The sequence below is a fragment of the Dactylosporangium sp. NPDC049140 genome (assembly GCF_040648435.1).
In genome coordinates this window covers 388,047-503,389 of record NZ_JBEZDS010000003.1, presented here as the reverse complement: position 1 = coordinate 503,389, position 115,343 = coordinate 388,047, and the positions used below count along the sequence as shown (strand labels likewise).

General features: G+C 73.2%; 98 protein-coding genes and 2 pseudogenes (1 of these 100 only partly in view). 43 read left to right on the top strand and 57 right to left on the bottom strand.

Features of this window, described 5'->3' with window-relative positions:
- Window positions 1-443 precede the first annotated feature (443 nt).
- From AB0B76_RS08580 to AB0B76_RS08570, 3 genes are all read left to right on the top strand, one after another.
- Window positions 444-803, top strand: coding sequence for an Lsr2 family protein (locus tag AB0B76_RS08580; RefSeq protein WP_360371518.1), 360 nt, complete (start codon window positions 444-446; stop codon window positions 801-803).
- Window positions 804-1,018: 215 nt separating this feature from the next.
- A complete protein-coding gene (locus tag AB0B76_RS08575) occupies window positions 1,019-1,162 on the top strand; it encodes a hypothetical protein (RefSeq protein ID WP_360371515.1) in 144 nt (47 codons plus the stop codon).
- A 42-nt stretch (window positions 1,163-1,204) separates the two neighbouring features.
- The gene (locus tag AB0B76_RS08570) at window positions 1,205-1,927 is read left to right on the top strand and encodes a VOC family protein (RefSeq protein ID WP_360371512.1); all 723 of its coding nucleotides are present in this window, start codon (window positions 1,205-1,207) and stop codon (window positions 1,925-1,927) included.
- On the opposite strand, the gene AB0B76_RS08565 is transcribed toward AB0B76_RS08570, so the two are convergent.
- The 6 genes from AB0B76_RS08565 to AB0B76_RS08540 all read right to left on the bottom strand — a co-directional run bounded on the left by AB0B76_RS08565 (window position 1,924) and on the right by AB0B76_RS08540 (window position 8,774).
- Window positions 1,924-3,111 carry an ROK family protein gene (locus AB0B76_RS08565; RefSeq protein ID WP_360371509.1) on the bottom strand — a complete coding sequence of 396 codons (1,188 nt, stop codon included), beginning with the start codon at window positions 3,109-3,111 and terminating at the stop codon, window positions 1,924-1,926. The genes AB0B76_RS08570 and AB0B76_RS08565 overlap by 4 nt on opposite strands.
- Window positions 3,112-3,151: 40 nt before the next feature.
- Window positions 3,152-4,399, bottom strand: a complete 1,248-nt coding sequence (locus tag AB0B76_RS08560; RefSeq protein WP_360371681.1) for an ABC transporter permease — start codon at window positions 4,397-4,399, stop codon at window positions 3,152-3,154.
- A gap of 8 nt (window positions 4,400-4,407) precedes the next feature.
- Window positions 4,408-5,181 (bottom strand): ATP-binding cassette domain-containing protein, encoded by a 774-nt coding sequence (locus AB0B76_RS08555; protein ID WP_360371506.1) that lies wholly within the window; start codon window positions 5,179-5,181, stop codon window positions 4,408-4,410.
- Window positions 5,182-5,224: 43 nt separating this feature from the next.
- Window positions 5,225-6,313, bottom strand: a complete 1,089-nt coding sequence (locus AB0B76_RS08550; protein ID WP_360371503.1) for a substrate-binding domain-containing protein — start codon at window positions 6,311-6,313, stop codon at window positions 5,225-5,227.
- Between the two features lie 110 nt (window positions 6,314-6,423).
- Entirely contained in the window at window positions 6,424-7,953 is a 1,530-nt protein-coding gene (locus tag AB0B76_RS08545; protein ID WP_360371500.1) for a PQQ-binding-like beta-propeller repeat protein, read from the bottom strand.
- Between the two features lie 68 nt (window positions 7,954-8,021).
- A complete protein-coding gene (locus AB0B76_RS08540; RefSeq protein WP_360371497.1) occupies window positions 8,022-8,774 on the bottom strand; it encodes a M15 family metallopeptidase in 753 nt (250 codons plus the stop codon).
- Window positions 8,775-8,793: 19 nt separating this feature from the next.
- Between AB0B76_RS08540 and AB0B76_RS08535 the strand changes: the two genes are divergently transcribed.
- Window positions 8,794-9,705: a L,D-transpeptidase family protein gene (locus tag AB0B76_RS08535; protein ID WP_360371494.1), complete on the top strand. Its 912-nt coding sequence runs from the start codon at window positions 8,794-8,796 to the stop codon at window positions 9,703-9,705.
- Between the two features lie 75 nt (window positions 9,706-9,780).
- On the opposite strand, the gene AB0B76_RS08530 is transcribed toward AB0B76_RS08535, so the two are convergent.
- From AB0B76_RS08530 to AB0B76_RS08515, 4 genes are all read right to left on the bottom strand, one after another.
- Window positions 9,781-10,845 carry a DUF4037 domain-containing protein gene (locus AB0B76_RS08530; RefSeq protein WP_360371491.1) on the bottom strand — a complete coding sequence of 355 codons (1,065 nt, stop codon included), beginning with the start codon at window positions 10,843-10,845 and terminating at the stop codon, window positions 9,781-9,783.
- A gap of 109 nt (window positions 10,846-10,954) precedes the next feature.
- Window positions 10,955-16,465, bottom strand: a complete 5,511-nt coding sequence (locus AB0B76_RS08525) for a carboxyl transferase domain-containing protein (protein ID WP_360371488.1) — start codon at window positions 16,463-16,465, stop codon at window positions 10,955-10,957.
- A gap of 255 nt (window positions 16,466-16,720) precedes the next feature.
- Window positions 16,721-18,151: an ATP-binding protein gene (locus AB0B76_RS08520; protein WP_360371485.1), complete on the bottom strand. Its 1,431-nt coding sequence runs from the start codon at window positions 18,149-18,151 to the stop codon at window positions 16,721-16,723.
- On the bottom strand, window positions 18,148-19,809 hold the full coding sequence (locus AB0B76_RS08515; RefSeq protein ID WP_360371482.1) for an FAD-dependent oxidoreductase: 1,662 nt from the start codon (window positions 19,807-19,809) through the stop codon (window positions 18,148-18,150). Before AB0B76_RS08515 ends, AB0B76_RS08520 begins: the two co-directional genes overlap by 4 nt.
- Between AB0B76_RS08515 and AB0B76_RS08510 the strand changes: the two genes are divergently transcribed.
- On the top strand, window positions 19,712-20,161 hold the full coding sequence (locus AB0B76_RS08510; protein WP_360371479.1) for a UBP-type zinc finger domain-containing protein: 450 nt from the start codon (window positions 19,712-19,714) through the stop codon (window positions 20,159-20,161). The two genes, AB0B76_RS08515 and AB0B76_RS08510, sit on opposite strands and share 98 nt — an antisense overlap.
- A 291-nt stretch (window positions 20,162-20,452) precedes the next feature.
- On the opposite strand, the gene AB0B76_RS08505 is transcribed toward AB0B76_RS08510, so the two are convergent.
- Together AB0B76_RS08505 and AB0B76_RS08500 are read right to left on the bottom strand one after the other, a co-directional pair.
- The gene (locus tag AB0B76_RS08505; protein ID WP_360371476.1) at window positions 20,453-21,322 is read right to left on the bottom strand and encodes an NAD(+)/NADH kinase; all 870 of its coding nucleotides are present in this window, start codon (window positions 21,320-21,322) and stop codon (window positions 20,453-20,455) included.
- 10 nt (window positions 21,323-21,332) lie between these two features.
- Window positions 21,333-21,974, bottom strand: coding sequence for a YoaK family protein (locus AB0B76_RS08500; protein ID WP_360371473.1), 642 nt, complete (start codon window positions 21,972-21,974; stop codon window positions 21,333-21,335).
- 130 nt (window positions 21,975-22,104) lie between these two features.
- Here AB0B76_RS08500 and AB0B76_RS08495 point away from each other — a divergent pair, with 130 nt between their 5' ends.
- The gene (locus AB0B76_RS08495; RefSeq protein WP_360371470.1) at window positions 22,105-22,656 is read left to right on the top strand and encodes an ATP-binding protein; all 552 of its coding nucleotides are present in this window, start codon (window positions 22,105-22,107) and stop codon (window positions 22,654-22,656) included.
- Here the strand turns inward: AB0B76_RS08495 and AB0B76_RS08490 are convergent.
- The 7 genes from AB0B76_RS08490 to AB0B76_RS08460 all read right to left on the bottom strand — a co-directional run bounded on the left by AB0B76_RS08490 (window position 22,607) and on the right by AB0B76_RS08460 (window position 33,828).
- Complete coding sequence (locus AB0B76_RS08490) at window positions 22,607-24,157, bottom strand: MFS transporter (RefSeq protein ID WP_360371467.1); 1,551 nt, start codon at window positions 24,155-24,157, stop codon at window positions 22,607-22,609. The genes AB0B76_RS08495 and AB0B76_RS08490 overlap by 50 nt on opposite strands.
- Before the next feature lie 415 nt (window positions 24,158-24,572).
- A complete protein-coding gene (locus AB0B76_RS08485; protein ID WP_360371464.1) occupies window positions 24,573-25,112 on the bottom strand; it encodes a dihydrofolate reductase family protein in 540 nt (179 codons plus the stop codon).
- A gap of 670 nt (window positions 25,113-25,782) precedes the next feature.
- Window positions 25,783-27,291 (bottom strand): adenosylhomocysteinase, encoded by a 1,509-nt coding sequence (ahcY, locus tag AB0B76_RS08480; protein WP_360371461.1) that lies wholly within the window; start codon window positions 27,289-27,291, stop codon window positions 25,783-25,785.
- Between the two features lie 142 nt (window positions 27,292-27,433).
- A complete protein-coding gene (locus tag AB0B76_RS08475) occupies window positions 27,434-28,219 on the bottom strand; it encodes a hypothetical protein (RefSeq protein WP_360371458.1) in 786 nt (261 codons plus the stop codon).
- Entirely contained in the window at window positions 28,212-32,279 is a 4,068-nt protein-coding gene (locus AB0B76_RS08470) for an SNF2-related protein (RefSeq protein ID WP_360371455.1), read from the bottom strand. The genes AB0B76_RS08475 and AB0B76_RS08470 overlap by 8 nt, the downstream gene beginning before the upstream one ends.
- On the bottom strand, window positions 32,276-32,587 hold the full coding sequence (locus AB0B76_RS08465; protein WP_360371452.1) for a hypothetical protein: 312 nt from the start codon (window positions 32,585-32,587) through the stop codon (window positions 32,276-32,278). Before AB0B76_RS08465 ends, AB0B76_RS08470 begins: the two co-directional genes overlap by 4 nt.
- Before the next feature lie 50 nt (window positions 32,588-32,637).
- Complete coding sequence (locus AB0B76_RS08460) at window positions 32,638-33,828, bottom strand: hypothetical protein (RefSeq protein WP_360371449.1); 1,191 nt, start codon at window positions 33,826-33,828, stop codon at window positions 32,638-32,640.
- Between the two features lie 46 nt (window positions 33,829-33,874).
- Here AB0B76_RS08460 and AB0B76_RS08455 point away from each other — a divergent pair, with 46 nt between their 5' ends.
- Window positions 33,875-34,996: a type III PLP-dependent enzyme gene (locus tag AB0B76_RS08455; RefSeq protein WP_360371446.1), complete on the top strand. Its 1,122-nt coding sequence runs from the start codon at window positions 33,875-33,877 to the stop codon at window positions 34,994-34,996.
- Here AB0B76_RS08455 and def read toward each other — a convergent pair.
- Window positions 34,959-35,465, bottom strand: coding sequence for a peptide deformylase (gene def, locus AB0B76_RS08450; protein WP_360371443.1), 507 nt, complete (start codon window positions 35,463-35,465; stop codon window positions 34,959-34,961). The two genes, AB0B76_RS08455 and def, sit on opposite strands and share 38 nt — an antisense overlap.
- A gap of 86 nt (window positions 35,466-35,551) precedes the next feature.
- Here def and AB0B76_RS08445 point away from each other — a divergent pair, with 86 nt between their 5' ends.
- Window positions 35,552-37,342, top strand: coding sequence for a substrate-binding and VWA domain-containing protein (locus AB0B76_RS08445; RefSeq protein WP_360371440.1), 1,791 nt, complete (start codon window positions 35,552-35,554; stop codon window positions 37,340-37,342).
- Window positions 37,343-37,355: 13 nt separating this feature from the next.
- Window positions 37,356-38,186, top strand: coding sequence for an alpha/beta fold hydrolase (locus AB0B76_RS08440; RefSeq protein ID WP_360371437.1), 831 nt, complete (start codon window positions 37,356-37,358; stop codon window positions 38,184-38,186).
- On the opposite strand, the gene AB0B76_RS08435 is transcribed toward AB0B76_RS08440, so the two are convergent.
- Complete coding sequence (locus AB0B76_RS08435; protein ID WP_360371434.1) at window positions 38,137-39,549, bottom strand: IucA/IucC family siderophore biosynthesis protein; 1,413 nt, start codon at window positions 39,547-39,549, stop codon at window positions 38,137-38,139. The genes AB0B76_RS08440 and AB0B76_RS08435 overlap by 50 nt on opposite strands.
- Before the next feature lie 268 nt (window positions 39,550-39,817).
- Here AB0B76_RS08435 and AB0B76_RS08430 point away from each other — a divergent pair, with 268 nt between their 5' ends.
- From AB0B76_RS08430 to AB0B76_RS08405, 6 genes are all read left to right on the top strand, one after another.
- Window positions 39,818-40,171 carry a nuclear transport factor 2 family protein gene (locus AB0B76_RS08430; protein ID WP_360371431.1) on the top strand — a complete coding sequence of 118 codons (354 nt, stop codon included), beginning with the start codon at window positions 39,818-39,820 and terminating at the stop codon, window positions 40,169-40,171.
- 9 nt (window positions 40,172-40,180) lie between these two features.
- Complete coding sequence (locus AB0B76_RS08425) at window positions 40,181-41,176, top strand: LD-carboxypeptidase (protein ID WP_360371428.1); 996 nt, start codon at window positions 40,181-40,183, stop codon at window positions 41,174-41,176.
- 204 nt (window positions 41,177-41,380) lie between these two features.
- A complete protein-coding gene (locus AB0B76_RS08420; RefSeq protein WP_360371425.1) occupies window positions 41,381-41,644 on the top strand; it encodes a ribbon-helix-helix domain-containing protein in 264 nt (87 codons plus the stop codon).
- Window positions 41,641-42,042, top strand: coding sequence for a hypothetical protein (locus AB0B76_RS08415; RefSeq protein ID WP_360371422.1), 402 nt, complete (start codon window positions 41,641-41,643; stop codon window positions 42,040-42,042). Before AB0B76_RS08420 ends, AB0B76_RS08415 begins: the two co-directional genes overlap by 4 nt.
- A 107-nt stretch (window positions 42,043-42,149) precedes the next feature.
- Complete coding sequence (locus AB0B76_RS08410; RefSeq protein WP_360371419.1) at window positions 42,150-42,941, top strand: hypothetical protein; 792 nt, start codon at window positions 42,150-42,152, stop codon at window positions 42,939-42,941.
- A gap of 622 nt (window positions 42,942-43,563) precedes the next feature.
- Complete coding sequence (locus AB0B76_RS08405; RefSeq protein WP_360371678.1) at window positions 43,564-44,337, top strand: lysophospholipid acyltransferase family protein; 774 nt, start codon at window positions 43,564-43,566, stop codon at window positions 44,335-44,337.
- Window positions 44,338-44,370: 33 nt separating this feature from the next.
- On the opposite strand, the gene AB0B76_RS08400 is transcribed toward AB0B76_RS08405, so the two are convergent.
- Window positions 44,371-44,826 carry a hypothetical protein gene (locus AB0B76_RS08400; protein ID WP_360371416.1) on the bottom strand — a complete coding sequence of 152 codons (456 nt, stop codon included), beginning with the start codon at window positions 44,824-44,826 and terminating at the stop codon, window positions 44,371-44,373.
- 115 nt (window positions 44,827-44,941) lie between these two features.
- Between AB0B76_RS08400 and AB0B76_RS08395 the strand changes: the two genes are divergently transcribed.
- Together AB0B76_RS08395 and AB0B76_RS08390 are read left to right on the top strand one after the other, a co-directional pair.
- Window positions 44,942-45,352, top strand: a complete 411-nt coding sequence (locus AB0B76_RS08395) for a YciI family protein (protein WP_360371414.1) — start codon at window positions 44,942-44,944, stop codon at window positions 45,350-45,352.
- Between the two features lie 6 nt (window positions 45,353-45,358).
- On the top strand, window positions 45,359-46,501 hold the full coding sequence (locus AB0B76_RS08390) for a DUF6596 domain-containing protein (protein WP_360371411.1): 1,143 nt from the start codon (window positions 45,359-45,361) through the stop codon (window positions 46,499-46,501).
- On the opposite strand, the gene AB0B76_RS08385 is transcribed toward AB0B76_RS08390, so the two are convergent.
- A complete protein-coding gene (locus AB0B76_RS08385) occupies window positions 46,498-47,049 on the bottom strand; it encodes a LuxR family transcriptional regulator (protein ID WP_360371408.1) in 552 nt (183 codons plus the stop codon). The genes AB0B76_RS08390 and AB0B76_RS08385 overlap by 4 nt on opposite strands.
- A gap of 223 nt (window positions 47,050-47,272) precedes the next feature.
- Window positions 47,273-49,810, bottom strand: a complete 2,538-nt coding sequence (locus tag AB0B76_RS08380; protein WP_360371405.1) for a helix-turn-helix transcriptional regulator — start codon at window positions 49,808-49,810, stop codon at window positions 47,273-47,275.
- A 227-nt stretch (window positions 49,811-50,037) separates the two neighbouring features.
- On the opposite strand from AB0B76_RS08380, the gene AB0B76_RS08375 reads away from it, so the two are divergent.
- The 4 genes from AB0B76_RS08375 to AB0B76_RS08360 are packed head-to-tail and all read left to right on the top strand — an operon-like array spanning window position 50,038 to window position 55,112.
- Entirely contained in the window at window positions 50,038-51,552 is a 1,515-nt protein-coding gene (locus AB0B76_RS08375) for a dynamin family protein (RefSeq protein ID WP_360371402.1), read from the top strand.
- A gap of 49 nt (window positions 51,553-51,601) precedes the next feature.
- Window positions 51,602-52,423 (top strand): nucleotide exchange factor GrpE, encoded by an 822-nt coding sequence (gene grpE, locus AB0B76_RS08370; protein ID WP_360371399.1) that lies wholly within the window; start codon window positions 51,602-51,604, stop codon window positions 52,421-52,423.
- Window positions 52,420-54,339 (top strand): dynamin family protein, encoded by a 1,920-nt coding sequence (locus AB0B76_RS08365; protein ID WP_360371396.1) that lies wholly within the window; start codon window positions 52,420-52,422, stop codon window positions 54,337-54,339. Before grpE ends, AB0B76_RS08365 begins: the two co-directional genes overlap by 4 nt.
- Before the next feature lie 11 nt (window positions 54,340-54,350).
- Complete coding sequence (locus AB0B76_RS08360) at window positions 54,351-55,112, top strand: hypothetical protein (RefSeq protein WP_360371393.1); 762 nt, start codon at window positions 54,351-54,353, stop codon at window positions 55,110-55,112.
- Between the two features lie 64 nt (window positions 55,113-55,176).
- Here AB0B76_RS08360 and AB0B76_RS08355 read toward each other — a convergent pair whose 3' ends face one another.
- Window positions 55,177-56,706: an Hsp70 family protein gene (locus tag AB0B76_RS08355; RefSeq protein ID WP_360371390.1), complete on the bottom strand. Its 1,530-nt coding sequence runs from the start codon at window positions 56,704-56,706 to the stop codon at window positions 55,177-55,179.
- Window positions 56,707-56,810: 104 nt separating this feature from the next.
- On the opposite strand from AB0B76_RS08355, the gene AB0B76_RS08350 reads away from it, so the two are divergent.
- The 4 genes from AB0B76_RS08350 to AB0B76_RS08335 are packed head-to-tail and all read left to right on the top strand — an operon-like array spanning window position 56,811 to window position 62,723.
- Complete coding sequence (locus AB0B76_RS08350; RefSeq protein WP_360371387.1) at window positions 56,811-57,575, top strand: glycerophosphodiester phosphodiesterase family protein; 765 nt, start codon at window positions 56,811-56,813, stop codon at window positions 57,573-57,575.
- A 12-nt stretch (window positions 57,576-57,587) separates the two neighbouring features.
- Window positions 57,588-58,943 (top strand): MFS transporter, encoded by a 1,356-nt coding sequence (locus tag AB0B76_RS08345; protein WP_360371384.1) that lies wholly within the window; start codon window positions 57,588-57,590, stop codon window positions 58,941-58,943.
- Window positions 58,944-58,998: 55 nt separating this feature from the next.
- A complete protein-coding gene (locus AB0B76_RS08340) occupies window positions 58,999-62,001 on the top strand; it encodes a BTAD domain-containing putative transcriptional regulator (RefSeq protein WP_360371381.1) in 3,003 nt (1,000 codons plus the stop codon).
- 44 nt (window positions 62,002-62,045) lie between these two features.
- Window positions 62,046-62,723 carry a thymidine kinase gene (locus AB0B76_RS08335; protein ID WP_360371675.1) on the top strand — a complete coding sequence of 226 codons (678 nt, stop codon included), beginning with the start codon at window positions 62,046-62,048 and terminating at the stop codon, window positions 62,721-62,723.
- 190 nt (window positions 62,724-62,913) lie between these two features.
- Here AB0B76_RS08335 and AB0B76_RS08330 read toward each other — a convergent pair whose 3' ends face one another.
- The 4 genes from AB0B76_RS08330 to AB0B76_RS08315 form a co-directional block, all read right to left on the bottom strand.
- Entirely contained in the window at window positions 62,914-63,471 is a 558-nt protein-coding gene (locus AB0B76_RS08330; RefSeq protein ID WP_360371378.1) for a TetR family transcriptional regulator, read from the bottom strand.
- A 160-nt stretch (window positions 63,472-63,631) separates the two neighbouring features.
- The gene (locus AB0B76_RS08325; protein WP_360371374.1) at window positions 63,632-63,952 is read right to left on the bottom strand and encodes a multidrug efflux SMR transporter; all 321 of its coding nucleotides are present in this window, start codon (window positions 63,950-63,952) and stop codon (window positions 63,632-63,634) included.
- Window positions 63,953-64,077: 125 nt separating this feature from the next.
- Window positions 64,078-65,892 carry a hypothetical protein gene (locus AB0B76_RS08320; RefSeq protein WP_360371371.1) on the bottom strand — a complete coding sequence of 605 codons (1,815 nt, stop codon included), beginning with the start codon at window positions 65,890-65,892 and terminating at the stop codon, window positions 64,078-64,080.
- A 537-nt stretch (window positions 65,893-66,429) separates the two neighbouring features.
- Entirely contained in the window at window positions 66,430-67,920 is a 1,491-nt protein-coding gene (locus tag AB0B76_RS08315; protein ID WP_360371368.1) for an MFS transporter, read from the bottom strand.
- 57 nt (window positions 67,921-67,977) lie between these two features.
- Between AB0B76_RS08315 and AB0B76_RS08310 the strand changes: the two genes are divergently transcribed.
- Complete coding sequence (locus AB0B76_RS08310; protein WP_360371365.1) at window positions 67,978-68,487, top strand: DUF664 domain-containing protein; 510 nt, start codon at window positions 67,978-67,980, stop codon at window positions 68,485-68,487.
- 331 nt (window positions 68,488-68,818) lie between these two features.
- On the opposite strand, the gene AB0B76_RS08305 is transcribed toward AB0B76_RS08310, so the two are convergent.
- Complete coding sequence (locus AB0B76_RS08305) at window positions 68,819-69,283, bottom strand: MarR family transcriptional regulator (protein ID WP_360371362.1); 465 nt, start codon at window positions 69,281-69,283, stop codon at window positions 68,819-68,821.
- A 79-nt stretch (window positions 69,284-69,362) separates the two neighbouring features.
- On the opposite strand from AB0B76_RS08305, the gene AB0B76_RS08300 reads away from it, so the two are divergent.
- Both AB0B76_RS08300 and AB0B76_RS08295 read left to right on the top strand, forming a co-directional pair.
- Complete coding sequence (locus AB0B76_RS08300; protein ID WP_360371359.1) at window positions 69,363-69,566, top strand: hypothetical protein; 204 nt, start codon at window positions 69,363-69,365, stop codon at window positions 69,564-69,566.
- A 70-nt stretch (window positions 69,567-69,636) separates the two neighbouring features.
- Complete coding sequence (locus AB0B76_RS08295) at window positions 69,637-71,976, top strand: ATP-binding domain-containing protein (protein WP_360371356.1); 2,340 nt, start codon at window positions 69,637-69,639, stop codon at window positions 71,974-71,976.
- Between the two features lie 67 nt (window positions 71,977-72,043).
- Here AB0B76_RS08295 and AB0B76_RS08290 read toward each other — a convergent pair whose 3' ends face one another.
- Window positions 72,044-72,712, bottom strand: a complete 669-nt coding sequence (locus AB0B76_RS08290) for a hypothetical protein (protein WP_360371353.1) — start codon at window positions 72,710-72,712, stop codon at window positions 72,044-72,046.
- Window positions 72,709-73,008, bottom strand: a complete 300-nt coding sequence (locus tag AB0B76_RS08285) for a hypothetical protein (protein ID WP_360371350.1) — start codon at window positions 73,006-73,008, stop codon at window positions 72,709-72,711. Before AB0B76_RS08285 ends, AB0B76_RS08290 begins: the two co-directional genes overlap by 4 nt.
- A 246-nt stretch (window positions 73,009-73,254) precedes the next feature.
- Here AB0B76_RS08285 and AB0B76_RS08280 point away from each other — a divergent pair, with 246 nt between their 5' ends.
- Together AB0B76_RS08280 and AB0B76_RS08275 are read left to right on the top strand one after the other, a co-directional pair.
- A complete protein-coding gene (locus tag AB0B76_RS08280; RefSeq protein WP_360371347.1) occupies window positions 73,255-73,890 on the top strand; it encodes a 50S ribosomal protein L11 methyltransferase in 636 nt (211 codons plus the stop codon).
- A gap of 2 nt (window positions 73,891-73,892) precedes the next feature.
- Complete coding sequence (locus AB0B76_RS08275; protein ID WP_360371344.1) at window positions 73,893-74,858, top strand: tyrosine-type recombinase/integrase; 966 nt, start codon at window positions 73,893-73,895, stop codon at window positions 74,856-74,858.
- A gap of 105 nt (window positions 74,859-74,963) precedes the next feature.
- On the opposite strand, the gene AB0B76_RS08270 is transcribed toward AB0B76_RS08275, so the two are convergent.
- The 3 genes from AB0B76_RS08270 to AB0B76_RS08260 are packed head-to-tail and all read right to left on the bottom strand — an operon-like array spanning window position 74,964 to window position 77,870.
- Window positions 74,964-75,704: a VOC family protein gene (locus AB0B76_RS08270; RefSeq protein WP_360371341.1), complete on the bottom strand. Its 741-nt coding sequence runs from the start codon at window positions 75,702-75,704 to the stop codon at window positions 74,964-74,966.
- Window positions 75,704-76,630 carry an endonuclease/exonuclease/phosphatase family protein gene (locus tag AB0B76_RS08265; RefSeq protein WP_360371338.1) on the bottom strand — a complete coding sequence of 309 codons (927 nt, stop codon included), beginning with the start codon at window positions 76,628-76,630 and terminating at the stop codon, window positions 75,704-75,706. Before AB0B76_RS08265 ends, AB0B76_RS08270 begins: the two co-directional genes overlap by 1 nt.
- A 55-nt stretch (window positions 76,631-76,685) precedes the next feature.
- The gene (locus tag AB0B76_RS08260) at window positions 76,686-77,870 is read right to left on the bottom strand and encodes a winged helix DNA-binding domain-containing protein (RefSeq protein WP_360371335.1); all 1,185 of its coding nucleotides are present in this window, start codon (window positions 77,868-77,870) and stop codon (window positions 76,686-76,688) included.
- 43 nt (window positions 77,871-77,913) lie between these two features.
- Between AB0B76_RS08260 and AB0B76_RS08255 the strand changes: the two genes are divergently transcribed.
- The gene (locus AB0B76_RS08255) at window positions 77,914-79,599 is read left to right on the top strand and encodes an acyl-CoA dehydrogenase family protein (protein ID WP_360371332.1); all 1,686 of its coding nucleotides are present in this window, start codon (window positions 77,914-77,916) and stop codon (window positions 79,597-79,599) included.
- Between the two features lie 4 nt (window positions 79,600-79,603).
- Here AB0B76_RS08255 and AB0B76_RS08250 read toward each other — a convergent pair whose 3' ends face one another.
- From AB0B76_RS08250 to AB0B76_RS08230, 5 genes are all read right to left on the bottom strand, one after another.
- A complete protein-coding gene (locus AB0B76_RS08250) occupies window positions 79,604-80,515 on the bottom strand; it encodes an RNA polymerase sigma-70 factor (RefSeq protein ID WP_360371329.1) in 912 nt (303 codons plus the stop codon).
- A gap of 1 nt (window position 80,516) precedes the next feature.
- Complete coding sequence (locus AB0B76_RS08245) at window positions 80,517-80,864, bottom strand: DoxX family protein (RefSeq protein ID WP_360371326.1); 348 nt, start codon at window positions 80,862-80,864, stop codon at window positions 80,517-80,519.
- Between the two features lie 38 nt (window positions 80,865-80,902).
- Window positions 80,903-82,999, bottom strand: coding sequence for a 3-hydroxyacyl-CoA dehydrogenase NAD-binding domain-containing protein (locus tag AB0B76_RS08240; protein WP_360371672.1), 2,097 nt, complete (start codon window positions 82,997-82,999; stop codon window positions 80,903-80,905).
- A 20-nt stretch (window positions 83,000-83,019) separates the two neighbouring features.
- Entirely contained in the window at window positions 83,020-84,231 is a 1,212-nt protein-coding gene (locus AB0B76_RS08235) for an acetyl-CoA C-acetyltransferase (RefSeq protein ID WP_360371323.1), read from the bottom strand.
- Between the two features lie 186 nt (window positions 84,232-84,417).
- The gene (locus AB0B76_RS08230) at window positions 84,418-85,227 is read right to left on the bottom strand and encodes a class I SAM-dependent methyltransferase (protein ID WP_360371320.1); all 810 of its coding nucleotides are present in this window, start codon (window positions 85,225-85,227) and stop codon (window positions 84,418-84,420) included.
- Window positions 85,228-85,345: 118 nt separating this feature from the next.
- Here AB0B76_RS08230 and AB0B76_RS08225 point away from each other — a divergent pair, with 118 nt between their 5' ends.
- Window positions 85,346-86,038 carry a helix-turn-helix domain-containing protein gene (locus tag AB0B76_RS08225; RefSeq protein WP_360371317.1) on the top strand — a complete coding sequence of 231 codons (693 nt, stop codon included), beginning with the start codon at window positions 85,346-85,348 and terminating at the stop codon, window positions 86,036-86,038.
- 99 nt (window positions 86,039-86,137) lie between these two features.
- Here the strand turns inward: AB0B76_RS08225 and AB0B76_RS08220 are convergent, their stop codons facing one another.
- Window positions 86,138-87,268, bottom strand: a complete 1,131-nt coding sequence (locus AB0B76_RS08220; RefSeq protein ID WP_360371314.1) for an acyltransferase — start codon at window positions 87,266-87,268, stop codon at window positions 86,138-86,140.
- Between the two features lie 84 nt (window positions 87,269-87,352).
- On the opposite strand from AB0B76_RS08220, the gene AB0B76_RS08215 reads away from it, so the two are divergent.
- Both AB0B76_RS08215 and AB0B76_RS08210 read left to right on the top strand, forming a co-directional pair.
- The gene (locus tag AB0B76_RS08215) at window positions 87,353-88,192 is read left to right on the top strand and encodes a sugar nucleotide-binding protein (RefSeq protein WP_360371311.1); all 840 of its coding nucleotides are present in this window, start codon (window positions 87,353-87,355) and stop codon (window positions 88,190-88,192) included.
- 24 nt (window positions 88,193-88,216) lie between these two features.
- Complete coding sequence (locus AB0B76_RS08210) at window positions 88,217-89,974, top strand: sodium:proton antiporter (protein ID WP_360371308.1); 1,758 nt, start codon at window positions 88,217-88,219, stop codon at window positions 89,972-89,974.
- A gap of 9 nt (window positions 89,975-89,983) precedes the next feature.
- Here the strand turns inward: AB0B76_RS08210 and AB0B76_RS08205 are convergent.
- Window positions 89,984-90,394: pseudogene (locus AB0B76_RS08205) on the bottom strand (zinc-binding dehydrogenase); the annotation flags it as partial.
- A 432-nt stretch (window positions 90,395-90,826) separates the two neighbouring features.
- Here AB0B76_RS08205 and AB0B76_RS08200 point away from each other — a divergent pair.
- From AB0B76_RS08200 to AB0B76_RS08185, 4 genes and pseudogenes are all read left to right on the top strand, one after another.
- Window positions 90,827-91,255 (top strand): MarR family transcriptional regulator, encoded by a 429-nt coding sequence (locus AB0B76_RS08200; protein WP_360371305.1) that lies wholly within the window; start codon window positions 90,827-90,829, stop codon window positions 91,253-91,255.
- A gap of 74 nt (window positions 91,256-91,329) precedes the next feature.
- Window positions 91,330-92,085: a methyltransferase domain-containing protein gene (locus AB0B76_RS08195; RefSeq protein WP_360371302.1), complete on the top strand. Its 756-nt coding sequence runs from the start codon at window positions 91,330-91,332 to the stop codon at window positions 92,083-92,085.
- Between the two features lie 124 nt (window positions 92,086-92,209).
- Window positions 92,210-93,229 (top strand): annotated as a pseudogene (locus AB0B76_RS08190) (CaiB/BaiF CoA-transferase family protein); the annotation flags it as partial.
- Between the two features lie 224 nt (window positions 93,230-93,453).
- Entirely contained in the window at window positions 93,454-95,184 is a 1,731-nt protein-coding gene (locus AB0B76_RS08185) for a hypothetical protein (protein WP_360371299.1), read from the top strand.
- A gap of 162 nt (window positions 95,185-95,346) precedes the next feature.
- Here the strand turns inward: AB0B76_RS08185 and AB0B76_RS08180 are convergent, their stop codons facing one another.
- Complete coding sequence (locus tag AB0B76_RS08180) at window positions 95,347-96,228, bottom strand: LysR family transcriptional regulator (RefSeq protein WP_360371296.1); 882 nt, start codon at window positions 96,226-96,228, stop codon at window positions 95,347-95,349.
- A gap of 96 nt (window positions 96,229-96,324) precedes the next feature.
- Here AB0B76_RS08180 and AB0B76_RS08175 point away from each other — a divergent pair, with 96 nt between their 5' ends.
- Entirely contained in the window at window positions 96,325-97,743 is a 1,419-nt protein-coding gene (locus tag AB0B76_RS08175; RefSeq protein WP_360371293.1) for an MFS transporter, read from the top strand.
- Between the two features lie 52 nt (window positions 97,744-97,795).
- Here the strand turns inward: AB0B76_RS08175 and AB0B76_RS08170 are convergent, their stop codons facing one another.
- The 3 genes from AB0B76_RS08170 to AB0B76_RS08160 form a co-directional block, all read right to left on the bottom strand.
- Entirely contained in the window at window positions 97,796-98,392 is a 597-nt protein-coding gene (locus AB0B76_RS08170; RefSeq protein WP_360371290.1) for a VanZ family protein, read from the bottom strand.
- A gap of 66 nt (window positions 98,393-98,458) precedes the next feature.
- Complete coding sequence (locus AB0B76_RS08165) at window positions 98,459-99,412, bottom strand: NAD(P)-dependent alcohol dehydrogenase (protein WP_360371669.1); 954 nt, start codon at window positions 99,410-99,412, stop codon at window positions 98,459-98,461.
- A 2-nt stretch (window positions 99,413-99,414) separates the two neighbouring features.
- Complete coding sequence (locus AB0B76_RS08160) at window positions 99,415-99,804, bottom strand: TetR-like C-terminal domain-containing protein (RefSeq protein ID WP_360371287.1); 390 nt, start codon at window positions 99,802-99,804, stop codon at window positions 99,415-99,417.
- A gap of 184 nt (window positions 99,805-99,988) precedes the next feature.
- Here AB0B76_RS08160 and AB0B76_RS08155 point away from each other — a divergent pair, with 184 nt between their 5' ends.
- From AB0B76_RS08155 to AB0B76_RS08145, 3 genes are all read left to right on the top strand, one after another.
- Window positions 99,989-101,404 (top strand): serine/threonine protein kinase, encoded by a 1,416-nt coding sequence (locus AB0B76_RS08155; RefSeq protein ID WP_360371284.1) that lies wholly within the window; start codon window positions 99,989-99,991, stop codon window positions 101,402-101,404.
- A gap of 236 nt (window positions 101,405-101,640) precedes the next feature.
- The gene (locus AB0B76_RS08150; protein WP_360371282.1) at window positions 101,641-101,985 is read left to right on the top strand and encodes an RNA polymerase-binding protein RbpA; all 345 of its coding nucleotides are present in this window, start codon (window positions 101,641-101,643) and stop codon (window positions 101,983-101,985) included.
- 225 nt (window positions 101,986-102,210) lie between these two features.
- Window positions 102,211-103,338 (top strand): pentapeptide repeat-containing protein, encoded by a 1,128-nt coding sequence (locus AB0B76_RS08145; RefSeq protein ID WP_360371280.1) that lies wholly within the window; start codon window positions 102,211-102,213, stop codon window positions 103,336-103,338.
- Window positions 103,339-103,734: 396 nt separating this feature from the next.
- Here the strand turns inward: AB0B76_RS08145 and AB0B76_RS08140 are convergent, their stop codons facing one another.
- Complete coding sequence (locus AB0B76_RS08140) at window positions 103,735-104,067, bottom strand: STAS domain-containing protein (protein WP_360371278.1); 333 nt, start codon at window positions 104,065-104,067, stop codon at window positions 103,735-103,737.
- A gap of 77 nt (window positions 104,068-104,144) precedes the next feature.
- Here AB0B76_RS08140 and AB0B76_RS08135 point away from each other — a divergent pair, with 77 nt between their 5' ends.
- Window positions 104,145-105,764, top strand: coding sequence for an MFS transporter (locus tag AB0B76_RS08135; RefSeq protein WP_360371275.1), 1,620 nt, complete (start codon window positions 104,145-104,147; stop codon window positions 105,762-105,764).
- Window positions 105,765-106,196: 432 nt separating this feature from the next.
- Here the strand turns inward: AB0B76_RS08135 and AB0B76_RS08130 are convergent, their stop codons facing one another.
- The 10 genes from AB0B76_RS08130 to AB0B76_RS08085 all read right to left on the bottom strand — a co-directional run.
- Window positions 106,197-106,667: a GNAT family N-acetyltransferase gene (locus tag AB0B76_RS08130; protein WP_360371272.1), complete on the bottom strand. Its 471-nt coding sequence runs from the start codon at window positions 106,665-106,667 to the stop codon at window positions 106,197-106,199.
- 56 nt (window positions 106,668-106,723) lie between these two features.
- Window positions 106,724-107,281, bottom strand: a complete 558-nt coding sequence (locus AB0B76_RS08125; RefSeq protein ID WP_360371269.1) for a hypothetical protein — start codon at window positions 107,279-107,281, stop codon at window positions 106,724-106,726.
- A gap of 65 nt (window positions 107,282-107,346) precedes the next feature.
- Window positions 107,347-107,976, bottom strand: coding sequence for a uridine kinase (locus tag AB0B76_RS08120; protein WP_360371266.1), 630 nt, complete (start codon window positions 107,974-107,976; stop codon window positions 107,347-107,349).
- The gene (locus AB0B76_RS08115) at window positions 107,973-108,479 is read right to left on the bottom strand and encodes an FxsA family protein (RefSeq protein WP_360371263.1); all 507 of its coding nucleotides are present in this window, start codon (window positions 108,477-108,479) and stop codon (window positions 107,973-107,975) included. Before AB0B76_RS08115 ends, AB0B76_RS08120 begins: the two co-directional genes overlap by 4 nt.
- A gap of 16 nt (window positions 108,480-108,495) precedes the next feature.
- A complete protein-coding gene (locus AB0B76_RS08110) occupies window positions 108,496-109,299 on the bottom strand; it encodes a polyprenol monophosphomannose synthase (protein ID WP_360371260.1) in 804 nt (267 codons plus the stop codon).
- Entirely contained in the window at window positions 109,296-110,963 is a 1,668-nt protein-coding gene (lnt, locus tag AB0B76_RS08105) for an apolipoprotein N-acyltransferase (RefSeq protein ID WP_360371257.1), read from the bottom strand. The genes AB0B76_RS08110 and lnt overlap by 4 nt, the downstream gene beginning before the upstream one ends.
- An 846-nt stretch (window positions 110,964-111,809) precedes the next feature.
- On the bottom strand, window positions 111,810-113,012 hold the full coding sequence (locus AB0B76_RS08100; protein WP_360371254.1) for a glutamate mutase L: 1,203 nt from the start codon (window positions 113,010-113,012) through the stop codon (window positions 111,810-111,812).
- Entirely contained in the window at window positions 113,009-113,389 is a 381-nt protein-coding gene (locus AB0B76_RS08095) for a hotdog domain-containing protein (protein WP_360371252.1), read from the bottom strand. Before AB0B76_RS08095 ends, AB0B76_RS08100 begins: the two co-directional genes overlap by 4 nt.
- 1 nt (window position 113,390) lies before the next feature.
- The gene (locus tag AB0B76_RS08090) at window positions 113,391-114,083 is read right to left on the bottom strand and encodes an OAM dimerization domain-containing protein (protein ID WP_360371666.1); all 693 of its coding nucleotides are present in this window, start codon (window positions 114,081-114,083) and stop codon (window positions 113,391-113,393) included.
- 32 nt (window positions 114,084-114,115) lie between these two features.
- A protein-coding gene (locus tag AB0B76_RS08085) for a lysine 5,6-aminomutase subunit alpha (protein ID WP_360371250.1) crosses the window boundary here: on the bottom strand, window positions 114,116-115,343 show its 3' portion. 314 nt of this gene lie beyond the right edge of the window; 1,228 of the gene's 1,542 nt are visible here — the last part of the coding sequence; its start codon lies beyond the right edge, outside the window; it ends in the stop codon at window positions 114,116-114,118.

The following is a 115,343-nucleotide window of genomic DNA, read 5'->3' as shown; positions in this document are numbered from 1 at the left end:
CGTCGCCTTTCCCACTGGCGGCGTCCGCGTTTCCATGTGCGGCGTTTGTTCCTCGACCTGCTCGTCGCCTGGCGGCGCTCGGTCGTCCGCTTGCCGCCCCGGCACGCTCTGCTCGGTACCGACGGCTCGGCGCCCAGCGGCTTCTCCTGGCCACTACTCGGTGTAGTCGACGATCGCGGTATCCGTCACCGGCGCCGTTGCCTGGCGTTGATGTGGGGACCGTCACGTTGCGTGGACGATGAGGATGCTCGCCGTGGCTGCGTTGCTTGTCAGGCGGGGTGTGGGTATCGAGGGCGCCGGTTGCCTTCCGTGAGCGTTGCAGTAGGCTGCGACGACCGTTCCGTGCCTCTCACTGCCCGTCTGACCGATTTCATCGGGTCCGGCGGCGGGATGGGGGCTGCGGAATTTCACTCCCCGTATTCTTATCGGAGGGCAGCATCGCCATGGCCAGACGCGTGATACATGAGCTGATCGACGACCTCGACGGCGGCCACGCCGATGAGAGCCTCAGCTTCGGCCTCGACGGCGTGCAGTACACCATTGATCTGTCTGCGAAGAACGCCGCCGATCTGCGCGACGTCCTTGCGCCTTTTGTCGCGGCCGCCACGAAGCTCGGCCGAACCTCGGCGTCGGTCGTGCCGGGGCGTGGCGGCCGGGTCCGTCCGGTTCTGTCGGCCCGCGCCGAGCGGGAGCAGAACCGGGCGATCCGTGAGTGGGCGCAGGGCAAGGGGCTCGAGGTTTCCGACCGTGGCCGGATTCGAGCGGACATCGTGGAACGGTTCCACGCCGAAGCGGGAAGCTGAACAGGGGGCGCCCAGCACGGGCGCCCCCTCTGTATGTGGGTACCGCGGCCTTCCGTCCCTGCGGTGCCGCTGTCGCTCCCATGCGGCCGCGTGCTCCGTCCGTTTGTAGTGCCGCGGTCCGCGGCCGGGCGCCTTCTCCCACGTGATCGCGCGCCCCGTCCGTTTGCGCGCCGCGGTCGAGCGCCTCGACGCGCGCCCTGGGCAGCGCGGTCGCCGTGCGGACCCTGCCCGTGCTCGTGGCCGCCCCGGCGGTGGGCTCCGTGGCCGGCGTCGCGGCGCTGACCCTGTCGCTGGCCTGCCTGGTGGCCCTGACCCGCGTCCGCGCCAGAAAAGCCGGCGCATCCCCTGCCGGGGTATAAATCCGAAATGTCGCGCGCCAGCGATGATCTACCATCGTCGGCATGGCGACGCGGCTCGTTCAGGTCAACATGAAGGCACACGACGACGCCGCGCTCGGGCGGTTCTGGGCGGCGACGCTCGGCTGGGCCCTGTCCAGTGAGGGGCCCGGGGTCACCAACCTCGAGCCCGAGGGCTTCGTCTACCCCGACCCCGTCGCCGTCTGTCTCGACCTCGTGGCCTCGCCGGAGCCCAAGACGGTGAAGAACCGGGTGCACCTCGACCTCGCCACCACCTCGGCGGCGCATCAGGCGGAGCTGGTCGCGCGCCTGCAGGGGCTCGGCGCGACCCTCGCCGACGTGGGTCAGGGTGACGTGCCCTGGACGGTGATGGCCGACCCGGAGGGCAACGAGTTCTGCGTGCTGGACTCGCTCCACGACGACACCGGGCCGATCGCGACGGTCGTGGTCGACTGCGTGGACCCGCAGGCCATGGCGCGTTTCTGGGGCGAGGCCATGGACTGGGTCCCGCTCACGGTGACCGACCACCACGCGGTACTGCACTCGGCCGCCGGCGTCGGGCCGTACCTGCAGTTCCTGCGCACGCCCGACGTGAAGACCGTGTGGAACCGTGTCCATCTCGACGTGCGGCCGTACCCGGGCGACGACCCCGAGGCCGAGGCGGCCCGGCTGCTGGCGCTCGGCGCCACCGCCATCGAGCTCGATGTGCCGTGGACGGTCCTCGCCGACCCGGAGGGCAACGAGTTCTGCCTCCTGGCCCCGGGCTAGGCGGACTCGAGCGGGTCGGCGAACAGCGGCTCGAAGGCGAGCTCCGCCGCGCCGATCAGGGCGGCGTCCTGGCCCAGCTGCGGGGTCCGCAGCCGGACGTGCTCGCGGCACGCCGGCAGGCCGTTGCGGTTGAGGCGGGAGCGGACCTGGGCGGCCGAGGCGAGGTACACCTCCCGCAGCGTGCCGCCGAAGATGACCATCTCCGGGTTGAAGATGTTCACCAGGTTGGCCACGCCGAAGCCGAGCCAGTCGCCGACCTGGCGCATTGCCGCCTGCGCGGTGTTGTCGCCGCGCGAGGCCGCGTCGACGACGGCCAGGATGCCCTCGCGGCCGGCGGTGGCGTTGCGCCCGGCGGCGGTGAGGAGGGCGTGCTCGCCGATCTCGGTCTCCCAGCAGCCGCGCGAGCCGCAGCTGCACGCCTTGCCGTTGGGGTTGACGACCATGTGGCCGACCTCGCCGCCGTAGCCGCCGTGGCCGGTGACCGGGCGGCCGGCCGCGATGATGCCGCCGCCGATGCCGGCGTCGCCGTAGAGGTACACGAGGTTGTCGCAGCCGGCCGCGGCGCCGCGGGTGTGTTCGGCCAGGGCGGCCAGGTCGGCGTTGTTGCGCACGGTGACCGCGCGGCCCTCGCCGACCAGGCCGCGCAGGGCCTCGCCGAGGGGCTGGTCGGCCCAGCCGAGCTGCGGGCCGAGCCGGACGAACCCGTCGTCGCGGCGCACCATGGCCGAGACCGCCGCGCCGCTGCCGATGAGGCGGGCCCCGGCCGGGGCGGAGAGCTGCATCTTGCGCACGAAGTCGGCGATGGGGGCGATGACGGTGGCGGCGTCGTGCTCGCCGCGGGGGCGGGCGGCCTCGAAGCGGTCCAGCACCGCGCCGCCGAGCCCGACCCGGGCGGCGACGATCCGGTCGACCTCGACGGCGAAGGCGAAGACGTACACCTTCTCCGACTCCGGGCGCACCACGAGCGACGGGCGCCCGGCGCGGCCGCGCTGCTCCCGCGGTACGCCCTCGCTGACGAGGCCCGCGGCCGCGAGGTCCGCGGTCAGCGCGCCGATCGTGCTGCGGTTGAGGCCCAGGCTCGTCGTGAGGTCGGCGCGGGACATCGCACCGTGGAGGTGCACGGAGCGCAGGAGCGCTCCGAGGTTGCTCCGCCGGATCTCCTCCTGGCTGGGGCCAACGCGCATGCTCGGCTTTCTTCGATCGGGGTGGCGTAAGCAGAGTAGTTCAGCGCAGGCCCGCCGCGGCCGCCCGCCGCCGGGTCAGCGCGTCGATGCCGGCGGCGAGCAGCAGTACGACGCCGGTGACGACGTACTTCGTACCGGGGCTGTACTCCATGAGCCCCATCCCGTTCTCGATGACCGCCACGACCGCGCCGCCGAGCACCGCGTTGAGCACGCGGCCCTTGCCGCCGAAGAGGCTGGTGCCGCCGATGACCGCCGCGCCGACGGCGTAGAGCAGCACGTTGCTGCCGCCGGTGTTCGGGTTGACCGAGGCGTCCCGGGACGCGGCGATGATCCCGCCGACCGCGGCCATCGTCGAGCAGATGACGAACACGGCGATCCGGATGGCGTCGACGTGGATGCCGGCGCGGCGGGACGCCTCCCGGTTGCCGCCGACGGCGTACACGTGCCGGCCGAACGCGGTGCGGTTGAGCACGAACGTGCACAGCCACAGCAGCAGCCCCAGGATCGCCACCACCATCGGCACGCCCCGCTGCGAGATGGCGTCGTTCTTGGAGCGCTCCAGGTTCAGCGTCCACACCGCGGCGCCGAGCAGCACGGCCGCGGTCAGCACCCGCAGCGCGACCACCGACAGCGGGTCGGCGGCCAGCCCGTGCCGGACCCGGCTGTAGCGCTTCCACAGGTGCAGGGCGAGCATCCCGGCGATGGTGACGCCGTAGAGCACCCAGCCCTGCAGCGGCGTGAACCGCCCGTCGAAGTTGATCTTCTTGATCGTCGGGTCGTCGACGGCGACGATCGTGCCGCCCTTCATGAGCAGCAGCACCGCCCCCTGGAAGGCCAGGAACGCGGCCAGGGTCACCACGAACGACGGGATGCCCAGCTTCGCCACGAGCAGGCCGATGACCAGGCCGATCGCCGCGCCGGTGGCGACCGCGCCGAGCACGGCGACGTACCAGGGCAGCCCGAAGTTCGTGAGCAGCACCGCGAGCACCGAGGCGCAGACGCCGCTGGCGAACCCGGCGGACAGGTCGATCTCGCCCAGCAGGAGCACGAACACCAGGCCCATCGCGATGACGGTGACCGCGGCGCCCTGGTGCAGCAGGTTCGCCAGGTTGCCGGCGGTGACGAACTCGGGCCGGGCCACCGAGAAGGCCACCACGAGCGTCAGCAGGCCGAGTACCGCGGGCAGCGCGCCCATGTTCCCGCCCCGCACCCGCGCCAGGTAGTCGCGGGTGTAGGCGCCGAACCCGGCCGACGGGTGCCGGCCGGTGCGCTCCTGGGCGTCGAGCATCGACACGCTCATACGGTGGCTCCTTGCCCGCGCAGGCCCAGCTCGCCGCTGCGGCCGGTGGTGATGAGCTCCACGACCTGCGAGTGGGTGACGTCGGTGGCGCGGACCTCGGCGGCCATCTGGCCCAGGTACAGCGCGGCGATGCGGTCGGCGACCGCGAACACGTCGTTCATGTTGTGCGAGATGAGCACGACGGCCAGGCCGTTGTCGGCCAGCCGGCGCACGAGCTCGAGGACCTGGGCGGTCTGGGCCACGCCGAGGGCGGCGTTGGGCTCGTCGAGGATGACGATCCGGTTGTTCCACAGCACGGCCTTGGCGATGGCGACCGTCTGGCGCTGGCCGCCGGAGAGGCTGGAGACCGGCTGGCGGACCGATGCGACGGTCCGCACCGACAGGCTGGCCAGGGTCTCGGCGGCCTTCTGCTCCATGGTGATGTCGTCGAGGACGAGGCCCCGGCGGATCTCCCGGCCGAGGAACATGTTCTGCACGATGTCGAGGTTGTCGCACAGCGCCAGGTCCTGGTAGACGATCTCCACGCCGAGCGCGGCGGCGTCGCGGGGGCCGTGCACCGACACCGGGCGGCCCTCGTAGAAGTACTCCCCGGCGTCGATCGAGTAGATCCCGCCGACGCATTTGACCAGCGTCGACTTGCCGGCCCCGTTGTCCCCGACGAGCGCGGTGACCTGCCCGGCGTACACCTGGAAGTCCACGTCACGCAGCACCTGGACGGGCCCGAAGCTCTTGCTGAGCCCCCGGATCTCCAGCAAGGGTGTTTCGGTCACAGTGCTCCTTCAAGCGGCCGGATCCCCAGGTGAGACCGGTACCTTACTTGATACCCGCCGCGGCGCACTTCGCGGCGAAGTCCGCGGTACAGACCTCGTCGGCCGACACGTAGCCGTCGTCGACCACGTCGCGGACGTTGTCCCTGGTGATCGCCTTGGGGTCGAGCAGGATGGCGTCGACGTCGCGCTTGCCGATCCGGTCGTACACCTTGCTCGTGGTGACGCCCGTCTCATGCCGGGCCAGCGCGATCGCGAGCTTCGCCGCGGCCGCGGCCTCCCGGCGTACGTCCTTGTACACCGTCATGCACTGGTCGCCGTTGAGGATGTTCTGCAGGCCCTGCGCGGTGGCGTCCTGCCCGGTGACCGGGATGTGGCCGTTGAGGCCCTGCTTCTTGAGCACGTTGATGGCGGCGTTGGCGACGCCGTCGTTGGCCGCGATGACCCCGCCGATGTTCGGCTGGGCGGTCATCATCTGCTCGAACGCGGTCCCGGCCCGGGTGTTGTCCCACTCCTCGATCCACTGGTCGGGGCCCTTGACGTACTCCCCGGAGGCGAACTTCGGCCCGAGGACGGCGTCGTAGCCGTCCTTGAACAGCGTCGAGTTGTTGTCGGTCTGCGAGCCGTTGAGCTCGGCGATCACCGGCCGGGTGGCCTTGGCCGCCTCGAGGCAGCGGACCAGGCCCTGGCCCTGCAGGGTGCCGACGGCGGTGTTGTCGAACGACACGTAGTACCGCGCCGACCCGCCCAGCGTGAGCCGGTCGTAGTCGATCGTGGCGACCCCGGCGTTGCGGGCCTTGTCCAGCACCGCCTTGCCGGTGCCGGAGTCCAGGTTCACGATCATGAGCACGTCCACGCCCTGGGTGATCATCTGCTCGGCCAGGGTGGTGAAGGCGCTCTTGTCGTTCTGCGCGTTCTGGATCTCGTAGTCGACGCCGGCGGCCTTGAACGCGGCGGCCAGGTACTTGCGGTCGGCGGTCTCCCACCGGGCCGAGGACTTGCTGTCGGGCAGGATGACGCCGACGCGCGGCTTGCCGCCGGGCCCGCCGGTGCCCGACACGTTCGCGGTGCAGGCGGCGGCTCCGCTCGTGGCCAGCGCGCCGACGGCCAGCAGGGACAGAATCCCTCTGCGCATCTGCTCGGGTCCTTTCGGGTGTCGACGCTGATCGTGTGTCGGGCAACGTATGGCGCGCCCGTTCACCGTGACCAGTCGCGGCCCGTAACAATTCCGCAATACATTGTCCGCTACCCGGCGGCGAAGGCGTGGACGGCACCCGCCCGGGTGCCGAAGTACAGCGAGCCCTTCCACACCGCCGGCGTCGACTCGATGCAGCCGCCGATCTTCACCTCCCACAGCGGCCGGGGCTCCGCGTGGGTGTCGGCGACGTCGTACGCGTGCAGTACCCCGGTGCAGTCGCCCATCAGCAGCACGTCGTCAACGATCACCGGCGACTGCCAGGTCTCGCCGCCGGGCAGGTGGAACCGCCACCGTACCGCGCCGGTGGCCCGGTCCAGGCCCAGGACGTCGCCGCCGGCCGTGTCGTAGACGGCCAGGTCGCCGTAGAGCGCGGGCGTGCCCCAGATGCCGCCGGGTTTCTGGCCCTGGTCCTTCACCGCCCAGACGACGGGGTTGTCGGGCTTGGAGGGGTCCAGCTTGAGCATCTGCCCGACCTCCCGGGACCGCGCGTTGCCCTTCTCGTACTCGGAGCCGACGTACAGGAAGCCGTCGGCGTCCACGACGATCGACGCGTCGGTGTCGTCGCCGGTCCAGAACCGGAAGGTGCGCGTCGGGGCCCGGCCCGCCTTCAGCCCGGACAGGTCCCAGCCCTGCACGAGGCCGCCGGAGTTGGCGAAGTACACCGTGTCGCGGTACACCGCCACCGAGTTCTCGATCGACACGTTGGTGTCGCCGGCGTCCTTGAGCTCCTGCTCGTCCCAGCCGGGCGTGTTGAACACCAGCTGCGGCGCGACGGTCACCTTGCCGTCCGGGCCGTAGCCGCGGTTGAGCTTCACGACGTGGAACTGGCTGTTCTCGCCGCCCTCGAGCAGGTAGTCGTCGATGACGAGCCCGGCGCCGTCCCAGTCGTCGTTCCACAGCGTCGGCTTCACCGCGTCGGCGGCGAGCTTCCACAGCTCGGTCGGCGTGCCGCGGTCGATGGCCAGGACGCGGTAGTAGCCGTCGCGGGAGCCGGAGTAGATCAGCGGGAAGCCGTCGGGGTCGACGGTGACGCTGCCCTTGATGATGTCGCCGGTCTTGAAGTCGGGCAGGATCCGCTCGCCGGTGGCGGCGTCGAGGAAGTGGATGGAGCGGTCGTAGGCGCCGAACACCACCCAGGTGCGGCCGTCGCGCTCGAACACGGCCGGCTGCCCGGTCCAGCCGGTGCCGCACCACTCGCGGGTCTCGCCCTTGTCCGCCGACATCGCGCACATCCCGCCGCTCTTCGGGAACTGCCAGCGCTGGGCGGGCGTGACGCGGGGGACGGGTCCCTGGCCGTAGTAGGTGCGGGTCGGGTTGCCGCGGAACGTGAGCAGGCCCTGGACCTTGGTGCCCTGCGGCCGGCCGACGCCCGCCGGGTCGGACCAGCCGGCGAACGGCGGGGCGCTGGGCGAGGTCGCTGGGGAGGGCGAGGCGCTCGGGCCGGTCGCGGCCTGGGCGCCGGGCCGGGGCCGGGGCTCGGCGCGGTGCAGCGCCCAGGCGGTCGTGGCGACGCCGCCGACGATCAGCACCAGCATGCCGGCTACCAGCAGCCGGAACACGCCCATCCGGGGTTCCATGGGCACAGTATGGTGCCGGTGATCACGCGGCGGCGCAATGTGACGTGTAGCGGATTCCGCATCCCCTTTTAGGGCTTTTCGAAGTGCTGGTAGTCGGTTCCGGACCTCCAGGCGCCGCCCCAGGCGAACCCCTCGGCCTGGAACGCCTTCACCGTGGCGTCCCCGGCGACGATCATGCCCGGGCGCACGTTGCGCCGGTCGAGGAAGGCCCGGCCGGCCGGCGGCATGACCTGCCCCTTCGGCAGGTACGGGTTCTCGACGGTGTTGACGTCGATCGCCCGGCCGTAGGCGTGGTTGGACCAGTGGCTGGTGCCGGGCACGTTGCGGCAGTTGAACGCCGAGGTGTTGTCGGCCGCCATCGAGGTGTCGTCGCTGCCGCCGTAGTGCTCGATGAGCTGCATCCCGCGGATCGGGTACCGCCCGGCCCGCAACCGCTGGAACACCCGCAGGGCCGCGTCGGCGATGGCCTTGTGCACCACCAGCTGCCCGGCCTGGACCTTCCCGTCGAAGTCCACATAGGACACGTGCACGAGCCGGAGATCGTCGAGCCCCACCGGGCACCCGGCCCGCCACGAGACGCCGGTCATCGCCTGGCGCAGCGCCGCGGGCAGGGCCTCCACGAAGTCCTCGGGGACCGCCGATGCGGATGGTGTACCCGTTGAGCCGTCCGGCGCCGCCGCCGACGCGCTCGGCACGCCCACGGACGCCGGCGCGATGTCCGGCGCGCCGTCGCAGCCGGACGCGACGGCGAGGACGCACACGGCCGCGAGCCATCCGGCCACACGGCGTGTCGCCGGATTTGTCCGGAAGCTTGCGCCCATGCGGTAGATACTATTGGTCGTGCCGGTCGACCAGCCCCGACGCCGCCCGGAGGTCATCCTCGCGGCGCTCGTGCCCCTGCTGCTGGTGGCGGGTTGCGCGCGGGGGCCGGAGCAGGCCGACGCGCCCGCGTCCGGCGTCGCGCCCCCGCAGCCCGGCCGCCCCGCGTCCGGCCCGGCCGGCGCGCCGGCGTCCGCGGACCCTTCCGCCCCGGGCGCCCCGGCCCCGACCGGCGCCCCGGCCCCCACCACCGGCGCGGCCCACCCCACCACCGCCGCCCCGGCCCGGACCACGCACGCCCCTGGCCCGCCGAAGGAGGACGACCCGGCGGGCGACCCGGCCCGGCTGCGGACCCTGCCGGCGAACACCACCCAGGTCGTCATCGTGCAGTCCGCGAGCCCGTCGGAGACGACGGCGACGCTGCGCACGTACGCGAAGTCCGGCGGCGCCTGGCGGCCGGCGTCCGCGCCGGTCGCGGTCCACCTGGGCTCGCGGGGCTTCAGCGACGCCAAGCGCGAGGGCGACCGCACGACGCCGGCGGGCGTCTACGCGATCGACGCCACCATGTACGGCATCGCCGCCAACCCCGGCGTCCGCTACGCCTACCACCAGCTCACCGCCGACGACTGGTGGAACGAGAACAGCGACTCGCCCGGCTACAACACGTTCAGCCACGGCCCGAACCCGGGCGGCCCGAGCGAGCCGCTCTGGCAGGTCAGCCCGCAGTACACGTACTTCGCCGTGATCCGGTACAACATGCCGGCGACGGCGGGCCGGGGCAGCGGCATCTTCCTGCACCAGTCGAACGGCAACAGCACGCTGGGCTGCGTGAGCCTGCCCCAGGGCGACCTGCTGGCGGTGCTGCGCTGGCTGGACCCGGCGGCGAACCCGCGCGTCGTGATGGCCCCGACCGGCTGGCTCGGCCGGTACTGACGACCCGTTCGATCCTAGCATCCTAGGATGCCTTAGCGAGCGTGCCTGACGGCACGCCGGAAAACCTTCCTGCCGCTACGCGGCCGGCGGCCGTGCCGGGTCCGGGTGGACGGCCGCCGTCAGGCCGCGGGTGAGGCCGGGCCGGCCGAGGACGTCGGTGCAGTCGGCGAACTGGTCGATCGCGCCGATGGCGAACCCGGGCGCGAGGGCCTCGGCGAAGCGGCCGGCGTCGATGACCGGGTAGGGGCGGTCGAAGTACGGGCGGCGGGTGGCGTCGACCGGCGGGGCGAGGCCGAGCCGGTTCTGCTGGTCGCCGCAGGCCTCGTAGGCGTCGCAGAGGGCGTCCTGGCGGGCGGCGGCGTCGCCGGCGGCGACGGCCCGGGCCAGGGCGGCGGCGACCGGGGCGATGCCGGGCAGGGCGGCGAACGCGGTGCCGAGCCACTTGCTGTACGGCGGGTAGCGGCGCTGCAGCAGCAGGCTCAGCCGCATCACGTCGCGGGCGAGGCGGGCGGCGACGATGCGGCTGCCGAGGTCGTCGCCGAGCTCGGCGGTGCGCCCGACGAAGGCCTCCTCCTGGGCGATGCGGACCCACTGGGCGGCGAGGATGCGCCTCCAGAGGGGCTCGGGGTACCAGGCGAGGTTGGCGCGGAGGCGGGTGAGCTCGCCGGTGTCGTCGTGGTAGACGGCACCGGCGGTGGCCTCGGCGAGCAGCTGGGTGGGGGTGGCGAGCCAGTCGGTGGCGGTGGCGGGGTGGCGGGCGTCGAAGCCGAGGTGGTCGCGGGACCAGGTGGCGACGTCGGTGATGTCGACGCGGTGGTGGACGGGGCCGGTGGTGGGGGTCATGACGCGGACCCGGGCGCCGGGCGGTTCGAAGCTGGTGGGCCAGCCGTGGATGTCTTTGGGCAGCCGGTGGCGCAGGGTGGCGGCGAGCTCGGCGGGGTCGGCGGCGGCGGGGTCGATGAACAGCTGCAGCCGGGGGCCCCAGTCGTGGTCGGTGGAGCGGGGGGTGTCGAAGCCGAGAACCTCGGAGCCGGGGCCGATGCGGGCGGCGGCGTGCGGGAGGTCGCCGAGGAGGGGGCGGACGCCGAGGTGGTAGAGGTCGCGGCACAGCTGCAGGCCGGGCTGGAAGGTGGGCGGCACCGGGCCACGGTAGGGGGTTGCGGCGGTGCCGTGCTTCTGGTTTTTGGCGCTTGAGCGGTGACGCCGGCCGTCCCGGGGGTACCAGGGCGGCCGGCGCTTTATCGGTGGGTCAGCGTTTGAGGCCGTGCTCGACGGCCTCGATGATGCGTGGGCGCAGTTCGGCGGCGCTGATGATGGCGTCGACGGAGCCGACCTCGACGGCGCGCTGGATGCTGTGGACGCGGTCGAACTCGGCGGCGACGGCGCCGAGCTGTTCGGCGCGGACGGCGGCCTGGACGTCGGCGAGGCGGGCGTTGAGGGCGGCGCGTTCGACGCCGCTGGCCGCGGCGACCTGGGCGTGCAGGTCGGTGACGCGGGGGTCGTTGCTGGTGCGGTTGTCGACCTCGCCGGCGAAGACGACGGCGGCGGCGGGGGCGCCGCCGAGGACGGAGGCGAAGGAGCCTTCGAGGGCGAGGACGGTCAGGTTGGGGTTGAGGGCCTTGGAGAACACGACGAAGGCGCCGCCGTGGTAGCGGGAGATGACGCAGAAGACGATCGGGCCGGTGAAGTTGACGATGGCGCGGCCGATTTCGGCGCCGTACTCGAGCTGGAGTTTGCGCATCGACTCCGGTGAGCCGTCGAAGCCGGAGAGGTTGGCGAGGACGACGAGGGGCCGGTTGCCGGAGGCGGCGTTGATGGCGCGGGCGACCTTCTTGGAGGAGCGGGGGAAGAGGGTGCCGGCGGTGTAGGTGTCGGGGCCGTCGGTGGGTGGGAAGCCGGTGCGGGGTACGGAGCGGGACTCGATGCCGACGAGACAGACGGGCCAGCCGCCGAGGCGGGCGTCGGTGACGACGGCGGTGTCGGCGTCGGCCATGCCGGCCCAGCGTTCGAGGGTGGGGTGGTCCTGGTCGGCGAGGGCGCGCATGACGGTGCGGATGTCGAAGGGCTTCTTGCGGTCGGGGTTGTGCTGGGTGGAGAAGATCTGCCCGACGGTGGTGAAGTCGCTGCCGTCGATGGTGTGCGGGTAGGGGGAGACGTCGCGGTCGGCGGGGTCGGAGGTGGGGGCGCGCCGGGGGCCGGCCTCGCCGGGGACGATGTAGGTGTGGTCGTAGTGGGCCATGAGGACGTCGCGGGCGCCGGCGAGGCTGGGGGCCCAGTACTGGGCCTGGCCGTTGGGGCCCATGATCCGGTCGTAGCCGCCGATGCCGTAGTTGTCCTCGGCGGAGACGCCGCCGGAGAAGTCCAGGGCTTGTTTGCCGGTGAGGACCATGGCGGAGTCGGGGGTCATGACGAGGATGCCCTTGGTGTGCATGAGCATGGTCGCCTCGGCGTTCCAGTAGGGCTGGGCGCCGACGTTGATGCCGGTGACGACGATGTTGATCTCGCCGCCGGCCTGGGTGAAGGTGACGATGCGCTTGAGGGCGGCGGCGACCCAGTCCATGTTCTCGGTGCCGGATGCCATGGAGATCCGGGCGCCGGCGGACAGGGCGAACCATTCCAGCGGTACCCGCATCCGCTCGGCGAGGTCGAGGGCGGCGATGACGCGGCTGCACTCGGGTTCGGAGAGGGCGCCGAGGGCCTTGGTCGGGTCGCCGAGGAGCACGACGCGGGTGATGCCTTCGGGGTGGCGGGGGGTGGGGGTGGTGACGACGCCGGCGATGATGGCGGCGCTGTTGCGGCCCTTGGGGCGCTGGACGGGTGCGAGGGTGCCGTGTTCGTCGAGGTCGTGTTCGGTGAAGGTGCCGTTGTGGCCGGCGAGGAGGCCGGTGAGCTCGTACGGGTACACGTTGCCGCGGCGGGCGGCGCGCAGGACCTTCTGCCGGTAGTCGTCGAGGGGCTGGACGGGTTCGGTGGAGGGTTTGTCGACGTTGAGGCGGGCGCCGTGGCCGGGGTCGAGGGTGATGCGGACGGCGACCTCGGACAGTTCGCCGGCGGCGTTGCGTTGCCGGGCGAGGAACTGGACCTCTTCGAGTCCGGCGCCGGCGGTGGTGGGCAGGAGCCGCTGGACGAGGGTTTCGATCTCGTCCTGGGTGAGTTCGGTGGCGGGCCAGACGTACATCATGATGCGGTTGGTGTCGAAGCGCTTGTTCTGGGGGCGCTGGGCCTGGATGTTGCGGATGGCGTCGAGGCAGCCGGTGGTGATGTCCTCGAGGGCGGGGAGGGCGACGAGGCGGCCGTCGGCCTCGCGCAGGGGGGTGAGGTCGCGGACCTGGCCCATGGCGATGAGGCGTTCGTCGGCAGGGTTGGTCTTGGCGACGGCTTTGAACAGGTAGATCTCCTCGTCGGCGGAGGGCAGCCGGGTGAGGTCGAACTCGCGGAGCCGGTAGAGCTGGAGCCGGTTGGCGATCTGCGGGTGCAGGCCGCGGATGAGGCGGTCCTCGGCGAAGGCGCCGCCGTCGGGGCGGAAGGTGAAGTGGTGGTGCATGACGGCGCCGGAGGTGCCGGCGACGGTGATGGTGATGCGGCGTACGGCGGTGGGCTGGGGGTGCTGGCCGAGGACGTCGCCGAGGCGGGCGGCGATGGTGACGGCGTCAGGCTGGTCCTCCCAGGCGACGTAGAGGTCGGCGACGAGGGCGGGGGTGTCGGCGGCGAATCCGGCGACGGCGTCGAGGGCGGCGTCGAGGGTGTCGATGTCGACGGCGGTGGTGGCGACGCGGGTCCGGTTGCCGGTGCGGCCGGTGTGTTCGGCGGTGACGAACCGTCCGCCGGCGGTGTCGGCGGTGGTGACGTGGCTGAGGCCGCGGTTGCCGTAGTAGCGGCGGGTGAGGACCTCGAGGAGGGGGGCGTGGTCGCGGCTCGGCCCGCCGGCGCGCAGCCTGTTGCTTTGTCCGATGCGCTGGCCGATGAGCCGGACGAGGGGTTCGGCGCTGGCGACCATGGACTGGATTCGGTCGGCGCGGTCGGGGGCGTCGGGGTTTTCGTCGAGGTAGCGCAGGTCGGAGCGGATGCCGACGTACACCTCGGCGCGGTTGCGGCGCAGGAGGGGCTGGGCGAACCAGCGGAAGACGATGCCGCGGGCGAGGTCGGAGACGGCGGGGAAGCGGACCTGGGTGGCCTCGATGAGGTGTTCGAGGGTGAGGCCGGCGCGTTCGGCGAGGGGTTCCAGGGGCGGGGGGCCGGCGAGCCATTGGCGGAGCAGTCCGGAGACGACGGCGACGTCGGTGGCGGTGCGCTGCTGGGCGAGGAAGATGCGGAAGACGGCGGCTTCGAGGTCGGGGGTGCGGTCGAGGCGGTCGATGCCGTAGTGGGCGAGGACCTTGGTGAGGCGGGCCTGGAACGCGGCGGGGACGCCGGCGCGGTCGACGTCGAGGCTGCCGAGGTAGCGGTGGAAGTACTCGCGGGGGGAGTGCACGGCGGTGTTGGCTTCGAGGTCGCGTTCGCCGGCGGCGGTGTTGCGGGTGAGGTCGGCGAGGTCGGCGAAGACGGTGAGGAGCTCGAGTTCGCCGGTGGTGGGCCGGGTGTCGGCTTCGGCGCGGGCCTGCAGGTAGTTGGTGAGGGTGCGGCCGCGGTCGTGGGGGTCGGTGTCGAAGCCGAGGAGGAGGGCGCGGAGGTCCCGCAGGCCGTGGGCGAGGCGTTCGGCGGTGGTGCCGGTGGTGGTCTCGGGGGGCAGGTCGATGTCGACGGCTTCGGCGGCGGGCCCGTCGGTGGTGGTGTCGTCGGTGTCGTCGGCGAGGGGTTCGAGGCGCATGAGGGGGGCGCCGGTCTCGACCTGGCTGCCGACGGAGACGGGCAGTTCGCGGACGCGGGCGCGGAACGGGGCGCGCAGGGCGGTCTCCATCTTCATGCTTTCCAGCACGAGGATGGGGGCGCCGGCCTGGACTTCGTCGCCGACGGCGACGGGGGTGGCGACGACGAGGGCGGGGGCAGGTGAGCGGACGACGCCGCCTTCGTCGCGGCTGATGCGGTGGGTGACGCCGTCGACCTCGACGAGGTGGATGGGGCCGTGGGTGGCGGAGACGAGCCGGAAGCGGCGGCCGTTGACGGTGATCTGGCCGCGGTGGGCGTCGAAGCGTTCGATTTCGACGTCGGCGGGGTGGGGGTCGGTGCCGGCGGCGACGCCGACGCGGTAGCGGGTGGGGCCGACGCGGGCGACGGCGACGCGGTAGCCGACGCCGCGGAGTTTGAGGTCGAGGGGGCGGCCGGATTCGTGCTGGACCTGGGGGCGGCCGCCGTGGGCGGTGGTGAGGAGGCGGGCGCGGGCGATCTGCTCTTCGTCCTGGTAGGCCTCGATGGCGGCGGCGGCCAGGGCGATGGCGGAGTGGCGGTGGTTGACGAGGCGGCCTTCGGCGCGGACGCGGTCGATCCAGCCGGTGTCGGCGGTGGCGTCGATGACTTCGGGCTGGTTGAGCAGGTCGATGACGAAGCTCTTGTTGGTGGCGCCGCCGTCGATGATGACGGTGGTCTCGGCCATGGCGCGGCGGAGCCGGCCGAGGGCTTCGTCGCGGTCCCGGCCGTAGGCGATGATCTTGGCGATCATGGAGTCGAAGTCGGAGGGGATGCTGTCGCCTTCGCCGACGCCGCTGTCGACGCGGATGCCGGGCCCGGCGGGCAGGACGAGGCGGGAGATGCGGCCGGGGGCGGGGGCGAAGTCGCGGTCGGGGTCTTCGGCGTTGAGGCGGGCCTCGACGGCGTGGCCGGCTTCGGCGGGGCGGACGCCGTCGAGCTTGCCGCCGGCGGCGACGTGCAGCTGCAGCTTGACGAGGTCGGTGCCGGTGGTGATCTCGGTGATCGGGTGTTCGACCTGCAGGCGGGTGTTGACCTCGAGGAACGCGAAGATCCGGTCGGTGGGGTGGTAGAGGAACTCGACGGTGCCGGCGCCGCGGTAGTCCACGGCGAGGGCGAGGCGTTCGGCGGCGGCCTTGAGCTCGGCGGTCTGTTCGGGGCCGAGGACGGGCGACGCGGACTCCTCGATGATCTTCTGGTTGCGGCGCTGGACGGAGCAGTCGCGCACGCCGAGGGCCCAGGCGGTGCCCTGGCCGTCGGCGATGACCTGGACCTCGACGTGGCGGGCGCCGGTGACGAGGCGTTCGAGGAAGACGATGCCGGAGCCGAACGCGCGCAGGGCTTCGGCGCTGGTGCGTTCGTAGGCGTCGGCGAGCTCGCCGGCGGAGGCGACCTTGCGGATGCCGCGGCCGCCGCCGCCGGCGGTGGCCTTGAGCATGAGCGGGTAGCCGATCTGCTCGCCGGCGCGCAGGGCGTCGTCGAGGGTGGCGACCTCGCCGCGGCTCCAGGGGGCGACGGGGACGCCGACCTCTTCGGCGATGAGCTTGGCGCCGATCTTGTCGCCGAGCTTGCGCATGGCGTCGGCGCTGGGGCCGATGAAGGTGATGCCGAGGGCGTCGCAGAGCTCGGCGAAGGCGGGGTCCTCGGCGACGAAGCCCCAGCCGACCCAGGCGGCGTCGGCGCCGGTGGCGCGCAGGGCCCGGCCGAGCAGGTCGTGGTTGAGGTAGGGGCGGGCGGCGGCGGGGCCGAGGGGGTGGGCGAGGTCGGCTTCGCGGACGAAGGTCGCGGTCCGGTCGACGTCGGTGTAGAGGGCGACCGTCTCGATCCGTGTGCCCGTTTCCGCGGACAGGTCACGCACGGCGTGGATGAGCCGCATGGCGGCCTCTCCGCGGTTGACGATGGCGATACGACTGAACACCGGTTGAGCCTCCTGGATTTTCCCCGCGTGTGCCGCGACGATCTACACCCTGCTTGATTACTGCCGAGTACACCAATGCGCCTGTCGACGCATCCTATGGCCGTCCCGTTGTGGGGTTTCTACAACATTTCTTGCTGACTTCGGAGCATAAATCCTAGCATCCTAGGACGCCTTAGGCAGCGTGCCTGACGGCACGCCAAAAACAATAACGATCGGCGCTACGCGCCGACCTGCTTCTGAAGGACAGCGCCTCGTTCAGACGGTCTCGCGCAGGGGCAGGACGACGGTGAAGTGGGTGTCGCCCGGCTCGGAGGCGACGCGGATGTCGCCGTGGTGCTTCTTGACCACGATGCGGTAGCTGATGTCGAGGCCGAGGCCGGTGCCCTCGCCGACGGGCTTGGTGGTGAAGAACGGCTCGAAGATGCGGGGCCGGACCTCGGGCGGGATGCCGGTGCCGGTGTCGGCGATGTCGACGGTGAGGCAGTCGCCGGTCGGGTCGAGGGCGGTGGTGATGGTGAGGGTCCCGGAGCCGCGCATGGCGGCGACGCCGTTGTCGATGAGGTTCGTCCACACCTGGTTGAGCTCGGCGGCGTACGCGGGGATGTTCGGCAGGCTGCGGTCGTAGTTGGTGACGACGCGGATGCCGTTGGGGATCTTCGCGTTGAGCATGATGAGGGTGGCGTCGAGCAGTTCGTGGACGTCGACGACCTGGAACGGGCCGCGGTCGAGCTGGGAGTACTGCTTGGCGGCGGAGACGAGGCCGGAGATGCGTCCGACGGCGTCGTCGATCTCGCCCATGAGCAGTTCGGTTTCGATGGTGTAGCACAGCCAGCGGACGGCGGGTTCGAGGTCGATGTCGCCGATGCTGGTGGCGACGTCTTCGAGCCAGGGCAGTTCGACGCCGCCGGCGACGAGGGTGGGGGCGAGGTCCCAGGCGCCGGCGACGTCGTGTTCGTCGAGCCAGTCGCCGATGGTGTCCTCGGCGTCGGAGATGTCCAGGGCGGAGCGTTTGGGGGTGTTCTGGGCCTTTTTGACGGCGGCTTCCTGGAGTTCGACGAGGCCGTGGAGGCGTTCGCCGTCGAGGCGGCCGTCGGCGATCATGGCGAGTTTGTGGCGCATGCCGGCGACCTTGTCGCGCAGGACGGCGGTGGCGCGGACGGCGGCGGCGGCGGGGTTGTTGAGTTCGTGGGTGAGGCCGGCGGAGAGGGAGCCGAGGGCGAGGAGGCGTTCGCGTTCGGCGACGGCGTTGTTGCTGTTGCGCATGCCGAAGAAGAGGCCTTCGAGCAGGTGCATGGCCATCGGGAACCACTGGCGGATGACGGGGCCGAACTCGGCGGCGGGCAGTTCGAGGACTTCGGCGGCGGTGATGGCGTGCATGGTGTTGTTGTAGAGCTGGGGGACCTGGTCGCCGAGGTAGGCCTGGGTGGCGCCGCCGTAGACGCCGGTCTGGTCGGTGCGGGAGAGCTCGACGTCGTCGCCGCGGATGTTGCGGCTGAGGGCGACGGTGCCGGAGATGAGCACGACGAAGCAGGTGGCGGGTTCGCCTTCGGTGTAGATGGCGTGGCCGGCGGGCTGGGTGACGGCCCAGCCGCGGGCGGCGAGCCATTCGAGCTTGTCGTCGTCGAGGGCTTCGAAGAGGAAGAGTTCGCGGAGTTGTGCGGGGGTCAGGCGGCGGCCGTTGGTCATTGGGACTCCAGGAGGTACCGGTGGACGAGCGAGACGGCCATGGCGCCTTCGCCGACGGCGGAGGCGACGCGTTTGACGGAGTCGGCGCGCACGTCGCCGGCGGCGAAGACGCCGGGGATGCTGGATTCGAGGTGGTAGGGGTCGCGGGGGAGGAGCCAGCCGGGTGGGGGGCCGTCGCCGGTGAGCAGGTCGGGTCCGGTGAGGACGAAGCCGCGGGGGTCGCGTTGGACGGTGCCGTCGAGCCAGTCGGTGCGGGGTTCGGCGCCGATGAAGATGAACAGCCAGGAGGCGTCGACGGTGTGGCCGGGGCCGCCGTCGACGGGGCGTAGTTCGAGGCGTTCGAGGTGTTCGTCGCCGTGGGCGGCGGCGATTTCGGTGCAGGGGTGGACCTGGATGTGGTCGACGGCGTCGATCTGGTCGATGAGGTATTGGGACATGGAGGCGTCGAGGTTGGGGGCGCGGATGACGAGGTGGACGCGGCGGGCGTAGCGGGAGAAGAACATGGCGGCCTGGCCGGCGCTGTTGGCGCCGCCGACGATGTAGACGTCCTGGTCGGTGCAGGAGGGGGCTTCGGTGGCGGCGCTGCCGTAGTAGACGCCGCGGCCGTGGAGGTCGGCGAGGCCGGGGGCGGTGAGGCGGCGGTAGGAGACGCCGGTGGCGAGGATGACGGCGTGGGAGGCGATGGTGGTGCCGTCTTCGAAGTGCAGGACGCGGGTGTTGCCGTGGCTTTCGAGGCGGGTGACGCGGCAGGCGGTGAGGAGTTCGGCGCCGAATTTGATGGCTTGGCGGCGGGCGCGGTCGGTGAGCTGGGCGCCGGAGACGCCGTCGGGGAAGCCGAGGTAGTTCTCGATGCGGCTGGATTGGCCGGCCTGGCCGCCGGTGGCGCGTTCTTCGAGCAGGACGGTGCGGAGGCCTTCGCTGGCGCCGTAGACGGCGGCGCCGAGGCCGGCGGGGCCGCCGCCGACGACGACGAGGTCGTAGAAGTCGGTGGCGGGGGTGGTGGTGAGGCCGACGTGGGCGGCGAGTTCGGCTTCGGTGGGGTTGAGGAGGGTTTTGCCTTCGGTGGTGATGACGAGGGGGACGTCGTCGGGGGTGAGGCCGGCGGCGGTGAGGAGGCGTTGGCCTTCGGCGTCGTCGGTGGTGTACCACCGGTAGCTGACCATGTTGCGGGCGAGGAAGTCGCGGACGGTGAAGCTGGGGGCGCTCCAGCGGTGGCCGATGATTTTGACGTCGGCGCTGGGCCGGTCGGGGGCGGCTTTCCAGGCGTCGAGCATGGCGTCGATGACGGGGTAGAGCTTCTCCTCGGGTGGGTGCCAGGGTTTGAGGAGGTAGTGGTCGAGGTCGACGATGTTGATGGCCTGGATGGCGGCGTCGGTGTCGGCGTAGGCGGTGAGCAGGATGCGGCGGGCGCGGGGGAAGAGGTCCATGGCGGCCTCGAGGAACTGCAGGCCGTTCATTTCGGGCATGCGGTAGTCGGCGACCAGGACGGCGACCTGTTCGCCGCGCAGCTTGAGTTCCTTGAGGGTGTCGAGGGCTTCGCGGCCGGAGTCGGCGCGGACGATGCGGTACTGCTCGCCGTACTGCCGGCGCAGGTCGCGGGCGACGGCGCGGGAGACGGCGGGGTCGTCGTCGACGGTCAAGATCGCTGGCTTGGCCATGCGGTCAATCCAACCACGCGTCTGGCCGCGCGACGAATGTGGTGCGGGCTACGGTGGTGCGATGCAGAGTGGTTGCGCGCATGTGGATCTGGTGGAGCCGGTGGAGCCGTCGGCGGATGGGTGTGAGGACTGTCTGGCGGTTGGGGGGCGGTGGGTGCATCTGCGGTTGTGTTTGACGTGTGGGCATGTGGGGTGTTGCGACTCGTCGCCGTCGAAGCATGCGACGGCGCATTTCCGGTCGGCGGGGCATCCGTTGGTGCAGTCGTTCGAGCCGGGTGAGGAGTGGGTGTGGTGTTACGCGGATGAGGCGTTGGTGGGGGTGGCGGGGTTGCCGTCGCGTTCGCACAGCTGAGCGCTTGCTGGCTGTTGGCTGCTCTGCCGGGCGGCTTTTGGCGCTGCGGTGATCGGTTGGCCGCGGGCGGGTGGTTCCCCTTTGCGGGGCTGTCGCGTCTGCGGCTGTTCCGTGTTTCGGTGGTCCGCTTCGGTGGTCCGCTTCGGTGGTCCGCTTCGGTCGTGCGGTCTGGTCGTGCGGTGTGGGCGTCCGTTTGGTTTCCGCGCTGTCGGGCCGTCCTTGCCGGTGCCGGCCGGGCGCCATCCCGGCCGGGCCCGCGTCGCGCGGTACCGGACATTTCCGATTTTCCGGTTACGGGAGTTCGACCTCGAGGCTGCCGTTGACCTGGAGCTTGCGGCGGGCGCGTTCGTAGAAGGTGGTGTAGCCGAGGCGCACCACCTTCGCGGCGGCGGGGGCGGCGGAGACGGTGAGGGTGTCGCCGGGTTTGACCTCGCCGACGACTTCGCCGTCGACCTCGACGACGAGGGGGCCGCTGCTGGGCAGCAGTTCCAGGTCGAGGTCCTCGTCGGGGGAGAGGACGAGGGCGCGGTTGAACGCGGAGTGTGCGGCGGCGGGGACGACGAGGATGCCTTCGACGGTGGGGGAGACGATGGGGCCGCCGGCGGAGAAGCTGTAGGCGGTGGAGCCGGTGGATGTGGCGACGATGAGGGCGTCGGCGGCGTAGCGGACGAACGGGTACCCCTGCATCGAGATGGCGATCGCGGCCAGGCCGTGGCCGGGGGTGCGGACCAGTGCGATGTCGTTGAACGCGGTCACGGCGGTGCCGTCGGGCAGGGTCGTGCGGACGGCCATGCGGGGTTCGACGGTGAAGCGGTGGGCGTCGATCGCGGACAGGGCGCCGGGGAGTTCGTCGACGGAGACTTCGGCGAGGAAGCCGAGCCGGCCGAGGTTGACGCCGAGGACCGGGGTGGGTTTGCCGGACAGCAGGCGCATGCTGCGCAGCATGGTGCCGTCACCGCCGAGGCTGACGACGAGGGAGGCGCGGCCGACGAGTTCGTCGGCGGTGACGGCGACGGCGGTGCAGTCGATGCGGTCGACCTCGTCGGGCAGGCCGAGGACGGTGGTGTCGCGGTTGCGGGCCCAGTCGATGACCGCGTCGATGGCCGGTTTGGAGTCGCGGCGTGGATGCAGGACAAGTCCGACGGTGTGCACCATCCCCATTGCTGCAACTTTACGGGGTCCAGGCGGGTTCCGGCTGCGGGGTGGTGGAGGCGCGGGGCCGGCGTTTGCGGGGCGGTACGGCGCGCAGGACGACGGCGGCGGCGACGAGCGCGACGGCGGGCAGGGGCCCGAGCCAGGGCGCGCGGTCGAGCAGCAGCGCGGCGGCGGCGGCGCCGGCGGGCATGGCGATGAGGGGTGCCCCGTCGCCGGCGAGGCGGATGCGGCCTTCGGCGACGCGGATGAGGGGTCCGGTGAGGTGGCCGGTGGGGGTGTCGCCGTCGCGCTGGGAGGCGGCCTGCAGGGCGACGGCGATGACGGCGAGGGTGAGCAGGGGTAGTTCGGCGGCGCCGTGGGGGTCGTGGTGGGTGGCGACCCAGCCGCCGGTGAGGGTGCACAGGGCGGCGAGTTCGGCGATGAGGCAGCGGGCGGGCGGGATGTTGCGGGCGGCGGCGACCGTGGTGGCGTAGACGGCGACGGCGAGGGCGGCCCGGCCGGCGGTGCCGGCGAGATGGTGGGGGTCGGTGGCGGCGGTGATGCCGACGAGCAGCAGGTTGCCGGTGACGACGCTGGCGAAGACGCCGCCGAGGTACAGCAGGGCGAGGCCGTCGACGTAGCCTGCGGCGAGGGCGAGGATCCACACGGTTCGGCGCACGGGTTCGGGCTTCCCCGGCGGCGGTGTCCGTCCCTCACCCACCCCGGGTGACTGTGGTTGCCGGTCGGCAAACATAACCCGAGGGGGGTTGCGGGTACCGTGACGGTACGGGCTGGGCTGAGGGGGTTGCGTGTCGATCGCGTTACGGCTGGCGCTGCATCTGCCCCGCGACGCGGCGACGGTGCCGGTGGTGCGGCGGCTGCTGGACCAGGCGCTGCGCACGCTGGGGGTGGAGCCGTCGTGCCGCGACGACATCAGCCTGATCCTGACCGAGGCGTGCGCGAACGTCATCGAGCACGCGTTGCAGATCGACGACTACGAGATCACGATCGACGTGACGAGCGCCCGGTGCATGATCCATGTGATCAACGCGGGTGCGGTGGTGGATCCGTCGCGGCTGTCCCCGTCGGCGGCGGCGCCGGTTCCCGGGGATGCCGACTTCCCGTCGGTGCCGTCGTCGGCGCGCGGCGGTGACGAGGTGGATCTGAGCGTGGACAGCGACGGCCCGCGGGGCGATCTGGTGTTCGACCCGGTCCTGGACGAGCACGGGCGGGGGCTGCACATCATCCGGTCGCTCGCCGATGAGCTGTACCTGACGCCGTCGCTGTCCGGGGGTCTGGTCCTGCAGGCTGTCACGACGCTGCGCTGGACCGCTGAGGCCGATGTGTGGCAGCGCCACTGACGGCCTGTCCGGTTGTCGTGTGTGCGGTTGCGCCGATCCGGCCGGCCACGTCGGCGCTCAGGGCGAGGACGGCCCCGGCGAGGCCGATGAGCAGTGCGGCCTGGGGCGACCACTGCTCGACGGCGGCGCCGGCGGCGGCGGTACCGAGGGCTGTGCCGGCCATCGTCGCGGTGCTCGTCCACATCCGTGCCTCGGTCGCCGTGCCGGGTGGTGCCGCGGTCTCCGTCACCTCGTACGCGACCGCGTTCAGCGGCGCCACCGGCGCGCCCGCGACGGCGAACAGTACGGCCAGCCACCACAGTCCGGCGGGTGCGAACAGTGGCAGGACCGCGGCGCACATCACGGCGGCGAGCAGCGTCGGGCGGAGCCGCAGCGCGACGCTGCCGGCGAGGCTGCCGACGGCGAGGGCCCCGAGGAGCACACCGGCGAAGCCGGGACGCCCGTGCGCGGCGGCGTACCCGGCGGCGGTCACCTGCAACGCCCCGATCGTCACACCGAGTGCGGTTCGGGACACGACGAGTGTGCGAATTGCCGGTGATCGCAATGCCCCGAGCAGGTCACGCCGTGTCGCCCCGGTCGTCACCGTCTGTTGGCCGGTGGCGGGGCCGGGCTGAGGGTGTCCGGTAACCGGACGGACCGGGAACTGGCCGGCGGCGGGGTGGATCGGGACCTGCTGGGGGGCCGTGTGGACCGGGACCGGCCCGGCAGCCGGGTCGGTCGGGGGCTGCCCGGCACCCGGGCCCGTCGGGAGCTGCCTGGTATCCGGATGAACCGAGACCGGCCCGATGGCGGTGTGGACCGGGTCGTGCCTTGTGGCCGGGGCGGTCGGCATCTGCCCAGCAGTCGGGCTCGTCGGGAACTGCCCAGCACCCGGGTGGATCGGGACCGGCGCGGCGGCCGGGCCGGGTGTCGGGCGGTGGCGGGGGTCGGCGGCCCGCGACGGTGGCAGGAGCGCGAAGACGGTTGACGCCGTGGCGGCGATCACGGCGGTCAGGGCCAGGCCCAGCGCCGGGCGGCCGACGGCGGCGACGAGGCCGGCGATCAGGGGGCCGGCGATGAAGCCGAGCTCGAGGAGGGCGCTTTCGAAGCGGTACGAGGCGCGGCGGTCGCGGTCGTTGTCCAGGATCGCCGCCCAGATGCCGCGCATCCAGGCGCCGACCGGCGGGCGGGCGGCGCCGGCGAGCACGGCGAGGGCCGCGGCGGCGGTGAGGGGGATTGCGGGCAGGGCGGCAATGGTCAGCAGGGCGGCGGCGTGGACGGCGGCGGTGCCGAGCAGGACGCGGGTCGCGCCGAGGCAGTCGACGAGCCGGCCGGCGATGGGGGCGCCGGTGGCGGTACCGACGGCGAAACATCCGGCGAGAAGACCCGCGGCGGTGAACGAGCCGCGGGTGGCCTCGGCGAACAGGACCAGGGCCAGGGCGACGGCGCCGCCGGCGAGACGGACGAGGAGGTTCGTGGCGGCCAGGCCCGCCGCGTACGGCCGGCGCAGGATCTTGAACACTCCGGAGTTTCTACGTGGCCGGGGCCGGTCGCGGCCACCGGTTTTGCGCCGCCCTGCCCCGCGCGGGCAGGGCGGGGGCCGCGGCCGCTGCAGTGGTGGCGGCGGGCAACCCGGCGGATCGCCTCCTCGGGCTCGCATCCCCGTTTGAGCGCGGTGAGGGACGAGATCGTCCTCGACGGACGTGACGAACGCGGCGGGGGTGACGGCCCGGGCGGTGCGGCGGCTGCCGGCCCGGCACCGGGTCGCGCTGAGCGCGGCGAGGACGAGATCGTCCTCGGCGGACGCTACCGTCGAGGAACACCTGGATCGGCCCCATCGCCGCACCGGGCCGGCTTGCGGGAGGTGTGGCAAGCGCGGGCCGGCGACGGCACCGCGATGGCCGCGGCATTATCGAATTACGATTACCGGATTGCCGTTAATTGATAATCCGCATCCAGGTGTTGATCGCCTTCGGGGTGTGGCTGACGCTGAGCTGCTCGAGCTGGACCGGCGGGGTGCCGGGGGCGTCGAAGAGGCGGGTGCCGGAGCCGAGCAGGACCGGGGCGATGATCGTCAGGATCTCGTCGAGCTCGCCGAGGGCCAGGCATTGGCGGGCGATGTCGGCGCCGAGGATGTTGACGTAGCGGTCGCCGGCCGCGGCTCTCGCCTCCGTGACCGCTGTGGCCACGTCGGGGACGAAGGTGATGCCGTCGGCGGGTGGGCGGGGGTGGTGGGTGACGACGTACTGGGGGCCGTCCCAGCCGCCGCCGAAGGGTTTCCCGGCGCGGTCGGTGCCGCGGTAGGGGTCGTCGCCGCCGAAGGTGCGGTTGCCGACGAGCAGGGCGCCGATGCGTGGGATGAGGTCGTCGACCAGGGGGTTCGGGGCGATGTGCGGGGTGAGCCAGCTCATGTCGCCGTCCGGGCCGGCGATGAAGCCGTCCAGGGACATGGTCGCGGAGTACAGCGTGGTCGCCATCGGTGCGGGCCGCCTTTCCTCATTCGGGATCGTTGCCCATGTGACGAGGCCGGCGGGGCGGAATCATCGGTGCCGGGAAAGCCGGCAACAGTAAAAGGGTGAGCGCGGGTGTGGCTGCATCAGTGCGGAGTCCTGGCGGTGCGTGGCCCGGCGCGTGGATGGCGTAGAGCCGGGCGCGGGTGGCGGGTGGCCGGTGGCCGGGTATTGCCGGCTACGGCCCCGGCCCCTGCTGTCGGTCGTCGGCGTCGGGCGACGGCCCCACGCCATCGACGGCGACGGCGACGGCGACGGCGACGGCGACGGCCCCACGCCATCGACGTCGACGTCGTGCACATCTACCAGCGCTGGCCGCTCGGGCGGGCTGCATGCGCTAACCCATCCCGGTGGCCCCAGGTGATGCAACCCGGGCCGCCGTGACCTGCCGGCGAGCGGCGGCGGCCCGTAACGCAGCGGGCGAGCCATCGCCCGCCCCGGCCCGCGCCGCCGCGACCGGTCGGCGATGGTGCCGGTCCGGTGATACACGCGGGGCCGCCGCGATCTGCGGCGATCGCGGCGGCCCAGGTGCGGCAGGAGACGCCGCGGGACCGTGCAGGCGCGGCGCGGGGGAACTGGTGGGGATGGTGCCGGGGTTGCGGTACCGCTGCAGGAGCGCAACCCCGGCGGATCACGTTCAGTAGCGGTAATGCTCCGGCTTGTAAGGCCCGGCCACGTCGACGCCGATGTACTCGGCCTGCTCCTTCGTCAGCTCCGTCAGCCGCACCCCCAGGGCGTCCAGGTGCAGGGCGGCGACCTTCTCGTCGAGGTGCTTCGGCAGCCGGTACACCTGCCGGTCGTAGGCGTCCGGCTTCGTGTACAGCTCGATCTGCGCGATCGTCTGGTTCGTGAACGAGTTCGACATGACGAAGCTCGGGTGGCCGGTCGCGTTGCCGAGGTTGAGCAGCCGCCCCTCGGACAGCACGATGATCGAGCGGCCGTCGGCGCGGGCCCACTCGTGGACCTGCGGCTTGATCTCGCGCTTGACGATGCCGGGCAGCTGGGCGAGGCCGGCCATGTCGATCTCGTTGTCGAAGTGCCCGACGTTGCCGACGATCGCGTTGTGCTTGAGCCGGGCCAGCTGGGCGGCGGTGATGATGCCCTTGTTCCCGGTGGCGGTGATGACCACGTCGGCGGTGTCGATGACGTCGTCGAGCTGCACGACGGGCAGGCCGTGCATCGCCGCCTGCAGCGCGCAGATCGGGTCGATCTCGGTGACGACGACGCGGGCGCCCTGCCCGCGCAGGGCCTCGGCGGCGCCCTTGCCGACGTCGCCGTAGCCGCAGACCACGACGAGTTTCCCGGCCAGCATCACGTCCGTGGCCCGGTTGAGGCCGTCGAGGAGGGAGTGGCGGATGCCGTAGGTGTTGTCGAACTTCGACTTCGTCACCGAGTCGTTGACGTTGATCGCGGGGAAGAGCAGCTCGCCGGACTCGGCGAGCTTGTACAGGCGCTTGACGCCGTTGGTGGTCTCCTCGGTGACGCCGCGGACGCCGGCCGCGACCCGGGTGAACCGCTGCGGGTCCCGGGCGAGGCTGGCGGCGAGGGTGTCGAGGATGATGCGGTACTCGGGGTCGTCGGTCTCGGCGGCCGCCGGTACCGTGCCGCGGGTCTCGAACTCGGCGCCCTTGTGGACCAGCAGCGTCGCGTCGCCGCCGTCGTCGACGATCATGTTCGGGCCGGCGGGTTCGCCGTTGTCGCCGGTGAACTGGAACAGCTGGTCGGTGCACCACCAGTACTCGGCGAGCGACTCGCCCTTCCACGCGAAGACCGGCGTGCCGGCAGGGTTGTCGGCGGTACCGGTGGCGCCGACGACGACCGCCGCGGCGGCCTCGTCCTGGGTGGAGAAGATGTTGCACGACACCCACCGGACCTGGGCGCCGAGCGCGACCAGGGTCTCGATCAGCACCGCGGTCTGCACGGTCATGTGCAGGCTGCCGGCGATGCGGGCGCCGCGCAGCGGCTGGGCCGCGGCGTACTCGCGGCGGGTCGCCATCAGGCCCGGCATCTCGTGTTCGGCGAGGCGGATCTGGGTGCGGCCGGCGTCGGCGAGGGACAGGTCGGCGACGGCGAAGTCGAGTCCGCCGCGACGCTGGAGGTACGGGTGCCCGTGCTCGACGAGCTGCTGCAGGGTGTGTTCGGACATACCTGAGGTCACCTCCCGGTGACAGGAGGCGCCCTTTGGGTCAAAGGGAGGTCAGTGGCTGGCCGAGCGTGGCGGACTCAACGGGTCCGTCGCAGCGCCTCTCGGCCCTGACCGCGGCGGTCACCCGCCGTCGTCGTCGACGTTACCGGCCGCGGCGGCGCGGCGGCAACCCCGCCTCGCGGTGGGTGACGGTGTGATAGGCGGCACGCAGCACGTCGGCGACGTCGAACCGGCCGACGGCGAGGGGCAGCGCGTCGAGCTGGTCGAGGATGGCGTCGCCGCGGCGCAGCGCCCCGGGGACCTCCGGTTCGGGCGGGTCGAGGCGGGGGCCGGCTTCCCAGAAGGTACCGCCGCCAAGGTTGTGGCTTGTCGGGGCCGGGTCCGGGCGCTTGGCGCGGGCGATGTGCGCGAGGGCGGAGACCCGGTGCGCGCGCAGCGCCTCCAGCAGCTCGTCGCGGCCGCGGCCCCGCCAGGCGAGGATCGCGAACGGGTTGGCGTCGAACTCCTCGGCCAGGACGTAGCAGGCGGCGGTCAGGTGCCGGCACGGCTTCTGCCAGCCGGGGCAGGAACAGTCCAGGACGATCTCCGACAGCGACTGCGGGAACAGCGACAGGCCGAACCCGGCCAGGATCCGTTCCAGGTTGTCGGGCAGGTGCCCGGCGAGCAGCTTCGCGGCGTGGATCGCCTCACCGGCCAGGGCCCGTTCGATGCGGGCCCAGTCGGCGGCGGTGTACGCCTGCACGCCGATCCGTGCCCGGTACGTCTCGCCGTCCTCGTCGACAACCAGCGCCGTCACAATACTGGTCGAGACGGTCACGGAGCGTACCTGCCCGGCGCGGGCGTAGCGGCGGCCCGCCGAAAATGTCGTACCCATCCGCAACGATTCCAGCATGCCCAGGAACTGCTGCGACCACGTCGTCTCAGGCATCACCGACCGCCTCCGGCGCCAGCGACATCAGCTCGAGCAGGTCGTTCGTGGACAGGCCGGTGAGCCAGCCCTCGCCGGAGCCGACCGCGACCCCGGCCAGGTCCCGCTTGCTCACCATGATCTCCTCCACCCGCTCCTCGATCGTGCCGATGCACACGAACGTGTGGACCTGCACGTCGCGGCGCTGCCCGATGCGGAACGCCCGGTCCGTCGCCTGCGCCTCCGTGGCCGGGTTCCACCACCGGTCGACGTGCACGACGTGGTTCGCCGCGGTCAGGTTCAGGCCGGTGCCGCCCGCCTTCAGCGACACCAGCAGCACCCCCGGGCCCGACCCGGACTGGAACCGTTCGACCATCCGGTCGCGGGCGCCTTTGGGTGTACCGCCATGCAGGAACTCCACGCCCGTCCCCAACTGCTGCGCCAGGTGCGGGGCCAGCAGGTGCCCGAACCGCGCGAACTGGGTGAACACCAGTGCCCGGTCCCCGGCCGCCGTCGCCGCGGCCAGGATCTCCTCCAGGCGGGCGAGCTTGCCCGACCGGCCCGCCAGCGGCGTGCCGTCGCCCATCAGGTGCGCCGGATGGTTGCACACCTGCTTCAGTTTCGTCATCGCCGACAGGACCAGGCCCTTGCGCTGCGGCCCGGCCCGGCCCTCCCGCAGCTTCACGAACAGCTCGTCGACGACCGCCTTGTACAGCGTCGCCTGCTCCAGCGTCAGGTTGCACCACTGGCGGCGTTCGAACTTCTCCGGCAGGTCCGCGATCACCGCCCGGTCCGTCTTCACCCGCCGCAGCAGGAACGGCCGTGTCACCCGCCGCAGCCGCCGGGCCGTGTCCTCGTCGCCCCACCGTTCGATGGGCACCGAGTACCGGGCCCGGAACAGGCTCGCCTCGCCCAGCAGCCCCGGGTTGAGGAAGTCGGCGATCGACCACAGCTCGGTCAGCCGGTTCTCCACCGGCGTGCCGGTCAGCGCGACCCGGTGCCGGGCCGGCAGCCGCCGCACCGCCCGGGCCGTCACCCCCGCCGCGTTCTTCACGTGCTGGGCCTCGTCGAGGACGACCCGGTCCCAGCCGACCGCGGCGAGAGTGTCGACGTCGCGGGTCGCGACCTGGTACGTGGTCAGCACCAGATCGACCCCGTCGACGGCGCCGGTGAGGCGGGCCGCGCCGTGGTGGACGCGGACCGTCAGGTGCGGCGTGAACCGTTCGATCTCCCGCCGCCAGTTGCCCAGCACCGACAGCGGGCACACCACCAGCGTCGGCGGCCGCGGCCCCCGCGCCCGCAGATGCGCCTCCAGGGCCAGGACCTGGACCGTCTTGCCCAGGCCCATGTCGTCGGCGAGGAGCGCCCCGACGCCGACCGCGTCCAGGAACGCCAGCCACGACAGGCCCCGCCGCTGGTACGGGCGCAGCTGCGCGGTCAGGCCCGGCGGCGGGTCCAGCAGCTCCAGACGCTCCGCGGCCCGGCCGGTGAGCAGGTCCGCGAGCCAGCCCTCCCCGTCGACGCCGGTCACCGGCAGCGGCAGGTCCCCGTCCGGGACGAGCCGGGTCAGGCGCATCGCCTCCCCGGCCGTCATCTCGCCGCGGCCGCCGCGGCGCAGGAACGCCAGCCCCGCCCGCAGCCGCTCCCGGTCCAGGTGCACCCACCGGCCCCGCAGCCGTACCAGCGGCACCTTCGCCCGGGCCAGCTCGGCCAGGTCCGCCTCGGACAGGAACTCGTCGCCGATGGCCAGGCCCCACCGGTAGGCGACGATCGCCGCCCGGTTCGTCGTCGTGTCCCGCAGCACCGGCGCCGCCGGCTGGCGGGTCCGGACCGTCAGCGTCAGACCCAGGTCCTGCCGCCGCTGCCACTGCGCCGGCAGCAGCACCCCGAACCCGGCGTCGTGCAGCAGCGTCGCGCACGTCAGGAACCGGTACGCGCCGGGCGTGTCCAGCCGCAGCGACACCGGCCGCGGCACCCACAGCGCCTCGTCGAGGTCCGGCCACAGCCGCCCGGCCCGGCCCAGGTCGGCCAGCAGCACGTCCTGCGGGTAGTCGACCCACTTGAACAACGGCGACGCCCCGTCGTGCCACACGTCCTGCGCCGGAACGAGCAGGCCCGGCTCGGCCGCGGGCTGCAGCAGGAACTCGACCAGCCACGAGCCGCCGTCGGGGTCGGCCCGGCCCGGCCCCGGCGTCTTGCGCCGGTCACCGGCCGGGTCGGGGGCCAGGTCGTCGTCCTCGTCGGCGGCTTCGACGTAGGAGAGGCGGAAACAGGTCCGTACGGGGGCGGGGCGGCCGCTGTCCGCCCACCGCTCGAGGACCTCCCGCAGCCGGGCCACTTCGGGCCCGTCGTCCATCGCCGGCGCGGCCCTCACCACCGCATCCGCATCCGCATCCGCAGCCCGGTCCGGCTCGCTGGCCTCGCCTTCCTCAGCCTGCGCCGCCTCGGTCGTCGCGGTTTGCCCGGCCGGGGCCTGCTCCGCGGGGGACAGCGACGGGACGGGTCCGCGGCGGGTGACGGTCGTGCGGGCAGGGCGTTCCTCGGACGGGTCCGCTTCGGTGACCGGCTCCCGGCGTGGCTGCGTCGTGGCCCTGGCCGGCTCGCCGGTGCGGGGCCGGGAATCGAGGCGGGCCATGGTCTCGTTCGCCGCGGGTTCGGGGCGGGCTGCGGCGTCGCTTGTCGCGGGTTCTGCGGCCGGGGCCGGTTCGCGGCGGGCGGCGGCCTCGGCGATCGCGCGGGCCAGGGCGCGGCCCGACCCCGCCTCGGCTGTCGGGGGCGGGACGGGTTCGCGGCTGACAGCGGACTCGTTGGTGGGGGCCGGCTTGGTCGCGGAACGCGGCGGGATCGGTTCGGGGCGGGCCGCCGACCTCGGTTCGGTTTCTGTGGTCGGGGCCGGCGCGGCGATGCGCGGAGGGGCAACTGGTTCGCGGCGGGCCACGGTGTCGTCTGCCGCGGTTTTCCCGGCTGGGACCGGTTCGCGGCGGGCGGCGGCCTCGGCGATCGCGCGGGCCTGGGCGCGGGCCCTGGCCGCCGTCGCGCCGCCGGGCGCGGCGGGGGTGTGGGCCGGGGCGGCTGTGCGGAGGCGGGCGTCGGGGGTGGTGAGCGCGGCCAGCCAGGCGCGGACGGCGGTGTCGTTGCGGACCTGGCCGTCGCCGAGCAGCGGCTCGCCGGCCAGGCGGGCGCGGACCAGGTGGTCGACGGTCGTGTCGAGGGCCGTACGGGTGGCGTCGGCCGGGGACCAGGCCGGCCGGTCGGCGGGGAGGCGGAGCCGGCGCAGGGACGGGTCGGTGGCGGACGCGGCGACGCCGGGCATGGCGCGGCACAGGGCGTCGGCCGTCGTGGCGTCGGCGCCCCACAGGGCCGGGCGCCACCTCGCCGCCGGGCCGCGGCCGGTTTCGAAGCGCTCGACGCGGTGGCCGGGCTCAGGCTGGCGGCCGGTCTCCGAGCCAGTGTCCGCGCCCGCCTCCGAGCTGTTCCCCGAGCCGGAGTCCGCACCGGTGTCCGGGCTGGGGTCCGAGCCGATGTCCGGGCTGGGGTCCGAGCCGATGTCCGGGCTGGGGTCCGAGCCGATGTCCGGGCTGGGGTCCGAGCCGCGGTCGGGGCCGGGGTGCGGGCCCGGCGACTCGGTGGTCAGGGCCGGTAGGAAGCGGCCTCGGTCGACCAGGTCGGTGGCGAACGTGACCAGGTCGGCGAGGGCGCCGATCGAGCTGCCGGGCGTTGTGTCCGGGGCGGTGCTCAGCAGCAGTTCGGGGTCGGTGGCCGGGGGGAGGACGACGATCGGGACGGTCCAGCGGGTGTGACGGCGGGCGGCCGGGCGGCGGTGGCCGGCCGGGAGGTGCGCGGTGAGCTCCGGGGACGGGACCGGGCGGTGCGGGGTGGAGGGCAGGAGCAGGTCGGCGGTGTCGACGGTGCCGGGCAGCGGCGGGAGGACCGCGAACGGGTGTACGGCCGTGGCGCGCTCCTCGGCCGGGCCGTGTGCTGCTGTCGCGCTGTGCCCGGACGGGTGCAGGGCGGCGTCCGGGGACTCGGCCCAGCAGGCCAGGGTTCCGTCCGGCAGTACCAGGCCGTGCACGACGATCACCGGTCCGACCCTAACGCGTGCCCGGCCGTGCGGTTGTCAGCGGCGCTGTGGGTGACCCGCCGGTGTCGTCGCAACGCGTGCCACCGTGCGGTGGTCCACGTCACGCGTGCCGCCGCGGGATGGTCCACGTCGCCGCTGGACCCGGGCGCTGCCGCCGAGCACGGCCCGGCCGGCGTGGCCGGCGTGGTGCGCTCGCCGCCGGCGGCGGCGAAGCCGTGCTGGGCTTGGGCGGCGTGGCCGTGCTCGGCGGCGGCGCGGAAGGTGGGCTGGGCTTGGGCGCCGTGGTCGTTGTGTCCCGTTTGTCCCATGCGTCGCGGCGTCCCGGGAAGGTCCGAGTCGGCGGTGCCGGCTCGCGGGGTCAGCGCCACTCGGGGTTCGCGCCGGTGTCGACCAGTTTCCAGTCGCCGTTGTCGTACAGGTTGTTGTCGTAGTAGAAGACCGTGTCCGGCAGGAGGTCCTGGGCGGTGAACGCGGCCCGGGCCGTCTCGTGCAAGGCCGCCGGCGGGACCGACCACAGGGACTCGGCGAGCGACGCCACGTAGGACAGGGCGTGATGGCCCATGAAGCTGTCGTACGTCAGGGAGAACACCTCGTCGGCCGCCAGCGGCACGTCGCGCGGGATGACGTTCGCCGGGGGCAGGGCGGCCGGCAGGGACTCGGCCGAACGCAGGGTGCTGTCGACGTAGATGGCGCAGTCGCGGTACAGGATCGCGGTTTCCCGGGTTGCCGGGTCGAACGCGAACAGGGTGTTCTGGCCGTGGGTCTCCAGGGGGCAGCCCGTCGCCCGGGCCGCGGTCGACCACATGCGCACCATCGGCGCCACGATGCGTTCGGCGACGAACGACTGCGGGGGTTCGCCGAACGCCTCGACGAGCTGCTGCAGCAGGGTCGGGTCGGCCGGGGCCAGCAGGTCGGCGCCGTACAGGGCGAACAGCGGCACCGTGAACCGCGGTGCCGGCACCGCCGGGCGGGCGGCGCGGACCAGGAAGCCCCACGCCTGCTCGCCCAGGCCCGGGTCGAACCAGCCGCCGCCGATCTCCGGCAGGACCGGGATGCCCGCGCGGAGCAGTTCGGCGCAGACCCACAGCTGCAGCTCGATGACGGGGCGGCGCAGCCGGCGGGTGAACCGGGACAGGCGCCGCGGGTAGTGCAGCTTCACGAAGTGCGGCTCGACCGGGCGGCCGGCGGCGGCGGTGACGAACACGGTGCGGGCGTTCGCCGACGGGACCACCGTCAGCGTCGGGCCCCGCTGCAGGCCGACGAGGACGTCGCGGGCGGCGAGGTCGGGACTGTCGAGGGTGTTCGGATGCACCGGCAGCAACATTCCGTCACCGTCCGTGTACAGGGAGGGCTGGCCGGAGTAGCCGGCGAGGGACGCCGGGACCCGGAACGTCGGGAGCTCGAACGTCGCCGCGCCCCGCTGCGGGTGGTAGGCGTCGGCGATGTCCAGGTCCGCGGCGTAGGGGCTGTACGTGCGGGTCCCGACACCGAGATACCGTTCCGCGTACTGCCACAACGCGATCGGGTCGCGGGCGTCGATGAGGCGCATCGGCGTGAGCCTACTGCGCGGGCCCGGCGCAGCTGAACGGAGTGCGGTGTCACCCAGCCCACGTGTGATCGAGGCCGCCCTCGCCGGGCCGCTGCCCGCCTACGTCTACGACCTCGCCGTGGTCCGCGGCCGCATCCGGGCGCTGCGTGACGTCCTGCCGGCGGGGACCCTCGTGGCGTACGCCATGAAAGCCAACGGCCACCCCGACGTGCTGCGCGCCGCCGCCGCCGCGGCCGACGCGGTCGAGGTCGCCTCCGCCGGTGAGCTCGACGCCGCCGCCGGCCTCGGCGTGCCGCTGATCCTGAGCGGGCCGGCGAAACCCGACGCCCTGCTGCGGCGGGCCGTCGACGCCGGCGCGGTCATCAACGTGGAGAGCCTCCACGAGCTGCGCCGCATCCCCGGCCGGGCCCGGATCTGCCTGCGGGTCAACCGGACCCACCCGGCCCTGCCCGGAACGCACCGGATGTCCGGTACCGCGACCCAGTTCGGGCTCGCCGAGGACGACATCCCCGCGGCCCTCGAGCTCGGACGCCGCCACGACGTGCAGGGCGTGCACCTGCACGCGGTGTCGAACAACCTCGACGCGGCCGCCCACGCCGCGTACCTGCGCGACTGCCTCGCCTGGGCCGCCGGCCGGGGGATCGGGCCCGTCGTCAACGCCGGCGGCGGGTTCGGCGTCGACGTCACCGGCCGGGAGACCTTCGACCTCGACCGGCTCCGTGATGTTGATCTCCCGGCGGGGCTGACGCTCGTCGTGGAGCCCGGCCGGTTCGTCGCCGCCCCCGCCGGCTGGTACGCGGCCGAGGTCATCGACCTCAAATCCAGCCACGGCACCTGGTTCGCGGTCGTCAAAGGCGGCACCCACCACTTTCGGCTGCCGGCGTCGTGGGGGTACAGCCACCCGTTCACGATCCTGCCGGTCGAGGCGTGGCCGTACCCGTGGCCGCGCCCCGAAGTCCGCGACACCCGCGTGACCGTGGCGGGGGAGCAGTGCAACCCCCGCGACGTCCTCGCCCGCGACGAACCGGTGCCGCGGCTGCGGGCCGGCGACGTGCTGCTGTTCGCCCGGACCGGCGCCTACGGCTGGGAGGTCGCCCACCACGACTTCCTGCGCCTCGACCCGCCCCGGTTCACAACCCTCGACGCGTCGGGGGGAACGCGGCCCTGACCGCCCGCAGCGCCTGCCGCCGCACGTCGCCGGTGAGGGTGTCCATGTACAGGACCCCGTCGAGGTGGTCGCACTCGTGCTGCAACGCCCGCGCCAGGAACCCCGACCCGGTCACCGTGACCGGCTCGCCGCGCTCGTCGAACCCCGCCACCGTCACCTCGAGCGCCCGCGGCGTCGGAAACGCCAGGCCCGGTACCGACAAACACCCCTCATCACCGATCTGACCGCCGGAACTGGCCGCGACCTGCGGGTTCACCAGGTGGCCGCGGCCGGCGCGGGTGCCGTACACGAACACCCGCGCCGCCACCCCCAGCTGCGGCGCCGCCAGCCCCGCCCGGCCCGGCTCCGCGTCGAGGGTGTCGAACAGGTCCCGGACCAGATCCCGCAGCGCCGCATCGAACGCCGTCACCGCCGCGGCGGGGGAGCGCAGCACCGGGTCGCCGAGCATCCGGATGGGTCGCGTCGTCACCTGCGCCAGCGTACGTCCGGGGCGGGGCACACCCCGTCTGACGGGGGCCTACACTATGCCGACTTCCCACCCCCGGAGGCACACCCATGGCCCACCCGGCCGACCGGGCAGATGTGCGGTCACACCGCCGCAGCCCAGCTCAGGACCACTTTCGCGGCACCCCGTGGATCATCGGCGGGCTCGTCGCCGCGCTCGTCGCCGGCGGCGGCTGGTTCGCCTACGGCAAGCTCGCCACGACCACCTGCACCGGTACGGTCACCGCGTCCGTCGTCGCCTCCCCGGCCACCGCGACCCTGCTGGAAGACCTCGCCACCAAGTGGTCCGCGACCGACCCGGCCGTGGCCGGGCAGTGCGTCCACGTCGCCGTGTCCGCCCGCGACACCGCCGTCATGGCCCAGGCCCTGGGCACCGAATGGGACGCGAAGACCGGCACCCCGCCAGACGTGTGGGTACCGGACTCCACCGCCTGGGTCCGCCGCGCCTCCACCGCCGCCATCGCCGAGCGGATGATGCCCGACCTGCAGCCCAGCCTCGCCCGGACCCCGTCCGTGCTCGCCATGCCCAAGCCGATGGCCGAGGCGCTGGGCTGGCCCGACGGCGAACTGTCCTGGCAGGACCTGATCAACAAGGTGGCCGCGGACCCGCAGGGCTGGGCGAAGTACAACCAGGCCGGCTGGGGCCAGTTCAAGCTCGGCATGTCCGACCCGCTGCAGTCCACCGCCGGCCTCCTCGCCCTCATGGCGATCCTCGACGGCAACGACGACGGCGAAGTCACCCCCGAGGAGCAGGCCACCCTCGCCAAGCTCAAGTCCGAACGGGCCGTGTACACCGACACCACCGCCCAGCTCCTCGACGGGCTGTCGAAGGCCGACCGGGCCGGCGCCGACGCCGGCCTGCAGTACGTGTCCGCGTTCCCCGCCCTCGAACAGGACGTCCTCACCTACAACAAGGCCAACCCGCACACCCCGCTCGTGGCCGTGTACCCGTCCAACGGCAGCGCCGACGCCGACAACCCGTACCTGATCCTCGAAGCGCCGTGGGCGTCGAAGGACAAACAGGACGCCGCCAAGGCGTTCCTCACCTACGCCCGCGGGCCCGAAGGCCGCAAGGTGTTCCTCGACGCCGGGTTCCGCGACCCGAACCGCGTCGGCGGCGCCGCCCTGTCCGGGTCCACGTTCGCCGCCCGGATCAAGACCGTGCCCCGGGCCGTGCTGCTGCCCGAGTCGGTGAAACAGTCGATGGACACCTGGACCGCCCTGACCCGCCCCACCAACGTCCTGCTCGTCCTGGACGTGTCCGGGTCGATGAACGAACAGGTCCCCGGCACCGGCAAGACCCGCATGCAGCTGGCCAAGGACGCCGCCCACGGCGCCGTCGCGCTCTTCGACGGCAACGTCGACGCCGGGCTGTGGGTGTTCTCCACGAAACAGAACGGCACCACCGACTACAAGCAGCTCGTGCCGATCGGGCGGGTCGGGGACAGCGTCGGCGGGAAACCCCGCCGCGACCAGATGACCACGTCGATCGACAAGCTCGCCGCGACCGGCGACACCGGCCTGTACGACACCGCGGCCGCCGCCCAGCAGGCCGTCGCCGACGCCTACCGGCCCGGCGCCACGAACCTCGTCGTGCTCATGACCGACGGCAAGAACGACGACAGCACCGGCGGGCTCAACCTCGACCAGCTGCGGGCGAAGCTGCAGGCCAACGCCGGCAGCGACAAGAAGGTCCCGATCGTCACCGTCGGCTACGGCAACGACGCCGACTTCGCGTCCCTGCAGGAGATCTCCCGCGTCTCCGGCGGCACCCTGTACACGTCCAAGACCGCGTTCGACATCAACGAGGTCCTCCTGACGGCGATCTTCGGGAAGGTCTAATACCCTCGGGATCATGATCGCCAAGGAGACCTTCGGAGCCGGCGACGCCCCACCGGTCGTGCTGATCGGCGGGGCGGCGTCATCGATGGACTGGTGGCACCCCGACTTCTGCACCCGCCTCGCCGGCGCCGCCGGCCGGCCCGTCATCCGGTACGACCACCGCGACACCGGCCGGTCACCCGCCTCGAAACCGGGGGAGCCGGACTACACCGCCGCCGACCTCGCCGACGACGTCCTCACCCTCGACGGCGGGCCGCTGCACCTCGCCGGCGTGTCCATGGGCGGCGCCATCGCCCAGCGGATCGCCATCGAACACCCCGACCGGGTCCTGTCCCTGGCCCTCATCGCCACCACGTTCGCGGCCGGCGCCCCGTTCGGGCTGCCCGGCCCGCTACCGCGGATCCGTGACGCGTTCGGCCTGCCGGCCCCCGACTGGTACGACCGCGACGCCGCCGCCGCGCGCATCGCCGAGGACGCCGCCCGGTTCGCCGGCACCGTCCCCGCCGACCCCGAAACGGTCCGGGACCTGGCCCGGCACATCTTCGACCGGACCACCGACATGGCCGCCGCCCAGACCAACCACTGGATCCTCGCCGACGGCCGGCCCCTCGACGGCACCTCCGCCTACATCCGCTGCCCGACCGTCGTCCTGCACGGCAGCCACGACCCGCTGTTCCCGCCCGAACACGGCCGGGCCCTCGCCGCCGCGATCCCCGGCGCCCGCTACGCCGAACTGCCCGGCATGGGCCACGAGGTCCCGCCCCCGCCGCTGTGGGACCAGGTCATCGGCGAGATCAGTGGTATCGCCGCAGCGGGTTCGGCACCGCGCACCACACGTCCGTGAGCGGGTCCGCGGCCAGCCGCATCGCCGTCGTCGCCTTCACCGGCCAGTCCTCGATCAGGAACGCGGCCCGGTCCGCGGCCGCGACACACCGGCCGGTCACCGCGGCGACGTGCGCCCACAGCCCGTCGTCGCCGAGCGCCGCGACACAACTGCCCAGCACCGTCGCGAACGCCGACGCGAGGACCTTCGTGCGCAACGCCCCCTCGTCGGTGGTCGGCAGCGCCCCGATGAGCGGCGGCATCGCGTGCCCGGCCCGGGCGAGGCGGCCCGGGTGCACATGGACACCGCCCAGGTCGCGGTAGTACACCCGCACCGGAACACCGCCGTCGACCTCGACGAGGGTGTTCTGCCCGTGCGCCTCCAGGCCGACCCCCGAAGCCAGCAGTTCCAGCAGCGGCGGCAGCAGTACCTCGGTCAAGGCGCCGAAGAACGCCGGCGTCAGCAGGTCCGGGCGGTGGGGGAGCAGCGCCAGCGGCAGCACGTCGGCCCCGGCCGGCGGCGGCTCCCGCCACACGGCGCCGAGGGCCCGCTGCGGCCGCCCCGACCCGTCCAGGACCGTCCCCGCCGACACCTCCCGCAGTACCGTCAGCCCCGCCCCGAGCCCCGCGACAAGGTCCGACGCGAGGGGGCCGTTGTGGACCGCCGCCGCCGACAGGGTCCGCACCGCCGACGTCATCTGCACCTCCACCGCCGTCTTCACATGCCACCCGGCCCACTCGCCGCCGACGACCTCGAGCGTCCGCAACGACATCAGCGGCCGCGCCGGCACGTCCACACCGGTGTCGGTGACGAGGCCGGTCGCCAGGGCCCGGGGCAGCTGCCACGGATGCACCGGGAACCGGGCCGGCACCGGCGCCCCCGCGGTCCGCCACCGGCCCGGGTCGGCCTGCACCACCCGCAGGAACACGTCCGGATGATGCTCCGGCGCGTACGCGAGCACGTCGGCGGTCGACATGCCGATCCGGGTCCGGCAGCACGGATGCAGCGGATGGCCGTCCACGATGGACTGCTCGGCGCCGGCGAGGCCGCCGAACGGGCTCGGCGGCGCCGTCAGCGCCAGCGCCAGGTTCGCGACGCTGTTGTCCAGTTCCCGCCGGAACCCCGCCGCCAGCCCCAGCGCCGCCGCGAGGGTCCCCGGGTCGTCGAACGCGCGGCCGTCGGCGACCAGGCGGGGCAGCGGCGGGCCGAACAGCGGCGGGGGAGCACCCTGCAGCCGCCGCGGATCGACGACCTGTTCACGCCACAACGCGCCGGCGAGCCGGGTCAGGATCGAAGCCCGGGCCGACGGTACCGCGGCCAGGAACGCGGCGGCGCGGGCCGCGGGCAGCGCCGCAGCCGTCGCGGCGACGTCGGGTGCATCCACCGGCCGATTCTAGTGAGGCCGCCGCGACGCCTGGGATCCACGTCATCCGTTCGAGCCCGCGGCCCCGCCTCCGACGACGGTCATCACGTCGACGTCACCGTCTGATCCCGGTCCCGCCGTGCCGGGGGATGCGCCGGCACGCCGACGGCCGGCGCATCCCTGACACCAGTCTGCGCCCGGACCGGCCCGGTTACGGTCCCGTTTCGGGGTGTAAACATCAGCCTGCGGGGCGTTGACCCGCCACCGTACGAGCCCGTGTGATGGACGCATGGGCGAAGCGCCGGCGCTGATAGCCACTCTGCTCACCGTCATCGACCGCCGCGACTGGGCCGGGCTGTCCGGTCTCGTCACCGACGACGTCGTGTACCACCGTCCCGGCTGCCCGCCGATCGAGGGCGCCGACGCGTTCGTCGGTTTCTACCGGCGGCGGTGCATCGTGTCGGCCGGGCGGCATCAGGTGGACCGGTGCGTGTCCGCGGACGGGCAGGGCTTCTGCTGGGGCCGTTTCGACGGGATGTCGCACGCCGGGGTGCCGCTGAACGAGATCTTCGCGGACTGGTACGAAATCCGTGCCGGGCGCATCGCGCGCCGCCGCACGTTCTTCTACCGCCCCGCCATCTAGATTGACATAATGTCCATTATCGAACATCTACTGCGGCCGCAGGCCCTGATCCCCGGCGACCTCGTCGTCATCGCGTCGCTGTCCGGGCCGCTGCACGAACGGTACCAGCCCGACCTCCACGCGGCCGTGGCCGTGCTGGAGCGGATGGGATTCCGCGTGCGCCTCGCGCCGCTGCTGCAGGCCGGACGGCACCACTGGTGGAGCGCGGCCCGCCCGGCGGAGATCGCCGGCGAGCTCAACGGCCTCCTGCGCGATCCCGAGGTACGCGCGATCGTCGCCCACGACGGCGGCCAGACGGCGATCGGGTACCTGGATCTGATCGACGTCGCCGCGATCACCGCCGACCCGAAACCGATCCTCGGCTACAGCGACATCTCCCTGCTGCACCTGGTGCTGTACGCGCGCACCGGCCTGGTCGGGTTCCACGCCGACCTGGCCACGCCCGGCCTCGGCGGCGCGTGGCAGCGGGCGTCCCCGCAGCGCCGGGCGGAGCTGGAACGGCTGTACACGGCGCTGCTGACCGGCACGGAACCGATCGGGGCGCTGCCGGCCGGCCCGGCGTGGGAGTGCTGGCGTCCGGGCCGGGCCGAGGGCCCCCTGATCGGCGGGGTGCTGAACCGCATCATGCGGGCGCAGGCGACCCGGTACGCGCTGCCGCTGGAGCGTTTCGACGGCGCAGTGCTGTTCTGGGAGGAGATGGGCGGGTACGCGTCGTGGGTGTGGAGCGACCTGCAGGTGCTGCGCCACGCCGGCATCCTGGACCGGATCGCCGGCATGGTGGTGGGGCTGCCGCACGCGATCGACGGCCTCGATAATCCGACGCTGCCGGAGATCGTCCTCGACGTGCTGGGCGACCGGGACATTCCGGTCGTGGGCAACGTCGAGTTCGGTCATGCGGGGCCGAACCTGCCGATGCCGGTCGGGGTGCGGGTGGCGCTGGATGCTGCTGCTTCGCTGACTCGTTTGTCACTCCTGGAGCCCGCGGTGCGGTTGGCTGATGCTTGATATGTCGGGCGCTGGCGCGCCGCGACATATCCGCATTTTTCGCCCGTCGGGGTATTCGCTGGGGTTCCCGGCGGCGTGGGCTTGGTCACGGACGGTTGCAGTTCTCCGGACGTTGGGACCCGAGCGGCGCAGGTCGGCCGGAATGGCGCCCGATCGGGTGACGGCACGCTAGGTGAGCACGTATGCGGGCGATACCCTGTGCGTATGCGTGAAGTGCGCAAGGAGCGGGTGACGGTGACCATGCCCGCCGATGACGCCGCGGCAGTGCGGCGGTTCGTGGACGCCGGCGGTGCGGAGTCCGTGTCGGCGTATGTCGCGGAGGCGGTGCGATCCCGGCTGGCCCGGGACCGTGCGCTGCTGACGCTCAACGACCTGTACGCGCAGCGGGGCGTGCGGCTCGACCCGGAGCACCACGCGTGGGCGCGTGAGGTGCTGGGGGTGGCGCCGGCGAACGGGCCGGTGTCGTGACCGCGGTCGGAGGGCGGATCCTGGACAGTTCGGCGATCCTGGGGTTCGTGGCGGGCAAGCCGTACAGTTCGGCGATCGTGTGGCACGCCGTGGACCAGGGTGTGGTCCTGGCGGTGCCGGCGGCCGCCCTCGCCGAGGCGTGGGCGCAGACGTCGCCGAAGGACTACGACGTGCTCAAGGTGCTGCTGAGCCTGCCGGTGGTGGTCGTCGACGACCTGACCGCGGCGGACGCGGTCGACTCGGCGACGCTGTTCGCCGGTGACGGCGGACCGGCGACGGTCGCGGCGGCGCACGTGGTACGCCGGGCGCAGGCCCGGCCGGGCTGGGCGATCGTCACCGACCGGGCCGACGTGTTGCGGAACCTGGATCCGCAGGCGGAGATCGACGAACTCCCCTGACGGCACGTTCCCGTTCTGTCATACGGTGTGTCGCGTTCGGAAAATGTCATAGGTGGCTGGTATGACTGTTCCGACACATGTTCGATTGACGGGTTGGGGAGGGTGCGATGGTTGCCGCGCGGACCGCGGCCAAGGGCTTGTCGACGGTGGATCTGGAGCAGATCCGGGACACCCTCGCGGCCGGCCGGAAACCGAAAGTCGTGTTCACCGAGCAGGCCGGGCAGATCGCCGGGCAGCTGGGGCAGATCGTCGCGTTGACGGACCCGGAGCTGTCCGACGAATGGGTCGTGGTCCGTTTCGGCCGCGACGAGCTGCCCTTCTCCCCCGCCGACCTGGCCATGGCGCCGAAGACGGTGCCGGCCAAACGTGCGCCAGCCGTTCCCGCACCTCGTGAGGAGAGCCCCGTGCCAGCCCCTTCCGTTGCCGACTCCCCCGCCGCCGTGAGCGACGCCGCCCCGGCGCCGGACTCCCCCGGCTCCCCCGCCGCCGAGGCGTCCCCGGCCGCGGACCCCGTCCCGGCCGCCCCGGCGCCGACCGGCTCGGGCGGTGATTCGTCCGATTCGTCGGCCGGGTCGAAGAACACCCCGGGCAAGCCGGCCGCGAAGAAGGCGGTCCCGAAGGCGAAGGCGCCGGCGGGCCTGACGGTCACCCTGGCCTACGCCGAGGGCGAGTGGACGGTGGCGGCGAACCAGGGCGCGAAGGCCCTCGCCAAGCCCTACGTCATCAAGGCCGGCGAGGCGTTGAAGATGGTCGCGATGCTGGACGTGCCGGGCGTGCACGAGGCGGTCGAGGAGATCGTCTCCGCGGCGCGGGCCGAGGCGGAGACCCAGGCGGAGCGGCTGCGGGCGGAGCTGGCCGAGATCGAGGCGCGGCTGGCCGAGCTGCGCGAGGCGGAGTAACCGGGCGTCGCGTTCCGGGCCGTCCGGTTCCATCGGGCGGCCCGGGGAGCGCCCGTCGTCTCGGGCCGGGTTCCGTTGATGCCGCACGGCTGGGTCGTGCGGGCGGAACTGAACATGAGCCGACGGGATGGTGTTGTCGGCGGGGCCCGGCGCTACCGTGTCCGGGACACGCACCTGCGGCCAGAACGGACATGAGCACGTGAGCGACGGGGAGCCAGCCGGGCGTACGGCCGAGGACAGCACCATGGCGACGGCCCGGACCGTAGCGCCGGCGCAGCTGCGTCCGTCCGTCGATGCCGCGGTCGGGAGCGCGTCGGTGGGTGGCGTCGTGGCGGGGCAGGCTCCGGTCGCCGGCGCCGATGGAGCCGCGGCCGGTGCGGTGGCGGGCGACGGGTTGACGCTGGACGATGATGCCGGCATGGCGGTGGCGGGCGGCGGCTCGGCATCCGGACTGGACGTCGTCGGAACCCAGGCCTTCGAACAGGACACTGTCGGACGTGCGGCGTCCGGACTGGACGTCGTCGGAACCCAGGCCTTCGAACAGGACACTGTCGGACGTGCGGCGTCCGCACCCGGCTCGGCCGCCCCGCCCGGTGCGGTGACCGCCGAGCCGGTCGGTTCCGTGGCGCGGTGGCGGGCGCCGCGTATCTGGCTCGTGTTGCTCGGGGTCGCCCGGGCTGTCGTGTTTCCGGTGGCTCGGCTGCGGGTCAGTGGTGGGCTGCCGCCGCAGTTGCGGGACGGGCCCGTCATTCTCGCCGTCAATCACATCGGGCCGTTCGATCCCGTTGCCGTGACGGCCGCGTGCCGGGTCGCCGGGCTGGCGCCGCGGCTCATGGCGACCGGGGGGCTGTTCCGGGCGCCGGTCGTCGGGTCCGTGATGCGGGCCAGCGGGCATATCCGGATCAACCGGCGGCAGGCGAACGTGGCCGCCGCCGTCGACGATGTCACGCGGGCCCTTGCGGCCGGGTCGCATGTGCTCGGGTACCCCGAGGGGCGGATCACGCTCGATCCCGGGATGTGGCCGGAGCGTGGCAAGACGGGGCTTGCCCGGATCGCGCTCGGTACCGGGGCGCCGGTCGTCGCCGTCGCGCAGTGGGGGGCGCACGAGGTGGCCGCGTGGGGCGGGGTCGGGCCGACGGTGCGGGCCCTGGCGCGGGCGTTGTTCCGGCGGCCGGTGGTGCGGGTGCACTTCGGGGCGGTGGTGGATCTGTCGGGGATCGATCCGGCGGTACCGGGGGCCGCGCAACGCGCCACCGACCGGATCATCGACGCGATCACCGCCGAGCTGCGGCCGTTGCGTGCCGATGAGCCGCGGCTGCCCCGCTACATCGACCCGGTCCGGCCGTTGACGCTGCAGCGCCGCCACCGGGCCGCCGGCGGCCGCTCCCCCGGCTGACGAACGGGTGCGGGTCGGCGCGCCGCGACGGGGTCAGCGGGGCGCCCGCACCCGGGGGTCGTGCATGGCCCGGGCGATCGCGGCCAGCAGGCCGCTGTCGCACAGGCCAGGCGCGCCGATCAGGAACTCCTCCCGGTCGTACCACTCGACCAGGTCCACCCCGGGCTGCGCGGCGATCGACCGGTCCAGGGGCAGTTCGGCGTCGTCGGCGTAGCAGCCGTAGATCTCGTCGGCCGCCCCCATTTGCCAGTGGATCGGGCCGAGGCGCGACTCGTGCCCGTGCTCGTCGAACACGGGCACGAACCGTTCCTTCGGGTCGATCGGCCGGACCCCGAGGGACCCCGTGGCCAGGAGGTCCTCGAAGGTGGGGTCCTCGTCCCAGTCCTCGCTGGGGATGACCAGGGCCTGGACGTCCTCGAGGTGTTCGCGGCAGGCGCAGTCGGGGCGTTGCGGCCGCTGCCAGTCGTCGTCCGGGGCGGGAAACGTCATGCGGCGATCCTAGAGCCAGAGAACTAGAGCCAGAGAACCCGGACGAGAATGTCGAGAACCGGGCGCCGGCTGCGTCCCCGGGGGCACGCGACGGCTGACGAAGGGGGAACTGACCGTGAAGTACCTGCTGCTCAAGCATTATCGGGGCGGTCCGGCGCCGGTCGGGGGCGCCGAGCCGATGGACGAGTGGACGCCCGCGGAGGTCGACGCGCACGCGCAGTTCATGCGTGACTTCGCGGACCGGCTGCAGGAGTCCGGGGAGTTCGTCGACACGCAGGCGCTGGCGGCGGGGGGTGCTTTCGTGCGGTACGACGGCGAAGGGAAACCGCCGGTGACGGACGGGCCGTTCGCGGAGACGAAGGACCTGATCGCCGGGTGGATGATGATCGACGTGGAGTCGTGGGAGCGGGCTCTGCAGCTGGCGGCGGAGCTGTCGTCGGCGCCGGGGGCGGGCGGGAAGCCGTTGTACGAGTGGCTCGAGGTGCGGCCGTTGCTGGCCGGGCACGTCGAGTGTGTTGCGGACTGAACCGGGGTGTGGGAGCGGGAGGGGCTGCTGCGGGAGCTGGTGCCGGCGGTGATCGGCGTGCTCGTGCGGCGCGGCGCCGACTTCGCCGATGCCGAGGACGCGGTGCAGGAGGCGCTGGTCCGGGCGTTGGGGACGTGGCCGGACGACCCGCCGCGGGACCCGAAGGGGTGGCTGGTGACGGTGGCGTGGCACCGGTTCCTCGACGCGGCGCGGGCCGAGGCGTCCCGCAGCCGGCGGGAGGCGGCGGTGGATGCGGAGCCGGCGGCCGGGCCGGTGCCGGGCACCGATGACACGCTGCGGCTGTACTTCCTGTGTGCGCACCCGTCGCTGCCGGCGGCCTCGGCGGTGGCGCTGACGCTGCGGGCGGTCGGCGGGTTGACGACGCGGCAGATCGCGGCGGCGTACCTGGTGCCGGAGGCGACGATGGCGCAGCGGATCAGCCGGGCCAAGCGGCGGCTGGCCGGGCTGGCGCTGGACCGGCCCGGGGACCCGGCGACGGTGTTGCGGGTGTTGTACCTGGTGTTCAACGAGGGGTACGGCGGGGACGTCGACCTGGCCGCGGAGGCGATCCGGCTGACCCGGCAGCTCGCGGCGCTGACGGACGAGCCGGAGGTGGCGGGGCTGCTGGCGCTGATGCTGCTGCACCACGCCCGGCGGGCCTCGCGCACGGGTCCGGGCGGGCGGCTGGTGCCGCTGGCGGAGCAGGACCGGTCGCGGTGGGACACGGCGCTGATCGGTGAGGGGGTGGCGGTGCTGCAGCGGGCGCTGGCCCGGGACCGGCTCGGGGAGTATCAGGCGCAGGCGGCGATCGCGGCGCTGCACGCGGACGCGCCGAGCGCGGCGGAGACGGACTGGGTGCAGATCGTGGAGTGGTACGACGAGCTGCTGGCGTTGCACGACAGTCCGGTGGTGCGGCTGAACCGGGCGGTGGCGGTCGGGGCGGCGGACGGGGCCCAGGCCGGGCTCAAGGCCCTCGACGGGGTCGACCCGCAGGTGCCGCGGTACACGGCGGTGCTGGCGTTTCTGCACGAGCGGGCCGGGGACCGGGATCGGGCCGCGCAGCTGTACGCGGCGGCGGCCCGGGCGGCGGTCAGTGTGCCGGAGCGGGACCATCTGACCCGTGAGGCGGCGCGGATGCGGGCCGGTTAGGCGCCTTCGCGGCGCATCCGCAGGTACGCCAGGACGGCCTCGCGGGTGGTGCGTACGCCGAGGACCTCGCGGGCCTCGGCGATGCGCCGGTTCGCGGTGCGCAGCGACAGGAACTCCGCCGCGGCGGCGGCGGCGATCGTCTCGCCGCCGGCGAGGCGTTCCAGCAGGGCCCGCTGTTCGGGGGCGAGGACGGGTCCGCCGCCGTCGTCGGCGGGGTCGGGGCCGAGCTCGGCGTCGGGGTCGGTGGTGACGGGGCCGATCCGGCCGAGGTCGGCGAGCAGGGCGCGGCCGATCTCGGCGGCGGTGTCGCTGATCGCGACGATCCCGGCGCCGCGGGCGGCGGCGAGGAGGGCGAGCTCGGCGGTGTCGTCGTCGGTGACCCGGCCGAACAGGGCGAGGCGGGCGTCGGAGACGTCCCACGCCTGGTCGGTCAGGGCGAAGCCTTCGCGGGTGGTCCAGCCGGCCCGGGCGAGGCGGCGCAGCACGGCGGTGGCGTCGGCGCCGGAAGCGACGACGTACCGGGGGGCGAGCGCCGGATCCCCGGCCATCAGCGGCCCGCGCCGGAAGCCGTGGACAAACCCGCCGAAGCGGCCACGGACCGGCCCGCAACGGAAGCCGTGCGCCGGCCCGCAGGGAAAGCCATGCGCCCACCATGCGATGAAGGGGCACTCCCGCACAAGACCACGACATTACTCATCCACGTTCCTCGATGGCTTGGCGCCGGGGACGCGCAATGCCCGCAATCGAGGCCCGTCAAACAAACACACGGGCTCACTGGCCGAGCTCCTCGATGGCGAGGGCGGCGGCCTCCGTACGCGTGCGGGCCCCCAGCTTGCGCATGCCCGAGCGGATGTGCGTCTCCACCGTCTCGCGGGAGATGCCCAGCTGCCCGGCGATGCGGCGGGTCGGCTCGCCGTTGGCCACCAGCCGCAGCACGTCGCGCTCGCGGTCGGTGAGCTCGTCACCGGCCCGGCGGCCGCGGGTGTCGCGGCGGATCGAGTGCCGCCGCAGCGCCCGGCGGGCCCGGCCCAGCAGCACCACGAGCCCGGCCTCCTCGGCCAGGCGCTCGGCCTCGAGCAGTGGCGGTACCGCCAAATCGGCGCCCTCCTCGAGCAACCCCTGGGCGAGCAGGCAGCGGACCTCCTCGCGGCGGGCGAGCTCGTGCCAGGCCGCGGCGGCCTCGGTGAAACGGACCGGGGCCTTCCACGCCTCCAGCGTCACCTGGACCGGGGCGAGGGGCATCGTGTCGTCGGCGGTGCTGAACGAGGCGCCGGCGTCGTAGGCGGCCCAGCGGGCGGTGATGCGGCGCAGCCCGTCGACGAGCGGGGTCGACACGGCCGCGTCGGCGGGTTCGAACGCCTGGTCGGGGCGGCCGTCGAGCCAGGCCGCCTCGCGGGTGACCCAGTCCAGGACGGGCCCGGCCGACGCGGGCCGGTTCTGCAGCGCCTCCAGCCGGGCCCGGGCCGGGGCGAGCAGGCCGCCGTCGGCCTCGGCGAGGCTCGCCGCGGCGACCGCGTAGCCGCGGGCCAGGGCGGGCAGGGTCCGGTCGGCGAGGTCCCCGGCGCGGCGCACGACCTCGTCGATGGCGTCGCCGCGCAGCGCGTCGCACCACAGCTGGGCGGCCAGGAACCGGGTCTGCCAGCTGTAGGCGAGGTCTCCGGCGCAGGCGGCCGCGGCCGCGGCGGCGGCCTGGGCGGCCTCGGCGAGGCGGGCGTCGGCGGTCAGGGTCTCCACGAGCAGCCACGCCGACCAGCGGGCGGCCAGGACGTCGCCGGCCTGCCCGGCGGCGGACGCGGCGGAGGCGAGGCCGTACTCCCAGCCGGGCTGGCGCGTCCCGGCCCGCACGGCGGCGATCGCGGCGCGCAGCCCCGGGTGGGCGGGCGCCTCCCCGTGCACCTGCAGCAGCTCCTCGGCGCGGGCCAGGGCGCCGCCGGGGTCGGTGGTGAGCATGGACAGCAGCCGGATGCGGTCCCGGCCGCCGAGGACCTCGGCCGGGGCGTCGTCCCCGACCGCGGCAACGGCCGCGGCGGCGGGCACCGGGCTGCCTTGCTGCAGCAGGGCCTCGCCGCGCAGCACGGCCGCGACCGGGTCGGTGGTGGCCGCGTCGATGACCCGCAGGCACGAGCCGGGCCGGCCGGCGGCGAGGGCGGCGCGGGCCGCGGCGATGCGCACCTGCGGCTCGGCGTCGACGCCGGGCAGGTCGCAGGCGAGCAGCAGCAGCTCGGCGCGGTCGCCGGAGGACTCGGCGGCCGCGGCGGCGGTCACCGCGACCTGGTAGGCCTCCGCGCCGGCGCCGGCCGCGGCCAGGTGGCGGGCCGCCTCCCGGGGCGGCACGAGCGTGGCCAGGCGCCGGTGCAGGGCGGCGCGTTCGGTCGCGTCGAGCAGGCCCGCGGCAACCTCGGCGGTGTACGGGGAGACGGGCCCGGCGACACCGTCGGTGAGCTCGACCAGGCCGGTCTCGACCAGCTCGGTGAGGCCCTCGCCGAGGACGGTCGCGGTGACGGGCCGGCCGAGCAGGCCCAGCGCCGCCATCGCGGTACGGGCCGGGCGGGACAGGTCCGCGAGGGCGCCGGCGACGGTGTAGGCGAGGCCCTTGTCGAGGCCGTCGCCGCTGTCGCGGGGGGTGCCGCCCTGGGCGACGTGCTTGGCCAGGGCGACGACGGCGAGCGGGACGCCGCCGGCGCGGCGCACGAGGTCGGTCACGACCGCGGCCGACGCGGACGGGGCCAGCTGCCGCACGAGCGCGGCGGCGGCGTCGGCCGGCATCGGCGGCATCGACAGCCACGCCCCGGACTTCGCGGCCGCGGCGCGCAGCGCCCGCTCGGCGTCGCCCGGCAGGCGGTGCGGCGTGCGGAGGGTGACAACTATCCGACAGTGCTCGGCGATGGCCGGCAGCGCCGCGATCGTGAGCGGATCCGCCCACTGGAGGTCGTCGAGCAGCAACAGGCCGTGACGGACGCGGGAGCGGACGGCCTCGGCGAGCAGCGGCGCCTCATGTGACGGGAGTCGCACCCGGACCGCCCGCGACAGCGGCAGGGCCGGCACGCCGCGCAGCATCGCCAGGGCGCCCCCGCTGAACACGGCCCCGCGGAACGACTCGGCGAGCCGCTTCAGGACCCCGGTACGCCCGGTGCCGGCCGCCCCGGCGATGACGACCAGACCCGGGTTGTGCAGGGCTTCCACGGCCGTGGCGAGCAGGCCGGCGGGCGGCCACACGGCAGGAACACTCGCCCGGCCCACGACCGCCGACACCACCGCCGACCCGGCCACCGGGCCGGCGACGGGCTCATCAGTCGGTGCCTCAGGCACGGGAAGCCTCCATTCCTGGCACGAACATGGGATCCTGCGCGCGCAGGATATTCGTAATGTGTGTGCCGTACGTGCGTGACATGACGGTACTGATTGCACCCAGGAGCGAATAATGAGCGAGGTCCACCCCTTGGACACCCGAGGGTACGTCGGCATTGTGGCTGAACCCACCGGCCTCGCGCAGTCGGTGATCAGTCTGTGCCCGACGTCGAAGCGGGGCTGACCCGGTGGCTCCAGGACCCCTGAGCTCCCGCGTGGGTGACCTGTGCGGCGAGGTCGGCAACCGGCTCGGCGGGGCCGCCCAGGCCCAGGTGGTCGACGTGCGCCGGCGGCTGGGCGAGCCGCTGCGCGTGGCGATCGCCGGCCGGTTGAAGTCCGGCAAGTCCACGCTCGTCAACGCGCTCATCGGCCGGCGGGTCGCGCCCACCGAGGTCGGCGAGTGCACCCGCATCGTCACGCAGTTCCGCTACGGCACCTCCGACCGCGTCGACGTCGTCAAGCGCAACGGGGCCCGGGTCAGCCTCCCCCTCGACGAGGCCGGCATGATCCCGCAGCGGCTCGGTGTGGCCCGCCACGAGGTCGCCTACGTCGACGTCACCCTCACCAGCGACCACCTGCGTGACCTGACCGTCGTCGACACGCCCGGCCTGTCCAGCGCCAACACGTCCGTGTCGGACCAGGCCCGCCGGTTCCTGTTCTCCGAGGCCCCGATCGACGACGACCTCGACTCCGACTCCGCCGGGGCGCTGTCCGGCGCCGAGGCGATCATCTACGTGTTCACGCAGTCCGTCCGCGAGGACGACGTGCAGGCGCTGGAGGCGTTCCGGTCCATCTCCGCCCGGCTGTCGAGCAACCCGATCAACTCGCTCGGGCTGTTCAACAAGGTGGACAAGCTCGCCGGCGGCGGGCAGGACCCGTGGCCGATCGTCGCGCCCCTCGCCAACGACCAGTCGAAGGTCCTGCGCCGGGTCGTTTCGGATGTGGTACCCGTCGTGGGCCTCCTCGCCGAGACGACCGAGGCCGGCCGGCTCACCGCCGCCGACTGCGAGGCGCTGCGCCAGCTCGCCGCCCTGCCCCAGGGCGAGCGGACCGTGCTGCTGGCCTCCGTCGACCTGTTCACCACCCGCGAGTGCCCCGTCACCCGGGAGTCGCGGGAACGGCTGCTGCGCCTGCTCGACCTGTACGGCATCAGCTTCGCCATCGCCCAGCTGGTCGCCAAGCCGACGCTGGCCACCGGCGAGCTCGTCCGGATGCTGTTCCAGGCCTCGGGCTTCCCGCGGCTGCGGCAGACCCTGGACCACGCGTTCCGGTGGCGCACCGACGCCATCAAGGCCGGTTGGGCACTGTCGAGCCTCGAGAAGATCGCCAGCCACGCCGAGCGGCCGCACGACCGGGAGCTGCTGCGCGACGCCATCGAACGGGTACTGCAGCAGCCCGAGTCGCACCGGCTGCGCCTGCTGGAGGTCGCCCAGCTCGTCACGACCGGCGCCGTCGACCTGCCCGACCAGATGGAGGGCGAGCTGACCCGCCTGGCACTGTCCAACGACCCGGGCTGGATTCTCAACCTGCCCAGCGCCGACCGCGACTCGATGGTCCGGGCCGCGCTGGACGCCGCGACCCGCTGGCGCGCCTACGCCGTCGCCGGCGCGAGCCCGTCGCAGTCGCGGGTTGCGCTCGTCGCGCACCGTGGCTTCTACCTGCTCTCCCAGCGCATCCGCGGTGGAGGGGCAAATGTCCGATAATCACCTTCGTACAGCCAATAGCCGAGGCCCCCACCCCCAGGAGCCGAGAATGTCCTCCAACAGCCTGCGTCTCGTCGCGGTCGCCGTCGCGCTCGTCATCGCGGTGCTCACCGGCGTGGCGACCGGCCTGCTCGGCGGCGCCCCGAACTGCCCCGCGCAGACGGTCAGCGCCTCCGCCCCGCCCGTCGAGGGCGGCGCCGCGGTCAGCGGCGCGGTCAAGGCCGGCGGCACCCCGGAGCAGCCGGACAACGCCGGCACGCAGGCCCAGACCGTTCAGGCGCAGAGCAAGGCCTGCACCGCCCAGGACTCCTTCGGCGTGAAGCCGGCCCTGGTGGCGTTCGTCGGCACCCTGTTCGTCGGCGCGGCCCTGCTGCTCCTGCTGCTGCTGTCCGCCCGCGGCGCCGGACGCGGCGCGACCGCCCCGGTGTCGGCGCCGCCCGGCCGCGGCGGGCAGTCCGACGCCGACCGGCGCGCGCTCGTGCAGGCCTCGATCTACGTGCGGGACCGGGTCACCAGCAAGGCTCTCGGCGACCGGCTCGGCGCCGCCCTGCACGAGGCCGGGGTCACCACCCTCGAACCGGCCGGGGTGCGCTTCGACCCGGCCCACCATGAGGCCGGCGGCACCACCCCGACCAACGACCCGAACCTCAACGGGCAGATCTCCGGCGTCGAGGTCCCCGGCTACGTCGACCGCGACGGTCGGGTCCTGCGGGCCCCGATCGTCACCGTGTTCCAGGCGGCCCGCAGCGCCGGCGGCGCCACCGGCGCCCACCCGACGGTCCAGCGCCCGGCCCAGCCCGGCGGGCCGACCGGCGCGCACCCGACCGTCCAGCACACCACGCAGCAGCCGCGCAGAGAGCAGCCACGATGACCACGACCCCCAACGCTCCCGCCGGAGCGGCGCCGAAGAAGCCCGCCGACGCCACCGCGGCGCTGGGCAAGCTGCTCAAGGCCGGCGTCGAGGGCAGCCTCGCCTACCTGCGCAAGATCGACCCCGACGCGGCGTCCGACATCGACACCGAGCGCCGCCGCGACGTCCAGCGGCCCAGCATCGTCGTGGTCGGCGAGACCAAGCGCGGCAAGAGCTCGCTGACGAACATGCTCATCGGCGTGCCGAACCTGTCGCCGGTCGACGCCGCCGTGGCCACCGCGTCGTACCTGGAGTTCAAGCACAACCCCCAGCACGGCGCCCGCGCCTACATCCCCGGCCGGGAGGACCCCGTCCCGATCGGGCTCGGTGACCTGCGCGACTGGGGCACCGTGCTGGGCCGGATCCCCGACGGGATGCGCCCGCCGCGGCGGATCGAGATCCACCACTCGGCGCCGCTGCTGCAGTACCTGACCCTGATCGACACGCCCGGCACCGGCGGCCTCGACTCGATGCACGCCGAGGTCGCCATGGACGCGGTCGAGAAGGCCACCGCGCTGCTGTTCGTCGTCGACGCCTCCAGCCCGTTCTCCAAGCCGGAGATGAACTTCCTCATCGAGGCCAGCAAGAAGGTCAACTTCGTGCTGTTCGCGCTGACGAAGGTCGACGCCTACCCGGGCTGGCGCAAGATCCTCGACGACAACAAGGGCCAGCTGCAGACCCACGCGCCCCGGTTCGCGTCCGCACCCTGGTACCCGGTGTCGGCCCGGCTCGCCGAGATGGCCATGCAGATGCCCAAGGACGCCGCCGGGGAGCTGATCCGCGAGTCGCGGATCGCCGAGCTGCAGCACGCCCTCATCGACCTGGCCTCCAAGGGCCACCTGCTGCAGCAGGCCAACGTGCTGCGCAGCGTGCGGTCGGAGTACATCCGCGTCGACCAGGAGCTCGGCGACCGGATGAAGGCGACCGACCCGGACCCGGCCGACTTCGAGCGGGCCAAGGAGGAGCGCGCGCAGGTCGCCACCCGCAAGCGCACCGAGTCCCGGCAGTGGTCCCTGGCCCTGTCCACGGAGACCCAGCGGGCCCGCGTGGAGGCCACCTCCCGGCTGCGCAACTACATCACGCAGCTGCAGGAACAGTTCATGGAGAAGATCGACAAGGGCGGCCGCGGCGACATGCAGGAGCTGCCGGCCGAGCTGGACAAGGCGCTGTACGCGCTGAGCGTCCGGCTGTCACACGACCTCGAGTTCCGCTTCCGCAAGGTCGGCGAGCGGGTCCTGGCCCAGGTGTTCCACCCCAACGAGCTGCAGCACGTGCTGCGCGGGCTCAACGCCCGGCTCCGCCACGCCCTGGGCACCAAGCCGCGCCGCGAGCAGGGCGGCGACGGCGCGATGGTCGTCATGTCCTCGGCCGGTATGGCGATGATGGCCGCCCGCGTCCCCGGCATGATCGGCGGCGCGAGCGCGCTCGGCGCGATCGGCCTGGCCGGCGCCGGGCTCGTCCTGCCCGTCGTCGGGGTCGGCCTGGGCCTCGCCGCCGGCGCCTACATGATCTTCAAGCGCAAGAGCATGGCCGACAAGGTCCAGGCCCGCACCTGGCTGCGGGAGGTCCTCGGCGAGGCCCGCGCCGCCCTGTCGGACGAGATCATGAACCGGTTCACCGACCTGCAGTACGCGCTGACCCTGGCCCTCGACGAGGCGATCGAGCGGCGGCTCAAGCAGCTCGACGCCCACATCGCCAACATCGACAAGTCACTGGCCGAGGACAAGGCCGAGCGCGGCAAGCGCAAGGCCGCGCTGAGCACCGAACGGGAAGGCCTCCGGTCCCGCATCAAGCAGGTCGACGAGGTGCTCGTGCGCATCCGCGCGCTCACCCCGTCCGCACCGGCCGATGCGGGCGCCGAGGCCGCCGAGGCGTAGGGGGCTGACCGATGGACGGGCACTGGGAATGGTCCGAGGGCGGCGACGACGCCGACACCGCTGACCTGGGCGGCGACGCCGGGCACGACCTGCACGGCGGGTACGGCGAGGACGGCGGCGCCGGGCACGACGACTACGCCGAGGACTACGGCGCCGGCCACGACTTCGGCTCGGGCGACGCCGGGCACGACTTCGGCGAGCCCGGCCAGCACCTCAGCGACGGCCACCTCGGCGCGGGCGGGCACGACGACCTCGAGGAGCCGCTCGGCACCGAACACGCCACGGCCGAGTACGACGAGTCCCTCCACGACGGCGACGCGGTCCACCACGACGGCGACGGCGAGGGCCACGACGACGGCGGGCAGGCCGGCCACGAGGACGACGGCGGCCAGCTCCACCTCAGCGACGGCCACATCGACGGGGCGAGCGACGACGGCCACGAGAGCGCCTTCGGCACCGACCCCGACGTCGACGCCTCCGCCGACGACCCGGGCTGGCACGAGGTGCAGTTCCCGGAGGAGCTGCACCTGCAGGACCCGCCCGAGCCCGCCGGCGGCTTCCCGTGGACCGACGCCGAGGTGCTCGGCGGCCCGGACCACAGCCTGTCCGCGGCGTTCGACCCGGCCCTGCAGCACCACGGCCCGGCCGAGCCCGCCGGTCTGGCCGACTACGAGCACCTCGAGGTGCCGCCCGGCGCCGACCCGTGGAGCCTGCTGCTGGGCTCCGACGACCCGGCGACGAGCAGCCTGGCCACCTACTGGGCGCCGCAGTAGACGCCACGAACGCGACAAGGCCCGCACGGGTACACCGTGCGGGCCTTTGTTCTGGTTCCAGCCGCTAGCTCAGCGCCGTCACGAGCAGGATCACGAACAGGACCGCCACCAGCACCAGCACGACCACGATCACGGCGATCCAGTTGCGCTCGGCCGCCTCCCCCTGCTGGGCCGGGGCCTGCCGGGCCGCCTGCGGCGGGAACGGGCCCGGGCGCTGCTGCACCACCGGCTGTTGCACGACCGGCTGCGGTGCGGGCTGCGGGCGGAACACCGGCGCCGGCGTCACCGGCTGCTGGATCACCGGCGGGCGCTGCACCACCGGCTGCGGCGCGACGACCGGCGGGCGCTGCTGCACCTGCGGTACCACCGGCGGGCGCTGCACGGCCGGCGACACCGGCACGCCCGACATCGGTGCGGCCGAGACCGGGGCGTGCTGCACCGGCGGCATCGGGCGCTGCTGGACCGGCGCCGGGCGCTGCTGCGGCGGCGGGGTCACCGTGCGCGGGGTGCCCGAGGCGCGGACCGGGGTGACGGCGGCGCCGATGCACAGCGCGCCCTCCACCACGACCGTCTCCGGCTGCTCCAGGGTCGTCGGGGCCACGCCGAGCTCGGTGTGGATGAGGTGCGCCGCGAGGGGGATGCGGGAGGAGCCGCCGACGAGGAAGATGCCGACGAGGTCCTTGGGCTGCAGCCGCGCCGACTCGATGGCCCGGCGCAGGCACGCGACGGTGCGCTCCAGGTACGGCCGGACGAGGGTCTCGAGCTCCTCGCGGGTCAGGTGCGCGTCGATCTCCATCGACGGCAGGTGGATGTCGGTCGAGGCGGTCCGCGACAGCATCTCCTTCGCGCCCCGCACGTCCTCGTAGAGCATCCGCCGCAGCCGCCGGTCGGAGGCGTCGGTCGGGTTGGCCAGCGCCGCCCACTTCTCGGCGTGGCTCTCCTGGTAGGTCTTGCCCAGGTGCTCGACGATCGCGTGGTCGAAGTCGAGGCCGCCGACGTCGGCCAGGCCGTCCTCGGCGAGCACCTCGAACCCGGACTGGGTGCGGCGCACCACTGTCGCGTCGAACGTGCCGCCGCCGAGGTCGTAGATGGCCAGGCTGCGCCCGACCGGCACGGCCGAGCCGAGCACGGCGGTGAAGTACGACGCCGCGCCGACCGGCTCCGCGATCAGCCGGGGGTTGCCGAGGCCCGAGATCCGGCACGCCTCCATCAGCAGCGACCGGCGCCGCTCGCCCCACCGGGCCGGGTGGGTCAGGCGCACCTCCTCCGGGGCCCCGCCCAACTGCCGGCGCGCCTCCGCGTTCACCTGCGACAACACGTGCGCGAACAGGCGCGGCACGGGCATCGACGCATCGCCGATGAACACCTCGCCGTCGTCGATGCGCCGCTTCGGGTTGGGCTCGAAGCGGGCCGGGTCGAGCCGCGCATTGCGCTCGGCGTCCCGGCCGACGAGGACCTTCCCGTCGGTGTTGAAGTACAGGGCAGAGGGCAGCAAGGGGGAACCGTCGAACAGCAGCGGTCGCATCCGCGCGTCCGGAGTGCGGACCATCGCGACCGTGTTCGACGTGCCGAAGTCGATGCCGAGCACGCGCATGTGCGTCACCCTACCTTTGCCGTTCCGCGCTCTGCGTCGGCCGTCAAGCCTGCCGTAACCCGCCGTTGCACGAAGTTGACCGGAGATCGCTGCATACTGGCCGCGTGAAGCAGGTGCCCTACCTCGACGCCCCAGGACCGCTGGGCTTCGCCCACCGTGGCGGGGCGGCAGCCGGTGACGAGAACACGACAGCGGCGTTCGCCCGTGCCGTCGATCTCGGATACCGGTACATCGAGACCGACACGCACGCCACCGCCGACGGGGTCGCGGTCGTGTTCCACGATGACACGCTGGAGCGGCTCCTGGGGCGCCCGGGTCGGATGATCGACTTACGGTTCGCGGACCTGCAGAGCGAGCGGGTCGGCGGCGCGGCCGCGGTGCCCCGCCTCGACGAGGTGCTCGACGCCTACCCGGACATCCGGTTCAACATCGACGCGAAGACCGACCACGCGGTACAGCCGACGGTTGAGGTCGTGGACCGGCTCAAGGCCCACGAGCGGGTGCTGCTCGCCTCGTTCTCCTCGGCCCGGCTGCGGCGGATGCGACGGCTCGCCGGGCCCGGCGTGGCCACGTCCATGGGCATGCGCGAGGTCGCCGGGCTGTTCGCCGCCTACCAGGTCGGGCGCCGCTACACCCCGGCCGAGAGCGTGGTGGCGGTGCAGATCCCGCCGCGGTACGGCCGCATCGCCCTGGCCACCGCCAAGTTCGTCGGCTACTGCCACCGCATGGGGCTGCAGGTGCACCTGTGGACGATCGACGAAGCCGCCGAGATCGCCCACTTCCTCGACCTCGGCGTAGATGGCATCATGACCGATCACATCGAGGTGCTGCGCGACGTGTACCAGACGCGCGGCATCTGGCCGGCCTAGAAGGGGTCCACAGTGGAGGAGTTCAGCTCTCGTCGTGAGCGGGTCGGCTGGTACTTCTACGACTGGGCCAACTCGGCGTTTCCGACCACCGTCGTGACGGTCTTCCTCGGCCCGTACCTGACGTCGATCGCCGAGACGGCGGCCAGGTGCCCCGACGCCGGCTGCCCCGACGACGCCGCCATCCACCCGCTCGGCATCGCGATCGCCCCGGGTTCGCTGTTCCCGTACACGGTGTCGCTGTCGGTGTTCCTGACCGTGTTCGTGCTGCCCGTGGTGGGCGCGATCGCCGACCGCTCGCCGCGCAAGAAGCAGCTGATGGCGTTGTTCGCCTACATCGGCGCCGCGGCCACCGTCGGGATGCTGTTCCTCACCGGCGACCGGTACCTGCTCGGCGCCGGACTGTTCCTGCTGGCGAACGTCGCGTTCGGCGCGTCCGTCGTGGTGTACAACTCGTTCCTGCCGCAGATCGCCGACGAGCAGGACCGGGACAAGGTCTCCAGCTTCGGGTGGGCGTGGGGATACCTCGGCGGCGGCACCCTGCTGCTGCTCAACGTGGCCGCGGTACTCATGAAGGACAGCCTGGGCCTGACGACCGGAGAGGTCGCGCGGTACAGCCTCGTCTCCGCCGGTGTGTGGTGGGCCGGGTTCACCACCATCCCGCTGCTGACCCTGCGCAACCGTCCGGTCGCCGACGAGCACCTGGGCGTGGTGCGCGGCAACGTGCTCGGCGACGGGTTCCGGCAGCTGTGGAGCACCCTGAAGGGCCTGCGCGCGTTCCCGCTGACGCTGCTGTTCCTCGCCGCGTACCTCATCTACAACGACGGCATCCAGACCGTCATCTCCCTCGCCAGCCAGTACGGCACCGAGGAGCTGCAGCTGTCCGACGACGTGCTGGTGCCCACGATCCTCATGGTGCAGTTCCTCGCCTTCGCCGGGGCGCTGCTACTGGGCCGGCTCGCCAAGTCCATCGGTGCCTGGAAGACGGTCCTGGTCAGCCTGGTGCTGTGGACCGTCGTCATCATCGTGGCGTTCTTCATGCCGGCCAAGCAGGCGGTGCTGTTCGTCATCCTCGGCGGCGGCATCGGGCTCGTCCTCGGCGGCAGCCAGGCCCTGTCCCGATCGCTGTTCTCCCAGCTGATCCCCAAGGGCAAGGAGGGTGAGTACTTCGGGCTGTACGAGATCTCCGACAAGGGCACCAGCTGGCTCGGCCCGCTCGCGTTCGGCCTCGCCTACGACCTGACCCGCAGCTACCGCGTCGCGATCATCATTCTGGTCGTGTTCTTCATCGCCGGATTCGTCCTGCTGCTGTTCGTGCCGATGCGCCGCGCGATCGAGGCGGCCGGCAACACACCACCGGCCAAGCTCTGACGGGCTTGTGACTGGCGGGTGTCGTGTACGTGACACCCTGCGTTACTGTTCGGTCGTGCGTTACCGGCTGCTCGGTCCGCTGGAGGTCGACGTCGCCGGCCGGCGGCTGGAGATCTCCGCGACCCGCGACCGGGTCCTGCTGGTCATGCTGCTCCTCCAGCCCAACCGGGTGGTCACGCTCCCCCGCCTCGTCGACGCCGTGTGGGGCGACGCCGCCCCCGCGACCGCCCGCGCCCAGCTGCACACCTGCGTCTCCCGGCTGCGCCGCCAGCTGCCCGGCGCCATCCAGACCGACACCGCCGGGTACCGGGCCGTCGTCGCCGGCGACGAGCTCGACACGCTCGTCTTCGCGCAGCTCGTCGCCGACGGGCGGGCCGCGATGGCCGCCGGGGAGCTGCACACCGCCCGCAAGCACCTGCGCGACGCCCTGGACCTGTGGCGCGGCCCGGCCCTCGCCGGCGTCGACAGCCCCGGCGTCCAGGCCGCCGCTGTCGCCCTCGAGGAGCGGCACAACAGCGCCCTCGAGGACTGCCTCGACGTCGAGCTGCAGCTGGGCCTGCAGGCGGAACTGATCAGCCAGCTGACCGGCCTCGCCGAGCAGCACCCGCTGCGGGAGCGCCTGCACGGGCAGCTCATGACCGCCCTCGCGCGGGTCGGGCGCACCGCCGACGCGATCGCCGTCTACCTGCGCCTGGCCGAGGCCCTCGACGAGCAGCTGGGGCTCGCCCCAAGTGCGGCACTGCAGGAGTTGTACCGCGGGCTGCTGCAACCCCCGCCGCCGGCCGCTTCGTCGCCGCGGCCCGGCCCGCCGGCGATGCTCGGCATGGCCTCCGGCGCCCCGGCGACCCGCGCGCTGCCGGTCCCGACCCCGTGGACGCTGCCCCGCGACATCGCCGACTTCTCCGGCCGCGACGACCTCGTCGCCCGCCTGGTCGCCGCGGCCCGGCCCGGCCGCGACGGCGTCCCGGTCGTGCTCACCGTCGACGGCATGGCCGGCGTCGGCAAGACCAGCCTCGCCGTGCACGTCGCCCACCTCGTCGCCGACCGCTACCCCGACGGGCGGCTCTTCGTCGACCTGCGGGCCCACGGCGAGCGGCCGCCGCTGGCCGCCCACGACGCCGTCGGGCTGCTGCTGCGCCACCTCGGCCTCGACCCGGAGCGGATCCCGGCCGACCCCGACGAGCGGGTCGCCCGCTGGCGCAGCGAGCTCGCCCAGCGGCGGATGCTCGTCGTGCTCGACAACGCCGCCGACCCGGCCCAGGTGACCCCGCTCTTACCCGGCGCGTCGGCGAGCCTGGTGCTCATCACCAGCCGCCGGCGGCTCGGCGGGCTCGACGGCGCGCACAGTGTCTCCCTGGACGTGCTCGACGACGACGACGCCGTCCGGTTCGTCACCACCGTCATCGGCGCGCGCGCCGATGACGACCCGCGGGCCGTCGCCGACGTCGTGCGCCTGTGCGGCGGGCTGCCCCTCGCGCTGCGGCTGGCCGCGGCCCGGCTCGCGCACCGGCCGTCGTGGAGCGTCGCCGACCTCGCCGACCGCCTGCGCCAGGCCAACCCGGCCCCGATCGACCTGACCGTCGACGGGCGGTCGCCGCACGCGGCGTTCGAGCTGTCGTACCGGGCCCTGGACGACCCGGCCCGCCGGCTGTTCCGCCTCACCGGCCTGCACCCGTCGGGCGAGTTCGCGGTCCGGGTCGCCGCGGCCCTGACCGACCTGCCGATCCGCGACGCCGACGAGCTGCTCGGCCGCCTCGTCGACGCGCACCTGCTCATCGAGCCCGTCGCCGGCCGGTTCCGGCTGCACGACCTGCTGCGGGAGTACGCCGCGCAGCTGGCCGCCGACGACCCGGAGCGGGACGCGGCCACCGACCGGATGCTCGACTTCTACCTGCAGTCCGCGGCCGCGGCGACCCGCCCCTGGGAGGGCGGCCGGGCCCGCGGCGCGATCGACGTCGGCGAGGTCCAGCCGTGGGTGCCGCGCTTCGCCGACCTCGCCGCCACCCGCCGCTGGCTCGACCTGGAGATCGGCAACGTGGTCGGCGTCACCCAGCTCGCCGACCGCCTCGGCCGGCACCGGCACACGTGCCTGCTGCCGAGGGCGGTGTGGGGGTACCTCTTCCGCAACTCGATGAACGACGTCTCCATCGACCTGCACCGCCGCGCCCTGGCCGCGGCCGAGGCGCTCGCCGACGACGACCTCGTCGCGATGACCCACAATTACCTCGCCTCCGCCTACGCCCGCGAGGGCGACCAGGGCAACGCGGCCCGGCACCTCAATGTCATCGCCGAGCACCCGAAGTGGGGCGGAAGAGCCCGTTCCAACCTCGCCGCCGTGTACCAGTTCGCCGGCCGCCTCACCGAGGCCCTCGAGCTGCTGGAGCAGTCGCTGCAGGCGATCTACCCGGCCGAGGTCACCGTGTACGGCGGGCAGTGGACCTGCCTCACCACGATCCTGCGGCTGCGGGGCCGCACCGGCGAGGCGCTCATCGCCGCCCGGCGCACCCTGGCCGCCGGCCGGGCCACCGGGGCGCAGCTGGCCATCAACGGCGCCATCGAGCTCGCCGTCATCCGCCAGACCCTCGGCCAGCACCGCCACGCCGAGCTGCTGCTGCGCTGGACCGTCGGGCGGATCCCGCCGGAGGCCGGGATGGCGGTGATCTGCGAGGCCCGCAGCTACCTGGGGATGAGCCTCATCGCCCTCGGCCGCACCGGGGAGGGCCTGGCGCTGCTGGAGCTCGCCGCCCGCGACGCCGCGCACCTCGACCCGCACATCGCCTGCCTGGCCGCGAGCAACCACGGCGGCGGGCTGCACGCCGTCGGCCGGCTCGACGAGGCCAAGGCCGAGTTCGCGCGCGCCCTGGAACGCGCGATGCGGGCCGGGTACCGCTACGAACAGGCCCGCGCCTACCACGGCCTGGGCCTGTGCACGAGCGACCCGCGCCTGTCGCGGCAGCGGCTGCAGACCGCCGCGGACCTGTACGAGGCGATGGGCGTCACGGAACACGCCGAGGTCAGCGTCCTCCTGCGGAGCATCGACGAGCGGGCCGCCAAGTAGGCTTCTCCGCCGTGACCCCAACCGACGACGACCCAACGGCGTGCGTGGCCGCCGGTGACTCCCGCACACGACGCGGGGGCCGGCTGAAGTTCTTCTACGGCCCGATGGACTGCGGCAAATCCACCCTCGCGCTGCAGATGGACTACAACCACGCCCGGCAGGGCCGCCACGGCCTGGTCCTGACCACCATCGACCGCGCCGGCCCGGGCCGTCTCTCCACCCGCATCGGCCTGGGCAAGGACGCCGTGGACGTGGCCGGGCTGGACCTGCGCGCCCTGGTCCGCGACCGCTGGGCCCGAGGCATCCGCGTCGACTACCTCATCTGCGACGAGGCCAGCTTCTACACGGTCGCGCAGATCGAGCAGCTGGCGGACCTCGTCGACAACTCCGACGTCGACGTATACGCGTTCGGCCTCGCCACCGACTTCCGCACCGCCCTGTTCCCGGCCGCGCAACGCCTCTTCGAACTCGCCGACGAGGTCACCCGCGTGCAGGTCGAGGTGCTGTGCTGGTGCGGCCGGGCGGGCCTGCTCAACGCGCGCGTGGTCAACGGCGTGATCGCCCGCGAGGGCCTGCAGGTCGTGATCGGCGACACCACGGCGGACGGAGCGGACGAGCCGGCCCCGGCGGACGTCCACTACCAGGTACTGTGCCGCCGCCACCACCGCACGGGCGACTTGGGCCCGGCCGCGCGCGCCGAGGGCCAGCTGCGCCTGGTCTGAGACGGCGGCCGGTTTCGTCCTGACCGGCGGCGCGGGTCTTGCCCGTGTCCCGCGGCGGCCGGTTCCTTCGCCCACGGCCGGCCGGTTCTTCGGGTCCTCGACGGCCGGCTCCTTTCGGTCCACGGCGGCCGGTCTCGCTTCGGTCTTACAGCGGGCCGGCTCGTCCGTTCCCTTTGTCGGCTCTCACTCGTCAGCCCCCGAGCTGCCGGATCGCAACGGCAAGCGCCTCCCGCGGAACCGCTTCCCCGGTGACAACAGCCTGCAGCATCACCCCGTCGATAAGACCACTGATCGCCCGAGCAGCCGCCTCCCCGGTACGCGGCGCCAACATCAGATGCACCCCATCAAGCCAGGCCCGCGCCAGCGGCCGAAGCGCAGGCACCCGAGCAGCCGCCAGATACAGCTCATACTCGAGCAACGCCTTCGGCTGATCCGCCACATAATCGGCCACGAGCCGGCTCAACACCTCGGCGAGACCGTCCGGCTCCCGCTCAACAGCGACCCGCCACCGCTCGAGCTCGACACCAACGGAATCACTGACCAACGCCAGCCCAGCCGCAACGAGATCCGCGAGCGTAGGAAAGTAATACGTCGTAGCCCCGAGCGGCACCCCGGCCCGCCGAGCCACCATCCGATGCGTGGTCCGCCCAACCCCAACCTCGGCCACGACCTCGACAACGGCCTGGGCGAGCGCACGCTTACGCCCTTCAGGATCACGGCGTGCATTCATTGTCCGCAACTCCCCCACAGCCAAACCTCATCACGCCGAGCATCGACCGTCCGTGGCGTCCGACCAACCGCGCACCTCCCCATCGCCCGCACCTTCCCACCGGGCGCAACCCCCATCGCGGCCACGTCCCTGCCGCCCACAACTCCAACTCCCACCGAGGCACCGCCGCACCGCCGGTTCAGTGCGCCCCGCCGAGATTCAGCACCACAACCCCGGCAATCACCAGCCCGACACCAACCACCTTGATCAGGCTGAGCGGCTCCCCGAGCAACACCGCCCCGATCGCAACGATGGCGGCGGTCCCGAGCCCCGACCACATCGCGTACGCGACCCCAACCGGCACCACCTTCACCGCCTGCGCCATGAACAGAAACGCCAGCGCATACGCAACGAGCACACCCGTCGTGGGCCAGAGCTTCGTGAACCCCTCGGTGGCCTTGAGCAAGCTGGTACCGACCACTTCAACCGCGATGGCGAGCATCAGCATCACGTACGCCACGGAAACCTCCCGAGATCCCGAACTAGTACGATCGTACAAGTCCGCGGGAGGAGCCTGTCGCAGCCGACTTTGGGATTACCGAATTAATGGATTACCGGTAATCGCAATACCGTTAATCCCCGCCTTCAGGCCGACCCGGGACCCTCCGAGCCACCCTGCTGGGGACGCTTCGACGACCTCGTGGCCTTGGCCGCCTTCGAAGGTACCGACGAACCGGCCCCCCTCGTCTGCGCCGGAGCCGGCGCCTCCTCGGCCACGCCACCGACCGGAACTGCGGGGTCCGACGCCCGAGTACCGGCGGTCACGTTCGGTGACGAATCGCCGCGGACCGACGACTGCTCCTTGATCGGCGGCCCGCCGGCCGGCGATGCCACGCCGCTCACCGGCGCCGACACGGGCTCGGCGCCGGCTGGAGCAGTTCCCCCAGCGCCCGGCGAGCCCGACGACGGCGCATCGAACGACGGCCCGTCCGCCCCGAGTGCGGCCGATGACGGCCCGCCGGAAGACCGTCCGTCCGACCCGGATGCGTCGGAGAACTGTCGGCCGGCGATGGCACCACCTGAGGTCGGTGCGGTGGAGCCGGCCGGAGAGTCAGAGATCGGGCCACCGGAGTTCCGCGCGTCGGAAGTGGATTCATCGGAACTCGACCCACCGGAATCCTGTGCGTCAGAGGCTGGCGCACCGGAAGTAGGCGCGCTCGCCGTGGCGGCGGCACCACCGACGAGCAGCGCCCGACGACGCCGACGCGACCGGATGACCGCGAACACCCCGACGGCGATCATCAGCACGCCAAGCAGCCCGAACCCGATAACGATCCGCGTCAGGTCCTGCAGCGACAAGTTGTCCAGGAACGACCGGTCAGCGGTCTTCGGCGCCTGGGCCTGCACCGCCGGCGACGCGGACGGCGCGGCCGCCGGGTGGTACGGGGTGTACCGCAGGATCGGGCTCGCCTTCGGCTGATCCGATGTGGTCACGAACTCGGTGCCATCGCGGGTGTACGCGATGCCCTCGCCCTGCGGCTCGCTCGGCAGCGGCGTGATCCGCGGCGTCGACCCGCCCGTGATCGCATCGACGACGCTACCGTCCGTGACATCGAACTCGTACGCATCCGCCATCGTCCGCACCACCGCGCGCTTGCCGTCCGGGCTCAGCGCGGCGCCGGTGACGACCGAAGTGCCCAGGATGCCGTACGGGTTCGTGGTACCCGTCGCCTGCGGCCGGAACGAGCCGGCCCGGGTCAGCGGCGCCGGATTGGCGTTGTTGGCCGGCAGCGGCTGCGTCATCGTGAACACCTCGCCGACCGGGTCCTTGGTGATGATCACCGGGTGGCCGTCGCCGTCGATGATCAGCGCCTCGGCGTCGCGGGCCTTGCCGTCCGGGTACGCCAGGCGGTGGATCACCGGCGTGTTCGCCCCCGGCGCGAGGCTCCACAGCGCGATCGACGAGCGCCGGTTGCCCGAACCGCCGGTCAGCGTCGTGTTGTCCCCGACATCCGCGACCCACAGCGTCCCGTCCTTGGCAACCGCAAGGTCTTCCGGGTCAAAGGCGCTGCTGGGGTACCCCACGCTGCGCGTCACCCGGCATTGATCGTCCAGGAGGAAAATCTTCTCCCGCGACCGCTCCACGTTACTGTCGTTGATGACCGCGTAACCGTTCGCAGTCGTGACGATTCCCGAGATCTCGGTCAGCACCGGGTCACTCATCGTGCACACACTGCTACCCGGGATGGACGGGCCGAGGTTCGCGTTCGCGGAGCCAGTCGCGCTCGGCGTGGGACTCGGCGCCTTCCGCAGCAGCGGCGACGTGAGCGGCGGCGCCAACACGGGCGCGGTGAGCACCGGCGATCCGAACGCCGCGGCCGGACTACCGAGCGCCACCACCACCGGCGCGATCACCAACAACACGGACGCCCTGATCGCGCCCCCGACCCGCTGCAGCATGCGCGACAGTGTCGCAGACACCGCTGAGAAACCGGCCACAGCCCGCCCCGAATCCGATCATGCCCACCCCGCCGCGTTACTCCCGGCGACGGTGCCCGCCAACGTCGTCCTGAGAGAGACGGGCCACGCGGCCCGGACGTTGCAGCGCGAACCACAGCGATGCGCGGTAGTCGCAACTTCACTGCCGGTACGCGCCGATCCGCGAGCCGCGAACAACGGATTCGCCATCGGAGCGTGACGCCGTGGGCACTGCCTGCCGAGCCCGCCCGCTGGCGCGCGCCGACTACACAGCACATCGACCGAGGCGGTCGTCGACGCACGGAGGTTCTCCAGGCTCGATCGACCGCGGAAGGACGGGAGTCGATCCCGTCGACGGCCGTCCCGCCATGGCCGGCGCCTCGACCGCGGCGGACGCCTGGACGGAGCCGATGCCGGCGAGGGGCGCGCCGCCCGGCGATGACGCACTGACGGACCCCGCCGGCCCAGGAGGCTGGGGCCGCGGGGTCCGCGTGGCGATGCATCGAAGGCGGCTACGCCCTACGATGACGCGGTCACTGACGGTGACGCGCTGGCAGACCCCTCGGAGCCGGAGGCCACGGCAACGGAAGGTGACTCACCGCTCACGGCTGTGCTGGTGGACGGCTCCTGCGGTACCGCCGCAGAAACGGAACGCAGCAGCAGCGCGGCGCCGACGATGGACAGGGCCAGCAAGGCGGCGCCGATGGTGAAGGCCAGCCGGTAGCCGTCGGTGAGGGCGGCCGCCTCCGCAGCGCCGGCGCGCAGGTGGGCGTCGGTGCGGGCGGCGGCCACAGTGGACAGTGCGGCCACGCCGAGCGCCATGCCGAGCTGCTGCGTCGTGTTGAACAGGCCCGACGCCAGGCCCGCGTCGTCCGGCCGGGCGCCCGACATGCCGAGACCCGTGATCGCGGGCAGCACCAGTCCCCCGCCGGCGATCAGCACCATGACGGGAAGCAGATCCGTCGTGTACCGCGCGTCGACCGGCAGCCTCGTCAGCCACCCGAGCGCGACGGTGAGCAGGGCCAGGCCCGCGATGAGGATCGTGCGCTCGCCGAACCGGTGGATGAGCCGGGCCGACACGCCGAGTGACACGGCGGCGATGGCGAGCGCGGCTGGGAGCATCGCCAGGCCGGTCTGCAGCGCCGTGTAGTGGAGGACTCGCTGCATGTACAGGGCGATGAGGATCTGGAACGAGAACATCGCGCCGATCATGAGGATCTGCAGCGCGTTGGCCCCGGCGACCTGGCGGGAGCGCAGCACTCGCAGCGGCATCAGCGGGGTACGCGCCCGGGCCTGCCGCAGGACGAACGCGGCCAGGAGCAGCACGGCGACACCACCGGTCACGAAGCGGTTACCGCTCGTCTGGACCACGGCGTAGATGCCGGTCATGAGGCCGCTGGTCACGAAGAGTGCACCGAGCACATCCGCTCCGGCGCGCAGGCCGAGGCCGCGGTCGTTCGGCAGGTACGGCACCGCCAGCGCCAGCGCAGCCACGCCGATCGGCACGTTGATGAGGAAGATCCAGTGCCAGCTCAGGGCGTCGGTGAGCACGCCGCCGAGCACCTGGCCGATCGATGCGCCGGCCGCGCCGGTGAACGAGAACACGCCGATCGCGCGGGCCCGATCGCGCTGCTCGGGGAAGAGCGTGACGAGGATGCCGAGGCTGACGGCGCTGGCCATCGCGCTGCCGACGCCCTGCAGGAAGCGCGCCGCGATCAACATGGCCGGGCTGGTGGCCAGCCCGGCGAGCACCGAGGCGGCAACGAAGACCGCGGTACCGGCGAGCAGCACCCGCTTGCGGCCGAGCAGGTCACCGAGCCGGCCCGCGAGCAGCAGGAAGCTGCCGAATGCGATGAGGTACGCGTTGACCACCCACGTCAGTCCCTCGGGCGTGAAGCCGAGATCACGCTGCATGACGGGCATGGCGACCGTGACGATGCTGCCGTCCAGGATGACCATGAGCATGCCGGTCGCGAGTACCGCGAGTGCGAGCCATCGGTTCTGTTTCATAAGCCCGACCGTAACAGATGGTCTGCTACGGAACTATCTCTGACGGGATGAATAACTGTGACGAGGTTCCCAGAAGCCACCGAGCCGGCCGCCGACCGCGCCGAGGTGTTCCTGCGCTACCTGGACTTCTTCCGCAGCACCTTGCTGGAGCGCATCGCGTCGCTGCCCGCCGAGGCCGTCGGCCGCAGCGTGCTCCCGTCCGGCTGGACGCCCCTCGGTTTGCTCAAGCATCTGCGGTACGTCGAGCTGCGCTGGCTCGTCTGGGGCTTCGAGGGCGGCGACGTCGCCGAACCATGGGGCGACCGCGGCGACGACGGCGCCTGGCACGTAGCCCCGGGCGAGTCCCGCGAAACGCTCAGTGACGACCTCCGCCACCAGGGCGAGACCACGCGCGCCATCATCCTGCGTAACGACCTCAACACGTCAGGTGTACCGGGCCCGAGGTGGGACGGAGCGGAGCCCGCGTCGCTCGAGCGGGTGCTCTTCCATCTGGTGCAGGAGTACGCCCGGCACGTCGGCCACCTCGACATCGTCGCCGAGCTCGAGGGCGGCGCCCGCGGCGAGTGAAAGCCACTGCGGGCCGTCAGGGGTGGAACGGCTCGCGCATCGCGTCGGCTCGAAGGCCGCCACGAACGGCTTGCGAAGCGAAAAAAGCGCCAGATTGGCAGGGGTCCTCGGCGCCGCCGATGTGCGCGGCGAGCCGGCCGCGTCACTTACCAGGTGCAGCGAATTCCCGTTCGGCCGCGGCCGGCGAGGTGGCCCCTGGCATCAGCGAGCGCCGCGGCCGCCCCGGCCAACAGCGGCCGCCCGGCCTCCGGAGCGACGAGATGGCCGCGTCATTGACGCGGCGCGGCTGCATCTCTGCGCTTCGATGGATGGGGCGAGATGGCCCTCGGCGTCACTGACGGGCGCGGCGAACGCCCTGGGCCTCGACGGGCGTGGCGAGATGGCCCTGGGTCAGGCGGGTCAGGGCGCGGATCAGTACCGCGCGCTCATCGTCCGGCAGGAAGTCGAGGACCGCGGCGTGCACCGAGTCGGCGATCTCCTGGCTGCGGGCCGCCATCTCGGCACCCTCCGGAGTGACGGCGATGATCCGGGCGCGCCGGTCGGTACTCGACGGGCGGCGCTGGGCGTAGCCGGCCTTCTCCAGCGCGTCGACCGTTACCACCATCGTGGTCTTGTCCATGCCGCCGATCTCGGCCAGCTGGATCTGGGTGCGCTCTTCACCCAGCGCATGTGTGAGCACGCAGTGCATCCGCGGGGTCAGGCCGATCTCCGCGAGCGCCGCCGTCATCTGCGTGCGCAGCACGTGACTGGTGTGATCCAGCAGGAACGACAGATCAGGCGTGAGCGCGGTGGCCATGCCATCAAGCATAGATACCTCGTCCGCGTACCTCGTCCGGTCGATGACCTGACCGGCCGCTACGTCGTAGGGTGCGCGCATGATCGCTGTCGGGCACCGCCTCGGCATCGACTACGGCACCTCGAACACCGCCGCCGTGATCCAGGAGCCCGGCGGCCGTGAGCGCGGCGAGTGGGGGGCGCGGCCCGAGGCGGGCACGGGAACACGCATCATCGTGGGGTACGACCACGAGCGGTTCCTGCAAACGATGATGTGCGGCGAAGCCGCGCAAAGGCTAGACTAGAGCGTTCACGCAACAAAAAAGACGCCGCAAGGGCGCCGAATGCTGCAATGTTAGCCGACTGGAGAGCGGATTGTCAAACCCGTCCGACACAGCCGACATCGTCGAGGAACAGGGGCGCCTCGACACGCTCTACGAGCACCTGGACCGCCTGCGCGACGAGGCGTCGCAGCAACTGACGAACACGCTGCTGCAGACCGGGGGCACGCCCGCGGACCGCTCGCACCGCGACTCGCAGACCGCCCTGTACTCGGACCGGATCGCGCAGTACAGCGCGGTCGAGAACGGGCTGTGCTTCGGCCGGCTCGACTTCACCGGTGACGAGGTGCGCTACATCGGGCGGATCGGGATCTTCGACGAGGAGAACGACTACGAGCCGCTGCTGATCGACTGGCGGGCACCGGCCAGCCGCCCGTTCTACCTGGCCACGGCGGCCGCGCCGGACGGGGTGCGGCGGCGCCGGCACATCCGGACGCAGCGGCGCACCGTCACCGGGCTCGACGACGAGGTGCTGGATCTCACCGAGGCCCACGCGACCGGGCGCGGCGCCCACGACGGGGTGACCGGCGAGGCGGCGCTGCTGTCCGCGCTCAACGCCACCCGTACCGGCCGGATGCGCGACATCGTCGAGACGATCCAGGCCGAGCAGGACCACGTCATCCGGGCCGACCTCGGCGGGGTGCTCGTGGTGCAAGGCGGTCCCGGCACCGGCAAGACCGCGGTGGCGCTGCACCGGGCCGCGTACCTGCTGTACACGCACCGCCAGATGCTGTCCTCCCGCGTCGTGCTCATCATCGGGCCCAACGCCACCTTCCTGCGGTACATCTCCCAGGTACTGCCGTCGCTGGCCGAGACCGGCGTGCTGCTGGGCACCATGGGTGACCTGTTCCCCGGGGTCGTGGCGGACCGCGAGGAGCCGGCCGAGATCGCCGCGGTCAAGGGCCGCGCGGAGATGGCCGAGGTGCTGGCCGCGGCCGTGCGCGACCGGCAGCGGGTGCCCGACGAGCCGGTCACGCTACATCTCGACCTGCTCGACGGCGGGCCGATCGTGCTCGACCCGGCCGTGATCGAGGACGCGCGGGACCGGGCGCGGCGGTCCGGCAAGCTGCACAACCTGGCCCGGCCGACGTTCGACACCGAGATCATCCACGCGTTGTCGCTGCTGGTGGCCGACACGATCGGCATCGACCCGTACGCCGACGACCCGCTCGGCGGCGACGACGCCCCCGGCGACCCGCAGCTGCTGGACGAGGCCGACCTGGCCGAGATCCGCCGCGAGCTGCGGGGCGAGGCCGAGGTGCTCGGCGCGCTGGACTGGCTGTGGCCGATCCTCACGCCGCAGCAGCTGCTCGCCGCGCTGTTCGCCTCCGACCAGCGCCTGGCCGCGGCCGGCGCCGACCCGCGGCTCAAGCGGGCCCCGCGCCAGGGGTGGACGCCGGCCGACGTGCCGCTGCTGGACGAGGCCGCGGAGCTGCTCGGCGAGGACGAGACCGTCCTGGAGATCCTGGCCGACCGGCGCCGGCGGCAGCAGGTCGCGTACGCCGAGGGCGCCCTCGAGATCGCGTTCGGCTCGCGCTCGATCGACGTCGAGGACGAGGACGACCCGGAACTGCTCTCGGTCACCGACCTGCTGGAGGCCGACCGGCTCGCCGAGCGGCAGGACGAGGGCGAGGCCCTCACCCCGGCCGAGCGGGCCGCCGCCGACCGCAAGTGGGCGTTCGGGCACGTGATCGTCGACGAGGCGCAGGAGCTCTCGGCGATGGCGTGGCGGCTGCTCATGCGCCGCTGCCCGAGCCGCTCGATGACAGTCGTCGGCGACGTCGCGCAGACCGGCGACCTCGGCGGCGCGTCGGCGTGGGGCGACGCGCTCGTGCCGTACGTCGGCGACCGCTGGCGGCTGCGCGAGCTCACCGTCAACTACCGCACCCCGGCCGAGATCATGTCGGTCGCGGCCGGGGTCCTCGCCGGCATCGACCCGGACCTCCGCCCGCCGCGCTCGGTGCGCGAGGCCGGCGTGGAGCCCTGGGTGCGCGGGGTCGCCGCGGCCCGCCTGGGCGACGCGCTTGCCGAGGCGGTCGAGCAGGAGGCCGAGGCGGCCGCGGAGGGTCGCCTGGGGGTCATCCTGCCGCAGGGGATTTTCGAGGATTTGGTACCGCACGTGCGCAAGGCGGCCCCTGCCGCCGCCCTCGGCGAGGAGCCGGACCTCACCACGCGGGTCGTGGTGCTGACGGTCAAGCAGGCCAAGGGCCTCGAGTTCGACGGGGTGATCGTGGTCGACCCGGAGCGGATCGTGGAGGAGTCGCCGCGCGGCGCCAACGACCTCTACGTGGCGTTGACGCGGGCCACCCAGCGGCTCGGCATCCTGCACCCGGGGTCGTTGCCGGACTCGCTGCACGCCGTGGTCGGCATGTAGTCGGAGCAGGGAAAAGTCGGGAGCGTGATGGGTCGGACTCCAGCACGCTCACCGAACCGACGTGAGCCTAGCAACCCCTTTCGGCGAGCTGCGCGAGGGTGGCCTGCTGGGCGCCGCGGAGCCGATCGGCCTCCAGGGTCATCGCCCGCATGAGGCCGGCCGACACGGTCAGGAACTGCTCGAGCGCGGCCAGGGCCGCCGCGGCGCCCGCGGCCGCGGTGGCCGGGTCGGCGGCTGCGGCGGCGGCGAGGCCGAGGTTGCCGGCGAGGGCGGACAGGGCCGAGCCGAGCGCGGTCCAGTACGCGACCAGGGCCGCACCCGCCTCGCGCAGCGCGGCCGCCGTGCCGGTCGCGGCGGTCTCCAGCCGGTGCAGCGCCTCCTGCTGGGGGCCGGCGGTCGCCAGGTACGCCTCCGCGGCCGGCCCCTGCCAGTGGCGGTTGGACCGGGCGAGGCCGGCGGCGGCCGAGCGGGCCGGGGCCGCGACCGCGTCGCGCCAGCGGTTGGCGACCTGCCACAGGGCGAGCGGGTCGCCGGGCCGGTCGAACATCGGGCGGGCCTGGGCGTAGGCGTCGGCCGCGGCCCGCTCCACGGCGGCGACGAGCGGGCCGGTGAGGCCGGTGGCCGGGCCGATGACGCGGGCCCAGTGCCGGGTGTCGGCGACGACGGCGTCGGCGTGCCCGGCGGCCGTGTCGAGCAGGCGCTCCGCCACGTCGAGCAGGTGTCCGAAATCGTTCACCAGCGGTCACCGCGCTCGTAGGCGTCGGCGGCCTCGTCCAGGGCGGCCGCCGTGGTGGCGCCGGCGCGGGCCGCCCCGGCGAGCAGGTCCGCGGCGCGGGCGCGGACCTCGCCGTAGACCCGGGTGAGGCCGGCCAGCTCGGCCGCGGCGGACATCCGGCCCGCGTCGAGGGTCAGGCCGCCGGCGGCGTCGGCGGCCGTGCTCATCGCCGCGGCGGCGGCGAGCCAGGTGGCGGCGTCGGCGCGCAGGGCGTCGAGGGTGGCCGCGATGCCCGGTGGCAGCGGTGGAGGCACCATGTGTCCAAGCCCACCACGCCCGCCCGGCGGCGGGAAGCGGCAGTCCGCGCCTGTGGATAACTCAGGCGTCGTCCTTGCGGCGCCAGGAGTCGACGTACAGCGCGATCAGGACCAGCACGACCACCGACAAGCCGAGCATGATCCAGACGAATACGGCATTGCCCCCCATGGAGCGACGGTACCGGGGGCGGCCCGCGCGGGGCGTCGCACGCACGGGTGACAGCGGGCTTGGTACCGTCCGCAGCGATGATGGCGCAATTCGTGCTCGACAACACCCGCCTCGCCCCGGTCCCCCTCACCCCCGAGGTCCGGCTGCGGCTCGCCGACGAGGCCATCGAGCTGTGGGAGCGGACCGAAACCGATCAGGGCGGGCAGATGCCGCCGCCGTTCTGGGCGTTCGCGTGGGCGGGCGGTCAGGCGCTCGCGCGGTACACCCTCGACCACCCGGAGCTGCTCACCGGCCGGACCGTGCTCGACCTCGCGGCCGGCTCGGGGCTGGTCGCCATCGCCGCGATGAAGGCGGGCGCGGCCCGGGTCACCGCGGTCGAGATCGACGAGCTCGCGGTGGCCGCGATCGGGATCAACGCCGAGGCCAACGGGGTCGCGGTCACGCCGCTGCTCGCCGACGTGCTCGAGCAGGAGCCGGACGCCGACGTCGTGCTGGCCGGCGATGTGTTCTACAGCCGGGAGATGACCCGGCGGATGCTGGACTACCTGCGCCGGGCCGCGCGCGGCGGGTCGACCGTGCTCGTCGGCGACCCGGGCCGGGCCTACCTGCCGCGCGAGCACCTGACGCTGCTCGCCGAGTACGACGTGCCGGTACCGCAGACGCTGGAAGACGCCCCGGTCAAGCGCACCACCGTGTGGTCGGTCAACCCGTAGCCATGACCACCCCGGATCGCGCCACCCCGCCCGGCCTGCCCGCGCCCGCCGACGGCTCGGCCGACTTCACCGAGGCGTGGCTGGCCAACCGGCGCCTGTCCGCGCACACCCGGGCCGCGTACCGCCGCGACGTCCACCAGTACCTGGCCTGGTGCGCGCAGCGCGGCCTGGACCCGTTGCGCGCCTCGTTCCTGCACGTCAACGCGTATGCGCGGGACCTCGAGTCGACTGTCGACGAGCGCAGCGGCCGCGTGCTGGCCCCGGCGAGCGTCGCCCGGAAGCTCTCGGCGCTGTCGAGCTGGTACGCGTTCCTGCTGCGGCTGGAGGCGGTCAAGGCCAACCCGGTCGGCGGCGCCGACCGGCCCCGGGTGAACCGGGACGTGTCCGCGACCGTCGGGCTGGCCGCGGCCGAGGTCGACGCGATGCTCGCCGCCGCCGAGCGCCTCGACGGCCCGACCGCGGCCCGCGACCGCGCGATCCTGGCCCTGCTCGCCGACCTGGGCCTGCGCGTCGGCGAGGTCGTCGCCCTGGACGTCGAGGACCTGGGCGCGGAGCGCGGGCACCGCACCGTGCGGTTCACCGGCAAGGGCGGCAAGCCGCGCCGCCGTGCGCTGACGCCGGGCGTGGTGCGGGCCATCGACGAGTACCTGCCGCAGCGCGGCGAGACCCCGGGCCCGCTGTTCGCGACCGCGACGGGCGGGCGGGTCGACCGGCACGCCGTGTTCCGGCTGGTGCGGCGCCTGGCCCGGGACGCGGCCGTGCCCGCGTGGGAGCGGCTGAGCCCGCACTCGCTGCGGCACGCGTTCGCGACGACGGCCCGCGACGAGGGCGTGCCGCTCGAAGACGTGCAGGACGCCATGGGCCACGCGGATCCGCGCACGACGCGGCGGTACGACCGCGACCGCTACAACCTGGACCGCGACCCGGCCCACACCCTCGCCGCTGCGCGCGCGAGGAGAAGAGCGTAAAGGCGATGGCTCGGGTCCGCGAAACTTGCGGACCGTGCCTCCCGCGAGGCACCGTTCGGGCCTGGCGGCCCTCCCTGTCAGGCCCGTGGTGCCAAGAACAGAAGTTCAGCCCGGGGCGAGCACGCAGAAGTCGTTGCCCTCCGGGTCGGCCAGGACCACCCACGAGACGTCACCCGGATCGGCGTCGGAGGGCGTGGCGCCGAGGGCCCGCAGCCGGGCCACCTCCGCCGCCTGCTCGTCCCCGGCGTACGGCACCACGTCGAGATGGGCCCGGTGCCACACGGTCGCCCCGCCGGGCGCCCGGATGAACTCCAGGAACGGCCCGTTCCCGGACGCCGAACGCAGCCGCGCGAAGTCGCCGGTCACCTCGTGCGACGTCCAGCCCAGCGCCGAACCCCAGAACCCGGCCAGGCCCCGCGGGTCCGCGCAGTCGACGACCACCGCGGCGATCGGCCCCGTGTCCCGGTACACCTCCCGCGGCTCCAGCACGCAGAACAGGTTGCCCTCCGGATCGGCCAGCACCGTCCACGGCACGTCGCCCTGCCCGATGTCGGCGGCCGTCGCCCCGAGCGACAGCAGCCGCGCGACCAGCTCCGCCTGATGCGCCGCCGAGGTGGTGGCCAGGTCGATGTGCATGCGGTACCGCACCGTTTCCGGGTCCGGCACGGCGATCACGTCGACGCAGACCGGGGCGTCGGGGTCGGTCCAGTCGAAGCCGGCCGGGGCCACGGGGGTCGCGCCGCGGCCCGACCCGGACGCGGTCCAGCCGAGCGCCGCCGCCCAGAACCGGCCCAGCGCCACGTCGTCGCGGGCCTTGAGGTTCACCTGCACCAGCCGGACCGCCATCAGGTCGCCGGCAGGACGAGCTCGGCGACGACCGGCCGGTGGTCGCTCTCCCCGGCCGCCCGGACCCCGAACTCCCGCACCCCGACGCGCCGGTCGACCAGCACGTGGTCGAGGGTGATCGGCGGCGTCCAGAACGGCAGGGTCTCGGTGCGGCACGGCCAGGTCGGCTGCAGCCCCCGGCCCCGTTCGGCGGCGGCGTCGCGGTATCCGGCCCGCAGCAGCCGGCGCAGCGCGGCGTGGTCGAGGGTGGCGTTGAAGTCGCCGAGCAGAATCCGCGGCGGACCGCCGGCGGCCGGTACGGCCTGCGTGGCGATCTGGTCCCGCCAGATCCGCACGCGGCGCTGCCGTGGCGGGTACGGGTGCGCGGACTCGACGAGCACCGGCCCGGCGCCGGGCACGTGGACCGTCGCCGCCGTCTGCCACATCGGGATCGCCTCGAGCGTGCGCGACACCGGCGCCGAGATCGGGTGGCGGCTGAACAGGCCCGAGCCGCCGCCGCCCGGGGCCGGGGCCACCACCCGGTACGGCAGCAGGGCGTCGATCCCGGCCTCGTCCAGCGCGGCCAGCCCGTCGGCGGTGAGCTCCTGCACCGCGAGCACGTCGATGTCGTCGACCTTCAGCTGCTCGACGAACCCGGAGGTGGCGTTGCGCCCGTACAGCAGGTTCGCGCACATCACCCGCAGCCGCACCCCTTCCCGCGGCATCCGGCCCGGCACCAGCCGCGGCGCGACCAGCGCGGCCAGCACCAGCCCGGACGCGATGAGCACCAGCCCGGCCGGCGCCGAGACGAACAGGACCCCGCCGCCCGCGAGGAGCGAGCCCACGGCCGCGTACGGCGTGTACGTGATCAGCTGCACCAGCGGCGTCCCGCGTTCGGCTCCGCACGCACGCACCAGCGTGTACAGCGCCGCCAGATACGCGAGCACCCAGCACACCGCCGTCACGCGGCCGCCTCCGGCTCGGCGGCGTCGAGGTGGAAGTTCATGCGACGACCGTACCGGCGGCGTCTGACAATTTGCGCTCGAGTGGCGCCCGGAACCTGGGAGTCACCCGGGTGTCGCCCAGCCAGCCCTCGAGTTCATCCGCCGCCCGCCGGACCGCGTTGCGCACGGCCGCGGGGACCTCCTCGACCAGTTCGGTCGCGACCCGGCCCGAGGCCTGCTGCGCCCATCCGCCGACGATCCGCCCGTCCGACCAGATCGTCGGCCCGGCGTTGCCGGTGCGGTCGAACAGCGCCGGCGCGTGCGGCCCGAGGTACCATCGCCGGCTCTGGAACCCCATGACCGTCGGGTCCAGTCCGGGCAGTAGCGCCACCCAGGGGCCGGGGTCGTCGACCGGTTCGGTGTCGCCGGGCAGGACGAAGCCGGTCTCGCCGCCGTCCAGCCCCACCTCGACGGCCTCCAGCGTGCGCAGGGCGGCGCGGGTCTGCGTCATCGTCCAGCCCGTCCACCACTTGAGATCGGCGGCGGTACCGGGGCCGAAGCGCGCCAGCCACGCCCGGGCGAGCTCGGCCCGCGCGTGGGCCGGGTCCAGGTCGGCCAGCGGCTCGGGCAGCCAGTCGGGCAGGCACGACCACGCGTACTGGCTGCTGATCCACGTGCCGAGCGGCCGCCCCCGCACGATCCGCCCGTCCGCGGCCAGCAGCAGCAGGACGCGGCTGGTCACGTACTGGTTGCCCTGCGGGAACACCATGAGGCTGCGCAGGCGCGGCTCGTCGGCGGCCAGCTGGGCGGCGGTCGCGCGGCCGCGGCGGCGCAGCGCCTCGTACGTGGACTCGGCGACATCCTCGAGCCAGGCCGCGTCGCCGACCCCGGTCTCGGTCAGATGCTTGACGAGCAGCCGCCGCTGCTCGGCGGCGACCGCGCGGGCGGCGCCGGCCTGCACGACCGCGGCGAAGGCGGACGGGACCACGAACATCGTGCGGCGCATGCCGAGCATCCGCAGCAGCGTGCGCCGCTCGTACAGGGCGTCCTCGAGCGTCGCGACGAGGGGCCGGTGCAGGCGGGCGGCGACGGACAGGTGCACGGTCGCCGGGTCGGTGGCGTGCAGCGCGACGAGGTCGGCGGCGACGTCCTCGGGGGTCTTCCCGGCCGGTACCGCTCCGGCGAGCCCGTGCCGCACGGCGAGGCGGGCGCGGCGCTGGGCCGTGTCGATGTGCAGGGTCACGGCACCCAGTATCACCACCGTACCCGGCGGTAACCTGTGAGCCATGACGCGATTCGTGCAGACCGGGCCGTCGCTGCGTGACCCGTACACCGCCGACCCCCAGCTGCGCGGCTGGCTCGACCGGCTGCTGGGCGAGGACGGGCACGCCGCCGCCAAGCACCGCCTGTCGGACCTGTCCGCCGAGGTCATCGGCCCGCTGCGGGCGGCGCACCACGACGCCGAGACCCACCCGCCGGCGCTGACCCGCTTCGACGCGTGGGGCGAGCGGATCGAGCGCGTCGACACGTCCGCCGGCTGGCAGGCCCAGCGCGCGGCGGCGGCCCGCCACGGCGTCGTCGCCCTGCCGTACCTGCCCGAGGCCCGCGACACCTGGGGCCCCGGCGCGCGGGTCGTGCAGCAGGCGCTGCTGCACCTGTGGGGCCCGGAGTCGGCGACGTTCTCGTGCCCGGTCGCGATGGCCGACGGCGCGGCCGCGCTGCTCACCCAGACCGGCGCGCAGCCCGGGTGGCTGGCCCGGCTCATCGCCACCGACCCGGCGGTCGCGATCACGTCCGGGCAGTGGATGACCGAGTCGCAGGGCGGCTCCGACATCGGCCGCTCGACGACCGCCGCCCACCCCGACGGCGCCGGCGGCTGGGCGCTGACCGGCGACAAGTGGTTCTGCTCGGCGATCGACTCGGCGATGGCGGTGGCCCTGGCCCGGCCCGAGGGCGCCGGGGCGGGCAGCCGCCACCTGGTGCCGTTCCTCGTGCCGCGCTACGGCGCCGACGGCCGCTCGCCCGCGCCGGGCCTGCAGGTGCTGCGGCTCAAGGACAAGCTCGGCACCCGCGCGGTCCCGACGGGCGAGGTCCGCCTCGACGGGGTCCCCGCGTTCCCGCTCACCGACCCGGCGCAGCCCGGCCTGGCCGCGATGATGACGCTGGTCGTCGTCACGCGCCTGCACAACGCGGCCGCGGCCGCGGGCGGGATGCGCCGCGGTCTGGAGTACGCGCTCGCCTACGCGGCCGAGCGGACCGTCGCCGGCGGGCTGCTCGCCGACAACCCGCTGCACCGCGCCACCCTCGGCGCTCTCGCGGTCGACGCGGCCGGCGCGTTCGCGCTCGCCGCGCACTCGTTCGCGCTGCTGGGCCGGGCCGAGCACGGCGACGCCGCCGCGGCCGCGGAGCTGCGCCTGGCCGCGCCGCTGGCCAAGCTGACGACGGGCCGGCTGGCGGTCGCGTCGGCGAGCGAGTACCTGGAGTGCTTCGGCGGCGCCGGCTACGTCGAGGACACCGGCATCCCGCGGCTGCTGCGCGACGCCCAGGTGCTGCCGATCTGGGAGGGCACCACGAACGTGCTCTCCGTCGACGTCCTGCGCGCCCTCGGCTCCGGCGACGGCGCCCGGCCGCTGCTGCTGCGCCTCACCGCGGCCGCCGACGCGGCCACGCACCGGCTCCCGGGTGTCGCCGAGGCCCTGGCCGCCGCCACCGCCCGGCTCGCGGCCGACATCGCCACCGCGGCCGCCGACCCCCGTGACCCGCGGGTCGCGGCCGGCGCGCGGGAGCTGGCCCTGCGCCTGGGCCACGCGCTGACGGCGGCGCTGCTGCTGGAGCACGCGGCGTGGGCGGCCGAGCGCGGCGACGAACGGCCGGCGCTGCTGGCGTCGCTGTGGATTCTGCGCCGCCTGGGCCACGCGGACATCTCGGCCGACCTGCACGCCGGCTTCGACCAGCTCATCAACGCCGCGTAGGGGCCTACCGGTCGCGGCGCAGCTCCTCGTTCAGCGCCCACGCGTCCGCGACCGGCCCCACGTGCCCGAGCTTGTCGGGGTTGATGACGATCCGGATGGTCTGGACGCGGCCGTCGAGGATGTCGAGGGCCATCGTGTGCAGGACCCGGCCGTCGCGGTCCCGGGCGATCGCCCCCGGCTCGCCGTTGACCTCGTGCGGCTGCAGGGTCACGGCCGCCCGGGCCATCCGCGGGAACAGCGCGCCCAGCAGCCGGGCGATGTTGACGGCCCCGGCGATCGGCCGGGCCAGCTGCGGCGCCTTCCCGCCGCCGTCGCCGACCACTGTCGCGTCGGCGGCGAGCATCGACTGCAGCCCGGCGACGTCGCCTTCGCGCAGGGCGCCGAAGAAGCGGGCGGCGAGGGCCTCGCGTTCGCGGCGGTCGGCGGCGAACCGGGGGCGCCCCTCGGCCATGTGCCGGCGGGCCCGCACGACCAGCTGCCGGCACGCCGCCTCGGACCGCCCGACCGCCGCGGCGACCTCGGGGAAGCCGAAGTCGAACACCTCGCGCAGCACGAACACGGCCCGTTCGAGGGGGCTGAGCCGCTCCAGGAGCAGCAGCGCCGCCGTGGAGACCGAGTCGGCGAGCTCCGCGGCGCGCGCCGGGTCCTCGTACGGGTCCGTGAGCAGCGGCTCCGGGATCCACGGCCCGACGTACGCCTCCCGCCGCACCCGCGCCGAGCGCAGCACGTCGATCGCGATCCGGGTGACGGTCGTGGCCAGGAACGCGCGGACGTTGCGCGGTTCGACGGGCGTCGCGGCGTACCGCAGCCAGGCCTCCTGCACCGCGTCCTCGGCCTCGGCGACGCTGCCGAGCACGCGGTAGGCGATCGAGAACAGCAACGGCCGCAGCGCCTCGAACTCCTCGCCGCGCCCCATGTCAGGCGACCCGCCCGGCGAGCACGAACGCGGCGAGGGCGAGGTAGGCGAGGTTGAGCACGACGAGCCCGCCCTCCCCGCGCCGCCCGTGGGTGACCGCCGCCCCGACCATGAGCAGGATCCAACACCCGGCGGTGACCGCCGCGAGCACCGGCGCGACGAGAAACCCGACGGCGGCGGCAAGTTCGAGCACACCGAGGGTGCGCACGAACCCGGCCCGGGCGTCGCCCGTCCACCCGCCCCCGTGCAGCCGGGCGAGCTTCTCCTTGGGCACGAACGTTTTCGTGATGCCGCCGGTGAGCGCGACGAAGGCGAGCACACCGGCGGCGATCCACAGCGCGAGGTTCATGCCCCTGGGACGAGACAGCCCGCGATCCAGTGACACCGCTACACGAAGGTCGCGCCCTCCGCGGCCTTGGCGCGCAGCAGCGGCGGCGGGGTGAAGCGTTCGCCGTAGCGTTCGGCCAGCTCCTCGGCGCGGGCGATGAAACCCGGAAGGCCGCCGTCGTACTGGTTGACGTACTGCAGCACACCGCCCGTCCAGGCCGGGAAGCCGATGCCCAGGATCGAGCCCACGTTCGCGTCGGCGACCGACGTGAGGACGCCCTCGTCGAGGCACTGGACGGACTCGAGCGCCTCGGCGAACAGCATCCGCTCCTGCATGTCCGCGAACGGCACCGCCGCCGCGGCGGACGCGAAGTGCTCGCGCAGGCCGGGCCACAGGCCGGTGCGCTTGCCGTCCGTGTACTCGTAGAAGCCCGCCCCGCCCGAGCGTCCCGGCCGGCCGAACTCGTCGACCATCCGGTCGATGAGCGCGTCGGCGGGGCTCGGCGTCCACGTGCCGCCTTCGGCGACGATCGCGGCCGCGGTCGCGTTGCGGATCTTCTGGGGCAGGGTGAGGGTGAGCTCGTCCATCAGCTGCAGTACCGGCGCGGGGTATCCGGCCTGGAGACTGGCCTGCTCGATCGACGGGGCCGGCACGCCCTCGGCGAGCATCCGCAGCCCCTCCATCGTGAACGTGCCGATGACGCGGCTGGTGAAGAAGCCGCGGCTGTCGTTGACGACGATCGGCGTCTTCTTCAGCAGCCGTACGACCGCCAGCGCCTTGTCCAGCGCGGCGTCGGACGTCTCGGCGCCGCGGATGACCTCGACGAGCGGCATCTTGTCGACGGGTGAGAAGAAGTGCAGGCCGATGAAGTCGGCGCGGCGGCGGACGCCCTCGGCGAGCAGGGAGATCGGCAGCGTCGAGGTGTTGGAGCACAGCAGCGCGTCGGGCGCGACGACGTCCTCGATCTCCGCGAACACCTTGTGCTTCAGGCCCGGGTCCTCGAACACGGCCTCGATGACGAGGTCGGCGCCGGCGAGGTCGGCGACGTCCGCGGTCGGGGTGATCCGGTCCAGGAGCGCCTGGTCGTGGCGGCGGCTCTCGGCGTACGCCTTGCCCTTCTGCGCCCCTTCGAGGGTGACGTCCTTCAGGACCACGTCGAGGCCCGACTTCGCGCACACGTAGGCGATCGCGGCGCCCATCATCCCGGCCCCGAGGACCGCGACCTTGCGGAAGGCGACCTTGCCGCTGCCGCGCGAGTTCGCGGCCTGGAGGTCGAAGAACAGCGCCTTGATCATGTTCTTGGCGATCCGGCCGGTGGCGAGCTCGACGAAGTACCGGCCCTCGATCACGAACGCGGTGTCGAGGTCCACCTGGGCGCCCTCGACCGCGGCGGACAGGATGTTGCGCGGGGCCGGGTACGGAGCGCCCTTGAGCTCCTTGCGCAGCGTGGCCGGGAAGGCGGGGAGGTTCGCGGCGAACTTGGGGTTGCTGGGAGTGCCGCCCGGAATCTTGTACCCCGCGACGTCCCACGGCTGCACCGCGCCCGGGTTCGCGGCGATCCACTCCCGGGCCCGGTCGACGACGGCGTCGGCGGGCACGACCTCGTCGGCGAGCCCGGCCTGCAGGGCCTTGGCCGGACGGTGCCGCTGCCCCTTCAGCAGTACCTGCATGAGCGCTTCGGTGATCCCGAGCATCCGCACCGTGCGGACCACGCCGCCGGCGCCGGGCAGCAGGCCGAGCGTCACCTCGGGGAACCCGATCTCGATGCGGGCGTCGTCGGCCACGATCCGCCGGTGGCAGGCGAGGGCCAGCTCCAGGCCACCGCCGAGCGCGGAGCCGTTGATCGCGGCGACCACGGGCCGGCCGAGCTGCTCAAGCCGGCGCAGCAGGTGCTTCAGGTGCGTGGTCGACGCCATGATCTCGGCCGCCTGGTCGGGGCCGAGGCCGCCCAGCAGGTCCAGGTCGCCGCCGGCGAACCAGGTCTTCTTGGCCGAGGTCAGGATGACGCCGGTAATGTCGGCCCGCTCGGCGTACAGCCGCTCGACCACGGCGGTGAGGGCCGCGGTGAACGCGGCGTTCATGGTGTTCGCGGATCGGGCCGGGTCGTCCATCGTGAGCAGCACGACGCCGTCCTCGCCGCGCTCGTAACGGATGATCTCCACGTCGCTCCCCCGGTTCACAGTCGCTCGACGATCGTCGCGATGCCCATGCCGCCACCGACACACATCGTGGCCAGTCCGTAACGCTCGCCGCGGCGCTCGAGCTCGTCGACGAGCGTGCCGAGCAGCATGCCACCGGTCGCGCCCAGGGGGTGACCCATCGCGATCGCCCCGCCGTTGACGTTGACCTGGTCCAGCGCGAAGCCCATGTCCTGGGCGAAGTGCATCACGACGGCGGCGAAGGCCTCGTTCATCTCGACCAGGGCGATGTCGTCGACGGTGAGCCCGGCCTTGGCCAGCGCCTTGCGGCTGGCCGGGGCGGGCCCGGTGAGCATGATCAGCGGGTCGGCGCCGCTCACGGCGGCCGAGACGATCCGTGCCCGCGGCGTGAGCCCGTGCTCGCGCCCGGCGGCCTCGCTGCCGACCAGCACCAGCGACGCCCCGTCGACGATCCCGGAGGAGTTGCCGGCGGTGTGCACGTGGTCGATGCGCTCCACCCAGTGGTACTTCTGCAGCGCCACGGCGTCGAACCCGCCCAGTTCGCCGATGGTCCCGAACGACGCGGGCAGCGCGCCGAGCCCGTCCATGGTGGAGGCGCGGATGTGCTCGTCACGGTCGAGCACGACGAGCCCGTTGCGGTCACGCACCGGCACGACGGAGCGCGCGAAGTACCCGCCGGCCCACGCCTTCGCCGCCCGGGTCTGCGACTCCAGCGCGTAGGCGTCGACGTCCTCGCGGCTGTAGCCGTCCATGGTCGCGATGAGGTCGGCGCCGATCCCCTGCGGGACGAACCCGGTGGCCAGGTTGGTCTCGGGGTCCATCGCCCACGCGCCGCCGTCGGAGCCCATGGCCACGCGGGACATCGACTCGACCCCGCCGGCGAGGACGATGTCCTCCCAGCCGGCTCGCACCTTCTGCGCGGCGATGTTCACCGCTTCCAGGCCGGAAGCGCAGAACCGGTTCAGCTGTACCCCGGCCGCGGTCTCCCCGAGCCCGGCCGCGATCGCGGCGATGCGGGCGATGTCGGACCCCTGGTCACCGATAGGCGAGACGACCCCGAGCACGACGTCGTCGATGCGTTCGGGATCGAGCCCCGGATTGCGGCGGCGCACCTCGTCGATCAGCCCGACGACGAGCGAGATGGGTTTGACACCATGCAGCGAGCCGTTCTTCTTGCCCCGGCCGCGGGGTGTGCGAATGGCATCGAAAACGAAAGCCTCAGTGCTCACCTACCGAAGAGTAACTAACGCGCCGGGCAACACACCAGTGCATCCGGCCCCGGGCCCGCGCCAACCACCGGGCATGCCGCGCTCGCGGAGCATCCCCGGTGGTCAGGAGCCGGTTTTGCGGTGCCGCACCCGCACCGCGCCACGGCGGCCCCCTCACCTTCCCGGCCACCCGCCGCCTCATGCCGCTCACGCTTCGACGCGGCCGGCGGTCAGCAGCAGGTACTCCCATTCCATCGAGCCGTCGGACGCCCGGAACCTGGCGGCGAGCGCGTCCAGGGCGGCATCCAGCTCGGCGGTACGGGCAGGGTCCGCGGCCAGCGTCTGGTAGACCGCGAGCGTCGGCCCGTAGTTGCGCTTGAAATACTCCCGGAACGCGTCCGGCTCGGCGAACACCTCGACCCGCACCGTCCGGGTCTCGGCCCGCACGGACGTCACCCGGTCCCCGAGCAGGGCGCGGACGTGGCTTTCGTCGCCCCACAGCGGCGGCGGCTGCGCCCCGGCCGGCGGCGGCGCGGCGAACGGCTTCATCACCCCGAACAGCTGCCCGACGAACCCGCCGGGCGTCCAGCTGATCAGCCCGATCGTTCCGCCGGGCCGGCAGACCCGGACCAGCTCGTCGGCGGCCACCTGATGGAACGGCGCGAACATGACGCCGACGCAGGAGATCACGCAGTCGTACTCCCCGTCCCCGAACGGCAACGCCTCGGCGTCGGCCTCGGCCCAGGTCAGCTTGAGCCCCTGCTCCTCGGCCAGCCGCTGCCCGGTCTCGAGCAGCCGCGGCGTGAGATCACTGGCCGTGACGTCGGCCCCGGCGAGCGCGGCGGGAACGGCGGCGTTGCCGGTACCGGCCGCGACATCGAGCACCCGCTGGCCGGGCCCGATGCCGCACGCCTCGACGAGCACCGGCCCCAGACTCGCAATGATGTCCGCGGCGACGGCCGCGTAGTCACCGGAGCCCCAAATCGCGCGGTGCTTGTCCTTCGAGGGAGTGGTCATGACGGCACGCTAAGTGCCCCCTCCCGGCCGCAACTAGTACACGATCTGTACCTCACCCGCTGCGACACCTTGAAGACAGACCGGCCGCCCACTGACCACACGGGCCTACGCTGCGGGCATGGGCGCCGGCTACCACCAGTTCTGCCCCGTCGCCAAGGCGATGGAGCTGCTCGACGAACGCTGGACCATGCTTGTCCTGCGCGAGCTCATGACGGGCAGCGAGCGCTTCAACGACCTGCGCCGCGGCCTGCCCCGGATATCGCCGGCGCTGCTGTCGAAGCGGCTGCACAGCCTCGCCATGGCGGGCCTCATCCGCCACGAGGACGGCCGGTACGCGCTCACCGACGCCGGCCTCGAGCTGGTCCCGATCGTGCAGGCGATCGCGGTGTGGGGCGTGCGCTGGATCGGCGAGCTCGGCGACGCGGACCTGGACCCGAAGCTGCTGCTGTGGGACATGCACCGCCAGGTCGACCACGACGCTGTGCCGCACGGCCGCTCGGTGGTGCACTTCGAGTTCACCGACGTGCCGGGCGCGCTGCGGTACTGGTGGATGGTGATCGCCTCCCGCGAGGCCGACCTGTGCGACTACGACCCCGGCTTCCCCGTGACCGTGACCGTGGCCGGCTCCCTGCGCCGCCTGACCGAGGTGTGGCGCGGCGACGTGTCGTGGCAGCACGCCCAGCGCGACGGGGCCCTGCAGGTGCTGGGCCCGGAGCACGTACGCCGCGCGCTGCCGGCCTGGTTCACCCTCAACGCCTGGGCCACGGTGGCCCGTGCCCACGGCCCCGGACTCACGACCGCCACAGGTTGAGCCGATCCGACTGACGCTCCCCGGACCTCGGGCCCGCCGCCGCACACTGGGCCAGCGTGACTCGCGCTCACCGGCGCAGGCCTGTTTCGCGGGCCAGGCTCATCGGACCTGCGCCAGCTCCTCCTCCGCCGCCGGCGCCGGCGGGGCCGGGGACGCGGCCACGGAGCGCTGCCGCTCGTACCGATGGAACAGCCCCCAGCAGCCGGCCAGCACGAGCGCGAACACGGGCAGCCACAGCACCCGCGCGTACAGCCACGACGCATCCGAGGGCGCCGTCTGCAGCCCGGCGCGCGGGCCCGGCACGAGCAGCGAGACCGCGAGCAGCGAGGTCTGGTGCCACAGGAAGATCGTCATCGCGGAGCGGTTCACCGCGCTCACCGTCCGCCACGGCCGCTCGTGCCGCATGACGCGGCGCAGGGCCGGCATCAGCAGGAGCGCAAGGCCACACTGGGCGATACCGAACGTGACGGCCGCGAGGGTCGGCGGGTTCAGGTTGGAGATGCCCTGCCCGGGCACGCCGACCATCGACAGCGGGTATCCGAACCAGCGCACCAGCACCACGGTCGCGCCCGCGCCGCCGGCCAGCAGCGCCCAGGCGACGCCACGGGTCCGGAATGCGCCCCGGGACCAGGCCGCGCCCAGGCAGAACGGCACCAGCCAGCCGGCGGCCAGGTTGATCCAGCCGATCCAGGCCGGCGCGCCGAGTGCGAACCGCCCGAGGTCCACGGCGGCGACGACGGCGAGCGGCCACCCGGGGTGCAGCCGCCCGACGAGCGGCTTGGCCATGGTGAGGGCGGCGAACACAAGCAGGAACCACAGCGGCGACGCGACAAGCTTCAGCACGGTGTGTGACCGCAACGCGGTGGCGAGCCCGCCCGGCTCGACGTACGCCCAGAGTGTCGCCGCGATCACGATCGCGCTCCACACGGCGACGAGCACGACGACCGGCCGGAACAGCCGCTGCAGCCGCGCCGAGACCCACTGCCGGTGCGCGGGCCGGCGGGCCGCGGAGGGCCGGCTGGCGACGAGTCCGCCGACGAAGAAGAACAGCGCCAGGGTCTGGAACAGCCACGACGCCGGGGCGAGGCCGGGCACGGCGCGCAGCGGGCTGGCGACCCGGACCGCGTCGCCGTCCACGACCAGGGCGGTGACGAGCCAGTGGCCGAGCACCACGCCGAGGATGGCGACGACACGCAGGGCGTCGACTGCTCGGTCACGTTCGGTTGTCATGGCGGGACCGTACGGGCGCGACACGACCCGTCACGTCGCACCACGGAGCGATCTACGAGTAGCTCTCCGGTACTACTTATGCCCATGGCGCGAATCCTGATCACCGGCGCGACGGGCTCCCTCGGCCGCCGGGTCGCGGCCCTGGCCGTCGCCGCGGGCCACACCGTGCTCGGCACCCACGTCCGGCCGTGGATCGAGGCGGTGGACGGCGGCGTGAGCCCCTCGATCAGCCCGGTGCGGCTCGACATCCGCGACCGGGAGGCGGTGCAGGACGTGGTGGACGCCGCCGCGCCGGACCTGGTGATCCACACCGCGGCCGGGCGGGACCGCAACGACTGGGTGACGAACGCGGACGGCGCCGCGAACGTGGCCCTGGCCTGCGGCGAACGCGTTCGGCTGGTGCACGTGTCCAGCGACGCGATCTTCTCCGGCCGGGCCGGGCGCGAGTACACAGAGGCCGACCGGCCGGACCCGATCTACCCGTACGGCGCGGCGAAGGCGGCGGCCGAGACGGCGGTGCGGGCCATCGCGCCCGGGGCCGTGGTCGTGCGCACGTCGCTGATCCTCGGCGACGGGAACGGCGGCCACGAGCACCTCACGCACGACCTGGTGGCGGGGCGGGCCGACGGGGCGCTGTTCACGGACGAGGTCCGCCGGCCGGTGCACGTCGACGATCTCGCCGACGCGCTGCTGGAGCTGGGGGCCGGCGACTTCCGCGGCGTCATCAACGTGGCCGGGGCCGACCCGGTCAGCCGGTACGACCTGGGCGTGCTCGTCGCCGAGCGCGACGGCCTCGACGTGGGGAAACTCCGCTCCGCCAGCGGCTCGGGACGCCCCGGTGACATCCGCCTCGATGTCGGTCTGGCGTCGGGGCTGCTGCACACCCGGTTGCGTGGCGCCTACGAGTTCATGCGTGCACGCTGAGGTACCACACTAGGGTGATCTTCCGTGAACGGTGTCCAGCTGCTGCTCATCATCGTCGGGGGCATCGCGGTGTCCGCGCTCGCGCACCGCAGGGGCGTGCAGCCGGGCCTGGTCGTGGTGATCCTGGCCGCGGCGGCGTCGTTCCTGCCCGGGGTACCGCGGCTGGAGCTGGACAGTGAACTGATTCTGGCGGTCGTCGTCCCGCCGCTGCTCTACTCCGCGACCCGTAACGCATCGTTCTCCGGGTTCACGCAGAATCTGCGGCCGATCCTCACCTTGGGCGTGACCCTCGTCGTGCTCACCGCGGGCGTGGTCGGGCTGGTCGGGAACTGGTTGATGCCGGCGCTGGGGCTGCCGGCGGCGCTGCTGCTGGGGGCGGTGCTCGCCCCGCCGGACACGATCACCACGGTTTCGCACGGTGACGAGCTCGGCCTGCCGCGGCGGGTGTCGGCGATCCTGACCGGCGAGAGCCTGGTCAACGACGCGACGGCGCTGACGCTGTTCGGGCTCGCGGCGGCCGCGGCCGGGGCCGGGGAGACGCTGTTCGACAACGCGTTCGGCCTGTTCGCGTACACCGCGGTGACCGGCCTGATCGTCGGCGGCCTGTTCGCGGCGCTCGCGCTGTGGCTGCGGCCGCGGCTGCACAACACGGTGCTGGAGACGTCGCTGGTCCTGCTGCTGCCGTTCACCGCGTTCCTGACCGCCGAGCAGATCCACGCCTCCGGCATCCTCGCCGTCGTGTGCTGCGCGTTTCTGTTCAGCGCGAACACGACTCTGGACCCGCAGCACCAGTACCGGGGCGCGTTCCGCACCCGTCTGCAGGAGGACGCGGTCTGGCCGGTGCTGGACTTCCTGCTGGAGACGTTCGTGTTCGCCTACATCGGGCTGCAGCTGCGGTTCGTCATCGCCGACCTCGCGCACGCCGCGGCGAAGCCGGGCCTGACGATCACGCTGGTCGCCACGGTGGTGCTGCTGGTGACGGTCATCGTGTTCCGGCTCGCCGCGGTGTGGGCGTCGTTCACGTGGTGGGACATGCGCCGCCGTGCGTTCGTGCGGCGGATGGAGACCGATGCGCGGTTCCGGGAGCGGGTCACCCGCCGTGCGCAGGCCCGGACGCAGGGTCGCCGCCGGGGCCAGTCGATGGGCGAGTGGCAGGGGCCGCTGGGCGCGCCGACGCCCCGGGAGTCGCTGATCGTGGGCTGGACCGGCATGCGCGGCATCCTGACCCTGGCCGCGGCGGCCGCGGTCCCGCACACCCTGCACAACGGCGAGGAGTTCCCGGGCCGCGACGCGATTCAGGCGATCGCCCTGTTCGTCACGCTCGGCACGCTGCTCATCCAGGGCACCACGATCCGGGCGCTGGTCCGCCGCCTGAAGATCGACACGCACGGTGAGCGCGAGCGCGCCGACGCGCTACTGGAGCGCGGCCAGGCGATCATCTGGACGACGGTGACTCCCGGCGCCGAACCCACCACCGAGGGCTTCGACGCGCAGCGGTCGGCCGTGGTGAACGCGGTGATGCGCGGCGAGCTCGACGACGACACCGCGCGGATGCTGGTACACGAGATCGATCTGCACCAGGCGGCGGAGACGAACCTGTTCCGCCGGGAGGTCGCGGCCTCAGGGGACGAGCACGATCCGCCGGCCGGGCTCGACGGGCGCGGCCCAGGCGGCGGTGACGTCGGCGAGCGGGACGGCGACCGGGTTCACCGCGAACGCCCCGGCCGCGATCCGCGCCGCCAGCGCCGGCAGTTCGGCCACGATGCCGGCGGTGGGCACTGAGCCCTGCCCGCTGCCCATGATCGAGACGTTGGCCGCGCGGAGCAGGTACGACGGCAGCGCGATGTCCGGCCCGGCGACCGACCCGATCTGCACCCACGCGAGCGCCTTGGCCCGGTCGTCGCGGGCGGTGAGCAGGGCGGGCAGGGCGTGCTCGGTCGCCGGCCCCCACAGGTAGTCGAGGACCACGTCGACGTCCGCGGCCTTGGCCACCTCGTCGAGGCCGATCGCCGCGTCGGCGCCGAGCGAGGGCAGCAGGGCCAGTCGCCGTGGGTCCCGGCCGGCCCCGGTGACGTGCGCCGCGCCAAGATGTTTGGCCACTTGTACTGCGAGCAGACCCGCATTCCCGGTGGCCCCGAGCACGAGGACGTCCTTCCCGGCGACATCGAAGCCGCGCCGGCGCAGGCCGATCCAGGAGGACATGCCGGGGTTCATCGCCGCCGCGACGGCCACCGGATCGACACCCTCCGGAAGCACCACGGCACGTCGCCGATCCACCACAGCCCGCTCGGCCATCGAGCCCAGCGCCGTGTCGGGCAGGACGAAGTACAACAGCTCACCCTCCGCAGTGCGACCGACACCGTCGATGCCCGGAACGAGCGGCAGGGTGCCGTCGGACGTGTAGTGACTGCCGTCGGCGGAGGAGCGCACGCGCGGGTGCAGCCCCGCGGCTTCGACGGTGACGAGCACGTCGTGCGGCCCGCCCGGTTCCGGCGTCGCGAAGTCCTCGTAGGCGGGTGGGGTTCCGAAGGAGCGGACGACAGCGGCCTTCACGGCACACCTCCAAAGAAGTTCGTGTCACGTACTATCTCGAAGGTAGTTTGTGCCACGTACTACGTCAAGTACGCTGTGCCGGTGGCCACCTCGCTGAACACCGTCGACGCCCTCGTGCAGCTGTCGTTCCAGATCCAGCGCGTCCTCGCCGCGGTCGGCGCCCCGTACGACCTGTCGATCGTGCAGATCCGGCTCCTCGGCGTCCTGCGGGACCGGCAGGCGGGGATGGTCGAGCTGGGCGGGCACCTCGGGCTCGACAAGTCCTCGATGACGGGGCTGGTGAGCCGCGCGGAGAAGCGGGGCCTGGTGCAGCGCACACCGTCGCCGTACGACGGACGGGCCGTCCTCGTCTCACTCACCGACGAGGGCCGGCGCGTGGCCGCGGAGGGCGGGGCGGAGATCGGCCGGCGCATCCTGGCGCTGACGGAGCACCTGACCCCGCAGGCCCGCGCGACGCTCACCGAACTGGCCGCGTCGCTGATCCACCCCCCGGCGGCCAACGACGCATAACGCGCCTCACCATTTCGGACGAGCTGGTGAAAACCCATGGACATCGGATGTACCGTCCTGCAACGGTCACGCACATGAATGTGCTGAATATGCACGAGATCGCCGAGGCCGGACACCGGATCCTCAACCCGCTGACCGAGGACAAGCTGATGCTCCTCGCCGACATCTGCCGGCTACGACCTGGGCAGCGATTGCTGGACCTGGCCAGCGGCAAGGGCGAGATGCTGTGCCGGTGGGCGGACGCGTACGGCATCGAGGGCCACGGCGTCGACATCAGCACCGTGTTCGTTCCGGTGGCCCGCGAACGCGCGGCGGAACTCGGCGTCGCGGACCGGGTCACCTTCGAGCTCAACGACGCCGCGGACGCTGTGAAGTCGGGCGAGCACAGTGGGTACGACATCGTGGCTTGCATCGGTGCGACCTGGATCGGCGGCGGGCTGGCCGGGACCGCGGACCTGATGCTCCGGGCTCTTCGCCCCGGCGGCGTGGTGCTCATCGGCGAGCCGTACTGGGCCGACGACACCCCGGACGAGGCGTACGACGCGCTGCACACGCCGCGTGACGCCTTCACTACGCTCATCGGCACGCACGATCGCCTGGAGGCCGCGGGCCTGGAGCTGCTCGAGATGGTGCTTGCGGACGGTGACAGCTGGGACCGGTACGCGGCCGCGCAGTGGTGGACGGTATCCGACTGGCTGCGCGGTAACCGTGCACATCCGGACGCTGACGCAATGCGCGCGTACCTAGCCGATGCGCGGCGGACGCATCTGCAGTACCAGCGGAGGTACATGGGATGGGGCGTCTTCGTGTGCCGCGTCGCGGAGGACTGACACCGCCACGATCCGCCCTGTTCGCCGCGACGTTGGCGCAACCCGGGTCGTTCGTCGTGTTACGGAGCGCGATGACGTCGTGGCGCCCGCTCCGGCCGGATGATCGACCGGTACCTTGCTCGGCATGAGCGATGGACCGCTGCGGGACGTGCGGGTGGTCGAGCTGGCGGGGATCGGCCCCGGCCCGTTCGCCGCGATGCTGCTGGCCGATCTGGGCGCCGACGTCGTGCGCGTCGACCGGCTCGGACCGGTGTCGCCGATCGCCCCGCCGGCGGCCGGCGACCTCGTCAACCGCGGGAAACGGTCGGTGGCCGCGGATCTGAAGACGCCCGAGGGTGTCGAGCTGGTCCTGGCCCTGGCCGAGCGGGCGCACGTGCTCATCGAGGGCTTCCGGCCGGGGGTCGCCGAGCGGCTCGGGGTGGGCCCGGAGCAGGTCATGGCCCGCAACCCGGCGCTGGTGTACGGCCGGATGACCGGCTGGGGCCAGGACGGCCCGCTGGCCGCGTCGGCCGGCCACGACATCACGTACCTGGCGCGGACCGGCGCCCTGCACGCCATCGGCCGGACCGGCGGGCCGCCGCAGGTGCCCGCGAACCTCCTCGGCGACTACGGCGGCGGCGCGCTGTACCTGGTCGTCGGCGTACTCGCCGCCCTGCACTCGGCATCGTCGACGGGCCGCGGCCAGGTCGTGGACGCCGCGATCGTCGACGGCGCCGCGCATCTGAGCACGATCCTGCACAGCCTCCTGGCCGCCGGCCTGTGGCGCGACCACCGCGGCGTGAACCTGCTCGACACCGGCGCCCCGTTCTACGACGTGTACAAAACCGCCGACAGCAAGTACGTCGCCGTCGGCGCCCTGGAGCCGCAGTTCTTCGCCGAGCTCATCGCCCGCCTGGGCCTGACCGCCGCGCCGGAGCAGTTCGACGTGGCCCGCTGGCCGGAACTGCGGACGCTCCTGACGAACACGTTCGCGGAGAAGACCCGCGACGAGTGGTCCGCCGTGTTCGACGGCACCGACGCGTGTGTGGCCCCGGTCCTGTCCCTGTCGGAGGCCCCGGCGGACCCGCACCTGGCCGCGCGCGGCACGTTCATCACGGTGGACGGCGTAACCCAGCCGGCGGCGGCCCCGCGCTTCACCTCATCCGCGGGCGAGCCACTTCCGTCATCGCCCATACCCACATCACCAGCACCCGCGTCGCCAACCGCAACAACGCCGGCCCCCGCGCCGACCGCTTCCACCCCGTCGCCGCCCCCGGATCTCCCCCGGTCGACAGCGCCATCCACGCCGCCGGCATCCACGCCGCCGCCGTCCGCCCCGCCACTGCCGGGCCAGCACACCGCCGAGGTGCTCCACGACTGGGGCATCGCGTGAGGTTGCGCCGCTGGTGGCCGCTGCTGGGAATCGTCCCCGCCTTCGCCCTGTTCCTGGCGTACCTGCGGATGGCCCGCGCCGTGACGGTCAACAGCGACGGGGCGAGCAACGCCTTGCAGGCCTGGGACCTGTTCCACGGCAACGTCCTGCTGCGGGGCTGGACCCTGTCCGATGTCTCCTTCTTTCCGACGGAGCTCATCCAGTACGGCCTGATCCAGCTCGTCACCGGCGTGACCACGGATCAGATCCACATCGCCGCCGCGCTGTCCTGGACCCTGGTGGTCGCCCTGACCGCATGGCTGGCACACACCGTCACCGTCACGTCGCTGAACACATCCACCTCGGCCCAACTCCCGCCCACCCCGGCCCGAACTCAATCAGCAACCACCGCATCACCAGCCGTCACGGACACCGACGACCCGGACCCTGGCCCCTCGACCGCCACGGCGTCTCCGACCGCCGCACCGCGCCGGAACTTCGCGGCAACACTGACGCATGGCGGCTGGCTGGCGGCGGCCATGGCGGTCGCGATCGTCCTGGTCCCGGCGCCCGGCTACAGCTACCAGACGCTGCTGTCATCGCCGAACCACACCGGCTCGGCGGTCCCGCTCCTGATCACGTGGCTGCTGATCGACCGGGCCCGTGACCGCAGGTGGCTGCCGTTCGCCGTCGCGATCGTCCTGGCCTGGGGCGCCATGGGCGACCCCTTGATCACGTTCGTCGGCGCGGCCCCGCTGATCGTGGTCTGCGCCTACCGCGCGCTGTTCGCCCGCTCGGTGCGCGGCCTCGACGCCCGCCTGGCCTTGGCCGGCGTCGCGTCGATCATCGTTTCGCACGGCGTCCTGTGGTTGATCGAGCGCGTCGGCGGCTTCCGCGCCCCGAAGCCGCCGATCGAGTTCTCGCCCACGTCGGCGTGGCCGGACCGCGCCCACGCCGTCACGCACATGATCGGCATCCTGTTCGGCACCACCCGGCCCGGCATCCAGTCACCCTGGGTGGAGACGACGCTACAACTGGTACGCCTTCCCGGTCTGCTGCTGGCGATCGTCGCCCTGCTACTCACGGCGATCGCCGCGCTCCGCGGCACCGCCGACCGTGTCGACGCGATCCTCGCCGCCGCCATCGTCTGCGACCTCGCCGCCGAGATCGTCGCAAGCCTGCCGAGCGACCTCATGGCGACCCGCGAGGTGGTGCCGGCCCTGCCGATGGCCGCGGTGCTCGCCGCCCGGGTCGTCACCCGCTGGCTGCGCACTGCGCCCGCGGCGCAACTCCACACACGACTGGCCGTGCCGGTGCAGTCGCTGTTCGCCGTCGTACTGGTCGTGCTGCTGATTGCCCTCGCGGGATACGCGCCACCGCGGGCGGCCCCGGTCGAGGGCCAGGAGGCCGCCGAGTGGCTCCGCAGCCGCGGACTGCGCTACGGCCTCGGCTCGTACTGGGTGTCGAACAACATCACCGTCGGCACCTCACGAAACGTGACGGTGGTTCCAACCCTCAGCGGCGACGGCCGGCTGGTGGGCATGTGCTGGCAGACGCACACCGACATGTACGACCCCGCGAAACATGACGCCCGGTTCGCCCTGCTGGAAAAGCAGCGTCCTTTCTACGGAACGCCCGCCGACGTGACGACCCAGTACGGCCAGCCGGTCGAACGCAAAGACTTCCCGCTGTACGTGATCCTCGTATACGACAAGAACCTCCTCGACGGCTTCGCCACGACCTGCTGACCTGCGCCGACGCCGTCAACAGGCTCGTTTCCCAACACCGGCGGCGGCCAGCCCCGGCACCAAGTCGCGCACGCAGACTCATCGAGCCCGCTCCAAATATTGCTTTTCCTCCCTAAAAATTTACAGGCTTTTCGCTTAGGTCTTTCGGCTTTTGAAGTGCGCTCAAGGACGCGCGGCCGCGTACAGGATCTCGCGCATCCCGGGCTGCTGCTCCTGATCCTCACGCCAGACAAGCCGCAGGCTGAGGGCAGGCACCTCGAGTGGCAGCCGGACCAGGGTGCCGGCGGCAAAACTGTCGGTGACGGCGAACTCGGGCAGCAGCGTCACGCCGAGACCACGTTCGGCCCAGGCACGCATGACCGGCACACCACCGGCCTTCACGCGTTGCGGTGCGTCACCGAGCAGTCGCTGCCCGGCGAGCCAGAACGAGCACGCGGGCACGTTGACCAGCAGTTTCCATCCCGACAGGTCAGCGCCGACGAGCCGGTCACGCCCGGCGAGTGGATGCCCCGGCGCGGCGACCAGGGCCAGCGGCACGGGTTCGAGGTCCAGGTACGTCAGCGGCCCGACCGGCGCCGGGAACCCGAGCCCGCCGACGAAGTCCCCCGCGTCGAGCAGGAGCGCCGCGTCCAGTTGCCCTTCGAGCACCCCGTGTAACAGCCCGTCACGAGCCCGGTCCGCGTGCACCTCGACGTCGACGCCGGGCCGGAGCCGCGCGAACCGCTCCAGCACACCCGGCACGTACACGGCGGCGATCGTCTCGAGCGCCCCGAGCCGCAGCAGCCGCCGTTCATCCCGCACGTCCCGCACCGCCGCGTCGGCCTGTTCGAGCAGCGTCCGGGCCCAGCCCTGCAGCCGCTTCCCGGCCGCGGTGAGCTCCATGCCCCGGGCCCCGCGCGCGAACAACGCCACCCCGAGCGCCGCCTCAAGGGTCCGGATCTGCTGCGACACCGACGACGGCGCCAGCCCGAGCGCGACCGCCGCATCGGTGACGGTCCGATGTTGAACGACGGCTTCAAAGGTCCGCAGCTGGCGCAGTTCCACCGCCCCATTGTCCCGCGGCGCATTCGGTTTCCCCGAACGCTCCGTGCGTTCTTCCCGGTGGAGTTGTACCTGTCTCAGCACGCAGAGTAGCTCCCCATGACCACGGCAGCGCTCCCCCGACCCCGAACACGTTCGGTACTGGCCGGCATCTCCCTCGGCTACTTCATGGTCCTGCTCGACATGACGGTCCTCGCGGTCGCGGAGCCGGACCTGGCCACGTCCCTGCACGCGTCGACGGCGGGCCTGCAGTGGGCGACCACGGCGTACACGGTCGCATTCGCCGCACTGCTCCTCTCCTCCGGCGCCCTGACCGACCGGTACGGCGCGTCCAGGCTCTTCCACGCCGGCGTCGCCGCCTTCACCGTCGCGTCACTGCTGAGCACCCTGGCCCCGTCCCTGTCGGTGCTGATCGCGCTACGAGCACTCATGGGCATCGCGGCGGCGGCATGTGTACCGGCATCCATGGCCCTGATCGCCGCCCTGTACCCGGCCCCGGCCGCCCGGGCGAGGGCCATCGCGACGTGGGCCGCCACGAGCGGCGCCGCGGTCGCGACGGGCCCGATCGCCGGCGGCGCCCTGGTGGGCATCGCCGGCTGGCGTGCCGCCTTCCTGATCAACGTCCCGATCGGCCTGCTCGTGCTGTTCCTGACCCGCATCGCAGCGCTCGCACGGGCGACGACCACGGCGGCGACCCGCGGCCACGTCCCCGCGACCACTGCAGAGCACCGCGACCGCAGCCCGGCACCGACCCGTGACCGCGATTCGGCGCCGACCCGGATCGACTGGCCCGCACAACTGGCAGCCGCGGCGGTCCTCGCCTCCGCCACCGACGCGCTGATCGCCGCCGGCGCCAGGCAGTGGCACCACACCATCGCCGCCACAGCGGTGACGGCAGCCTCACTCGTGGTGTTCATCGCCCTCGAGCGCCGCAGCACCGCCCCGGTCCTCAACCGAGCGCTCCTACGTGTACGCAGGGTGCGGTCGGCATTGCTGGCCGGCGCCGCCATCAACTTCGCCCTGTCGGGACTGCTGTTCGTCCTGCCGCTCTACCTGCAGCGCCAGCACCACCTGACCGCCCTGCAGACCGGCCTGGCGTTCCTGCCGCTGACGATCCCGTTCGTCGCGAACCCGCCGATCACCGGCCGCATCGTCGTGCGGACCGGCCCACATCGCCCGATCGTCCTCGGCCTGACCTTGCTCGTCGCCGGCGGCGCCGGCCTGGCCGCCACCACGCACGCCGGCTCGAACTCCGCGTGGCTGGGCCTGGCCCTGCTCATCACCGGCCTCGGCGTCTCGTTCGCCCTGCCCGCCCTGGCCGCGGCGATCGTGGCCGCCGCCCCGCCCGGCACGACGGGCGCGGCGGCCGGCGTCCTGAACGCGGTCCGTCAGGCCGGTGCGACGGCCGGTGTCGCCGTCATGGGCGCGGCCATGTCCGGCGGCATCGCCCGGTCGCTGCTCCTGGTGTCCGCCGTGTCCGTCGTAGCCCTCGCCGTCGTCATGCGAGCGGCACGCTGAAACCGTCAATCGGCCGTCAGGGCGTCCACAGGCGCCTCGGCCGCGGACCGGCTCAGGGGTGCGGCACCGACGCCGATCGCGGCCGATCCGGCACCGCGCCGGCCGTCGTGCGCCACCAGCGGCGCGACGCCAGCGCGGCCAGCCCGGCACCGGCGGCGTTGAGCAGCACGTCGTCGACGGAGGAGACCCGGTCCAGCCGCAGGACGTACTGGGCAACCTCGACCAGCACCGAGCACCCGGCCCCGAGCGCGAGAACCCGCGGCAACGAGGCGATCGCCGTGAACCGCTGCGGGGCGAAGAACCCGAACGCCGCGAACACGAGCAGGTTCCCGACGATCTGGCCCGTCGCCGTCATCGGCCCGGCGGCGGCGATCGTGAGCAGATCCCGCACCGGTACCAGGCTCACCCGTCCGGGCACGGCGCCGGCCCGCGCGCCCGGCAGCAGAATCATCCACACCCACGGCACCGTCCCGTAGACGATGCCGACCTCGGCCAGCGACTTCCGCCATGCCCACACCGCCGGGGTACCGGTGGCGCTGCGCCGGCGGGCCAGTACCGACACCGCCAGCGCCGCGAGCGGCAGTGCCACCACCGTGACGAGGACGACGCCGGTGATGGTGCCGAACCAGCCGTGCCACCCCTTGACCATGCCACCTTCGCTTCTGTTCGGGCCGGCCGTGACCGTGATCGGGCGACGTCCGCTGGTTTGTCCTGGTCAGCCCACGAGCACGACGACCTTGCCAAGGGCGCGGCCCTCGCCGACGTGGGCGAGCGCCTCGGGCACCTCGTCCAGGCTGAATGTACGGTCGATGCGGATCTCGAGCTCCCCCGCGACGCAGCGGTCGGCGACCGGCTCGAAGTGCGCCGGGCCCTCCCTGACCGCGAGGACGCCGATCCGGCGGCGGGTGAGCGGCCCGACCACCGATCCGACGGTCAGCACGCGCAGCAGCGCCGACATCGACCCGCCGACACACCGGTACCGGCCGCCCGGTGCGAGTGCCCGCCGGTAGGCGAACACGGACCGGTGCGCGACCAGGTCGAGTACGAGGTCGTACGGTCCGGTGCGGGTGAAGTCCGCACGCCGGTAGTCGATCGCCGCATCAGCGCCGAGTGAGCGCATGAAGCCGAGCTTGCCCGCGTTGTCGACCCCGGTCACCTCGGCGCCGAGCCGCTTGGCGAGCTGGATCGCGAACGCGCCCGAGCCGCCGCCGGCCCCGTTGATCAGGACGCGCTGACCGGGCTGCACGCCTGCGGTGCCCTGCCACGCGATCACGCCCGCCTGCGGGATCGTCGACGCCTCGGCGTACGTCAGCGCCTCGGGCTTGCGGCTCAGTGCCGACTCGGGCGCGATCGCGTACTGCGCGAAGCCGCCCTTGAGTACCAGATTGTCGCCGTACACCTCGTCGCCGGGCCGGAACCGGGTGACGTCCGGCCCGACCGATTCGACGCGACCGGCGATGTCCGAGCCGAGCGTCGGGCGGGCCGGGGCGCGCATCCCGCCGATACGTGAGTACAGCGGCGTTCCGCGCAGGGTCTCCCAGTCGCTGAGGTTGACCGAGGTCGCCTCGACGCGGACCAGGACCTGCCGGGCGGCGGGGGCCGGCACGGGAACGTCCTCGATCCGGAGCACGTCGGGAGGTCCGTACCGGTCGTACACGGCCGCTCGCATCGTCACGTCACTACGGTGCCTGATCGCGTCAACTGTGCGGCGCAGCGGTGCAGGACGGGATGAGCGTAATCGTCGATGACCCGGTCGACGTACTCGTGGGTCAGCGGTTCCTGCGTGATCAGGAGCTGGAAGTACAGCGGACCGGACAGGATCGCCATCGACAGGTCCAGGTCGAAGCCGGGCGACAGCTGGCCCTGGTCGCGGGCTGCCTTCAGCCGGGCGACGGTCTTGTCCGCCTGCGGGGTGATGAGGCGCTCGTTGAGCGCGACGGCGACCTGACGGTCGTGCTGGGCCTCGCCGACCAGGGCCCGGAACAGCGGGCCGGCCAGCAGATCCACCGCCGCGTAGATCTGCGCGCACGTCGGCGACGACCGGTCGAACTCACCGGGCATGCCGCCGCAAGATCCCGTTCACCGCCCGGGCGCACATAACAGTCATTATGGTGTATGCCCCCGGCGGGGGATTCCGGGCGCTCGCCGGCCCAGCAGAGGGTAATTATCGAATTATTGGTAATAGCAATTCGATAATTCGGCGTGTCGGCTGAACTGCGACTCCGCGGTCCCCTACGCTGTGCCGGTGAGTGAGTCCCGGATCGATGTGCGGCTCGACGCCGAAGGTGGCGCGGTCCGCGAGTATGTCGTGGAGGAGCACGCCGGCGACGATCGGCCCTGTGCGTACTGCGGGCGGGCCGTCCCGCAGCGCAGTGCGGCGGGGCGGCCGTTCCGGTACTGCCGCGACAACGACGGCGAGTGTCAGCGCAACGCTCGCAATTCGCGGATGCGGCAGCGGACGTCGCCGGGGCTGACGGGGCAGGTCGCCCGCGCGTTCGAGATCGCCGAGCGGCTCGACCAGTCGCTGACCGACCTCGTCGAGGCGCTGCACGCGGAGATGTCGACGGCCGGGATCGAGCGGCAGGTCGCCGAGGCGCGGGCGGAGGCGGCGGCGGGGCTGGTCGCGGCGCACGCGGAGCGCGACGACGCGCGGGAGGAGACCCGCCGGGCGCGGCTGGCGCTGCAGGAGGCGCGGGCGGATGCGGTACGGCAGCGGGCCGAGGCGGACTCCTCGCACGAGTCGGCGATGGCCAAACACGGCGAGCTGCTGGAGGCGCAGGCGCTGCGTCAGGCCGCGGAGGACGAGGTCGAGTTCGTGCGCGGGGAGAGCATGGCGCGCATTGCGGAGGTACAACATCGTCTTGACGCCGCCGAGGCGCGGGCCCGGCGGGTCGCCGAGGAGGCCGCCGAGCACGGACGCCGGGTGTCGGCCGAGGCGGACGCGAAGGTCGCCGCGGCGCTGGAGGACGCCGGACGGCGGGTCGCCGACGCGCATGCGGCCACGGCGGCCCACGTGGCGGAGGTGAAGGCGTCCTCGGAACAGGCGATGGCGGAGGCGTACGCGGCCGCGGAGGCGACGGTGACCGAGGCGCGCGCGGCCATGGAACGCACCGTCGCCGACGTGCGGGCGACGGCCGAGCGGTCGATCACCGGCGCGCGTGCGGAGGGTGACAAACGCGTCACGCAGGTGCAGGCTTCGGCGGAGGAGACGATCGCGGCGGCGCGGGAGGGGGCGGAGCGGTCGATCACGCAGTACCGTGAGGCGGCCGAAACGCTCGCGGCCGAGCGTGACGCGGCCCGGCGCGAAGCGGCGACCGAGGCGGCACTGCGAGCGGAGGCCTACCGGGAACGTGACGCGGCCCGCGATCTGGCCGGTAACGCGCTGCGGGAACGAGACATCGCGCACACCGCGGTGGAACGGGCTCTGCGTGAGGGATCGGAGACGGAGAGTCGCCTGCAGCGGCGCCTGGACGCGGAGGGCGGACGGGCGGCGGGGGCCGAGGCGGCGTTGATCGGCGCACGTGAGGAGCTCGTCCGGCTGCGGGCGGAGGCAGACCGGGCACACGCGTGGGCGGACGACCTCCGCGACCAGGTGACGCAGCTCACGGCGGCCCTCACCCGGCTCACCGTGTCGGGAAGTGTGCCACCAGCCCTGGGGTGAGAACCGTCAACCATGGGGGTGACCTGCCGAAACTACGGCGGGTGAGGCGCGACACGAAACGAACCATGTGGTCGATTATTGAAACCCAACGTAAAATCAGGGTACCGACCCGGCGACGAACCTACCGCAGTCCCTGGCTGGTCGTGTAATCTGCCCGCCCGCGGTGGGAATCGTCAAACCACGTGGCGTCGTTGGTTACAGCGAAGCGCAACACGATTCGAAGGGGAAGACCAACCATGGGCGAGCGCATGCTGCGCGGCAGCCGTCTCGGAGCCGTCAGCTACGAGTCCGACCGCAACACCGAGCTGGCTCCGCGTCAGACCCGCGAATACCTGTGCGCGAAGGGGCACCAGTTCGAGGTGCCGTTCGCTGTCGACGCCGAGGTCCCGATGACCTGGGAGTGCAAGTTCGACGGGAGCGTGGCGCGGCTGGTCGACGGCAGCGAGCCCGAGCAGAAGAAGGCGAAGCCGCCGCGCACCCACTGGGACATGCTGCTCGAGCGGCGGTCGATCGCCGAGCTCGAGGACATCCTCAACGAGCGTCTCGAAGAGGTTCGCCTGCGCCGCGGCCGCACCGCGTAACAGCCCGAACACTGTCGAAAGCCCCGGCCGGGTCGGTCGGGGCTTTTCGCCGTCCGCGTACGCCGCCCCGGCGCAGCTCCCTCAGTGGACCCGCCCGGCCGTCGCCGGCACCCGCTGCACCACGACACCGGACCGGCCCCCGTCCATCGACGGGCCCGCAGCGGCGGTAATGATGTTGCGGCGGTCCGTACGCAAGGTACCGTCGGGCCCGGACGGGAAGGGACCATGAACGCAGAGCTACGCGCCGACTGCTCCAAGTGCTTCGGCCTGTGTTGCGTCGCCCCGGCGTTCGCCCGCTCGTCCGACTTCGCGATCGACAAGCCGGCCGGCCACGCCTGCCCGAACCTCGGCGACGACTTCCGCTGCGGCATCCACACCCGGCTGCGGGACCGCGGCTTCACCGGCTGCACGGTCTACGACTGCTTCGGCGCCGGCCAGCACGTCGCCCAGGTCGTCGCCGCCGGCCGCGACTGGCGCCAGGACCCGGCGTCCGCACCGCGGATGTTCGAGGTCTTCGCCGCGGTCCGCATCCTGCATGAGCTGCTGTGGTACCTGACGGAAGCCCGCTCCCTCCCCCAGTCGACGCCGCTGACGGAAGCCCTCGATGACGCTCTGTCCACGACACGAGCACTCAGGGACGCCGCCGACGAGCTGACGCCCGACCTCGCCGAACGTCACCGTGAGCGGATCGCGCCATTACTGCGCGAGGTGAGCCAGCTGGCTCGCACGACCCCTCCGGCCCGGCCCGGCTCCCCCGATCGCAGCGCGGCACATCCGGTTCCGCTCGACGGCACTGCGGCACAGCCGGGTTCGGCCCACCGCGCCGCGGACCAGCCGAGCTCCCGCGACCGAGCCGGGGACCAATCCGGTTCCCGCGACCGCGCCGGGGACCAGCCGAGCTCCCGCGACCGCGCCGGGGACCAATCCGGTTCCCGCAATCGAGCCGCGGACCAACCGGGGTTCCGCGACCGTGCCGCGGCACAGCCCGGTTCCCGATCACAGTCGGGTTCTCGCGGCCGGGTTCGTGGGCGCGGCACCTCTGCGGGCACATCGGCCGGGCGGGCGAAGAGTCCGGCGCTGGGGCGGCAGCTCATCGGGGCGAAGCTTCGCGGTGCGGACCTGCGCAACGCCGACCTGCGCGGCGCGTTGCTGATCGGCGCCGACCTGCGCGGCGCGGACCTGGGCAACGCCGATGTGATCGGGGCGGATCTGCGCGGCGCGGATCTGTCCGGTGCGGACCTGCGCGGTGCGCTGTTCCTGATTCAGTCGCAGCTGGACGCGGCCGTCGGTGATGCCACGACAGGCCTGCCGGACCGTCTACGCCGGCCGGCGCACTGGTCCAGCGGCCGATGATTCCCGCCGCCGCACCGATGGTGGTCGCTTCGCGTCCGCGGCTCGCTGCCGGGCGGTTTGCCGGCATCGCAGTTGCGGCAGCCCGCGGCGTCGTTGCGAGGCGTATACAGGCCGCACCGTCCGGCCCCGGCAATGGGCGTCGTGGCCTCGGCAGCGTCGGGGCGGTGCTGCCTCCGGCCTCGGGAGCGGCCGGTGCGGCCCCGGGTGGTGTAGGCCCGGCCGGCGCGGCCAAGTTCGAGCGGCCCGGTCAGCGCAGTCCTGCTCCTGCGGTCCAGTTCGTACGTCCGCAGTCGGCACGGCCGGCTCGCGCGGCGCCATCCGGAGCGGCCAGCGCGTGCGGCCCAGTTCGTTCGGCACGGGGGCGGCACGGCTGGTGCGGTTCGCCCTCACGGGGGGTCAGGCGGCGGGGGCGACGTTGAGGGCTTCAGCGACGGTGTCATGCACGGGGATCGGGCCGGTCAGACCGACCGTGCGCAATAAGCGGGCCAGGAACAGTGTCGGGGCGGCGAGGCGCAGGAAGCCGCCGGCGGCGTGGCAGTGATTGCGGGTGTACGCGAAGGTGCCGAGGCCTATCGAGTCGCAGAAGCCGACGCCGGCGAGGTCGACCACGATGCGTGTGTTTCCGCTTTCGAGGAGTTGATGCATCGTGTCGCGGAGGGCGGCGGTGGTGTTGATGTCGATGGCACCGTGGATGCTCACGAGGGCGATGCCGGCGTCACGGTTGGTCACTGCAACATGCATCACCAGATCCTGCCCGTGATCGTCACGTTCCGCAGCACGGTCGCCACCCGATCGGGTGACATCTCGTGAGTGCGGTCCGGCTGCTCGCCGCCGCGGCGCTGGCCCGAACTGCGGATGCCGGTGCCGGCGTGGTGATCGTGTTGGCGTCGGTGCGGCAGCTGGGCGGTCCGGCGCAGGGTTCGCTGGTGCTCGCGGTGCTGCTCGTGCCGCACCTGGTCGCGGGCCCGCTGGTGGGTCTGGTTACCGACCGTGCGCGGCGTCCACGGCTCGTGCATTCGGGGTTCGTCGCCGGGTTCGGCATCGCGATGGGCGGCATTCTGTCGCTGCTCGGTCACGTACCGCAGCCGATCGTGCTGGTGCTGGCGGTCGTTGCCGGCTGCTGCGGCTCGATGGTCTTCGGTGGGCTCTCGAGCCGCCTCGATGATGTCGTCGCGGAGCCGGATCGGGCGCGGTTCCGCGGGCTGGATGCGGCTACGTACAACGTTGCGGACATTTTCGGGCCGGCGGCTGGAGCGGCACTGGCGGTGTCGGTCGGGGTGGCGGCCGCGGCGGCCGTGATCGCGGCGGCGTGCCTGTCCGCGGCTGTGCTCCTGCTGACGGTGCGGCCCCTGGCGGCGGACTCCGGTGCTCGCCCGGTGCGCATCACCGGCTCGGCCGGCGCCGGGGCGGGGGCGACGTCCGCGGCGGCCAGGGTGAGGGCGGGGAGCTTGGGCACGGACGGAGCGGGGGTGGATGGAACGGAGGATGCAAGGGCGGGCGGAGCGGGGACGGGCGGCGGACCGGCGGGTGCAAGGGCGGGTGCACGGGCGGGCGGAGCGGGGACGGGCGGCGGACCGGAGGGTGCAAGGGCGGGCGGAGCGGGGACGGACGGCGCAAGATCGGCCGGCCTCGGGGTGGAGCGTGTGCCGGGCGGTACGGAGACGAGCGGGGCAGCGGGCGCCGAAGGGGCGAGCACCGTCGGTGTCGACGGTGTGGCGGGCGGAACGGGGAGCGGCGGCGCGGCGGCCGGCGTCGGGGCGGCCGGCGTTGGGATGGGCCGTGGGGCGGGCGGCGAGGCAGGGTCGGACCCGCCGGTGTCGTTCGTGGACGATCTGCGGGCCGGGTTTCGGGCGATTGTCGTTTCGCGGCCGCTGCTGGCGGTTACGGCGGCGTCCTGTGTCGGGGCGTTCGGGCACGGCATGATGCCGTCGATCGCGGTGCTCCTCGGGGTGGCGCACCGGCATCCGGCCGGCGGTGGGCTGCTGGTGACCGCGATCGGGCTCGGGGCGCTCACGGGGTCGTTGCTCATGGCGCGCCGGCCGGTGGCGATCGCGCCGCACCGGGTGGTGGTCGGCTGTCTTGTGGTGACCGGGGTTGTCCTGGCCTCGGTGCCGCTGGTGTCGAGTTGGGCCGGGGTCGTCGGGTTGTTTGCGGTGGCGGGGTTGTTCGACGGGCCGTTGTTCACGTCGGTGTTGCAGGTGCGGGCCAGCGAGGCGCCGGCCCGGGCCCGGACGCAGGTGTTCACGCTCGGGGCCGGGGTGAAGTTGTCGGCGGCGGCGATCGGGGCGACGGTGTTCGCCGCGGTGGGCGGGTGGCCGCTGTGGGTGCTGATCGTGGGGCTTGGCGGGACGCAGGTGGTGGCGGCCATGGTGGGTGTGGCGTTGCTGGCCGGGCGGCGGCGGGAGAACGTCAGGCCACGGAGGTAGACCGCGGGGTGGGCGGGACGCAAAACTGCGCCGCGAAAGGTTGAACGGAAACAAGAAAGCCGGACGGGCGGCCTCCCGACCAGGGAGGCCGCCCGTCCGGTGCGTAGGCGCTTCCTAGCGGTGACGGCGACCGTAGTCGCGGGCGATCAGCAGCCAGGAGTGGTGGCCGCGGTTGAACGCCGGGACGCACCGGCCGTCGTCGAAGCGGCCGCGGTGCTCGCCGACCCAGGCGAAGAACTCACACGTCTTCCGGCTGTCGTAGCGGCCGGCGATCCAGGTACGGACGTGGTCGTGACCGTTCCAGTTGCCGTCTCAGCCAAAGGCTGACGGACGTGTAGCCATCCGGTAACGCCAAGTAGCGCGATTCGTTAGAGCCGAAATATCCACCCGTGCGCATGGCCGGGGAGGGTGCGCGGCACAGAAGAACGGCGCTCAGGGCTTCACGGCGCGGACGAGCACAGTGCCGCCGACGGTGAACGGCTCCCGGTCCGTCGGCGTGAAGCCGCACCGCAGGTAGGCGTTCAACGCGGCCGTGTTCCCGCAGGCGAGCTCGAGCTCGACGGTGTCATGCCCCCGGTCGCGGGCCCAGCCGGTGACAGCGTCGGCGAGGTGGGTGGCGATCCCCCGGCCCCGGGCGGCAGGCTCCACCCACATGCTGATCAGATGCGTCGTGGCCGGGTCCGCGGCCGCGACCCACGCCCCGGCGATCCCCAGCGGGAGAGCCGGCCCGGCGAACGCGGCGAAGAACGCGCCACCCGCGGGCCAGGTGCGCCAGTCGGCCTCGCTGCGTCTCGCCTCGCGCGCGTACGTGCTGGCGAACGCGTGCGGGCTGTCCTTCAGGGCGCGCAGCCGCAGGTCGCGTTTCAGCTGCCATTCGTCGCGGGTGAGTGGGCGTACCTCCACGGGAGGAACCTTCCCAATTCGCCCGGGGAAGGGCAAGAGGGATTCGACGCCCGCAATCAGGTGATGGCGCGGTCGGTGTCCAGCTGCTGCACGACGGGGCCGACGAGGTCGGTGAGGTCCCGCACGAGGACGGTGACGGCCCGCGCCGCGGTGGCCACGACGTCGTCGGGGCGGGCGTCGGGCTCCGGTGCCTCCGGCAGGCCGTCGAGGGGCAGGGGCGCCTCGATGAGCAGGGTGGTGCGCAGGTGCGGATACCGGCTGAGGTCCCGGTCGCCGGGCTGGACGAACTGGCCGAACAGTTCGGGCCAGCCCCGCCAGCCGCGGTCGCGCCACCAGGCGCGGGTGGTGGTGAGCTCGGCCGGCAGCGGGGAGACGAGCTCGACACGGGCGGTGAGGCCACCGTCGAACGGGTTGCGGCCGCAGGTCGCGGACAGGACCCGCCGGTGCCAGCGCACGTAGCCGGGGTCCAGCAGCGGCGGGGTGGCGAACGTCCAGGCGGTGCAGGCGAACGCGACGGGGGCGATGTCGCCGAGGCTGTGGGCGAAGGCGGTCGGGGCGGAGCGGACGAGGCTCTCGTACCGGTCGTGGTCACGGTCGACCCAGAACGTCTTCACGTCTCCGACGGTAGCCGGTGATCGCGGCGCCGCCAGGCCCGTCCGCGCACAGCCGAACCCGCAGGTCAGAACGCGGTCACGAGGGCCGGATGGTGCGGGTCGTCGGCGCGGGCGACCAGATCGGCCTGGTACTCGGGCATGACCTCGTCGCGGTAGCGCCCGTAGGCGGGCAGGGTCCAGGCGAGGTCCGCCGGCAGCCGCCGGGCGAGGGCGGCGTCGCTCTGCAGCAGATGTACCGACACATCGAAATCCAGGCCGGCGCCCAGCAGGAACACGCCGGAGACGATCACGACGCCGTGCGGGGGCACCTGCGTGTAGCGGGCGCGGGTGGCCCGGTCGGTGCCGGGGTCCCACAGTGACGGCAGGACCCGGCCGGTCCCGCCCGGCCCGGCGGGGCCGAGGACCTCGCGGGTGAGGGCGCGCAGGTCGAGCCAGTCCTCGTAGTAGGCGTCGGGGTTGGTCCGGCCCCGTTCGAGGCGCAGGGACGCCGCGCGCAGGAACCCGCCGGCGGGCACGTGCAGGGCGAACACGCCGGCTTCGTGCAGTACCGCCGCCAATGCTTCGGCCAGGTCGTGGACCCCTGCGGTGGCGGCCCCGTCGACGGCGACCCGGGCCGGGTGGGCTCCGGCGGCGGCGCGGGCCCGTTCGGCGGCGTCGGCGGCGAGGGCCGCGACGGTGACCGGGGTCGCCTTCACCGCGGGTCGATGACCTCGCCCTCGACGACCTCGCCCTCGACGACGTCACCGGACGCCGGCGTGGGCGGCGGGGTGACGGGGCCGCGTTCGGCGCGTACGACCCGCGGCCCGAACAGGTCACCGGCGGCGGCCGGGGAGATCCGCCGTTCGGCGACGCGGCGGACCTGCCGGCCCGCGAACGCGCGGACCGGCGGGGCGAGCAGCAGCAGCCCGGCGGCGTCGGTGAGGAAGCCGGGCACGATGAGCAGCAGGGCGCCGATGAGGCCGGTGAGGCCGTCGGAGACCTCACCGCCGGCGGGCCGGCCCTCGCCGAGGGCGCCCCGGAACCGCCGCCACGCCCGGACGCCCTCGCGTTTGACCAGCATGAACCCGAGGGCCATGGTGGCCAGGCCGATGACCACGGCCCAGCCCCAGCCGATCGCCTGAGCGACCAGCACGAACACGGTGATCTCGGCGATCACCAGCAGGAACGCGCCGATTGCCGCCCAGCCGAGCCCTCGCATCTGCCCCGTCCTCTCCTCAGCGCCCCTGGCCGCCCTTGGCCGGCCCGTTCCCGGCGACGACCCGCTTCAGGGCGTTCCAGCGCGCGGCGGTGCCCCACACCGTCACCTTCCACAGTGCCTCACGAACGATCGAGGAGCTCATCTTCGACTGGCCGCGTTCGCGTTCGGTGAACGTGATCGGCACCTCGGCGACCCGGAACCCGTCCTTGTGGGAACGCCACGCGAGGTCGACCTGGAAGCAGTACCCGTGGGACGCGATCGTCTCCAGGTCGATCTTGCCGAGGACCGGGGTGCGGTACGCCCGGTAGCCGCCGGTCGCGTCGCGCAGCGGCATGCCGAGCGCGAGGCGCACGTACACGTTGCCGGTCCGCGAGATCGCCTGCCGGTGGAACGGCCAGTTGACGGTCTTGCCGCCCCTGACGTACCGGGAGCCGAGGACCACGTCGTTGTCGGCGAGCGCGTCGAGCAGCTTCGGCAGCTCCTCCGGCGCGTGGGACCCGTCGGCGTCCATCTCCACCACGGCGTCGTAGCCGCGTTCGGTGCCCCAGTGGAACCCGGCGATGTACGCGGCGCCGAGGCCCTGCTTGCCGGCCCGGTGCATGACCTGCACGGCCGGGTCGTCGGCGGCGAGCTCGTCGGCGATGGCGCCGGTGCCGTCGGGGCTGTTGTCATCGGCGATCAGGATGTCGACGGCGGGGGTGGCCTTACGGACCCGCTCGACGATGATCCTGATGTTGTCGGCCTCGTTGTACGTGGGGATGATGACGAGGACCCTGCCGACTCCGGGGTATTGGTTCACGCCTCGGTCGGGTGTGCTCACAGGTCCTCCTTGATGCCTGGGTCGGCGTCGTGGCTGATATCGGTGGTGGTGCGGCGCCGCCCGAGCCGGGCGGCGGCGAGCAGTGCGACGGCGAGGGCGGCGATCACGTACTCGGGGATCGCTCCCAGCCTTGTCGCAAGCGTACGTTCTGTGCCGAGGTGCAGCTCGGCGAGGATGACCGCCGGCGTATTGAACCGGGTCTCGCCGCTGGTCGCGCCGGTGTGCGACGCGAACGCGGAGATCCCGACGGTGGAGGCCATGAGCGCGTCCCGGCCGTGTTCGACGGCCCGCAGCCGCACCATCGCCAGCTGCTGGCGGGCCTCGGCCTCGTCGAACGTGGCGTTGTTGGTCTGGACCGCCAGCAGCTGCCCGCCGCCGGTGACGGTGTCACGGACGAGCCCGTCGTAGGCGACCTCGAAGCAGATGACGTCACCGACGGTGGCCGGCCCGACCTGCAGCACGCCGGGGCTGGTCCCGGCGGTCATGTCGGTGACCCGGTCGACCTCTTTCGACACCATCCGGGCGATGCCGCGCAGCGGCATGGTCTCCGCGAACGGCACCGGGTGCCGTTTCACGTACTTCTGCACCGGGTCGCCGAGGTCCCGGCCGGGGTTGAACACCAGCCCGGCGTTCTCGACCCCGGTCTCGGGGCTGTACAGCACGGCCCCGACGAGGATCGGCGCGCCGACGGCGTTCGCGGCCTGGTCGATGAGCAGCCCGGCGTCGGTCTGGCGCAGCGGGTCGATGTCGCTGGCGTTCTCGGGCCACACGACGAGGTCGGGCCGCCGCGCCCCGGCCCGCACCTGGTCGCCGAGCTCGATCGTGGCCCGCACGTGGTTGTCGAGGACCGCCCGCCGCTGGGCGTTGAAGTCCAGCCCGAGCCGGGGCACGTTGCCCTGCACGACGGCGACGTAGACGCTGCGGCCGCCGGGCTGGGTAAGGGGTACCGCCTGGGCCGCCGCGGCCACGGCGCACCCGGCGACGACGGCCGCGAGGGGCGCCACGGCCCGCCGCGCGTCGGTCCCGGCGCCGATGCCGCGCAGCACGGCGTAGCCGGCGAGGCCGCCGATGAGCGCGACGGCGAACCCGACGAGCGGCGCCCCACCGGCGGCGGCGAGCCGCAGCAGCGGCGACGTGTCCTGGCTGAACGCGAGCCGCCCCCACGGGAACCCGCCGAACGGGGTCCGGTCCCGCAGCGCCTCCTGGGCGACCCACAGCGCCCCGACGGCGACGGGCCACGCCCAGCCGCCGCGGTTCCAGCGGTGCCGGCCGTGCAGCAGCGGGCTGATCCAGGCCCCGGCGGCGCCGACGAGCCCGATGTACAGCGTCTCCAGGACCGACAGCAGCAGCCACGGCACGAGGCCGGTGTGCAGGTTGGTCCAGGCCAGCAGCGGCGTGAAGAACAGCGCGCCGGTGACGGCGCCGAGCCAGAACCCGCTGCGCATCCGCCGCCCGTGCACGGCGACGGCGAGCAGCGCGACGGCGGCGGGCGCGGCCCACCACAGCCCGTACGGCGGGAACGCGACGAGCATCGCGCCACCGGCGGCCGCGGCGGCGAGCAGCGCGGCCCACGCCGGCAGCGCGGGCCCGGTCCCGACCGGCGGGGCGGGCGGCGCCGAGGGTGCGGCGGCAGAGTCTGGTTCGACCAACGTCACCTGCGCCATCCCCCGAGTCGTCCGACCGTGCCCTTGCGGCGCCCATTATGCGGGGTAAGTCGCTCGAACGTGGAATCGCGGGGTGAGAGGCCCGGGATCCCGCCCGCTGACCCCTCGTTCGGGGCGCGCGGTGACCGCCCGTTGATGTCCTGCACACATCACCGCACAGCCGTGCAGTCCGCCGATGTCCGATTTTTCGCCTGTGTACCCCCATGAGCCCCGACGGCCCCGCCCCGCCGCGCACCCGCTGCCGGCCTCGTTCGTGACGAACACGTTCGCGCCGGTGCCGGGCCGCCGGTTTCCTCAACCGCTGGGCGGGAGATAGGCGAAAGGCGCCCCGGGGCCGCCCTGCATGAAAGCGCCACGGCCGCCGGTGCGCGACAGCGCCGCGCGGCGCTGTGCGCGAACGGCCGCGGCCGGGGCTGGAAGCTGAAATGGGGGCGCGACCGGAGTCGCGCCCCGCGCTCCCAGGCCCTGTCCGGCCGGTGCGGCAGTGACGTCGTGCGCGGCCTTCGTTCCGGCTCGGCACGGAGCTGGCTGCCCGTGCGCGTGCCGTTGTCTACTGGTCGCGTGATCCCCCCTGCCCTTACACCGGTGGATGCCCGTTCGCAGCCCCCGCCGACCCCCGCCCGCCGCACTCGGGGTCGTCCCGTCGGTTGACGAGGACGTCCGGCATGGCGGGCGTTGGAGAGTAGCGAACCGCGGTCATCCTTCCCGAGGTAGGACGCAAAGACGGTACGCGGCTGCGCGGGGTGCCTGTCAACCGCCCCGGCGGATGGATTTCACCCGGGCGGCGTGTCGCGTTGGCGTGTCGGGACCGGTTCACCCACACGCTGACGGCCCGTGACCGGGCCATCACGATATGAGGCCGGCGCAGAGGGCGGCGGCAGCGGCCGGGAACGGCGTTGCCAGCAAACCCGCGGCGGCGAGGATGTAGGCGCTATCGACGACGGTGCGGGGTGCTCGAGGCAGGGCCCAGCCACCGGCGTGGTCATGCAGGGTCGGTGCGAGCGCCGCCTGCGCGGCGGCCGGTTCAGCATGCCGGAAGACGCCGCCGGACGCCACAACCACCGCGACGTGTCGCAGGTCCCGTCCCGCCCTGGCGTGGCGGCGCACCGCGACCGTGACCGCGGCGGCGGCCAGGCCGAGCGGGCCCGGGCCGACGGTGAGCCGTTCCCGGGCGGCGGCCGCCACGATCCCGTCCACGTTCCACCGCACGCCCAGATCCCCCTCCACGGTCCGCTGCTCACCCAGCACCCCCGCCACCGCGTCAGGAGCCGTCTCACCGGGCTGCAGGGCCGAATACACGTCGGTCGTCGCCCCGCCCACGTCCACGACGAGCAGGTCCCCGCCGGCGGCCCGGGCGAGGACCCCGACACCGGTCAGGACCGCGTCCGGGGTCGCCGCCGACACCAGCCCCGCGAACCGGGGGCCCCGCGACAGCCGTTTCCCGCCGATGACGTGCCGGATGAACAGGTCCCGGATCGCGGCCCGGGCCGGGCCGGGGTCGGTGACCCCGATCCGGGGCAGCACGTTCCCGGCCGCGACGACCGGCAGCCCCCGCCCGGCCAGCAACGCCACGATGCCGTCGGTGGTGTCGCGGTTCCCGGCGACGACGACCGGCACCCGCCACCGGGCCGCGGCCAGCCGCCGCGCGTTGCCGGTGATCGTGTCCGTCTCACCGCCGTCGGTACCGCCGCACAGCAGCAGCACGTCGGGCCGGGCCGCCCGCAGCGCCCGCACCCCGTCCCCCGTCAGCGGACCGGTCGTGGTGTGCACCACCCGCGCCCCGGCGCTCAACGCGACCCGGTACGCGGCGTCGGCGGACACCAGCGCCTCGAACCCGACCACGCCGAGGCGCAGCCCACCCCCGGCCGACGAGCAGCAGTACACGTGCCCGACCGGCCCGGCCGCCCGCAGCAGCACGTCGACCCCGTCCAGGACGTCACCGCCGAGGGTCGTCGGATGCGACGCGCTGTGCAGCAGCGCCCCGCTGGACGTGTCGACGACGGCGAGTTTCGTGTCCGTCGAGCCGACGTCGACACACGCGGCGATCACGGGACGACGACGGTCCCGGTCGCCGACACCGCAAGGACCGGCGGATCCAGGACCGCGGCCGCGGACGGGCCCCGGCCCGGGTCGGCGCGGCACGTCACACGACAGGTGAAGTCGACGGTCCGGGACCGGTTCCCCTGCCGGGTCACGACCGCGGTCACCTCGACGACGTCACCGGCGTGGACCGGGGCGTGGAACGTGACACCGCTGTACCCGGCGAACAGGCCCTCGTCGCCGTCGGTGCGGATACACAGCTCGGTCGCGGCGTCCCCGAACAGGGCAAGACTGTAGGCGCCGTCGACGAGGTTCCCGCCGTAGTGCGCATGCCCGTACGGCACATACCGGCGATGGGTGACCTGCACCCCGACCAGACTGCTCATCTCAGCGGCTCCGAACGGTGACGGTGTGGGCAAGGTAGGAGGCGACCTCCCGGGGCGTCGTACCGCGGCCGAAGATCCGGTCCACGCCGAGCTCGGCCGCCATCAGCTCGTCGAACCGGGGCCCGCCGGCCACCAGCAGCGGCCGCCGCGCGGCCGGGAACGCCTCCCGGAACGCCGCCGACATCGCCCGCACATTCTGCAGATGCGCATCACGCTGGGTGACGACCTGGGAGACGAGGACCGCGTCGGCCTTCTCCTGCCCGGCCGCCTCGACCAGGTCCGCGACCGACACCTGCGCGCCCAGGTTCACGACCCGCAGCTCCCGGTAGTACTCCAGACCCTTCTCCCCGGCGATCCCCTTCACGTTGAGGATCGCGTCGATCCCGACGGTATGCGCGTCAGTGCCGATACACGCCCCGACGACGACGAGCTTGCGCCGCAGCCGCCCCCGGACCGCGGCGTTGACATCCTTCGGCGACAGCAGCGGATAGTCACGCTCGGCAACGACGACCCGGTCGGGTTCGACGAGATGACCGACCCGCCCATAGACGACGAAGAACGTGTGCTGCTCCCCGATCGGCCGGGCGTGCACGACCATCGCCGGGTCGACGCCCATCTTCCCGGCCAGCTGCAGCGCCGCCCCCTCGCCCCGCTTCCCGGCCGGCAGCGGCAGCGTGAACGACAGCTGCACCATCCCGTCGCCGGTGGTGTCCCCGTACGGCCGGATCACCTCGTGCACAGCAACTCCTCCGCCGGGTTCCAGTAGTCCGCCGACCGGGCCGCGACCCCGTCGAGGCCCTTGCCCCGGTCGGCGGGCCGCCGCATGATCCCGAACGTGCCCTCGCCGATCGCGTCGAGGAGCCCCTGCTCGCCGATCCGCTCCAGCAGCTCGACCGCCTCAGCGAGTACCACCGCCGCCCGTCCTTGAATGAACGGGCCCGGCACGAAGTCCTCGTGAAGGTTCCCCGCGGCCCGCAGCACGTAGTCGACGTTCTGCAGCGCGATGTCCCGGTCCGACAGCCACGGCGTCACCACCGCCTCCGTCATCATCCCCACCAGCAGGATCCCCTGCCCGGTCAGGACCCCGGCGAGGTTGAAGAACCCGTCGAGGAGATTCCCGCGGAACACGTCACCGGTCATGTGCCGGGTCGGCGGCATCCACTTCAGCGGCGCCCCCGGGAACAGCTCCCGGGCCAGCAGCGCATGCGCGAGCTCCAGCCGGAACGACTCCGGCAGCTCCGGGTTGATCTCGAACGCGTGGCCGAGACCGAGCTGCCACGTCTGCAGCCCCGCCTCCGCCGCGAAGTACTCGTTCAGCAGCTGCGACACCGTCACCGTGTGCGCCGCCTCCACCGCGTCCGCGGTCGTCAGGTAGTTGTCCTCACCGGTGTTGATGATGATCCCGGCCCGGGCGTGGATCTGCCGCGAGAACCGCTGGTCGACGAACGTGCGGATCGGGTTGATGTCCCGGAACAGAATCCCGTACATCGAGTCGTTCAGCATCATGTCCAGCCGCTCCAGCCCCGCCAGGGCCGCGATCTCCGGCATGCACAGCCCCGACGCGTAGTTCGTCAGCCGCACATACCGGCCGACCTCCTTCGACGTCTCGTCCAGCGCGGCCCGCATCAGCCGGAAGTTCTCCTGCGTCGCATACGTGCCCGCGAACCCTTCCCGGGTCGCACCCTCCGGCACGTAGTCCAGCAGCGACTGCCCCGTGGAACGGATCACGGCGATGACATCGGCGCCGGCCCGCGCCGCCGCCTGCGCCTGCGGAATGTCCTCGTAGATGTCGCCGGTCGCGACGATCAGGTAGATCCACGGCCGCCGCGGCGGGTCCCCGAGCCGCGCCACCAGCCGTTCCCGTTCCCGCCGCCGCCGGTCGATCCGGGCGACCCCCCGCCGCACCGCCGCCGTCGCCGGCCGCCGCGCCCGCCGCGACGAAGGCACCTCGAAC

Coding starts and splice junctions, on each gene's coding strand:
- AB0B76_RS08580 (WP_360371518.1), top strand. CDS start 444: ATGGCCAGACGCGTGATACATGAGCTGATCGACGACCTCGACGGCGGC.
- AB0B76_RS08570 (WP_360371512.1), top strand. CDS start 1,205: ATGGCGACGCGGCTCGTTCAGGTCAACATGAAGGCACACGACGACGCC.
- AB0B76_RS08565 (WP_360371509.1), bottom strand. CDS start 3,111: ATGCGCGTTGGCCCCAGCCAGGAGGAGATCCGGCGGAGCAACCTCGGA.
- AB0B76_RS08560 (WP_360371681.1), bottom strand. CDS start 4,399: ATGCTCGACGCCCAGGAGCGCACCGGCCGGCACCCGTCGGCCGGGTTC.
- AB0B76_RS08550 (WP_360371503.1), bottom strand. CDS start 6,313: ATGCGCAGAGGGATTCTGTCCCTGCTGGCCGTCGGCGCGCTGGCCACG.
- AB0B76_RS08545 (WP_360371500.1), bottom strand. CDS start 7,953: ATGGAACCCCGGATGGGCGTGTTCCGGCTGCTGGTAGCCGGCATGCTG.
- AB0B76_RS08540 (WP_360371497.1), bottom strand. CDS start 8,774: ATGGGCGCAAGCTTCCGGACAAATCCGGCGACACGCCGTGTGGCCGGA.
- AB0B76_RS08520 (WP_360371485.1), bottom strand. CDS start 18,151: ATGACCAACGGCCGCCGCCTGACCCCCGCACAACTCCGCGAACTCTTC.
- AB0B76_RS08510 (WP_360371479.1), top strand. CDS start 19,712: ATGCGGTACTGCTCGCCGTACTGCCGGCGCAGGTCGCGGGCGACGGCG.
- AB0B76_RS08515 (WP_360371482.1), bottom strand. CDS start 19,809: ATGGCCAAGCCAGCGATCTTGACCGTCGACGACGACCCCGCCGTCTCC.
- AB0B76_RS08505 (WP_360371476.1), bottom strand. CDS start 21,322: ATGGGGATGGTGCACACCGTCGGACTTGTCCTGCATCCACGCCGCGAC.
- AB0B76_RS08485 (WP_360371464.1), bottom strand. CDS start 25,112: ATGGCGACCACGCTGTACTCCGCGACCATGTCCCTGGACGGCTTCATC.
- ahcY (WP_360371461.1), bottom strand. CDS start 27,291: ATGTCCGAACACACCCTGCAGCAGCTCGTCGAGCACGGGCACCCGTAC.
- AB0B76_RS08475 (WP_360371458.1), bottom strand. CDS start 28,219: ATGCCTGAGACGACGTGGTCGCAGCAGTTCCTGGGCATGCTGGAATCG.
- AB0B76_RS08465 (WP_360371452.1), bottom strand. CDS start 32,587: ATGGGACAAACGGGACACAACGACCACGGCGCCCAAGCCCAGCCCACC.
- AB0B76_RS08460 (WP_360371449.1), bottom strand. CDS start 33,828: ATGCGCCTCATCGACGCCCGCGACCCGATCGCGTTGTGGCAGTACGCG.
- AB0B76_RS08445 (WP_360371440.1), top strand. CDS start 35,552: ATGGCCCACCCGGCCGACCGGGCAGATGTGCGGTCACACCGCCGCAGC.
- AB0B76_RS08440 (WP_360371437.1), top strand. CDS start 37,356: ATGATCGCCAAGGAGACCTTCGGAGCCGGCGACGCCCCACCGGTCGTG.
- AB0B76_RS08430 (WP_360371431.1), top strand. CDS start 39,818: ATGGGCGAAGCGCCGGCGCTGATAGCCACTCTGCTCACCGTCATCGAC.
- AB0B76_RS08425 (WP_360371428.1), top strand. CDS start 40,181: ATGTCCATTATCGAACATCTACTGCGGCCGCAGGCCCTGATCCCCGGC.
- AB0B76_RS08420 (WP_360371425.1), top strand. CDS start 41,381: ATGCGTGAAGTGCGCAAGGAGCGGGTGACGGTGACCATGCCCGCCGAT.
- AB0B76_RS08410 (WP_360371419.1), top strand. CDS start 42,150: ATGGTTGCCGCGCGGACCGCGGCCAAGGGCTTGTCGACGGTGGATCTG.
- AB0B76_RS08400 (WP_360371416.1), bottom strand. CDS start 44,826: ATGACGTTTCCCGCCCCGGACGACGACTGGCAGCGGCCGCAACGCCCC.
- AB0B76_RS08385 (WP_360371408.1), bottom strand. CDS start 47,049: ATGGCCGGGGATCCGGCGCTCGCCCCCCGGTACGTCGTCGCTTCCGGC.
- grpE (WP_360371399.1), top strand. CDS start 51,602: ATGTCCTCCAACAGCCTGCGTCTCGTCGCGGTCGCCGTCGCGCTCGTC.
- AB0B76_RS08365 (WP_360371396.1), top strand. CDS start 52,420: ATGACCACGACCCCCAACGCTCCCGCCGGAGCGGCGCCGAAGAAGCCC.
- AB0B76_RS08360 (WP_360371393.1), top strand. CDS start 54,351: ATGGACGGGCACTGGGAATGGTCCGAGGGCGGCGACGACGCCGACACC.
- AB0B76_RS08355 (WP_360371390.1), bottom strand. CDS start 56,706: ATGCGCGTGCTCGGCATCGACTTCGGCACGTCGAACACGGTCGCGATG.
- AB0B76_RS08320 (WP_360371371.1), bottom strand. CDS start 65,892: ATGCTGCAGCGGGTCGGGGGCGCGATCAGGGCGTCCGTGTTGTTGGTG.
- AB0B76_RS08315 (WP_360371368.1), bottom strand. CDS start 67,920: ATGAAACAGAACCGATGGCTCGCACTCGCGGTACTCGCGACCGGCATG.
- AB0B76_RS08305 (WP_360371362.1), bottom strand. CDS start 69,283: ATGGCCACCGCGCTCACGCCTGATCTGTCGTTCCTGCTGGATCACACC.
- AB0B76_RS08300 (WP_360371359.1), top strand. CDS start 69,363: ATGATCGCTGTCGGGCACCGCCTCGGCATCGACTACGGCACCTCGAAC.
- AB0B76_RS08285 (WP_360371350.1), bottom strand. CDS start 73,008: ATGGTGCCTCCACCGCTGCCACCGGGCATCGCGGCCACCCTCGACGCC.
- AB0B76_RS08280 (WP_360371347.1), top strand. CDS start 73,255: ATGATGGCGCAATTCGTGCTCGACAACACCCGCCTCGCCCCGGTCCCC.
- AB0B76_RS08275 (WP_360371344.1), top strand. CDS start 73,893: ATGACCACCCCGGATCGCGCCACCCCGCCCGGCCTGCCCGCGCCCGCC.
- AB0B76_RS08270 (WP_360371341.1), bottom strand. CDS start 75,704: ATGGCGGTCCGGCTGGTGCAGGTGAACCTCAAGGCCCGCGACGACGTG.
- AB0B76_RS08255 (WP_360371332.1), top strand. CDS start 77,914: ATGACGCGATTCGTGCAGACCGGGCCGTCGCTGCGTGACCCGTACACC.
- AB0B76_RS08250 (WP_360371329.1), bottom strand. CDS start 80,515: ATGGGGCGCGGCGAGGAGTTCGAGGCGCTGCGGCCGTTGCTGTTCTCG.
- AB0B76_RS08245 (WP_360371326.1), bottom strand. CDS start 80,864: ATGAACCTCGCGCTGTGGATCGCCGCCGGTGTGCTCGCCTTCGTCGCG.
- AB0B76_RS08230 (WP_360371320.1), bottom strand. CDS start 85,227: ATGACCACTCCCTCGAAGGACAAGCACCGCGCGATTTGGGGCTCCGGT.
- AB0B76_RS08225 (WP_360371317.1), top strand. CDS start 85,346: ATGGGCGCCGGCTACCACCAGTTCTGCCCCGTCGCCAAGGCGATGGAG.
- AB0B76_RS08220 (WP_360371314.1), bottom strand. CDS start 87,268: ATGACAACCGAACGTGACCGAGCAGTCGACGCCCTGCGTGTCGTCGCC.
- AB0B76_RS08215 (WP_360371311.1), top strand. CDS start 87,353: ATGGCGCGAATCCTGATCACCGGCGCGACGGGCTCCCTCGGCCGCCGG.
- AB0B76_RS08195 (WP_360371302.1), top strand. CDS start 91,330: ATGAATGTGCTGAATATGCACGAGATCGCCGAGGCCGGACACCGGATC.
- AB0B76_RS08175 (WP_360371293.1), top strand. CDS start 96,325: ATGACCACGGCAGCGCTCCCCCGACCCCGAACACGTTCGGTACTGGCC.
- AB0B76_RS08170 (WP_360371290.1), bottom strand. CDS start 98,392: ATGGTCAAGGGGTGGCACGGCTGGTTCGGCACCATCACCGGCGTCGTC.
- AB0B76_RS08165 (WP_360371669.1), bottom strand. CDS start 99,412: ATGCGAGCGGCCGTGTACGACCGGTACGGACCTCCCGACGTGCTCCGG.
- AB0B76_RS08160 (WP_360371287.1), bottom strand. CDS start 99,804: ATGCCCGGTGAGTTCGACCGGTCGTCGCCGACGTGCGCGCAGATCTAC.
- AB0B76_RS08150 (WP_360371282.1), top strand. CDS start 101,641: ATGGGCGAGCGCATGCTGCGCGGCAGCCGTCTCGGAGCCGTCAGCTAC.
- AB0B76_RS08145 (WP_360371280.1), top strand. CDS start 102,211: ATGAACGCAGAGCTACGCGCCGACTGCTCCAAGTGCTTCGGCCTGTGT.
- AB0B76_RS08115 (WP_360371263.1), bottom strand. CDS start 108,479: ATGCGAGGGCTCGGCTGGGCGGCAATCGGCGCGTTCCTGCTGGTGATC.
- lnt (WP_360371257.1), bottom strand. CDS start 110,963: ATGGCGCAGGTGACGTTGGTCGAACCAGACTCTGCCGCCGCACCCTCG.
- AB0B76_RS08095 (WP_360371252.1), bottom strand. CDS start 113,389: ATGAGCAGTCTGGTCGGGGTGCAGGTCACCCATCGCCGGTATGTGCCG.
- AB0B76_RS08090 (WP_360371666.1), bottom strand. CDS start 114,083: ATGGTGCAGCTGTCGTTCACGCTGCCGCTGCCGGCCGGGAAGCGGGGC.